The following is a 111059-nucleotide window of genomic DNA, read 5'->3' on the forward strand; positions in this document are numbered from 1 at the left end:
CAACAAAAATGTGCATTGGCACACACTCGTTACCGAAATGTGACGGCCGTCTCGCTGTCATCTGGGCTTGCTGTTCACGAAAAGGGCCAGCTGTATACCGTGTGTTAAAATGGCCTTCGACTGTATGGTGAGTTGCATCAGGCCCGCCTGATGTTCACACCGTTGCTGCCACGAGGAAGAGACCAGCGATGAGCAATCCGGCCCTGATGAGCCCGTACCTGATGATCCGCAACGCGATCATTGCCCAGGAGCTCCCGCCCAAGGCCCAGCTGGTGGAGACCGCCCTGGCCAAGAAGTACAACGTCTCCCGCACCCCCATCCGCGAGGCCCTGCGCCGGCTGGAAACCGAGGGCCTGGTGGAGCGGATCGGCTCACGCATGCAGGTCCGGGAGTACCGGCCCGAGGAGATGCTGGACCTCTACGAGGTGCGCTCCTTCCTGGAGGAGGCCGCGGCGAAGACGGCCGCGCTGCGCCACACGGACATGGACCTCATGCTGATCGAGCGCGCCCACCAGAGCATGGTGGACCTGAAGTTCGAGGAGGCCACCGCGGCGCAGCTGGCCGCCGTGAACCGCGCCTTCCACGAACGCATCTGGGCCGCGAGCCACAGTGCGGCATTGCTGGATTTGCTGGACCGCATCCTGGTGCACTTCATCCGCTACCCCGGCACCACGCTGTCCACGCCGGCCCGTTGGAGCCAGGTGCTGAAGGAACACGAGGAACTCGTCGCCGCCATCCGGGACCGGGACGCCGAACGCGCCGGCAAGATCGCCAGCGCCCACCTGGAAGTGGCCAAGAACATCCGCATCGAGATGTACATCGACGCCCAGGAGATCCCTGCGCCGTAAGACCCACGCACGTCACCCGGTGCCCGCGGGGCACTGGGAGCACAGCCATGAGGAACTAACGAAGGAGATCGACCAGTGTCAGGCATTGTCATCGTCGGCGTCGACGGATCAGAAACAGCCATGAAGGCAGCGCGCACCGCGGCGGACCTGGCCCAGGCCATGGGCGCCACACTCAACGTGGTCACCGCGTACGCCAGCGACAAGACCGAGGTGGTGGAGATCGCGGGCGAGGACTGGACCGTCTCCGACTCGGAGCAGGCCCACAAGGTGGCCCAGCGCGTGGCGGCCCTGCTCGGCGCCTCCGGCGTCAGCACCACCTACACCGCGGCGCGCGGCAAGCCGCACGAGGTGCTTATCAGCGAGGCCGAGCGCCTCGAGGCGAAGGTGATCGTGGTGGGCAACCGGCGCATGCAGGGCCTGGGCCGCGTCCTGGGCAGCGTGGCCAACACGGTGGCCCACAACGCGCCGTGCGACGTCTTCATCGCCAAGACGAACTAGAGCAACGCCAACTAGAACCGACCAAGCGCGCCCCTCACGGGCGCAGCGCATCAAGCAGGGAGTCCGGCCGGACTGGAGAAATCCAGACCGCGGCCGGGCTCCCTGCTGCGTTCCGTGCTTCTAACGCCGCTCCCCCGCAACACTGTGGACCACCTCTTGTCGGATTGCATTCTGTTGTATACATTCGTATTCAAACAATGAGATAGGAGTCTGGACAATGGTGGAGAACGTGGACGTTCTGGTGGTGGGCGGCGGCAACGCCGGTTTTGCGGCGGCACTGGCCGCGGCGGAAAACGGCCGCTCCGTGCTGCTGCTGGAGAAGTCGGAGAAGGACCGCGCCGGCGGCAACAGCTACTACACGGCCGGCGCCACCCGCATTCCGCACAGCGGGCTGGAAGACCTGGCCGACGTCGTCGAACCCGATGAGCGGCACGCCGTCACTGAGGTGCCGCCGTACACGCAGGAGGACTACCTCGCGGACCTGGCGAAGGTCTCCGGCGGCCGGAACGATCCGGAGCTGTCCCGGGTGCTGGTGGAAGAGAGCCACGGCACGCTGCGCTGGCTGCAGCGGCAGGGGCTGAAGTACCGGTTGATGTACGAGCGCCAGGCGTACAGCCAGCCGGACGGGTCGTACCTGTTCTGGGGCGGCCTGCACATCGGCAACGTCGGCGGCGGCAAGGGCCTCATGGCGGACCACGCCGCGGCGGCCGCGCGCGCCGGCGTTGACGTACGCTACGGCCACGCCGTCACCGGGCTGATTGTCGAGGACGGGCGCGTGGCCGGCGTGCGGTTCAACGACGCCGACGGCGGCACCGGGGAGGTGCGGGCAGAGTCGGTGATCCTGGCCGCGGGCGGCTTCGAGGCGAATCCGGAAATGCGGCAGCGCTACCTGGGCGAGGGCTGGCAGAACGCGAAGGTCCGCGGCACCCCGGGGAACACCGGCGAGATGATCCGCGCTGCCCTGGACGCGGGCGCGGCGCAGGGCGGGGACTGGTCCACCTGCCACAGCGTCGCCTGGGATGCGGGGTTCGCGGAGAATGAGAGCAACTATGAGCTGACCAACCAGCTCACCCGCGGCGGCTACCCGCTGGGGATCGTGGTGAACCGTGAGGGCGCGCGGTTCGTGGACGAAGGCGCGGACTTCCGCAACTACACGTACGCCCGCTACGGCAAGGACATCCTGCAGCAGCCCGGCGCCGTGGCGTACCAGCTCTTCGACGCCACCACCCGGCCCATGCTCCGCGCCGAGGAGTACCAGATGCCCGGCGTCTCGGTGATCGAGGCCGATGACCTGGCCACCCTGGCCGAGCGGGCGGGCATCGACCCGGCGGGACTGGAACGCACCGTGGCCGAGTTCAACGCCGGGATCGACACCGGCCGCGCGTTCGATCCGAACGTCAAGGATGGCCGCGCGGCCGCCGTGGTGCCGCCCAAGAGCAACTGGGCGCTGGCGCTCGAGACGGCCCCCTACTACGCCTTCCCCGTCACCTGCGGCGTGACGTTCACGTTCGGCGGACTGAAGACGGACACCTATGGCCGGGTGCTGGATAACGACGGCGCGCCCATCCCGGGCCTGCTGGCCTGCGGCGAGGCCCTCGGCGGGCTCTTCAGCGGCAACTACCCGGGCGGCAGCGGACTGGCGGCCGGCGCGGTGTTCGGCCGGCGGGCCGGCTCCGTCGCCTAATGCCTATCCGACTCCTTGTGCTTCGCTACCCGGCGACGACGGCGTGGAGGGCGGCCGCGGTGCCCGCGGGGTCGGTCAGCATGGCGCAGTGGTCACCGCTTATGGTGACCAGCCGGGTGGCGGCCGGCAGGTTGGACAGGGACATCCGCATCCGCCGCTCGGTGTTCTGCCGGTCCTCCTCGGGCCAGATGTAGGTCACGGGAACGCCGTCCAGGGAGCCGGCGGGCAGGGCCCATGGTTCGAAGAGCGGCCCGGCGGGCTGCGGGGTGAGGCGGGAACGGATCGCCTCGACCTGTTGGTCTCCCGGGTCCAGCGAGGACAGCCAGCGGGTGGCCACCACCTCGGCGGGGACCACGTAGCTGCCGTCCCCGCGCTCCGCGGCCTCCCGCTCGTAGGTCTCGCTGATTGCGGGGTCCAGGGTGTCCGCCCAGGACTGCCCGGGCTTGCGGGCCTGGGCGCTGAAGTAGACCAGGTGCCGCACCTTGTCCGGGCGTTGCAGGGCCGCGGCGGCGATCGGGTACCCGGCCATGCTGTGCCCGGCGAGGACCACCGGCTCCGGGGCGGCGTCCAAGCGCTCGACGACGGCGGCCACGTAACCTGCCACGGTCACAAAGCCGCGCGGGGTGGCGTCATCCCCGTGGCCGGGAAGGTCGAAAGCTTCGGCCTTCGTGCCGAGGGCGGCAAGTTCGGCGATGGCGCCTTCCCAGCACCAGGCGCCGAGCATGCTTCCGTGGACCAGCAGGATCTCGGCGGGCACGGTCGCTCCTTCGGTGGGGCCGGGTGCGGCCGCCGGGGCTCCGGCGCCGCGATTGAATGCAAATGTATACTGCGATCTGGGTGATGGGAACCCGGATGACGGCATGTGGACGTCAGCTCCGGGCCTGGTGAGGAGCGTGCGTGGTGTTGGAGAAGTCGGTCTACAGCCGCCTGCGGGAGGACATACTGAGTTCGGCAATCACGCCGGAGGAGACCCTTACGGAGGTCAAGCTGACGGAGCGGTACGGCGCCTCCCGCACCCCGGTCCGCGAGGCGCTGCAGCGGCTGGAGCAGGACGGCCTGCTGGAGCGCCGCGGCAAGATCCTGGCGGTCCGGACGCACACGGCCGAGGAAATCGTGGACATCTACGAGTCGCGGATCGTGCTCGAGGAAGCCGCCGCGGCCAAGGCTGCCCGGAAGCGAACGGACCTGGATGTCCGGCTGCTCCGGGCCAAGTGCCAGAGCATGCGCGCGCTGGATCCGGCGGACGGGTCGTCACTGGCCGAGGCCAACCGGGAGTTCCACGGCCTGATCTGGACCGCCGCCCACAGCCCTTCACTGATGCGGCTGCTGACCGGCCTGGACCAGCAGGTCCGCCGCTACACCCTGACCACCCTCACCCACCCGGGCCGCTGGGACGCCGTGCTGGCCGACTACGAAGCCCTGGTCGCGGCGATCGAGGCCGGCGAAGCGACCACAGCTGGCGACATCGCCGCCCGCCACATGACCGAAGCCCTGGATATCCGCCTGCAAATGTACGCCGAAGACCCGCAGCGGCTGTAAGAGTTCGTCAGCCTCACCTGGCATGTACGCTGCGCCGATAACGGACCTTTCGTCAGCCTGGGGCAGTAGCGCAGCACCCCGCGGCCTTCGAGAAGAATCGCCTCGAAGGGTGAACACCCTAGGACCGAAAACCATGGCGCCGAAACGCTGTAAGACCCTCAATCTTTACTGGTCTAGACTCGTGGTCAGTTTGCTGTGAGGGTGCATAGCTCCCACAGATGCTATACGAGTTCAGGGGGCGGGACGTTGGTACCGGAAATTATCGCAAATGCTTATCTTGTTCTGGAAGGCGAGAAGCCCCGGCACGGCGGTCATTCCTCCGTGCGGAAAGCCGTCAGCCTAACCTCTGGTGACCCCGTGGCCATCAAGTTCATCGTTGGACGGGGGACGGAAATGACCGAGTCCATCTTCCAACGAGAAGTGAAAGTTCTCAAGACGGCCCGCCATAAGAATATTGTCCCATTGCTGAACTCAGGTATCGATGACACTTCAACTCCCTACCTTGTAATGCCGTGGGTGGAACGCAATCTCCAAGAGTGGATCGAAGACGGAAACTTTGCGGATGCCCGCGAGAGCGTTGGATCCCTCCTGCTACCCTTGGCCTCGGCGGTCGGACACCTCCATCGACACCGCTTAGAGCACAGAGATATCAAACCGTTGAATATTCTTATGACGTCCGACGGAGTGCCGCTTCTCGCGGATATGAGCATCAGCAAACAAACCATGATGACTAATAGCTCCGGACTAACACTGCAAGCCTGGAGGACTGCACCTTTCGCGCCGCCAGAGTTGGTGGACAAGCAGCCTTACGTTCGAGACGTTTATTCACTGGCGGCTACATTTGTTGTGGCCGCCTCCGACAAAAAGATAGAGAACCACGCCGAAGTCGTGGCAGCCTTGGATTCTCTTGATTGTCCGTCCGCAGTTCGTAGCGTGCTCGAACAGTCCCTCGACGTCGACCCGGAGGCCAGACAGGCAGACTGCTCGATTATGGAATCGGAGCTGCAATACGCTTTTGACCACTCGACGAGGTCTTATTCATCCCGTCGGCTTCTATTCCTTGTGCTCACGAAGTCCGCGATTCGCACATTGAGTGAAGTCTTCCCTGACCCGGGACAGTCGACCTCATTTGTCATCGACGATCTGGCGTCGGCAACGGTCGCCCGCCTCGGGGAGGGCCCCGATGGTTCACCTATGGTGGAACTCGCCGGCGACCGGGGTCTGTACCGGTGCAGTCCCAAGCCGAAAGAAGGCATTCTTCTGGTAACCGGTGTCAGCGTCGATGAACTGGAGGCTCTGGAGTGGCTGCGTCGTTCCGGAAGGGTGGTCGCCAGCGACGTTGATTTCTCCGACCGAACCCCCCTCGACAAGGAGCGTGCGATCTCCCAGCTGTCCGGATTCCTCACGGACTTGCGCGACCACAATGAGTCACCGCGAGACGCTTCTTCGCTGGGCGGTCTCGCGACCCATCTCGCTCGTTGGACCAGAACCCTTGACGTGATAGTCGAGTTCGAACGTCGTAAACGGCGGAATATTCGGTTTGACAACGGTGCAAATGACGGGCGTGACCTGACGGTCGCCCTCTGCGAATCTGTGGAGGAAGACCTAGTCGGCTCAGAGTGGATACTCAAGACATCCTCCGATTCGCTGTCAGGGACGCGGGTGGAGGTGATTCGTCATGTCGATCATTCGTCTACTCTGAGAAGTCGTTCGGGGCAACCCCTCCGGGGGTATCGCAGAGGAGTTCTCGAACCAGATCTAGGCCCCACACTCGTCTCGCTAAGACGCCAAATGGATGCCCTGGCGTCCCTCAAGCATGGTTCTGCAACGAACGATTGCCTAGGGGAGATTCTGGATGGTATTGAGCAGGCTCCCCTACCTCCAGTCACCCCTGAAGGAGGATGGTTCCAACACCTGGACGCCGCGAAACAGCGTGCCGTGGGTACCGCCCTTGCCGGCAATCCCGTGATGCTGGTGAAAGGTCCCCCAGGCACGGGCAAAACGCGCTTGATTGCAGAAATTGTGGCGCAAGAGCTGAGAAAATCACCCACAAGCCGGATACTGCTCGTCAGCCAAACCCACGTAGCGGTGGATAATGCGCTTGCGAGGATTGCATCGCTGGGCATAGACCGTGTGGTACGACTGGGCAAACCTAACGACGAGCGCATCTCACCAGAATCTCGCCGCCTACTTCTGGATACGCTGATCGATGAGTGGGTTCAACAAGCGCGTCGCCGATCGGAGAAACATCTGGAGGATTTGTCCGAACAGGTGGGTCTGCCTGCCACAACGGTTCGTGCCGCTTTCATCCTCCAACAGATCGCCGCTATCAGTCAGCTAATTGCCCGCCAGCGAGAGCGGGACGTAACCTCCATCCTTGACGAGATCGCCGAAGATTCTGGTTTGGCCGTACAGAGCGACCAGTCAGTAGACGTTGCCGCCCAAGAGAGCTTGGTGGTGCAGCTTTGGAACGACCTAGACCATCTACTTCCAGGATCTTTGGTTTCATACGAAAGTCACGGCCCGGACCAACTCAGGCAGGTATCCAAAGAGATGATTGCCGGTTTTGCCGAAGGAGCGCACCTGCTCAAACTGGTTGAACTCCAGGCGGATTGGCTTCAGCGGATGCCCATAGATCCCTCTATTGTGGCGACCTTTCTTGCCGATGCCACAGTAATTGGTGGGACCTGCCTCGGGTTCCTGTCTCATGCTGCAGCCAAAGACCTGGAGTTCGATCTGTGCATTGTGGATGAAGCATCAAAAGCCACTGCTACCGAGGCCCTTGTGCCCGTCGTGAGGTCTCAACGTGTAGTTCTTGTCGGTGATCCGAGCCAGCTCCCTCCTATGGAAGAGGAAGCATCAAGGGACCGGGAACTCCTCGAGGAGTTCGGCACTACACCCCAGGAACTATCCGAAACACTTTATGACGTTCTGTCAGAAATTCTTCCTGAATCCCTCGTTATCGAGTTGAACGAGCAATTTCGAATGCAAAAGGCAATCGGCGATCTTGTTTCAGAGTGCTTTTACGACTCCAATTTGACCTCGGCAACTCAGGCACCATCAGTTAACTTGTCTAATCTTTGGTCGCCTCTGCTTTGGGTTTCGACCAGCTCTCGCAAAGATAGGTTGGAACAAGAAGATAAGTCCGCTCAACGTAGCTACGCTAACCGTCGGGAAGCTCTGGAAATCGCAGCACTGTTGAATGTTTTACAACGCTCTCTGGAAAGAGGGTTAGTACAGTTAACCGGAAATCAACAACTGGAAGTGTTGGTTATCGCACCTTACCGCAGCCAGCTAGAAGCAATCCGTCGTGAACTGGTCAAGAGTCAATACAGTTTCAACGTGTCAGTGGAATCTGTTGATGCGGTCCAAGGTAGAGAAGCTGATATCACCTTCTTTTCGGTCACCCGAAGCAACCTGAATGGACGTTTTGGGTTCATCGGAAAGAAGTATTGGAGGCGCATCAACGTTGCAGTCTCACGTTCACGGTTAGGGCTAATCATCGTCGGAGACCTCGACTTTGCTACATCAGCGGAGGGTCCCCTTAAGAAGATTGCGAACTACATGCAGCGCAATCCTGAGTCAGCCGAAGTGAGGGAGATAGGATGATCGGCCGTATGAATGACCTCAACAATCGACTGCGGAACGCCCGCCCCGGACTCTCCCCAGTTGCGCTGATCGAAGTGGCAGTTCCTGTAACGATGCTTCGCTTGGTGGTCAATGCTCAAAGGAAGAAACAGATAGCCCTGCTGCACGAGATCATCCTTCGCTCCGTCGACGCTGGCCTTACAGCGACTGACGAAATCGCGCATCTGACCGGCCTGGAAAATCGCGTCATTTCAGAGACCGTCGCTGAGTTGGCAGTCTCAGGTCATGTCACGACAAGTTCTTCCTCGGCGATCCGGCTCACGCCCATTGGGCGTATGCTCGCGGACGAACTTACTTTAGTCACCCCGAGCGTGGAGACTCTGAACTTGAGCTTCGACCGATTGACTTGGAAGGTAGCTGCTTACAGATCCGGGAGACTAATAAATCGAAGGGATACCGTTGCCAGAGGAGTGACTCGTATCCCCGCGTCACAAACCAGGAGGATCGAGAGGCCCGACGTAACGGTTCGCGACCTCCGGGCATTGCTCAGTCGATCCAACGAGCGAAACGTAGAAGTCGACTACCTCGGCATTGTAGATCTGCGTTCCCGGGCCAGTAAGTACTACGAAGCTGAACTTATACTCTATGCAGACAAGTCCGGGCAGACGTTAGAGGCCGCATTCCTGATCGACGACGATCCTAGCGAGGAGCATGATTTGGCTTTTCTCGCGGGTGGCGGCCTCAAGTCTCTAAAAGTTGAAGTCGAACCGACATATTCGGAATCAGGGGCCATGCCTGCGAACGAAGGCGTCGGCGAACTGACAGCTTTCGAATATGCTGGAATGCTCTATAAATCTCTTCGAGATGCAAAAGAAATTATCATAGTTATTGAGAAATTAAACGACTGCGCCGCCATGAGACAATTGCTGACAATGCTAACAGATCAGCTTGCGCGAGGGTGCAGCGTGCTTATTGGCATTCTGAAAACCGAAGGGGAAGATCTGATCCCTAAAGGACTTCAAGAACTCATCAGGCCTCTTGCATCCGAAGGTGCAGTCAGAGTCCTGGACGTAGACCAATACGCCACCGTAGCGAATGGAATCTACCTCGACGAAATCCGAATGCCATGGATACCCGAAGCAGTCGACCACCAGCATCTTCCCGAAATTCGGCTTTACAGAATTCAGCCAACACGAGACTACAGCTCACGAGATGCTGTCCGTAAGACAGTTCAGAATGCCTTGCGGCTGTCGTGATTCGAACTGCGCACCAGCGGACACGGCAAGATATCTGCTTTCCGCCTTAGCCGTCCACCTGACGCGCTTCCTTCTCACCGGGCTTGCCGCGTGAGGGCCACAAAGGACCTGGACGGCAAGAATGGTCACGTCGCACCGAAGCCAGTAGGGACTTGAGTGCAGGGGATGGCCCATGACGTTTCGCAAAGCCCAGGGGACCCGACAAAACCTTAGATGACTTGCTTGGAACCGGACAATTGCGGTGCCATAGGCTTGTTTCCCCTCCCCCACTCTTGCACCGATAATCGACGTTTTGTCCGTGAGCTGGCCAATCGTTCACCCCGCCGGGTTGAATCTCGGAAGACCTAGGAGGCGGCGGCTGATCCCGCCGATGTGGGCAGCCATCGCCGCCTCAGCCGCCTCAGCGTCTCCGGCCCTGAACGCTTTGATGATGGCCTGGTGCTCCAGTTGAGTGTCGTCCCCGCTGAGGTCGTTCTGAACCATTAGGCGGAAGCGCTGGATGTGGCCTTCGACTGAAGCATAGGCCCTGATCAGGAACTCATTGTCCGTTGCTTCCACGATCAGCCGGTGAAATTCTTCGTCTGCGCGCCAGTAGGAGCGGTAGCCGGCAAAGGTGCTCCCGCCATGGCGCGACTGGTCAAGAACCGCGTGAACGCGCTCCAGATCAGACACCAGGTTTACTCCTGCAGTCGAGCAGGCAAGGCCAGCACAGGCCGGCTCCAGAACCCGTCTGGTGGTGAGGAGTGAAGCGGCATCCTTCGCCGTCGGCTCAGGGGCCACCCTGTAACCACGGAGGGCTTCACGCTTGATCATTCCGGTGCCCTCTAGACGCACCAGCGCCTCTCGCACAGGTGTGGAAGAAACCTTAAAACGCCGGGCCAGGCCATCAATGCTCAGTGGAGCCCCGGTGGGAATCTTGTCGTCCAACAACAGGGAAAGGACGGCCTCGAAGACCTGATCCGCCAACATCGGCCGCGCAGGAATGAGCTCGTCTGTTTCTTCAGTTGGAACGGCGTTCATGCTGAATCCCCTTGGTTTATGGCGGGTCACTAAACATTACACACAGCCGTCGCGAAGGTGACGGAGACCGTTGGCAACAAATCGTGCATGATGTACGGTACATGCTACCGGCTGGAGCAGTGATGAAGAACACATTGCCGGCCTACACGCCGTTTCGATCCGTCATTCCCAACTCTCAAAGGCGCATCCGATGACTCAGTTCCGATCAATCCTCACGACCGCTACCCTTATGGCGACAGCCTGCGGCCTCCTGGTGGGATGCTCCAATCCCGATGGCTCCAACGCCAGTGCCGAGAAGCCTGCGCCTTCAGCTTCGGCTGCTGCCGTGGACCAGGCTGCTGCAGCTGCCCTTCCCCAGGCCGTCCGCGACAAGGGGACCCTCGTCGTTACCATGAGCCAGAGCTCCCCTCCTCTTCACTTCATGGATGGGAACACGACGGTGGGCGTGGATCCGGAACTGGCCGTTGCGCTCGGCCAGACTCTCGGGCTAAAGACCGAGGTTCGGAGCGGACCCTTCGACGGCATCATTCCCGGCATCAGCGCCGGGAAGTTCGACATGGCGGTCTCGCAAATGTCCCCCTCGACCGAGCGGATGAAGGTTCTCGACTTTGTCGACTACTACCAGTCAGGCAGCGGCATAGGCGCGGCCCCCGGCAACCCGCAGAACATCACGGCGGACACCCTGTGCGGAAAGCGTGTTGGCGCGCTCAAGGGTTCCTTCCAGGACCTCAAACGGATTCCCGCCCTCTCTGCCGCGTGTACCGCCGCCGGCAAACCCGCAATCGACACGATGACGTATCCGGACATGCAGGCGCCGAGCCTGGCATTGGCTGCCGGTCGCCTCGATGCCGTCTACGTCGACGGCCCCACCCTTGGATATGCGATCAAGCAGGGCGCCAAGATAGCTCTCGTCGGCGAGAAGGACCTCTCCCCCGTGAGCATCGGCTTTAAGAAGGGGGCCGGCATGGAGAAAGCCATCCAACTCGGTCTTGAAGCGATGTCCAAAAACGGGAAGTACAAGGAGATCCTCAGCAAATGGGGCGTGGAAAACGGTGCCATATCTGACTTCGCCTTCAACAAAGCCCAGTAGGCAGGTGCCACATGACAAGCACACTGGACGTCGAAAGAAAGCACCCCTCAGCAGTGGACGACAAGACCCGAAGCCTCCTTCTTGGACGGCCACACAAACACAATGGAGCAATGTGGCTGACTGCCTCGGTGGTCCTTGTCACCGTATTGCTTGTGGCCTACTCCCTCGTGACGAATCAACGTTACGAGTGGGATGTAGCTTTCTCTTGGTTCACCTCCGAGAGACTGTTCACAGGACTGCTGCGCACACTCGGCCTGACTGCCATCTCCATGGTGGTGGGCATCGTTGTCGGTGTTTGCCTGGCGTTGGCCCGGCTGGCCCCGAATACAATCGTCGCCGGAGTTGCCGCTTTCCTCGTCTGGTTTTTTCGCGGCGTGCCCGTGTTCGTCCAGCTCCTCTTCTGGGGCTTCATTGCCGCTATATATCCACGGATTGAAATCGGCGTTCCGTTCGGACCGGAATTCTTCTCCGTGGACGCCAACTCCCTCATCACGCCTTTCGTAGCTGCCGTCTTAGGACTCGGGCTGAACGAAGGCGCTTACATGTCCGAGATCGTTCGTGCAGGCTTACTCAGCGTCAATCGCGGGCAGACTGAGGCGGCAACCGCGCTCGGGATGCGACGCTCTGCAATTCTCTTCCGGATCATCCTTCCCCAGGCCATGAAGGTTATTGTTCCTCCCACAGGAAACCAGACCATCTCGATGCTCAAGACGACCTCTCTCGTCAGCGTCCTGGCGTTCCCTGAGCTGCTCTACTCCGCCCAACTGGTCTACAGCGCAAACTTCAAGACCATCCCCCTCCTCATTGCCGCAAGCATGTGGTACCTGCTGGTCACCAGTGTCTTGAGCCTCGGCCAGTACTTCATCGAGCGTCACTACAACCGCGGGACCGCAACCGCCGGGCGGGTCAATACACGGGCTGACCGCCGTCGCATCAAGTCCGCTACTGCTACAACAACGAGCTCAGAAGAAGGCCAGCCATGAACGATGTGATGATCGAAGCCAGAGGAGTCACGAAGAATTTTGGGGACCTGCAGGTACTCAAAGGAATCGATCTCGTCATCCCGCAGGGAAGTGTCACCTGCATCATTGGTCCTTCCGGATCGGGCAAGTCGACCTTTCTGAGGTGCATCAATCAACTCGAGTCCCTGGACGGTGGATACATCGTGGTGCAGGGAGAGCCCGTGGGCGTCAAGATCAAGAACGATCGTCTGCATATGAAGAGCCATGCCGAATCGGCCAAAATGCGCGAAAACATCGGCATGGTTTTTCAGAGCTTCAACCTGTTTCCCCACATGACTGTGCTGCAGAATATTTGCGAAGCGCCCGTTCGGGTGAAACGGAAGAACCCCAAAAAGGTCAGGGAACGGGCCTTGGAACTGTTGGAGCGGGTGGGACTCTCCGCCAAGGCTGACTCATACCCTTCCTCCTTGTCGGGTGGCCAGCAACAGCGCGTTGCTATTGCCCGGGCACTTGCCATGGAACCCAGCCTCATGCTCTTCGATGAACCGACTTCCGCCTTGGACCCGGAGTTGGTGGGTGAGGTGCTGGATGTGATGCGGGGCCTCGCCCGGGCGGGCATGACGATGATCGTTGTGACGCATGAAATTGGATTCGCACGAGAGGTTGGCGACCACCTGATCTTCATGGACGGCGGCGGAATCATTGAACAGGGCGATCCCCGAACGGTGCTCCAAGACCCGCAGCATGAGCGCACAAAGCAATTCTTGGCAAAGGTCATCTAGAGCTCATCGCTCCCCCAAAACGAAAAATCCAGAGGTTCGATAAGCATCGCCTCAGCCGTCCACGGATTCGGACAGCCCCAACGGAAAGAAGTACAACTAATGTCGCAACGCGTCTTGAGCGCCGCCGGGATGAAGCAGGCGGCCTACCGCCGGCTTCCCAAAATGATGTTCGACTTTCTCGAGGGAGGGGTCCTCGATGAAGTCACGGCTGCCCGGAACATCGAGGCCATGCAGTCCGTCACGTACCGCCAACGCGCCTTCCCCGACGTAGCCCACATGGACCTCTCTTCTTCCATGCTCGGACAAAAAACGGAGGTTCCCTTCTTCATCGGACCGATGGGCATGCTGGGCATGATCCATCCGGATGCCGATCCCGGTATCGCCCGCGCCATCTCGGATATGGGCGGAATTTTCATCCACAGTGCGTGGTCGGGTGTGGCTCTCCCTGAAGTTGTCGCAGCCGCAGCACCAGGTCGCGTGTGGGCACAGGTCCAATTCTGGAAGGACCGCCGCCACACCGAAAACCACCTCGCCGAGGCACAGAACCTTGGCATCGATGTGCTGGTTCTTCCAGGAGATTGCACCGTCGGTGAAGACCGGGAACGGGAAATGCAGCACGGAATGACCCGTCTGCCCCCGGCCCTCTCCTTCCCCGATATTGTTTCCTGCGCCATGCATCCGGGGTGGGTTGCCGGTGTCCTCTTCGGAGGTCGGAAAGCCACATACGGCAACTACCAGCCGGAGGGCCGCCCACTGAGGATGCCCGAAATGAAGCCGTTCATGAAAGCCAACAAAGACCTCACGGTCTCCTGGAAGGACGTTCAAAAGACACGGCAGCAGTGGCCTGGGAAGCTGGTCATCAAGGGCATCATGTGTGCTGAGGACGCCAGAATCGCCATCGACCTCGGCGCGGATGCCGTGTACGTCTCGAACCTGGGAGGTCGTCAGTTTGACCGAGGCGCGGCCACGATCAGTGTTCTCGACGAAGTGGTGGCGGAAGTCGACGGCCAGGTGGAGGTCTACTGTGACGGAGGTGTCCAACGCGGGTCCGACGTGTTGAATGTGCTCAGCCGAGGTGCGCAGGCCGCAGGTATCGGCCGGGCGGCAGCGTACGCGCTGGCCGCAGGCGGAGGAAAGGCAGCCGGTCAGCTCCTTGAAACCATGCGGGCAGAGCTACAGACCGCTATGGGCTTTTGCGGAGTCAACACCGTCGAAGGCATCAACCCGTCCGTTCGCCGCGAGCCCCTTCCCGAGAAGGCAGCCGCACTGTGAGCGATCTTCGGCGTTATCCCGAGACCGCAAAGCCCGGATCCCTGTCCAGCGATGTAACCGTGGTCGGAGGGCTCGCTTTCGTCACCTCCATCCCCACGGATTCCAACGGCCAACTGGCAGGGGAGACCATAGAGCAGCAGAGCGTAGCCGTCATTGAGAATATGCGAACAGACTTGGAGCGTTGCGGCTCGAACCTGAATCGAATCGCCCACCTGACTATCTACCTGACCGACATCGAGAACCAACGCGCAGGGTTCAACGAGATCTATCGGACGTACTTCGAGGAGACTCTGCCCGTCCGTTGCGCGGTCGGAGTAGCCCGTTTGGCCCGTCCCGGCATGCATGTCGAACTTACGGCCGTGGCGGCTGTCTGAAGCTCCCGCCGGGGCACACTGCCCACCGATCGGGCCGCCAACGGCATCGGTTGCAGCGCAGTTGATAGTTCTCTCGTGAGCTGCAACCGATGCCTTTCCTATGAGCTAAACCTCCGCCACCGGAGCCGCGAACTGGGCCTCGTACAGGCGCGCGTAGGCCCCGCCGGCCTCCAGCAGTGACGCGTGTGTCCCCTGTTCCACGATCTGGCCGGCCTCCATGACCAGGATGAGGTCGGCGTCGCGGATGGTGGAGAGCCGATGGGCGATGACGAACGAGGTCCGGTCGGACCGCAGCGCGCTCATGGCCTTCTGCACCAGCACCTCGGTGCGGGTGTCCACCGAGGATGTGGCCTCGTCCAGGATCAGCACCGACGGCCGGGCCAGGAAAGCCCGGGCGATGGTCAGCAGCTGCTTCTCCCCCGCGGACACATTAGAACCCTCGTCGTCGAGCACGGTGTCGTAGCCCTGCGGCAGGGACCGGACGAACCGGTCCACATACGTCGCCTTCGCCGCCTCCAGGATTTCGGCTTCCGTGGCCGAAGGCCGGCCGTAGGCGATGTTGTCCCGGATGGTCCCGCCGAACAGCCAGGTGTCCTGCAGCACCATGCCCATCCGCGAGCGCAGCTCGTGCCGGGACATCAGCGCCACGTCCACCCCGTCCAGGGTGATCCGGCCGGCGTCGAGCTCATAGAACCTCATCATCAGGTTCACCAGGGTGGTCTTGCCCGCCCCGGTAGGCCCTACGATCGCCACCGTCTGCCCCGGCTCGGCCACCAGCGAAAGTGATGAGATCAGCGGCTTGTCCGGCGAGTACGCGAAGGACACGTCCTCGAACACCAGCCGTCCGCGCGTCGACTCCGGCGTGACCGGCGCGTCCGGGTCGGTCAGCTGTTCCTCGGTGTCCAGCAGCTCGAAGACCCGCTCCGCCGAGGCCACCCCGGACTGCAGCAGGTTCGCCATCGAGCCCAACTGCGCCAGCGGCTGGGTGAACTGCCGCGAGTACTGGATGAAAGCCTGCACGTCGCCCAGCTGCATCGCCCCGGACGCCACCTGCAGGCCGCCCACCACCGCGATCCCCACATAGACCAGGTTCCCAATGAACGTCATGGCCGGCATGATCAGCCCGGAAATGAACTGCGCGCCGAAGCTCGCCTGATACAGCTCCGCGTTCTTCTGCCGGAACGTCTCCTCCACCTCGCGCTGCCGGCCGAACACCTTCACCAGCGCGTGCCCGGTGTACGTCTCCTCGATCTGACCGTTCAGCTCGCCGGTGTTCTTCCACTGCGCCACGAACAGCTTCTGCGAGCGCTTGGCGATCAGCGCCGTCGTCACCAAGGTCAGCGGAATGGTCACCAGCGCGATGATCGCCAGCGTGGGCGAGAGGATCACCATCATCACCAGCACCCCGGCCACGGTCAGCAGCGAGGTCACCGCCTGGCTGATGGACTGCTGCAGGCTCTGGGAGATGTTGTCCACGTCGTTGGTGACCCGGCTGAGCAGCTCGCCGCGCTGCACGGTGTCGAAGTAGCGCAGCGGCAGCCGGTTGATCTTCGCCTCGATCCGCTCGCGCAGCCGGTACACGGTCCGCTGCACCACGCCGTTGAGGATGTATGCCTGCATCCACATGAACGCGGACGCCAGCACGTACAGCGCCAGCGCCCACAGCAGCACCGAGGACAGCGCCGTGAAGTCGATCCCGGTGCCCGGCGTCAGGTTCATGGCGCCGAGCATGTCCGCCTTTTGGTTTTCCCCCGCGGCGCGCAGCTGGGTGATCAGCTGGTCCTTGGTCACCCCGGCGGGCAGTTGCTTGGAGACGACGCCGGCGAAGATCAGGTTGGTCCCCTCGCCCAGGAGCCGCGGGCCGATCACGGAGAACGTCACGCTGACGACGGCGAGGAGCAGTACCAGCGTCAGCCAGAGCCGCTCGGGGCGGAGTTCGCCCAGCAGCCGCTTCGCGGACGGGCCGAAGTTCATCGCCTTTTCCGCCGGGACGTTCATCCCGGCGAACGGGCCGCCGCGGCCGGGACCGCCGGCCGGTCGGGGAATGCGGAGCGGGGCCTCCTTGCCGGTGCCGGGTCCTCCGGAACCGCCGGGAGCAGGAGTGCCGCCGGGGCGCGGGCCACCCGGGCCGTGCCCGCCCGCGTTGCCGCCGCCGGACCCCGCGCCGCCGCCCGCCGTCGGCGTCTGCGATTCGACCTTGCTCATACCGCCTCCTCCGCCGCGAGCTGGGAGTTCACAATCTCGTTGTACGTCTCCGAGGTCTCCAGCAGCCCCTCATGCGTGCCCTGCGCGACGATTCGGCCGTCGTCGAGCACCAGGATCCGGTCCGCGTCCGCGATGCTGGAGACCCGCTGGGCGATGATCACCAGGGTCGCCCCGGCGGTGTGCTGCTTGAGCGCCTGCCGCAGCCGGGCGTCCGTGGCGGTGTCCAGCGAGGAGAACGAGTCGTCAAAGATGTACAGCTCGGGCCGTTTCACCAGGGCCCGGGCAATCGCGATCCGCTGCCGCTGCCCGCCGGAAACGTTGGTGCCGCCCTGCGAGATGGGCGCGTCCAGGCCGCCCTCCATCTCGCGGACGAAGTCCTCGGCCTGGGCGATGGCGAGGGCCTGCCAGAGTTCGTCCTCGGTGGCGTCGGGCTTGCCGTAGAGCAGGTTGCTGCGGACCGTGCCGGAGAACAGGTATGGCTTCTGCGGGACCAGGCCGATGTGCCCCCAGAGCAGGTCCGGGTGCAACTCGCGGACGTCCACGCCGTCGATCCGGACCGAGCCGGAGGTGGCGTCGAAGAGCCGCGGCATCAGGTTCACCAGGGTGGTCTTGCCCGAACCGGTGGAGCCGATAATCGCCGTCGTCTGCCCGGCGCGGGCCGTGAAGCTGACTTCGGAGAGGACCGGTGCCTCGGCGCCCGGGTAGGCGAATCCGACGTCGCGCATTTCCAGCTCGCCGCGGGCGGCACCGGCGAGGCTGACCGGATGCGCGGGCGGGCGGACGCTGGATTCGGTGCCCAGCACCTGCCCGATCCGGTCCGCGGAGACGGCGGCGCGCGGGATCATGACCGCCATGAACGTGGCCATCATGACGGACATCAGGATCTGCATGAGGTAGCTCAGGAACGCGATCATGGTGCCCACCTGCATGGACCCGTCCTCGATCCGGTACGCGCCGAACCAGATCACCGCCACGGAGGAGACGTTGAGGACCAGCATCACCGACGGGAACGCCAGCGCCATCAGCCGGCCGGCGCGCAGTGCGGTGTCCGTGACGTCCGCGTTGGCACGGCCGAAGCGCTCCGTCTCGATGTCCTCCCGGACGAACGCGCGGACCACGCGGATGCCGGTGAGCTGTTCGCGCAGCACCCGGTTCACCGTGTCGATCCGGGTCTGCATCAGCCGGAACAACGGCACCATCCGGCTCACGATCAGGCCCACCGCCAGCAGCAGCACCGGGACGCTGACCGCGATCAGCCAGGACAGCTGCACGTCCTGCCGGATGGCCATGATGACGCCGCCGATGCTAAGCATGGGAGCGGTGACCATCAGGGTGGCGGACATCAGCACCAGTTGCTGAACCTGCTGGACGTCGTTGGTGGAGCGGGTGATCAGGCTGGGCGCGCCGAAGCGGGTAACCTCCTGCTCGGAGAATTCGGCCACCCGGGTGAAGATCGCCCCGCGCACGTCCCGGCCCAGCGCCATCGCGGCCTTCGCGCCGAAATAGACGGCTGCGATGGTGCAGGCGATCTGCAGCAGCGTGATCATCAGCATCTGGCCGCCGGTGCGCAGGATGTAGTCCGTGTCCCCGCGCGCCACGCCCTGGTCGATGATGTCCGCGTTCAGGGTGGGCAGGTACAGCGAGGCGATGGAGGCGGCCAACTGGAAGACGACGACGGCGAGCAGCAGCGCGCGCTGCGGCCGCAGGTACTGTACGAGCAGTTTCCAGAGCATCCGGTCTCCACTTCTGAAAGCGCCACTCTCAGCGTCCCCACGCGCTGCTGGTTCGAACGCCAGTCTACGTCCGGATGCTGGGCGTGAACCGGGTTCCTCTCAGGGCGGACGTACCGCGGAATCTGGCCGGATCAGGGCGCCGCAGTCGCCCCCATGAAAGACGCCGGGCGTTCGGTGCTTGTGCTCCACGTAGGCCGGGAATAGCCTCCCAACCAGCGGTTCACCACCACACGGGAGGGATTCCATGCTGAGGCAGGTCGCGGAGGGCGTTCTGGTGCACGTGAGCGAGTTCCTTCAGAGTAACTGCGTGGTCGTCCAGGGCCGCGGCGGGGTTCTGCTGATCGACCCCGGCATCACGCGCACCGAACTGGCCGGCCTCGCTCACGACGTCCGCGAGCTGGGCCAGCCCGTCGTGGCAGGCTTCGCCACGCACCCGCACTGGGACCACGTCCTGTGGCACGAGGCCTTAGGCGACGCGCCCCGCTACGGCACGGCCCGGTGCGGGGCTTCGCTTCAGGCCTTGCTGTCCACGGGGGACTGGCAGGACCGCGTGGCCGGTGTCCTGCCGCCCGAGTTCGTCGACGAGATTCCGATGGAGCTGTTCGGGCTCATCACCGGTCTGCCCGACAACGCGTCGCATATTCCCTGGGACGGCCCCTCCATCCGCATCATCGAGCATCGGGCCCACGCCCGGGGCCATGCGGCGCTGCTCATCGAGGACCGCCGTGTCCTGGTTGCCGGCGACATGCTCTCCGACGTCCTGACGCCGTTCCTCGACCTCAACGCCGAGGATCCCATCGCCGACTACCTCGCGGCGCTGCAGCTGTTCGACGGCGTGGCCGACGGCGTCGATGCCGTCATCCCCGGGCACGGCTCGGTGGGCGGAACCGGGGAACTGCGGGAGCGGATCAGCCGGGACCGCGCCTTCGTGGAGGGCCTTCGCGCCGGCGGCGCGCAAGGCTCGCCCGGAAGTACCAGCTAGGAGGCGGGGTCGGCGTCGTGCCGTGCCGGGTGCTGTCCGTCGGTGGCGGCGCGGCCTTCGTGGCCGCCGTCGTTCTTCTTCCCGAAGGGCAGCACCTTGAGCAGCGGCGTCAGGACGGTCATGACCACCAGGCCCCAGGCGAGTCCCAGGACGGCCGAGCACAGGGTGTTCACCAGCCAGGCAAGGAACCCGCCCACCACGGCGACGCCGGCGACGGGGTGTTGGAGGGCGTGGACCAGGTCGTAGGGGCCGTGCCAGCCGAGGTCGTGGGCGCCCTGCAGCATGATGTGCCCGCCCACCCAGAGCATGGCGCCCGTTCCGATGACGGTGATGGTGGTCAGGACCTTCGGCATTCCCCGGACCAGGAGCTCCCCGAAGCGCTTCGATCCGGCGGAGTCCTTGGTCGTCAGGTGCAGGCCGATGTCGTCCATCTTGACGATCAGCGCGACGGCGCCGTACACGGCCGCGGTGATCGCGATGGCGACAGCCACCAGGACGACAGCGCGGACCCACAGCGATTCGGCCGCCACCTCGTTCATGGCGATGACCATGATCTCGCAGGACAGGATGAAGTCGGTGGTGATGGCGCCCTTGGTGACCTTGGCTTCGGCCTCCGGGCCCCGGTCCACCGCCGGGGTGTCCTCATCCGCCTCGTGCTGGCCGCGGAGCTTGTGCCAGATCTTCTCGGCGCCCTCGTAGCAGAGGTAGGTACCGCCGGCCATGAGGATGAACGGGATGATCCACGGGATGAAGGCGCTGATGAGCAGCAGGGCCGGCAGGATGATCAGGAGCTTGTTGCGCAGCGAACCCCGGAAAATCTTCCAGATCATCGGCAGTTCGCGGGACGGGTCCGCGCCGGACACGTACTGCGGGGTCACGGCGGCGTCGTCAATTACGACGCCGGCGGCCTTGGCACCGGCTTTGGCCGCGCCCGCCGCGACGTCGTCCACCGAGGCGGCGGCGATCCTGGCCAAGGCGGCGATGTCGTCCAGCAGGGCGACCAGACCGCCGCTCACCGGGCGCTTCCGGGCTGTCGAGAGTCAGAAGGAAGGTCGCGGCAGCCTCTGTCCAGGCACGTTGTCGGCATCTCCGAAGTATATGCGGGCGCCTCCTCAGACGCGGAGCCAGCGGAGGCCGTGCGGCTCCAGGGTCAAGCCGTCCCGGAGGGTGACCCGTCCGCCGCCGATGAGGTCCTCGGCCGTGTCCGGCATCCCGCCGAGCGTCGCGGCGTCGAGGTGCTGGGCGGTGTCGCCGAAGTTGGCGAGCACCAGGATGGTGGATTCCCCGCCGCCGGCAGTCCCCGGGCGCTGGTAGCCCAGCATGTGCGGGTTGTGGGTGTGGAACGGGATCAGGCGGCCGCCCGCGAACTCGGGGGTCCGCCGTCGCACGTCGATCAGGTGGGTCAGCCCGGCGAAGATCTTCCCGGCGTCCGTTGCCGGGTCCGTCCGTTCGGCGTACCGCTCCGCCGGGTACTCCGGACGTCCCACCCAGCGGCTGTCCTCGGCCTTGGCCGGGTCCTGGCGGTAGGCGTAGTCGTTCAGCTGCCCCACCTCGTCGCCCAGGTACAGCAGCGGGATGCCGCCGGTGCTGAGGACGATCGAGTGCGCCAGCAGGATCCGCGCCACAGCGGAACCGTCACCCGCCTCGAGCCCGGCGAGGGACGCCGTCGTGCCCGAGACGCGGCAGTCCCCGGTGCGCGGGTTGTCCTGGAACGGCACGCCGCGGGCAAAACTGTCCGGGAACCGGTTGACGAAGAAGGCGTTGAGGAAGCTGCGGTGGTCGTGGCCGTTTATGCCGAACTCGGCGGCGTCCTCGTCGGAGAAGGTCCAGCCGATGTCGTCGTGGCTGCGGACGTAGTTCACCCAGGCGGTACCGTCCGGGATGTGGTGGCGGCGTTCCAGCGCCTGGGCCAGCAGGTTCACCTCGCGGGTGGCCAGCGTGTTCCAGATCAGGGCCATCTGCAGCGGGTTGTAGCTGAGCTGGCACTCCCCCGGGCTGATGTACTGCACCACCTCGTCCGGGTGCACGATCGCCTCGGACTTGAACAACAGCGACGGCGCCGCGAGCCTGCACACGGCGTTGAACGCCTGCAGCAGCAGGTGCGCCTCCGGCAGGCTCTCGCACGGGGTGCCCAGCTGCTTCCAGATGAACGCCACCGCGTCCATCCGCACGATGTCCACGCCCTGGTTGGCCAGGTAGAGCATTTCCCCGGCCATGGCGCGGAACACCCGCGGGTTGCGGTAGTTCAGGTCCCACTGGAAGGAGTGGAAGGTGGCCCAGATCCAGCGCCCGTCCTCCAGCTGGATGAAGGAGCCGGGGTGGTCATCCGGGAAGATCTCCCGGACGGTCTCCTCGTACGCGTCAGGCATGGTCCGGTCCGGGAAGATCAGGTAGAAGTCCTCGAAGCCGGGTTCCCCCGCCACGGCCTTGCGCGCCCAGTCGTGTTCGTTGGAGGTGTGGTTGAAGATGAAATCCACCACCAGGGCGATGCCGTTCTCCCGGAGTTCGCGGGCGACGGCGGCGAGCTCGGCCATGGTGCCCAGGTCCGGGTTGACGTCGCGGTAGCTGGAGACGGCGTAGCCGCCGTCCGAGTTCTCCTCCGGGGCGCGGAACAGTGGCATCAGGTGCAGGTAGGTCAGGCCCAGCTCCCGGAAGTACGGGATGCGGGCGCGCAGGCCGGAGAGGTCCCCGGCGTAGAGGTCCACGTAGCAGACCCCGCCCAGCATGCCGTTGGACTGGAACCAGTCCGGGTCCGCCGCGCGGGCCGCGTCCAGGGCCTTCAGGTCAGCTGGCCGGTCCTGCCAGGACGCCGCCGCGTCGAGGACCAGCTGCCGCAGTTCGGCGTCGCCGTCCGGGCCGTAGATCCGCCGGAACAGGGACTCCAGCCGGGGGAATTCGGCGTCGAACCGCTCCTGAAACGCTTCCCAGTCCCGGTCCGTGGTGCCGAGCCGGCGGGCGGCGGCCACCTCGGAGGCCAAGGTTGCGCGGATGCTGTCTCCGGGCACGGTTCCGGGGGAAGTGGTGGGCGGCACGGTGCTCCTTCGCTGCGGTGGCGGCCGACGGCGTGTGCGGCCCTGGAGATAAGGCTGTGGCCTGGGCGCGGCGTTGTCCATCCCGGACCGCGGTCCGGGCGTCAGAATCTGTGGCGACGGTCACGATGGCCGGCCGATCGTCAGCCTGATTACTACCTCCACCGCGCGCCGGTTCGACCCAGCCTCCCCGATGGCGTAGACATGAGGACCATGACCTCTACCCAGACACCGTCTCCGCTGGAAACCCCCGCCGCGGCTTCCGCCCACGCAGCACTCTTTTCCGAACCCGAGGTCGTCACCGCCGTCGTCGTTCCCGGCCTGGATCCGTCCAAGGTCGCCGCGCAGTTCTCCGACCCGCTGTAGCCTGCGTCTGGCGGGCTTCCTAGGTTGAAGCCGGCCAGTCGGACCCCACGGCGAGCCACGCACGGTCGATGGCCGCCAGGGTGTCGGCGTCCAGTGGTCCGCCGGCCACAGCCGCGATGTTGTGCCGCAGGTGCTCCAGCTTGGCCGTGCCCGCGATGGCGGTGTGCACGCCGGGCGCGTACACCGTGAACCGCAGGGCGAATTCGGCCCAGTCCAGGGCCCCGGGGTCCAGCTCGAGGGCCCGGAGCCGTTCCCAATAGAGCTCGGCGTAGTTTCCCACCGGCCGCTCGGGGAACCGCCAGGGTGCGTTTGCGATCGGACGCTTGGCGATGACGCCCAGCTCGGGTTGCTTGCCCACGACGTTGCGCAGGTTCCACTGATCGGCGATGTTGACGCTGGTTTCGATCGCGCCGAACCGGCCCGACTCCGCTGCGAAGGCCAGCGCCTCGTTGTCCCCGCTATAGCCGGCGACGCCGATCTTGCCGTCGGCGACGGCCCGGTCCAGCGTGTCCTGCAGGTCGCCGCGCCGCAGCACGTCGAGCGGGCAGGAGTGCAGGTAGAAGATGTCTAGGCGTTCGGACTGCGTCAGGCGCAACGACCGTTCGATGCTTTCCCGCACGCTGCCCGGCGACCAGTCCCGTTGGCCGTTGATCTTCGGGCCGCCCTTGGTGGAGAGGACGAACTCCTCCCGCCGGTGGCCAAGGTGCCGGCCGATGCGCTCCTCGCTCAGCCCGTAACTGGCCGCGGTGTCGATCAGCGTGACACCCAGATCCAGTGCCCCGTTGAGCACGTCAGCGGCGTCGCGCTCGGTGACGTCGGATTCCCCGATCTGGCCGGCACCGAGCCCCACGATGGAGACATCCAATCCGGTATCGCCGAACGGCCTTTTCTCCAGCATTGTCGCTCCCTTGTCTCCGGCCATGCCCACCCTCGCGGGGTGGGCCGGTCATCAGTCTCGTGGGGAAGCGTTGACGCTCCCCGCCCTCAGGCTATCCGCCGTGCACCGCAGACCGGGCACGGCGGACAGCCTGTGGGACGCCCGTCCTAGTTGGTGGTGAGGACCACGCGGAAGCGGGCCTTGCCGGACATCATGTGGTCGAAGCCCTCCGCCGCCTTCTCCAGCGGGTAGGTCTCGATCATCGGGCGGACCCCGGTGAGGGCGGAGAAGCGGAGGGTGTCCTCGGAGTCCTTCGCGGTGCCGGAGGCGTGGCCGTTGACGGAGCTGCTGCCCATCACCAGGCTGGCCGCGGAAACCTCAAGGTTTTCGTGCGGGACGCCCAGGACCACCAGGCGGCCGCGCGGGGCCAGGCCGCCGACGGTGCCGGACATCGCCGCGGCGTCCGTGACGGTGGCGAGGACCACCTTGGCGCCGCCGAGCTTCTTCAGTTCCTCCGCGACGTCGGACGAGGTGCTGTCGATGTAGTGATGCGCGCCAAGCTCCTTGGCGAACGATTCCTTCTCCGAACCGCGGGCGATCGCCACGACCTCGAAGCCCATCTTCGCGGCGAACTGCACACCCAGGTGGCCCAGGCCGCCCAGGCCGAGGACGGCGACGACGTCGCCCGCGCGGGCGCCGCTGTGCCGCAGGCCGTTGAAGGTGGTGACGCCGGCGCACATCAGGGGCGCGGCCTCCTCGAAGCTCAGCCCCTCCGGGATGGCGGCCAGGGCGTCGGCCGGGGCCACGAGGTACTCGGCGTAGCCGCCGTCGGCGCTCAGGCCGGTGGTCTTGCCCACGGAGCAGGTGATGAAGTCGCCGCGGCGGCAGGAGTCGCACTCGAAGCAGGCGCCGCCGAACCAGCCGACGCCCACGCGCTGGCCGGCTTCCCACCGGGTGACGCCCTCGCCCACGGATTCGACCGTGCCGGCGACCTCGTGGCCGGGGACGCGGGGGTAGGAGGACGCGAAGCCGGCTGCGGCCATGGCGTCGGAGTGGCAGATACCGCTGGCGTGGACCTTGACCAGGACGTGGCCGCGGGGAACCTCGGGGACCTCCCGGTCGACTGTTTCGAAGGAGGAGCCGGGGGCTGCAAACTGGATGGCTTTCATGGGGGTGCCTTTCCATAGTTCTCGATGGCGGCCCGGGTGGGGAGAGCCGGGCCGTTCAGTCATGCGGGGGCACACGGCAGCGGTGCCGGCCGGCCGTCATGGCCAACCGGCACCGCGATAACCGCAGGCCCGTCCGTCAGTTTACGACCGGAGGCTGGGCGTGGGCAGGGTGGAATTTTCCTAGTGAGCCAGTGCCGGCTGCGGCGCCTTGACCGGCTCCGCCGGCTGGCCGGCGCCGGGGGTCGCGACGGCGCCCGCCGGGGCTTCGGTGCCGTGCCCGGCGTCGGCCGCCACGCTGCCGCCCGCAGGAGCTTCGGTGCCGTGCCCGGCGGCGGCCGCGTCGGCGTCGGCCTCCGTGGGAACGAACCCGGCCTTGAGCTCGCGGTGCAGGGTCACGGTGTCCAGCGACTTCTGCCACTTGGCGACGGCGATGCAGGAGACGATGTTGCAGACGGTGCTGGTCAGGGCGCGGGCCTCGCTCATGAAGCGGTCGATGCCGACGATCAGGGCCACGCCGGCCACCGGGAGGGTGGGCATGACGGTCAGGGTCGCCACCAGGGCCACGAAGCCGCTGCCGGTCACGCCGGCCGCGCCCTTGGAGGTCAGGAGCATCATGCCGAGCATCACCAGGATCTGGCCCCAGCTGAGCTGGATGTCGCACGCCTGGGCTATGAACATGGAGGCGAGGGTCAGGTAGATGGCCGTGCCCGAGAGGTTGAAGCTGTACCCGGTGGGGACCACCAGGCCCACGACACTCCGGTCGCAGCCGACGCGCTCCAGCTTGGAGAGCAGCCGCGGCAGGACGGGCTCGCTGGAGGAGGTGGCCAGGACGATGAAGAACTCGTCCTTGAAGTAGCGCAGGGTCTGCCAGAGGCTGAAGCCGGTGATCCGGGCGAGCAGGCCCAGGCCGACGACGACGAACACGATGCAGGCGGCGTAGAAGGCCACGATCAGCATGCCCAGGTTGCCGATGGAGTGCGCGCCGTACTTTCCGACGGTGAAGGCCATGGCGCCGAAGGCACCCAGCGGGGCGACCTTCATGATGTACCCGAAGACCACGAAGAGCATCTTGTTGAAGCTGTTCACCACGGTCAGGGCCACCTGGCCGGGGGCGCCGAGCTTGCTGAAGGCGAATCCGCAGAGCATCGCGATGACCAGGACGGGCAGCACCTCACCGTCGGCGAAGGCGCCCACGAAGGTGGTGGGGATGATGTTCAGGAAGAAGTCCACGGGGTTGCTGCTGGGCAGCTGACTGGTGTACTTCGCGGCCACCGAGGAGTCCAGGTGCGCCGGGTTGATGTGCATGCCGGTGCCGGGCTGGATGATCATCACCGCGGCCAGTCCCAGGGCCAGGGCCACCGCGGTCAGCGCGTAGAACAGGCCGAGGGAGCGGAGCAGTGTGGGCCGGACCTGCTTGGTGTCCGTCAGGGAGGTGATGCCGCCGACGATCGTGCAGAAGACGATCGGGGCGATCATGAACTTCACCAGCTTGACGAACCCGTCGCCGATCGGTTTCAGCCCGGCGCCGAGATCCGGCCAGAGGGAGCCCACCAGGACGCCGAGGGCGACGCCGATGAGGACCTGGACGTAGAGATGCCCGAGGATGGATTTGATCTTCATTGAACAACTTCCTTGCTGAATGCGGCCCTCTCATGATGACAGGGCAACAGGTACGGGTGCTAGGCGGAGATGCCAGATGACCTGGCGACGTCAATATCGGCCGTAGCGAGGTGCCGGGCCGCGCGGTGCAGCGCGACTTCGGTGATGGAGCCGTCGTCCCCGGCGACGACTTCCGTGGTGACCACGCCGGCGGGGGTGCCGATGCGCAGCAGGCGGGAGGTGCCCGGGGCGAGTTCCGGGGCCTGGCGGAGCAGCCCGGCCGGAACGGAGCCGGGCAGGGCCGCGGCCAGGGAGACGGCCACCGCGGAGGTGAGGCCGATGGCCGGGTGCGGGGCGAGCATGGAGAGCATGCGGACCCGCAGGTCGTGGGAGTCCGCGGTGACCAGGGTGCCGTCCGCGGCGGTGTAGTCGCCCGGTTCGTCGACGACGCCGACCTTGGGTACGGCGTTCTGCGGCGGGTCCTCCGGCTTCCGCAGGCCCATCCTCAGGCCCGCCGCGGCCCGGGCCGCCACCAGGGTTCCGAGCTGCCCGGCGAGGTTGCCGGTCATGTCGGAGAGGTCCACGCCGGCCTGGTCGGCGGGAATCAGGACCGCGGGGGCGCCGGCGTCCACCAGTGTTGCCGCCACGGAGCGTGGACCGAGGTCGATGCTGTCCGCCGGGGCGTCGGTGGGCAGGACGGCGCCGGTGCTGCGGCCCCAGGGGCCGTGGAAGGACAGGCTGACGGGGACGCCGACGGCGGAGCTGCCGGGAACCCGGGCCAGTCCGGACTTCGGGACGGTGCCGCCCGGGGTGGGGACGGTGCCGCTGAGCACGGCGCCGGTGTTGAGGTTGCGCATCCGGACCCGGGTGAGTCCGTCCGCGGCGGGGACGATGCCCGTCTGCACGGCGAACAGGGCGATAGCCGTGGCGCAGTTGCCGCAGTTGGAGCCGAGCTCCACGGTCCGGTCCCCGATCCCCACCTGGGCGAACAGGTAGTCCAGGTCCGCGTCCTCTCCGGGGGTGGCCCAGATGACGGCGGCCTTGGAGGTGGTGGAGGTGCCGCCGCCGACGCCGTCGAGCTGCCGGGCGTCCGCCGCGCCGAACGCGTCGGCGAGCAGTTCGCGGATTTCTTCCCGGTTGGTTGCGAACGGGGCGACGTCTTTCGCGTCAAACAACCAGCATTTGCTGGTCCCGCCCCGATACCAGTGGCCTCGCAGTCCCACGGTGTTCTCCTTCATGTGGTGCAGATGGTTCATCGCGCATCCCTGCGCTTCCCTCTCTACGATCCGGCAGCGGAGGCTTCAGCACAATCACGATAAATTCCACACCTATTCACTTTTGCTAAAGTCAGGGAATGGCAAAGCTTGATCTTCACCGGCTCCACCTGCTCCGCGAAGTGCACCGTTCCGGGTCCCTGACCTCCGCGGCGGCGGCCCTGTCCTTCACCACTTCCGCCGTCTCGCAGCAGATCGCGAAGCTCGAACACGAGGTGGGAGTGTCCCTGGTGGACCGGCAGCCGCGCGGCGTTGTCCTGACCGAGGCAGGGCTGGCGCTCGTGGGCTACGCGGACAGCATCGACCGCACCATTGAGGCGGCCCGGGCGGAAATGGACGAGTTCGCCGGGCTCCGCCGGGGACAGCTGCGGATGGGCACCTTCCCCACGGTGGGCGCCTCGCTGATGCCGGATGTGGTGCTGGCGTTCCGGGCCCGGTACCCGGACGTGGCAGTGACAGTGATCAGCGCCCGGCGCGAGGGGCTGCTGGAGTCGCTGCGCCGGCGCGACGTCGAGCTGACCCTGCTCTGGGACTACCCCTGGCAGGAGATCGCGGACGAGGACCTCTCCCTGGTCCGGTTGATGAATGACCCCACCATGCTGCTGGTGCAGCGAGACCACCCACTGGCCGGGAAGAAGTCGGTGCGGATCGAGTCGCTGCGGGACCAGGAGTGGATTGTCCGGGATGAGCACCCGGTGGCGGACGTGCTCCGGCGGGTCTGCCGCGAGGCGGGGTTCGAGCCGCGGATCGCCTTCGACGCCAACGACTACCAGGAGACCCAGGGCATGGTGGCGGCGGGAATCGGGATCGCCCTGGCACCGCAGCTTGCGCTCAGCGCCCTGCGGCCAGACGTCGTCGCCGTCCCCCTTGCCGGCGCCCCGAAACGCCGGATCCTCCTGGCCCAGCTGGCCAACCGCCGGCTCAGCCCCGCGGCGCAGCAGGCCGCCGCGGTGTTCCGGTCCACGGCGAAGCGCCGGGCCGCGGGGCGTATAACGGAGTCACCGGCAACCGAGGAGCAGCCATGACCGCACCGCTTTCCGTCATCGTCTTTGACGTCAACGAGACCCTGTCCGACATGTCGCCGATGGGCGGCCGCTTCGAGGAGGTGGGAGCGCCGGTGGAGCTGGCCCCGCTCTGGTTCGCCTCCCTGCTGCGGGACGGCTTCGCGCTGGCCGCGGCCGGTAGCAACCAGGACTTTGCCGCGATCGGCGCGGCCGTCCTCCGGGAGCTGTTCGCCGGTGCTGAGTTGAACCGTCCGCTCGACGACGCCGTGCAGCACGTGATGGACGGCTTCGGCAGCCTGGGCGTCCACCCGGACGTCCCGGACGGGATCCGGTCCCTGGCAGCCGCCGGGTTCCGGCTGGTCACGCTCAGCAACGGTTCGGTCCGGATCGCCGGGAAGCTGCTGGACGACGCCGGGATCCGGGATTCGTTCGAGGCGCTGCTCTCGGTGGAAGATGCGCCCGCCTGGAAGCCTGCGCGGGCGTCCTACGAGTACGCGGCCGATAGCTTAGGCGTGGAGCCGGGAGAAATGCTGCTGGTGGCCGTGCACCCGTGGGACATCCACGGCGCGGCCCGTGCCGGGCTGCGGACCGCCTGGCTGAACCGGTCCGGCCACGGCTACCCGGCGCATTTCGAGGCGCCGGACATCACCGTCGCGGCGTTGACGGAGCTTCCGGCGGCGCTGGGCTCCTCCCGGGGCATACTGTGATCATGAAATTCACCACCACCATCCAGGGCAGCGCCACAAAAACCGGAATCGTCGTGCCGCAGGAGGTGGTCGACGCACTGGGCGCCGGCCGGAAACCGCCCGTGGTGGTGACCATCAACGGGGCCAGCTACCGCAGCAGCATCGCGGTGATGGGCGGGCAGAACATGATCGGCGTCAGCGCCGCCAACCGGGCCCTGACGGGCGTGGCCGGCGGCGACACGGTGGAGGTCGACGTCGAGGTGGACACCCAGCCGCGCGTCGTCGAGGTCCCGGAGGACCTGGCCGCCGCGCTGGAGGCGGACCCGGAGGCGAAGGCGTTCTACGCGACGCTGAACTACAGCAGCCAGCGCCGGTACGTGGAGCCGCTGGCCGACGCAAAGACGGCGGAGACCCGAGCCCGCCGCGTGGCCAAGGTGGTGGCCGACCTCCGGGCCGGGAAGAAGTAGCTTCCCCGTTAGGGGCGGCTCCCGGCGTCGTCCCCGTTTCCTACCGGTCGCTAACCTCCAGGCCATAGCGCCGCTGCCCCAGCACGGCCTTGAAGGCCGCGTCCTCCGAGGCGGCGGAGAAGGGGCCGAAGCGCCCCTCCACGGCCCAGCGGGTGTCTTGGTCGATGAGATCCGCGTTGATCCGGGCCCCGCTCATGACACCATCGGCTGCCGCGGTGACCACCTGCGCCATCGGGTTCGAGACGTTGCCGGCCGCGTACACGCCGCGGACGGCTGTGGCGCCACCCATCGGATCAGCCTCCACAAACCGGCCGGCCCCCGACGGATGCGGCTGTGACGTCAGTCCAAGGGACTCAAGAAGGTGGGAGCGGGCCTCCAGCCGGGACGCGACCGCCACCGCCTGGACGTCGAAGGAGTGCCCCGAGCCGAGGGTGACGCCCCGCAGGACGCCGTCCGCGGCGTCGACCGAGGCCACCGGTCCGTCAACGACCGTGATGGAGCGGGCCGCCAGCTTTTCCCATTCCTCGTCGGTGGGTTCCACCGTGTCGTTGAGGAACAAGGTGATCTCCGTCGACCACTGGCGGAACAGCAAGGCCTGATGCATGGACAGCGGCCCCGTGCCCAGCACCCCGATCCGTTGCCCGCGGATCTCCCAGCCGTGACAGTAGGGACAGTGCACCACGCCCTTGCCCCACTGCTCCCGAATCCCCTCAATCGGGGGCAGCTCATCGGTCAGGCCGGTGGTGACCAGAAGCCGCCGCCCCGAAATCCGGCGCCCGTCGCCGGTCGTCACATCGAAACCATCGGGGGTGCGCCGGGCCGAGACCGCCTCGCCGTCGATCAGCGTTCCCCCGTAAGAAAGCACTTCCCGCCGGCCGGCGGCCAGCAGCTCGCCGGGCCTGATTCCGTCCCGGGAGAGGAACCCGTGCACGCCCGCCGCCGGCGCATTGCGGGGTGCAGCGGAATCAATGACCACCACCGAGCGCAGCGCCCGGGCCAGGGTGGTGGCCGCGCTGAGGCCGGCCGCTCCGCCGCCCACAATCACAACGTCACATCGCGTGTTTTCCATACTGCTGAGCCTCTCGATCTGTCGCTAAACCTCCCGCCGCCGCGGGCGGGGCATAGCAACAGCCTGATACTCCTGCGCTGAAACTGGCAAAGAAGTTTGCCATTCTGGCAAAATGGGCGCATGACAAACGACCTCGATGCAGTCCTCGGAGCAGTGGGCCCGCGGCTCAAGGCACTCCGCGTCGAACGGAACCTCACCCTCACCGAGGTTGCCGCCGCCTCCGGGGTGTCCGCCAGCACCCTGTCACGTCTCGAAGCGGGCCAGCGGCGGCCTAACCTGGAGCTCCTGCTCCCCCTCGCGCGGCTCTACGGGGTGCCCCTCGATGACATGGTTGACGCCCCGTCCACCGGGGATCCGAGAATCCACCTCAAGCCCATTACCCACGCCGGGATGACGGCCGTCCCGCTCACCCGCCGCCCGGGCGGTTTGCAGGCCTTCAAGATGGTCCTGGAAGGCGACGCCCGCGGGGAGGAACCGGATCCGCGCGTTCACGAGGGCTACGAGTGGCTCTACGTCCTCAACGGCAGGCTGCGCCTGGTCCTGGGCGACAAGGACTTCGAACTGCGCCCGGGCGAGGCTGCCGAGTTCGACACCCACACGCCGCACTGGTTTGCCAGCGCCGACGGCCGGCCCGTGGAGTTGATCAGCCTGTTCGGCCAGCAGGGCGAGCGGATGCACGTCCGCGCCCGGCCGAAGACTGCATCACCCGGGCACGGGCGGGACTAGCCCGGCAGGGGGCTCCTGATGGTTTCCGGTGGGGCCTAGCCGTTCAGCACCACGTTGACGGGCGGTTCGCCGGCCAGCATGAGGTCGATCTGGCGCTGCAGCAGCCTGCCCATGCGGGGGCGCATCGCGGCGGAGGCGCCGCCCACGTGCGGAGTGATGATGACGCCGGGAATCTCCCAGAGCGGGTGGTCGGCGGGCAGCGGTTCGGGGTCGGTGACGTCGACGGCGGCGCGGATACGGCCGGCGGAGGTGTGCTTGACCAGCGCGTCGGTGTCAGCCACCGGGCCACGGGCGATGTTGACCAGCAGGGCGCCGTCGGGCATTGCGGAGAGGAATGCGTCGTCGATCAGGTGCCGGGTGGAGTCGCTGAGCGGGACGCCCACGATCACTATGTCGTGTTCCGGCAGCAGGGCGTGGAGTTCGTCGATGCCGTGGATGGGTCCACGGTTATCGGTCCGGGCGCGGCTGGCCACGCGGGTCACCATGGTCTCAAAGGGCAGGAGCCGGTCCTCGATGGCCTTGCCCACGCCGCCGTAGCCCACGATCAGCACGCGCTGGTCCGCCAGGCTGGCGGTGGGCCGGCCCTCCCAGCGGCGTTCGCGCTGGTTCTGCAGGATGCGGGGGAACTCGCGCTGGCTGGCCAGGATCAGCGCCAGGGTCAGTTCCGCGGTGGAGGTCTCGTGCACGCTGGCGGCGTTGGCGAAGACGTGACCGTCCGGCAGGAACTCCGCCACGCCGTCGAACCCGATCGACTGGCTCTGCACCAGCCCCGTCTCCACGCCGTCCAGGCCGCGCAGCACCGCCGGGCCGCCCATGTACGGCGGCACCACAATGTCGAGCCGCGGCATGGGCGGTTCGCCGGAGAGGTCCCACTCCAGGACCGTGACGTCCGGGTCCGGGGTGAGGTAGTCGCGCAGGGTGGCATCCGGCAGGGAGACAGTGATTTTCCTAGGCATGGCAGCCAGCCTAACCGTACGGTCCGACCACGGCCCGCAGCGTCCGCCAGGCGGGAAGCTGGGAGTTGGCCCACACCTGTCCGGCCGGGCCGCGTGGGGCGTGGACTTCGCCGCCACCCGGGCCTACATTCGAGGCATCCCCCCGGCCTGCCGCCCAGGCCAGCACGTGAAAGGCCCGCCCCATGGACTCCCCCGCCCCCCGCAAGCCCGCACCGGAGAGCTCACGGGCCGGCACCGGGGGTGCCGGAATGGCACCATCCGGTGGGCCGCGGGTCAGCCCGCGGGTCCGGGCACGGCGCCGGATTTTGGCGGTGTGGTCCACGACGGCGCTGGTCCTGGCCGGGGCCATCACGGTCGGAACGGTGCGGACCGGCCCGGAACCGAAGACCGACTTCTGGGCCACGCTGAAGAGCCAGCTGCAGCCCCTGCCCGCCCGGGACGTCAAGGTGAACACGCCGCCGCCCGCCGCCGTCGACCTCTCCAGCGAGATCAAACGGATCCTGGCCGAGAATCCCGACTACCGGATCGGCGTCGTCGTGCAGGACACCCGGGGCGGCGAGCCGCAGCGCTTCGGCGACACCGCCGATTACACCGCAGCCAGCACCGCGAAAATCCTGACCGCGGTGGCGTACTACGCACTGGTGGAGCGGGGCGAACGCTCGCTGGAGTCCCGGCTGGGCAGCTACGACGCCGGCTTCCAGATCCAGGCGATGGTCAACACCAGCAGCGACGACTCCTGGTTGCTGCTGATGAAGGACATCGGCTACCCGGAGCTGATCACGTACGCGGCGTCGATCGGCATCAGCTACGACCCGGAACAGAACCTGCTGACCCCCGTCGAGATGGCGTCACTGCTCAAGCAGCTCTACGCCGGGCAGTTGCTCAGCCCCGAGCACACCGAGGAACTGCTGGGCTTCATGCAGCGCACCAACGACGAGGAGCTCATCCCCGCCGCGGTCCCGGAGGGCGTGACGGTGAGCCACAAGTACGGGCTGCTGGAGGGATTCGTGCACGACGCCGCCGTGCTCAGCTCCGGGAACGCCGCCTACGCCGTGGCGATCTACACCTGGGGCGGGTCCGACGCCGACAGTCCGGAGCGGATCGAGGTCTTCCACGAACTGACGACGGCGGTTACCGGGGCGCTGTTCCGGCGGTAGGGGCGGGGCGGCCCCGGCGTCACAATGCTGCGGGCGCCCGGTTCAGGGGCGCTCGCGCCGAGGGATCAGCGGCCGAAGAGCTTGGCGAAGAAGCCGGTCTTGGGCTCGTTCTCGTGGCCCTTGCAGCGGTCCGCGGCCTTGACGCCGCGCATCACCTGGTCAACGTGCTGGCCACAGCCGGCCCAAGTGGTCTTTCCGCATTTCCTGCAGGTCACTGCACGGCACATTCGCTACTCCCTTGTTGTAGGTCTTCGTAGCCTCAGTATACCCCTGGGGGTATTTTCTGCAAGCCGCAGGAACAGTCGGCCGCCACCGGTCGTTGCTCCCCTTTAGCGGGCGCTTCCCTTCAGCGGCGCAGCTGCCCGCAGAGACGTCAGACCGTACAGATCAGAACACGACAGTACCGAGAGGACCGCTCCATGGCTTACATCAAGGTTGGAACCGAGAACACCACCGACGTCGAGCTTTACTACGAGGATCACGGCAGCGGCCAGCCCGTAGTCCTGATCCACGGCTACCCGTTGGACGGCTCATCCTGGGAGAAGCAGACCACTGCGCTGCTCTCCGCAGGCTACCGTGTGATCACCTACGACCGCCGCGGCTTCGGCAAGTCCAGCAAGCCCACCGACGGCTATGACTACGACACGTTCGCTGCCGATCTGGACACCCTGATGAACGGGCTGGACCTGAACGATGCCGTCCTGGTCGGCTTCTCAATGGGCACCGGCGAGGTTGGCCGGTACCTGGGCCGCTACGGCTCCTCCCGGGTGGCGAAGGCCGTTTTCCTCGGCTCGCTGGAGCCCTACCTGCTGCAGGCGGACGACAACCCCGACGGCGTCCCGCAGTCCGTGTTCGACGGCCTGCTCGAAGCGGTCACCGCGGACCGGTATGCGTTTTTCACCGACTTCTTCAAGAACTTCTACAACAGCGACTCCTTCCTGGGCACCCCGCGGCTCAGCGAGGAGGTCATGCGCGCCGGCTGGAACCTGGCCAGCTCGGCCGGACCCACCGCGTCCGTCGCCGCCCAGCCGACCTGGCTGACCGACTTCCGCGCCGACGTCGCCAAAATCGATGTGCCTTCCCTGATTGTGCATGGCACCGCCGACAACATCCTGCCGATCGATGCCACGGGCCGGCGCTTCGCCAAGGCCCTGCCGAGCGCGGAGTACATCGAGATCGAGGGCGCGCCGCACGGCATGCTCTGGACCCACGCCGCCGAGGTCAACGAGGCGCTACTGGGCTTCCTGGCGAAGTAACTTCCGCGCCGATTCCCGCATTCCGCACCGATTCCGGACCGGTGCGCCCCTGACCCGGGGTGCGCCGATCCGGAACCGGCGCGGTTTTCCGTTTCCGGCGCGGTTAGGGACCACAACCGCGGTCAGAACAGGGCGCCGGTTACCGCGCCGGTGATCTGGTGGATGATGTCGGTCCGCTCGGGGACACTGTCCAGGTCGTCGCCCTTGGTGTAGACGACCAGGGCGTAGGCGCGGCCGTCCTTGGCGAGGATGCCGGCGTCGTGCAGTTCGCCGCCGAGCAGGCCGTACTTGTGAAACACGGTGATGCCGGCGGGGACGGCGGCCGGGATGAGGGTCTCATCGTTGGTGTCCTGCATAGTTGACAGCAGCTGGGAGGTGTCCGCGGGGTCAAGCAGCTTGCCGGAGTAGAGGTCGGTCAGGATGCGGGCCGTGTCCGCCGGCGCCAGGGTGTTGCTCTCCGGGGTGTACTGGATTCCCAGGGCGGACGCGTAGTCGGAGAGGTTGCTGTGGCCGATCGCGTCCATGATCAGCGACCAGGAATCGTTGTCGCTCTGCTGGACCATGGCCTGGAGCTGGAAGCCGGCGGAGTAGGCGCCGAGCGTTCCGGTCAGGGTCGCCTCCCCGGTTTCCACCAGATGGTAGTAGGCGGCCGCGGCCAAGACCTTGGCGGTGCTGGCGGCTTCGAACTGCTCTTCCACGCCGTATTGGTGCACCGCGTCGCCGGCCGTGATGTCCTGCAGCGCGACACCGATTTGGTACTCCGGGTTGGCGTCGATGATGGCGTTGATCTTCGCGTCGAGGCCGGCGTCGATCGTGCCAGCAGGGGTGGCAGTGGAAGCGGCTGCTGCGGGAGCGACTGAAGGGGCGGCGACGGCGGAGGCGGGCACCGGAGTTGCCGGGGAGGCGGGGGCAGGGGCGTTCACGGTGGGAGCGGCAGCCGCCACGGGCGACGACGGCGCCACGCGGGAGTTCGCGAGGGCATGGATACCGGTGGTCAGCAGCGCGCCCAGCAAGAGGGTCGAGCCCGCGAGGACAACAGCCCGTCGGCGCCGGAAAGTCCGGGAGGGCGTCGGCCCGGGTCTGTGGGCCGATGTGGTGGTGCGGCCCTGCCGGGACGTGCTGTTTTCCATGGGAACAAGCTAGCCCTCGAAGCTATGCCGGAGCTATGAAACGGCTGGAGCTTGGCCGCCCGTCAAGGCGGCGCTTCCAGCCCAAGCACGGGGCCGGATGCCTGGACCCGCTATGCCCCCGTGGCTAGACCTCGTCGTCCCAGGTGCCCTCGGCCGCGGTGTCTTCGGGCTTGCCTCCCGCGTGCTCGTCTTCCGGGCCGACGTAGGCGGCCGGGACGGTGCCTGCGGCCTGGGTCATCTGCTCCTCGCGGATGTTCCCGGCGGCTTCTGCTTCCGGCTGCGGCTGTTCCTTCGGGGCGGAGTCCGGGTCGCCGGGGCCACGCAGGCCGGAGGGTTCGGTTCCGGGCTGGTTCGGGTCGCTCATGGTGTGCCTTTCGTCCGCGGCTGGCGTTTACCCCACCCTAGCCCCGTGGGCCCCTGGGCGGGCGGTTACCGGGGCATCCCGGCGTCGAACAGTTCCTCCAGCCCGCGCTTGAATTCCGCCCGGCCACCGTGGGCCGGGTGACGGATCTTCGGGGCGTGGACGCCGCTGCGAAGCAGGCTCCGGTGGGCGATGTTGCCGACTGCCACCACGGTGGAGATTCCAAACAGCGCCATCAGTTCCTCCCGGAAGGGGATGCCCGCCGCCGCTTCGGCCGCCGAGGGGGTGCGGTTGGACTGCGGTTGGCCCGGCCGGTGGGTGTGCCAGGGGCAGGCGCTCCAGAGCAGGGGCAGGAAGTCGAGCTCAGCCTGGACCTCCCACATCACGGTGGCGGTCGGCTCGACGGCAACCCCGGCGGCGTCCGGCGGGACTTCGTAGCCCTGGTCCTTGCCGAACAGGCCGAAGTGGTTGGGCGCTCCGGTGAACATCGAACGGTTGGTGAACGGCACGCCGGTGAGCCGCATGCCGCGGAAACCCGGCGCCTCACCCAGCAGCAACACCGGTGGCCGCCGGTCCAACAGCGCCTGCAGGTAGAGCTCCAGGTTCCGGCGCCGGACGGCGTTCGCGGGAACGGTGTCGGCGAAGAAGTTGTTGCAGGCAGGGCCCGTTTCCGCGGCGGCCAGCCGCCGCACGAAACCGTGGATCGCCGCCGTCGTCATCGCCGCCGTCGTCATCGCCGCCGTCGCCATGGGCTGCGTCGTCAGGGGCCGCGTCGTCATGGGAAGTGCCAGCGGGATGAGCCGCTACCAGCGCGGGTGGATCGCCGCCCGGAAGTAGCGGTCGTAGATTTCGTGGACGCCGACGTCGAACGTGGCGTCGATGCCCCGGACGGATGCCGCCTCCGCGTTGGCCCGCGCCTGGTCCACGCTGCGGGCACCCGGGATCACCGTGCTGACGCCGTCCTGCGCCGCCACCCAGGCGAGCGCCGCCTGGGCGGTGCTGACGCCGTCGGGCACCAACTGCTCGAACTCCGCCACCGCCTTCAGCCCCTCCTCGAAATCCACGCCGGAGAACGTCTCGCCGACGTCGAACGCCGAGCCGCTCCGGTTGTAATTGCGGTGATCGTCCGGGGCGAACGTGGTCTCCGGCGTGTACTTGCCCGAGAGCAGCCCGGAGGCGAGCGGCACGCGGGTGATGATGCCTACGCCCGCCGCCTGCGCCGCCGGCAGCAACTCGTCCAGCGGCTTGAGCCGGAACGCGTTCAGGATGATCTGCACCGTGGCCGTGCCCTCGTGCCGGAGCGCCTCCATGGCCTCATCCACCCGCTCCACGCTGACGCCGTAGTGACGGATGGCGCCCTCCGCCACGAGCGTGTCCAGCGCATCGTAAACCTCCGCGTTGCTGTAGACGGCCGTGGGCGGGCAGTGCAGCTGGACCAGATCCAGCTGGTCAACGCCGAGGTTGCGGCGGGAGCGGTCCGTCCACGCGCGGAAATTCTCCAGGGTGTAATTTTCCGGCCGCTGCTCCACCCGGCGGCCCATCTTGGTGGCCACGGTGATGTCCAGGTCCGGGTTCGCGGCGAGGAAGGCGCCGATGGCCTGCTCGCTCCGGCCGTCCCCGTAGACGTCCGCGGTGTCGAAGAACGTCACGCCGGCCTCCGCCGAGGCGCCGAGAATGGCCTGCGCTTCCGCCGCGTCCACGGTGCCCCAGTCCGCGCCGAGCTGCCAGGTCCCCAGCCCGATCACGGAGACATTCCTACCGGTCTTGCCCAAGAGTCGCTGTTCCATGGTCCGACTATAGGCCCGGCCACCGACAGTGGAACATGGCGGGGACCGGCCGCGGGCTTGCTAGCCTGAGCCTGTGAAATACGAGTCGCTGTGGATCGGGATGCTCATCGGTGCGGCCATCGGCTATGCGGTCGGGGTGGCCACCGCGGACAAGCCCTTCACCGGGCTGCTCATCGGCGTCGCCGTCGGGGCCCTGGTGGGCCTCGCCGCGCGCCGCGACCCGCGCAAGCGCCGCTAGGAGCACCGCCATGACGTTCACCGTGAACTGCTCGATTCTCCTCACCGAACTCCCGCTGCTGGAACGCCCGGCCGCGGCGCGGGCCGCCGGCTTCGACGCCGTCGAATTCTGGTGGCCGTTCGCCACGTCCGTGCCCGGCGACGCCGAGGTGACCCGGTTCGAGCGCGCCATCACCGACGCCGGGGTGCAGCTGACCGGACTGAACTTCAACGCCGGGGACATGCCCGGCGGGGACCGGGGCCTAGTCTCGTGGCCGGGCCGGGAGGCGGAATTCCGGGACAACGCCGACGTCGTCGCCGGTATCGGCGCGCGGCTCGGCTGCACGCTCTTCAACGCGTTGTACGGCAACCGGCAGGACGGCCACACACCCGAATCCCAGGACGAGCTGGCGGTCTCGAACCTCGCCGCGGCGGCCGCGGCGGTCGGCCGGATCGGCGGGACCGTGCTGCTCGAACCGGTCAGCAACGCCCCGCACTACCCGCTGCGCCGCGCGGCGGACGCGGTGGACGTGATCGGCCGGGTGCAGCGGGAGACCGGCACCGAAAACGTCCGGCTGCTGGCCGATTTCTACCACCTCGCCGTCAACGGCGACGACGTCGACGCCGTCATCGAGGCGCACGCGGCGGACTTCGGCCACGTCCAGATCGCCGACGCGCCGGGCCGCGGCGCCCCGGGAACCGGCGACCTGCCACTGGAACGGTGGATCGGCCGCAGCCGCGAACTCGGCTACGCCGGCCGGGTGGGACTGGAGTACATGGCCCCCGCCGAATCCGCCTTCGACTGGGCGCGACGGCAAGCGGACCGGCACGCTCGGTGAGGCTGTTCGGCCCCGCGGAATAGGGTCCCGGCGGCCGGCGTTGTGCACCACAGATCAGGCCCACCCGACCAAAGGAGCTCCCATGAGCCAGGCCCCCGTCAAGCTTCAGCCCGGAACCCCGGCCCCCGAATTCACCCTGCCCGACGCCGAGGGAAAGCCCGTCTCGCTGGCCGATTACCGCGGCAAGAACGTCATCGTGTACTTCTACCCGCAGGCGGCGACCCCCGGATGCACCACCGAGGCCTGCGACTTCCGCGACAACCTCGCCTCGCTGCAGGGCTCCGGCTACGAGGTCCTGGGCATCTCCCCCGACGCCCCGGACGCCCTGGCCCACTTCACCGGCGACTTCGCCCTGACCTTCCCGCTGCTCTCGGACGAGGACCACGCCGTGGCGCTGGCCTACGGCGCCTGGGGCGAGAAGCTGGTCCGCGGCGAGATCACCGAGGGAATCGTCCGTTCCACCGTGGTCCTGGACCCGGAGGGCAAGGTCACGCTGGCGCAGTACCAGGTCAAGGCCGACGGCCACGTCGCAGCGCTGAAGGCCGAGCTGGGGGTCTAGCGGGCGGGTGCGGTTCAGTTCGCGGGGTCCGGTGCGCAGCTCGCGGCCGGGTTGGGGTCTACGCGGCTGTTCCGGATATCCGCTGCGGTTCCGGACGGACGCACCCCGGGTCCGGCGGGCGCTCGTCCGGAACCATAGCGAAAACCAGGCGCGGCCTTCCGCCCCCGGCTTTCTCCACATAGCCGCATGCCTCCGTCGCTCCGGTGACGGAGGCGGCGCACTGTGGACGCATGACTCCTTCGTCCCTCATCCTCAGCAGCGATTCGGCCCGGCTCGGCCGGGATGTTCGGACTCTCTGCCGCCGCGCGAGTGCCGGTGAGCTCCGGCGGATCCGGCAGGGTGTCTATGTTCCGGCGTCCGTTTGGCATGCCCTGCCGTTCTGGGACCGGTATCCGCTGCTGATCTTCGCGGCGGCCAGCACGCTGCAGTCCCGGACCGTGTTCTGCCGTCAGTCGGCCGCGGCCCTGTGGGGGCTGCCGCTGCTGGGCCGCTCGGCACTGGTACATGCATGCACGTTCGACGACGGCGGCGGCCGTTCGCGGGCCGGCGTCAGGCGGCATTTCGTCGATCCGGACGGGCTGGAGGTCGAGGAGAGGGCCGGGCTGCTGGTGACTTCACGGCTCCGGACCGTCTTGGACCTGGCGGCATTCGAGAGCTTCGAACAGGCAGTCACGGTCGTCGACCACGTCCTCTCGCCGCGTCCGGAGCTCCCGCCACTGACGAAGGACGAACTCCTGGCGGGCGTTGGCTGTTCCTACTCGGCAGCGGCCGCTCGCAGGATCAGAGCGGCCGTGGACTTCGCGGATGCCGGGGCCGGGTCACCGGGAGAATCGGTCAGCCGCGCGCTGATGCACCGGTTGGGTTTCCAGGCCCCGGTCCTCCAAGCAGAAATCCGGGACGCCCGCGGATTGGCCGGCTAAACCGATTTCGAGTGGGAGCTGGAGCGCCTCTGCGGTGAGTTCGACGGCGCGGTGAAGTATCAACGGGCCGAGTTCCTGCAGGGCCGGACCCCCTCGGAGGTGGTGATCGCGGAGAAGCGGCGTGAGGACCGCATCCGCTCCACCGGCCGCCGGGTCATCCGCTGGACCTGGACAGAACTGGCGAGTCCGGAACGGTTTGCAGCCTTCCTCGACACAGAACGGGTTCCGCGCCGCAGGCTGAGATCGTGCGGCCCATGAGGCCCCGCCAACCTGGGGTCAGATCCGCTGCGGTTTCGGACAGCGGCGCCGATTCCGGACCGGCGCGCCCCGGACCCGGTACGCGCCGGTCCGGAACCGTAGCGGAAACCCGAAAACCCCGCGGCCACGGTCCCGGCACCCACCCAAGCTGCCTCGTGCCAGGCACCCGCCGGCTACGGCCGGGTGCCGGAGACGATGGTCGCGGTCGAGCGCAGGCGGATGGCGCCCTCGTGTTCGTAGCGGCCCAGCATCTGGAAGACGTCGGAGCGGATCAGGGACTGCGCTTCCGGGTCGGCCTGGGCGAGGCCGAGGCATACCGTGGTGGCGATCTCCGTCATGAACTGCCAGTAGCTTTCCGGTGACTCGTGGATCAGGTCGGCGCTGAGAGATCGCTCCGTCACGTCCACCAGCCCTGCATCCCGGAACAGGGCCGGCAGGAAGCCCGGGGCGGAGCAACGGAACACTCCCGGCATCCAGACCGGGGGCGGCATCAGGCCGGCATGCTGGGCGAGGGAGCCCAGGACCAGGGTCGCCCAGGGGTTCTGCGCTGCCCGGCCCCACACCGCCGCGCTGATCCGGGCACCGGGCCGGGCCGTCCGCACCATCCGGGCCAGGGCTGCCCGAAGGTCCGGGAAGTACAGGAACCCAAAGCGGCAGAGGACGGCGTCGAACGAGGCATCCGGAAATGGGAGGTCCACCGCGGCGCAGACCGTGAAACTGACATTTCCCAGCCGCGCAGCCGCGGCCTTCTCCTCCGCTACGTGCAGCATCCCGGCGGAAATATCCGTCAGCGCCACGGTGCCCCGCGGAACAAGGGAGGCGGCGGTCAGGCCGGGTTCACCCGTTCCGGCGGCCACGTCCAGCACCGCAAAGTCCGGGCCCAAACGGGCGTCGTCGAGGACGGCGTCGCCGAATGGACCCTGCCAGCCGAGCACCTCCGCGTCCCACTTCTTCCAACCGGCGGCGAAGGAGTCCCAGATGACCCGCTGCTGATCCCGGAGGTTCTCCGCGGAGACTGACATGGTGCTTTCCTCACAGTCCGGACCGCACCCTCCCCCGCAGACCAGTCTGCTCCCCGGGACCGTCGCACGCTAGGGTCCCTTTTCCCGCTGCCGAAACGGACGGGCGCACCCCGGGTCCGGGCCGCGCCGGTCCGGTATCGGCGCGGGATCCGCACCGGCCGGAGGACAGTAGGCTTAAAGGCATGGCTCCCGAAGACACCCCCGTAGCGCCCGAACGCCGATCCGTCACCGTCCGCCGCGCTCCGAAGTACGTCCCGTTCCTGATCGCGGGCGGCCTGCTGGGCATCGTCGTGGCCGCGGTGATCGCCTACGGGATCCCCACCAGCGACCAGAGCTACGACGCCAACGCCGTCTTCGGGTTCTTCCTGACCTTCTGCATCGCCGGCGGAGCGATTGTCGGCGCCATCGTCGCGCTGATCCTGGACCGGGTCAGCGTGCGCCGGTCCGAGCGCGCCGTCGTCGAATCCGTCCCCGATTCGGTGCCGGACACCGATGACGAAGACCGCGCCTAGGCAGGCAACGAAAGGGCCCCTCATCCCCCGAGGGGTCACATTCGATCCCCTCGGAGCGGCACCCCCACTCAACGTGAGATAATCGACCAGTGGCACGCGGCGACGGAAAACTTTCTCATGACCTTCTCTCTGGCGAAAAAGGCCCGCAGGACGCATGTGGCGTCTTCGGCGTCTGGGCTCCCGGCGAAGAGGTAGCAAAACTCACCTATTACGGGCTGTACGCGTTGCAGCACCGTGGCCAGGAGTCGGCTGGCATTGCGACCAGCGACGGCAAGCGGATCAACGTCTACAAGGACATGGGCCTCGTGTCCCAGGTCTTCGACGAGACCACGCTGAACACCCTGACCGGGCACCTCGCCGTCGGCCACTGCCGGTACTCCACCACCGGCGCGAGCCACTGGGCCAACGCCCAGCCCACCCTCGGTGCGACGGCCACCGGCACGGTGGCCCTGGCCCACAACGGCAACCTCACCAACACGGCCGAGCTCAAGGCCATGATCATGGACCGCAACGGCGGCCAGCTGACCGGTGAGATGAAGCAGGGCAACACCTCGGACACCGCCCTGGTCACCGCCCTGCTGGAGGGCGAGGAGGGCAAGTCCCTCGAAGAGACCGCCCTGGAACTGCTGCCTAAGATCAAGGGCGGCTTCTGCTTCGTCTTCATGGACGAGGGCACCCTCTACGCCGCCCGCGACACCTACGGCATCCGCCCGCTGGTCCTCGGCCGGCTGGAGCGCGGCTGGGTGGTCGCCTCCGAGCAGTCCGCCCTCGCCACGGTGGGTGCGAGCTTCATCCGCGAGATCGAGCCGGGCGAATTCATCGCCATCGACGAACAGGGCGTCCGCTCCCAGCGCTTCGCTGAGGCGACGCCGGCAGGTTGCGTCTTCGAATACGTCTACCTGGCCCGTCCCGACGCCGCGATTGCCGGCCGCTCGGTCTACGAATCCCGTGTGGAGATGGGCCGCCAGTTGGCCCGCGAGAACACCCAGGAAGCGGACATCGTCATCCCGGTGCCGGAATCCGGTACCCCCGCCGCCGTCGGCTACGCCGAGGAATCCGGCATCCCCTTCGCGCACGGCTTCGTCAAGAACGCCTACGTGGGCCGCACGTTCATCCAGCCGTCGCAGACCCTGCGCCAGCTCGGCATCCGGCTCAAGCTCAACGCCCTTGAGTCCGTGATCCGCGGCAAGCGCGTGGTGGTGGTGGACGACTCGATCGTCCGCGGCAACACCCAGCGCGCGATCGTCCGGATGCTCCGCGAGGCCGGCGCCGCCGCCGTGCACGTGAAGATCTCCTCCCCGCCGGTCAAGTGGCCCTGCTTCTACGGCATCGACTTCGCCTCCCGGGCCGAGCTGATCGCCAACGGCGCCACCATCGAGGAAATTTCCCAGGCCATCGGCGCGGACTCGCTGGCCTACATTTCCGAGGACGGCATGATCGGCGCCACCCGGCAGCCGCGCGAACGCCTCTGCACCGCCTGCTTCACCGGCAAGTACCCGATCGAGCTCCCCGGCGCGGAGAAGCTCGGCAAGAACCTGCTCGAGCGCACGGAAGCCAAGAGCCTGCCCGCCATGGCCGCCACCCCCGGGACCCCGGGCGCCACCTCCGGAGCCACGGCCGACGCCGACGCCGCCATCCCGGTCGGCGAGGACCCGGCGGAGAAGGCCGGCGCCACCGGCTGCGACCCGGGCCCGGATGCCGAATTCGAAGGACTGCTCACCGACGCCGACCGCGTCCCCGCCGACCAGCTTGATGCCGACAAGAAAGAGCCAGTATGACTTCCGCCTCCCCGGCCGCTGACACCAACGACGCCGGAACCCCCGGCATCACCTACGCCTCCGCCGGCGTCGACGTCGAAGCGGGCGACCGCGCCGTCGAACTCATGAAGGACGCCGTCAAGGCCACGCACAACTCCTCCGTGATCGGCGGGGTGGGCGGCTTCGCCGGCCTGTTCGATGTCTCCCGGCTGCTGACCTACCAGCGTCCCCTGCTGGCCACCTCCACCGACGGCGTCGGCACCAAGGTCGCCATCGCCCAGGCCATGGACATCCACGACACCATCGGCTTCGACCTGGTGGGCATGGTGGTGGACGACATCGTCGTGGTGGGCGCCGAACCGCTCTACATGACCGACTACATCGCCTGCGGCAAGGTGGTCCCCGAGCGCATCGCGGACATCGTCCGCGGCATCGCCGCCGCCTGCTCGGTGGCCGGCACCGCCCTGGTGGGTGGCGAAACCGCGGAGCACCCGGGCCTGCTGGGCGAGCACGAGTACGACGTCGCCGGTGCCGCGACCGGCGTGGTCGAGGCCGATTCCCTGCTGGGCCCGGACCGCGTCCGCTCCGGCGACGTGGTGATCGGCATGGCCTCCTCCGGCCTGCACTCCAACGGCTACTCCCTGGTCCGCCGCGTCATCAACCACGCCGGCTGGGCGCTGGACCGCGAGGTCTCCGAGTTCGAACGCACCCTGGGCGAGGAACTGCTGGAGCCCACCCGCGTCTACGCCGCGGACTGCCTGGACCTGGCCCGCACCTTCCCGGTCAACGGTCCCAAGGGTGTCCACGGCTTCAGCCACGTCACCGGCGGCGGCCTGGCCGCCAACCTGGCCCGCGTCCTCCCGCAGGGCCTGCTGGCCACCGTGGACCGCGCCACCTGGCAGCTGCCGGCCATCTTCAAGCTGGTCTCCGAGCTGGGCAACGTCCCGCTGGCCGACCTCGAACGGACCCTCAACGTGGGCGTCGGCATGGTCGCGATCGTCTCCCCCGAAGCCGCCGACGCCGCCGTGGCCCACCTGAACGCCCGCGGCCTGCCGTCCTGGGTCATGGGCACCGTCGGGGAGAACTCCGACTCAATCGACAAGTCCGGCCCGGATTACGTCCAGGGCGCCAAGGGCGTCGACGGCGGCGCCGTGCGGATGGTCAACGCGTACGCCGGCTAGTTACTGAACCACCGTCCGGGCGCTTCCCACCATCGTGGGGAGCGCCCGTGGTGTTTAAGCGTGGAGGCCGTGAGGTCCGCGTCCGGAGGGGCCTAGACCTCCAGCAGGCTGATCACGCCGCCCTGCGGGTCCATGATGGTCGCGATGGCGCCGGCGTCCTCGCCCTCTTCGGGTTCGACCAGGACGGTCGCGCCGGCGGCGCGGGCGGCTTCCACGGCCGCGGGGACGCTGTCGACGCCGAAGTACACCTGCCAGCCCGGGTCCAGGTGCTTCTCGGCGGCCGGGACGGTGGCGATCCCGGCCACCTCGACGCCGTCGACCATCAGGGTGGTGTAGGTGCCGCCGTCGTCCTGCGGGTACTCGGTGACCTCGTGGCCGAAGAGCGTCTGGAAGCACCCGACGGCGCGCTGCGGTTCGGGCGTGAGGAGCTCCACCCAGGACAGTGCCCCGGCCTCACCGGCGCGGGCGGCCCCGATGTGCGTGCCGGGCTGCCAGGCTCCGGTGGTGCCTCCGCTGGGAGGGGTGAAGAAGACCATGGTGCCGGTGTCACCCACCGCTTCCGGGCCGAAGTCCACCGCACCTCCGGTGTGCGGCACGTCCGCGGCGAGCCCGGCGGCGTCGTCCACGGCGAAGTACACGTTCCACTGGGCCGGGGTACCGGACTGGCCCTGCGCCGGGTTCTGCGGGGCAATCACGGACACCAGGTCTCCGCCGAGGAACGCCTTGGCATAGCTGCGGCCGTCCGGGGTGGGCAGGTCCTCGAAGCGCCAGCCGAACAGCGCGCCATAGAACTCCTTGGCCGCCGCGACGTCAGGGGTCTGGAGATCCGCCCAGCACACCTCGCCCGGGGCGTAGGCCTTATGAAACGCCATGCTGGCTCCTTTCAAACGGTCCCGGCAACGGGAATCGGTGAGGGCATGCGAAAGCCCGCCGGGCACACCCAGTAGGGATGCGCCCGGCGGGCTGAAAATCACGTCCGGCGCTCAAGGACCGCGCCGGAAAGGGAACGACTAGCCGATGCGACGGGTGTCAACCTCGTCGTCGTCTTCTTCCACATCGTCCGCGTACTTATCCACGTAAGCCGAATAATCCGGTTCAACCGGTTCATCCGCGAAGTGGCTCGAGGGACGACTTCCCGGGCCCGTCAGCTCGCGCTGCAGGGCGGAATAGTCAGTGTTCGGGGAGTAGTACTTGATGTCCCGAGCCTGCTTGGTAGCTTTTGCCTTTTGACGGCCGCGCCCCATGGCGTGACCCCCTTTTGTACTTGGACCGGAGGTGGTCACCTTGGCGATCGGTGAGGCCCCGGAATGATTGGTCAATTTGTCGTACACCTAGATTACATGCTTTCGGCAGGTACCGCTTGCCGGCGGAGGCTAAGGGCACTTCCCCGGCCTTCTCCGCCACGCACGCGCGAGGTTACCGGAACGTAACCTTCGTGGCATATTCGATAGAGTCTCCTGATGGGCCTCCCACCAGCGGGGCCCAGCCGGACCGTCAGGCTGGCCAGATGTACTGAAAAGGTGGGTTCCGAGTGAGCGAAAAGCCGGACAGCGACGCTACGGCCGGGGACGGCGACGCCCGTAACCCCGCGGTTCCGCCGGTGAACGCCGACGGCGGCGGGGCACCCCAGGCGCCCCGCGCCCCCTTCGGCACTGTCATTCCGCCCCGGCCCGCCGCCCCGCCGACGTCCTCATTCGCCAGGGTCCCTGCCGCAGCTTCCCCCTCCGGCGAACCGGACCCGCAGACCGCAACGAACCGCACCCGCCGCACCTCCCCCACGGGACAGGTGGGGCAGCTGCTCTCCGACCGGATGGGCCAGCTCCGCGCCTCGGGCGCCGTCGCCAAGGCCCGCGGCCTCGCGGCCCGGGCCACGGCAGCCGTGCGCCGCCCCGGCCGGACAAAGCTGATCGCCGGCGTCGCCGCCGTCGTCGTCCTGGCACTGCTCATCTGGTGGATCGCCGCGCTGGCGGGCGGCTCCCGGGACTCGGGTGCGCCCGCGCCCGCCGGCAGCTCCGCGTCCCCCACCGCCGAGCGGGGAGCGCTGCCGCTGGAGAACGTCAGCCCGCTGGACTACCGGCTGGGCGACTGCTTCAAGGACTTCGACGCCAACGCCGCCAAATCCACCGTGGTCGCGTGCGACACCGCGCATTCGGCGCAGCTGATCCAGGTCGAGTCCTACGCCGCCTCGGACGCCTACCCCGGCCGGGACGTGCTGAAGCAGAAAGCGCTGGACGCCTGCAAGGCCGCGCAGCTGACCGAGAAGTCCGGCAACTACGCCCTGAGCTACAAACTCGCGTACCCCAGCTCATCGAGCTGGGGTACGGGAGACCGGCGGGTGGACTGCTACGCCGCCTCGGACGCCGGGAACGTCATCATGGAGTCCCTGCTACCGTAGCGGTCCGGCCGGGTTGCTCCCACGACACTAGTCCTTGCGGCGGACCGAGAGCCCGCTGCCGGTGGAGGCGCCGCCGTCGGGCCGGGCCGAGACGTCCGGGCCGCCCATCGTGAGCTCCATCAGGTCCGGGGCGGTGTCCACCACCACAGTGTCGCCGTCGGCGATCTCCCCGGCGAGGATGGCCTTGGCCAGCCGGTCGCCGATCTCGCGCTGCACCAGCCGGCGCAGCGGGCGGGCGCCGTAGGCCGGATCGTAGCCGGTGACGGCCAGCCAGGCGCGGGCCCCCTCGGAGACCTCCAGGGTCAGGCGCCGGCCCTTGAGCCGTTCGCCCAGCTCCTTGACCTGCAGTTCCACGATGTGGGCGAGTTCCTCCACGGTCAGCGGGTCGAACAGCACCACCTCGTCAAGCCGGTTCAGGAACTCCGGCTTGAAGGAGGCGTGCACGGTGGCCATGACGGCGTCCCGCTTGGCGGCGGCGTCCAGGGTCGGATCCACCAGGAACTGGCTGCCAAGGTTGGACGTCAGCACCAGAATCACGTTGCGGAAGTCCACGGTGCGGCCCTGCCCATCGGTGAGACGGCCGTCGTCGAGCACCTGCAGGAGGATGTCGAAGACCTCCGGGTGGGCCTTCTCCACCTCGTCGAGCAGCAGCACGGAATACGGCCGGCGGCGGACGGCCTCGGTCAGCTGGCCGCCTTCCTCGTAGCCGACGTAGCCCGGAGGGGCACCCACCAGCCGGGCCACGGAGTGCTTCTCCGAGTACTCGGACATGTCAATCCGGACCATGGCGCGCTCGTCATCGAAGAGGAAGTCGGCCAGGGATTTGGCCAGCTCGGTCTTGCCGACCCCGGTGGGGCCCAGGAAGAGGAACGAGCCGGTGGGCCGATTGGGGTCGCTGATGCCGGCGCGGGCGCGGCGGACGGCGTCGGACACTGCGGTGACGGCCTTGGCCTGGCCGATCAGCCGCTCGCCCAGGACATGCTCCATCTCCAGCAGCTTCTGGCTCTCGCCCTGCAGCATGCGGCCGGCGGGGATGCCGGTCCAGGCGGAGATGACCTCGGCGATGTCGTCGGCGGTCACCTCATCGGCCACCATCTGCCCGGACTTGTCCGGCACGGCGGCCTCCGCCTCGGCGGCGGCCGTCAGTTCCCGTTCCAGCGCGGGAATCTCACCGTAGAGGATCCGGGAGGCGGCCTCCAGGTCACCCTCGCGCTGGGCCTTGTCCGCGGCGGACCGCAGCTCATCGAGCCGGGCGCGCAGGTCACCCACGCGGTTCAGGCCGGCCTTCTCCGACTCCCACCGCGCGTTCAGGCCGGCGAGCTCTTCCTTCTTGTCCGCCATGTCCGCCCGGAGGGCCTCCAGCCGTTCCACCGACGCCGGGTCGGTCTCACCGGTCAGGGCCAGTTCCTCCATGGTCAGCCGGTCCACCTGGCGCTGCAGCTGGTCGATTTCCTCCGGCGCGGAGTCGATCTCCATCCGGAGCCGGGAGGCGGCCTCGTCCACCAGGTCGATGGCCTTGTCCGGCAACTGGCGGCCGGAGATGTACCGGTTGGAGAGGGTCGCGGCGGCCACCAGGGCGGAGTCGGCGATGGAGACCTTGTGGTGGGCCTCGTAGCGTTCCTTGAGGCCGCGGAGGATGCCGATGGTGTCCTCGACGCTCGGCTCGCCGACAAAGACCTGCTGGAAGCGGCGCTCCAGGGCCGGGTCCTTCTCGATGTTCTCGCGGTATTCGTCCAGCGTGGTGGCACCGATCAGGCGCAGTTCGCCGCGGGCCAGCATGGGCTTGAGCATGTTGCCGGCGTCCATCGAGCTGTCACCGGAGGCGCCGGCGCCCACCACGGTGTGCAGTTCGTCGATGAAGGTGACGATCTGGCCCTCGGAGTTCTTGATCTCCTCCAGGACCGCCTTCAGCCGTTCCTCGAATTCGCCGCGGTACTTGGCCCCGGCCACCATGGAGGCCAGGTCCAGGGCGATCAGGGTCTTGCCGCGCAGGCTTTCGGGCACGTCGCCGGCGACGATGCGCTGGGCGAGGCCCTCGACGACGGCGGTCTTGCCGACGCCGGGCTCGCCGATGATCACGGGGTTGTTCTTGGTGCGGCGGCTGAGGACCTGGATGATGCGGCGGATCTCGGCGTCGCGGCCGATCACCGGGTCCAGCTTGCCGGAGCGGGCGACGGCGGTCAGGTCCGTGCCGAACTTCTCCAGGGCCTGGAAGGTGTTCTCCGGGTCCGCGTTGTCCACCTTGCGGTCGCCGCGGACCCCGGGCAGCGCGGCGAGCAGCGCCTCGTGGGAGGCGCCGGCCTCACGCAGCAGCCGGCCGACGTCGTCGTTGCCGGACGCGAGGCCCAGCAGCAGGTGCTCGGTGGAGACGAAGGTGTCGCCGAGGCGCTCGGCCTCATTCTGGGCGTTCTTGATCGCCTGCATGGCGGTGCGTGACAGCTGGGCCTGCTGCACCGAGCTGCCCGAGGTGGACGGGAGGGCCTTGATGGCGGAGCTCGCCTGGACGCTGACGGCATCCGGATCCGTGCCCGTGGCGCGCAGCAGCGCGACGGCGACGCCCTCGCGCTGGTCCATGAGCGCCTTGAGCAGGTGCGCCGGCTCCAGCTGCGGGTTGCCGGCCGTCGAGGCGTTCATGGCTGCAGCCGAAAGAGCCTCCTGGCTCTTGGTGGTGAATTTGGCGTCCAAAGAGAGCTCCTTCCGGGTGGGACTGATTGCTAAGTTGAGTGTACCCCGCTCAACTTTTTCCAGACCCTCTGTGGCTCCATGTTTGCCCACGGCGAAACCGCTGTCTAGGGGCGCAGGTTCCCCGCACCCCCGCCTACCGCGCGGGGGCGGCCCCGGCCGGGAAACCGCTGCTCGGCCCGGCGGTTTTCCCCGAGGTGTCTGCCCTGCCCGAAGTAGTGCCGGAAGGTATAGAACACCGGCGACCATGCCGCGACATCGACGCGGCCGGAATCGAGCACCAGGTCATGCCGGGCATGGACCCGGCGGACCCGGACTTGGACCGCGTGCAGGCCCTCATCCAGCGGCCAGGCGTTCTCCAGGCCCGCCTCGATGTGGACGGGGGCTTCGGAGATGCGCTGCGGTGCCATTGTCTCGCTTGGCATCGGCGTCCACCCTGCCAGGGACCACTTATCCGGTTCCGACCGGTACATCCCGGCCTTTTCCCGGGGGACCTCCGGCGAGCCCGTGGTCATGGCGATGCGCTCGATGCTGCCGGCCATGGCCTCGTCCGGGAGGTTCAGAACCACCTCGCCCGTCCGGATGAGGTTGGCGAACCCCTGGTGCAGCGAACTCAGGCCGAGGACGAAGTGGTCCCCCAGCGACCACGCCGATGACATGGGCGTGATGTTGGTGCTGCCGTCGGGATTCTCGGTGGTCAGGAGGGCCACCAGCGAGCCGAAGTAATGGGCGCCGGGCGTAATGGTGCTGAACATGGGTCAATCCTCACCGCTGGACAGTTCGCCGCCGGCCAAACCGTGCCCGTGATTAGATCGAAGGATGCCGTCACAGTGGGCCGAGGATCTCGCGTCGATTGCCCAGGCCATGGGAAACGCGTCGCGGGCAACCATGCTCGTGGCCCTGATGGACACCCGCGCCCGGACCGCGGCCGAGATGGCCGCGAGCGCCGGCATCAGCCGGGGCACGGCCACGGCGCACCTCAATCAGTTGGTGGACGCCGGCCTGCTCGAGGAGGTCCGGCAGGGGAGGCACCGCTACGTACGCCTCAAGAACTCCGCCGTCGCCGGGTCGATTGAGGCGCTGATCGCCCTGGCCCCGGCGAGCCGCCCGGCCGCCTCGGGTTACCGGGAGCACAAGAACGACGCCGAACTGCAGCACGGCCGGACCTGCTACGGCCATCTCGCGGGAGCCCTGGGGGTTGCGCTGGCCCTGGACTGGCGGCGCGCGGGGCTGGTCACTCCCACTGGATGGGATCTCACGGACGCCGGACACGCGTGGGCCCGCTCGTTGGGGATCGAACTCCCGGCACGCCCGTCCCGCCCGCTCGTCCGGCCCTGCCTCGACTGGACCGAGCGGCTCGACCACGCCGCCGGAATCCTGCCCGACCTCCTGGTGACGACGGCGCTGGAGCACGGGTGGCTGAGGCGGGGATCCCATCCGCGCTCGATCCGCCTGACGGCCGAGGGTGCGCAGGTCTTCGCCCGGGAGGGGCTGCTAACGACCCTCCCCGGCTTGTAGGCCGGGCGCTGAGGAGTGCCGGGGGCAACTTAACGTTGCTTAACGCTCAAGCGGCAAAATAGCGTAACTGACGTCACATCACGCCAACACCAGTGAAGGAGGCCCGTGATGCAGGACCGCACTCTCACAGCATCCGCGGATCGCCCTCTTTCGCCGGTATCCGCGGCGGCGGTGGCCAGGGCCGCCGGCGTGTCCGCCGCGTCGGTGTCCTACGTCTTGAACGGCAAGGCCGGGGTTTCCCCCGAAACCCGCCGCCACATCATCCACGTGGCCAACGAGCTGGGCTTCAGACCCCGTAAGTCCTCGCAGTCCACGGACCTGCAGCGCAGCCGGGTGGTGGGACTCATCCTTCCGAACATCATCAACCCGATGTTCCCGCGCTGGGCCCAGGGGGTCATCTCCTCCGCGGCCGACTCCGGCTATGAAGTCTTCGTGGCCACCACCCAGGACGACCCCGAGATCCTGGCCCAGGTTACGGCGACCCTCGCCAACCGCGCGGTGGACGGCGTCATCCTCGCCGCCTCACTCCGGGACGATGCCCGCGCCCTCCGAACCCTGAGGGCCGCACGCATCCCCTACGTCTGCCTGTCCCGGCGGGCCGACTTCCTCGACGCCGACTTCGTCGGCATCGACGACGACGCGGCCGCGACCGAGCTGATGCAGCACATGCTGGGCCACGGTTACACGGAAATCGCCACCGTGATCGGACCGCGCGTCTCGACGGCGTCGCTGGCCCGGGAGCAGGCGTTCGTCCGCACGGCGGCCGCCGCCGGCGTCGTCATCAGCGGGGACCGGAAAATCAGCACCCGCGTCAACAACGAAGGCGGCCGCCTGGCCGCCGAACGGCTCTTCGCCGGCGGCAACCCGCCGCGCGCCGTGGTCTGCGGCAGCGACGAACTCGCCATTGGCGTCATGGAGTATGCGATGGCACGCGGCCTGCGCATCCCGGAGGATGTGGCGGTGGCCGGCTGCGACGGGCTGCCGCACAGCCGCTCCGGACTGATCAACCTCACCAGCATCGTCCAGCCGCAGCAGGACATGGCGCAGGAGGCCTTCGCCATGCTGCTGCAGCGCATCGACGCCCCGTCCCGCAGCTACACCTCCCTGGTCTGCCCCCACCGGCTCCACGTCGGCCGCACCTGCGGCTGCCCACCGGCGGGTGTCTGACCTTCCTTCCCGTTCACCCCGCACCACCAGCCAGTATCCGGGCTGCCCTCCGGCTGCCCGGCGTCCCATCAACCTGACCCCAATTCAAGGACGAAGAACCATGTCAGTTGTTTCCGCACCAACGACGATGCGTACACCGCAACAAATCAACGGCGTCATCCTCCGCAGGGTCATGCCGCTGCTCATCGGCGCCTACATCATGGCGTTCCTGGACCGCACCAACATCGGCATGGCCAAGGACCGCCTCGAGATCGATCTCGGGATCTCCGCTACCGCGTACGGCATCGGAGCGGGCCTGTTCTTCCTGACCTACGCCCTCTCCGAGATTCCGTCCAACCTCATCATGCACAAGGTTGGCGCACGCTTCTGGATCATGCGGATCATGATCACCTGGGGCCTGATCTCCGCCGGAATGGCCTTCGTCCAAGGCGAATGGTCGTTCTACATCATGCGGATGCTGCTCGGCATCGCCGAGGCCGGGCTCTTCCCCGGCGTCATGTACTTCCTCACCCAGTGGTTCGTGGTCAAGGACCGCGCCAAGGCCAACGGCATGTTCCTGCTCGGCGTCTCGATCGCCAACATCGTGGGCGCCCCGCTCGGCGGCCTGCTCCTGACCATGGACGGCTTCGCCGGCCTGCACGGCTGGCAGTGGATGTTCCTGGTGGAGGGCCTTCCCGCCTGCGTCCTCGCCTACGTCGTCTGGAAGAAGCTGCCGGACCGGCCCAGCAAATCCACCTTCCTCACCGCCGAAGAAGCCGCCGACCTCGAGGCCCGGATCGCAGCCGAGGAGAAGGCCGGCGCGGAAGCCTCCGGCAACCACCGGCTCCTCGACGCCATGAAGGACAAGCAGATCCTGCTGGTCGTCGGCGTCTACTTCGCCCACCAGATCGCCGTCTACGCCCTGTCCTATTTCCTGCCGTCCATCATCGGCACCTACGGAAAGCTCAACCCGCTGCAGATCGGCCTGCTGACGTCCATTCCGTGGATCTTCTCCGCCGCCGGAGCCCTGCTGCTGCCCCGGTTCGCCACCGACGCCAAGCGTTCCCGGCTCCTGGTCACCGGAACCATGACCGGCATCATCGCCGGCTTTGCCCTCGGCGCCGTGGGCGGTCCGCTGCTGGGCATGATCGGCTTCTGCCTGGCCGCATTCAACTTCTTCGCCCTGCAGCCGATCCTCTTCACCTACCCGGCAACGCGCCTCAGCGGCTCCGCCCTGGCCGGCGGCATCGCCTTCGTCAACACCATCGGCCTGCTCGGCGGGTTCCTCGGCCCCTACGTCATGGGCTTCATGCAGGACGCCACCGGCTCCAAGCTCTCGGGCCTGTGGTTCATCGTGGCCGTGTGCATCGTCGGGGCACTGCTGTCCCTGCTGCTCAAGCGGGGCACCGAAACCCCGGACACCGTCCCCGCCGCCCACTAGCCGGCCTCCCACACTCCGTTCCGCCGGTACCGCCCCCAAGGGCCGGCGGAACGGTCCCACTCCCCACCGCAAGGAAAAAGTCATGGATTTCACCGCCAAACGCGTTTTGGTCACCGCCGGTGCCAACGGCATCGGCCTGGCCATCGCCACCAAGTTCAAGGACCTCGGAGCCAGCGTCTTCGTCACCGACATTGACCCCGACGCCGTCGAGAAAGCGCAGGTCAACGGGCTCTCGGCCGCCGTCAGCGACGTCTCCGACGAAGCGCAGGTCCGCGAACTCATGGACACGGTGGCCGCGGAACTCGGCGGCCTGGACGTGCTGGTCAACAACGCCGGGATCGCCGGGCCCACCGGCCCGCTGGAGACCCTCGACGCCGGCGCCTGGAAGGCCACCTTCGACGTCAACATCCACGGCCAGTTCTACTGCATCAAGCACGCGCTTCCGCTGCTCCGGCAGGGCACCGACGCCTCGATCGTGAACCTCTCCTCCGCCGCCGGCCGGCTCGGCATGGCCGGCCGCAGCGCGTATTCGGCGTCCAAGTGGGCCGTCGTAGGGCTGACCAAGACCCTCGCGATCGAGCTGGGCCCGGACCGGATCCGGGTCAACGCCATCTGCCCGGGCGCCGTCAACGGCCCCCGGATCGACGCCGTCATCGCCGCCAAGGCGCAGATGCTCGACCTGCCCGAGGAACAGGTCTCCGAGCTGTACCACAACCAGTCCTCGCTGGGACGGCTGATCGAGGCCGAGGACATCGCCAACATGGCCGCCTTCGCCGCGAGCAACCTGGCCCGCAACGTCAACGGCCAGGCCCTCGCGGTCGACGGCAACACCGAGAAGCTGTACTGAGTCCCGAAGGAGCGATTCCCATGGCTGCTGCACGCAAAGTCATCATCACCAGCGCCGTCACCGGCGCCATCCACACCCCCTCCATGTCCCCGCACCTGCCGGTCACCCCGGACGAGATCGCCGACGCCGCGATCGGCGCCGCGGCGGCCGGCGCCGCGATCGTGCACATGCACGCCCGCGACCCGAAGGACGGCCGGCCCTCCCAGGACCCGGAGCACTTCGCGCCAATCCTGGACAAGCTCAAGCGCAACACCGACGCCGTCATCAACATCACCACCGGCGGCTCGCCCCACATGAGCGTGGAGGAGCGGATGCAGCCGGCCGCGCTGTTTAAGCCGGAACTCGCCTCGCTGAACATGGGGTCGATGAACTTCGGCCTCTACCCGATGCTGGACCGTTTCACCGAGTTCGGCCACGAGTGGGAACGGGAGGGTCTTGAGAAGAGCCGCGACCTGGTCTTCAAGAACACCTTCCAGGACATCGAGACCATCCTCGGCATCGGCAACGACAACGGCACCCGGTTCGAATTCGAGTGCTACGACATCTCGCACCTGAACAACCTGGCCCACTTCCACGCCCGCGGGCTGGCCCGCGGACCGCTGTTCGTGCAGTCCGTCTTCGGCCTGCTCGGCGGCATCGGGGCTCACCCCGAGGACCTGATGCACATGCGCCGCACTGCGGACCGACTCCTGGGCGAGGACTACCAGTGGTCCATCCTGGGCGCCGGCAAGAACCAGATGCCGCTTGCCACGATCGGCGCGGCCATGGGATCCCACGTCCGCGTCGGCCTGGAGGACTCGCTGTGGATCGGCCCCGGCCAGCTCGCCGCCTCCAACGCCGAGCAGGTCACCCGGATCCGCACGATCCTGGAGGCGCTCAACTTCGAGGTGGCGACCCCGGACGAAGCCCGTGAGATGCTGCAGCTCAAGGGCCGTGACCAGGTCGGATTCTAGGGCCGTGGCCATCCTCGTCGCCCCGGACAGCTTCAAGGGCACCTTCGACGCCGGCGAGGTCGCCGCCCACATCGCCGCCGGAATCCGTTCAGCGGGAGGAACCGCCGTAGAGCTGCCGGTGGCCGACGGCGGCGAGGGAACCTTCGAGGTGCTGGCCCGCGGCCTGGACGCCCGGCCGGTCCGGGTCCGCACCGTGGGTCCCTGGGGCGACGACGTCGAGACGGTCTTTGCGCTGGCCTCCGACGGCACCGCCGTCGTCGAACTCGCGTTCGCCAGCGGATTGAACCTGCCCACCGCCGGCGACCGGGATCCCGTCCGGGCCAGCACGTACGGGACCGGGGTGATGATGGCCGAGGCCGTCCGGCACGGGGCGCGGCGCCTGCTGGTGGCCGCCGGGGGCTCCGCCACCACCGACGGCGGCGCCGGGGCCATCGCGGCGATCGAGGACCGCGGCGGCCTCAACGGCGCCGAGGTGGTGGTCCTCAGCGACGTGACCACCCGTTTCGGCGACGCGGCCCGGGTTTTCGGGCCCCAGAAGGGAGCCGGACCGGCCGACGTGGAGACGTTGACTCTGCGGCTCGAGGCCCTGGCGGACCGGTTCTCCCGGGACCTGGGCCGCGACCCGCGGGCCGTGGACCGCACGGGCGCCGCCGGGGGATTCTCTGGCGGAATGTGGGCGCGGTACGGGGCCCGGCTGGTCTCCGGCGCGGACCATGTCCTTGACCTGCTCGGCTTCGACGCCCTGGCCGCCGCCAGCGAGGCGGTGGTGGTCGGCGAGGGCCGGCTGGACTCCCAGACCGGGCAGGGCAAGATCATCGCCGCCATCCTGGCCCGGAGCGGCGCCACCCCGGTCCACGCCGTCGTCGGCTCCCTCCACGAGGACCTGGGTGCCTACGCGGAGAACTTCGCCGGGATCACGGTCGCCAGCACCGGCAAGGACCTCGTGGCGGCCGGGGCGTCACTGGTCAGGGCCGGTTCGGCGGGCGCCCCGCAGACTGGCGTATCCCCGTCCACCCCCGCATAGCAAACGATCCGGCTGTCGGTTCCCCCAAGGAACCGACGACCGGATCGGATAAGTGCTACACACAGAGTGTGTCACACATATGACAAAGTTGTCACATGCTGCTCTGCGGGTCCGTCTGGCGTGTCGGTACGCTGGGGTCATGAAAGAGACTTCCGCCGCAGAGCACGGCGATCGCAACAGTTCCCCCGGCCGCCTGTTTCTGGACAAGGAGCACCCCGCCGCGTGGCGGGCCCTCAACGGCCTGGGCCTGAAGGCCAAGGAGGCCGCGACCGAGGCCGGCCTGGACCAGGCGCTGATCGAACTGTTGAACGTGCGGATCTCGCAGATCAACGGCTGTGCGTTCTGCCTGGACCTGCACGTCCACGACGCCGTCAAGAACGGTGAAACCGCTCAGCGCCTGGCGGTCCTGCCGGCCTGGCGGGACACGGATCTGTTCAGCGCCAAGGAGCGGGCCGCCCTGACCCTCGCCGAGGCGATCACCGACATTTCGGACCAGGCGGCCCGGGAACACGAGGGCTGGGCGGCCCGGCAGCAGCTGAGCGAGGCGGAGTTCTCCGCGATCAGCTGGCTGGCAATCGCCATGAACGCCTTCAACCGGGTCTCGATCGTCAGCCAGCACCCGGTCCGCGCCCGCTAGGGAATCAGCCGGTCCGCCCGGAACCTGTCGAACAGATCCGTGAACGAGTCGAGGGTGCGGCGGTACCCGGTGAACCCGGCCACCCGGCTCTTACTCATATCCGCCAGCACCTCGATATTGCGGCCGAGGTCGCCGTCGGTGTGCCACCAGGACGAGACCCGGCCCAGGTCCGGCTCCGCAAGGACGTTCCGGGCCGCGAGGTCCGCCCAGGTCTGCTCCATGCCCTGCATCTGGATTTCCAGCGGCCGGGGTGCGCCCTCGAAGCCGACGGGTTCGACGCCGAAGTAGGCGGCCAGCCGCGGCCACATCCAGCGCCAGCGGAAGACGTCGCCGTTGACCACGTTGTACGCCTGGTTCGCCGCGCCGTCGTCGGTCGCCGCCCAGACCATGTGCTCGGCCAGCAGGCCGCTGTCCGTCATGTCCGTCAGGCTGTTCCACTGCGTTTCGGAGCCCGGGAAGATGAACGGCCTGCCGAGTTCCTTGCAGAGCGAGGCCTGCACGGCGAGGGTGAGGCCCATGTTCATCGCGTTGCCCACGGCGTGGCCGATCACGGTGTGGGCCCGGTGCACGGACCAGGTGAAGCCCTGCCGCTCCGCGGCGGTCCAGAGCTCGTCCTCCTGGTTGTAGTAGAAGTTGGCGACAGGCAGCCGGGGCTCCTCCTCGTGGAACGGCGTGTCCGGCATCTCGCCCTCGCCGTAGGCCTCGAACGGGCCGAGGTAGTGCTTCAGGCCGGTCATGAGGGCAACGTGGCGGACGGGACTGTGGGAGACGGCGCCCAGCAGGTTCCCCAGCAGCGCGGTGTTGACTCGGATGTTGTCCTGTTCCGTGTCCTGCCTGGACCAGGCGGTGAAGAACACGTGGGTGGGCCGCTCGCCGCCCATGGCCGCGGCAAGGCTTTCCGGGGAGCCGAGGTCCGCCGCGATGGAGCGGGCACCGGGGAGGACGGCACCGCTGCGGGTCAGGGCCAGGACGTCCCAGCCGGTGCCGGCGAGGAGGTCGACCAGGGCCGATCCGGCGATCCCGCTGGCGCCGACCACCAGCGCGGTCTGTCCTTGGCCTGTTTCAGAGTGCTGCACGGTATTCCTCCTGGTTGCGGGTGGGGCTCCCTCCACCCTAGGCCGGATAGATCGAGACCGCCGCCGCCTTGACCACGAAGTAGGCCCGCACCCCCGGCGCCAGGGACAGGTCCGCCGACGCGGCGGGGGTGATGTCCGCGGCGAGGTCGCCCGCCCTGACCCTGATCTGGTCACCGTGCGGCTCCAGGTCCGTGACGGTGACGGCGAAGGCGTTGCGCGGGCTGCCGTGCGGCTGGTCCGGGAAGACGGAGACGGCCGACGGCGGGAACGCCGCCACGCCTGCCTGGCCCGGGATCGGGGTGTCCTCGTGCCGGCCAGCAAGCTCTGTCACCGGGGAACCCTGGGCACCCGGGCCTCCCGGCCCTCCGCCGGCCGGGTCCGGCAGCAGTCCGGCGGCCGTCACGGTGCCGGGGATGAGGTTGAGCCCGGCCAGTCCGGCGGCGAACCTGCTCCGTGGCCGCGTGAGCACCTCGCGGGTGGGCCCCTGCTCCACGATCCGGCCTGCCTCGAGCACCACGACCGTGTCCGCGAGCATGTAGGCGTCCAGGACGTCGTGGGTGACGATGATGGCGCGGCGGCCGGTCAGGACCCGTTTCAGCAGGCGCCGCAGCAGGGGCGCGGCGTGGACATCCAGGGCGGCCATCGGCTCGTCCAGCAGCAGCAGGCCCGGGTCGGCCGCGAGCGCGCGCGCCACCGCCACCCGCTGGGCCTGGCCGCCGGAGAGTTCGCCGGGCCGGCGGCCGGCCAGGTCCGTGGCCTCGACCTCGGCCAGCCAGCGGGCGGCCGCATCCCTGGCCGCGGCGCGTCCGGCGCCGGCGCTGCGGGGGCCGAAGGCCACGTTGTCCAGGGCGGTCAGGTGTGGGAAAAGAAGGGCTTCCTGGGCAAGCAGCGCGGTTCCGCGGCGGTGCGGCGGGGTCCACACCGTGCGGCCGCCGCCGAGGTGGAACAGCGGCCGGCCGTCGAGCGCGGCTGCGCCCGAGTCCGGGCGGATCAGGCCGGCGATAACGGAAAGCAGGGTGGATTTTCCGGCGCCGTTGGGACCCAGGATGGCGACGGTCTCCGCAGCGCCCAGATTCAGCGAGACGTCCAGGCCCCGGTCCGCGACCACGGCGTCGAGGGTGAACGTCATAGCCTCGCCTCCGCCGGCTCGGCGTTCGCGTTGCGGGACGGAGCGGCGGACGGCGTACCGGGCCCGCGGTAGCTGACCCCGACGACGATGACGGCCACGGCCACCAGGAGCAGCGACAGGGCCACGGCGGCATCCGCATCGGTCTCCCGTTGCAGATAGATCTCCAGCGGAAGGGTCCGGGTGATGCCCTGGAGGCTGCCGGCGAAGGTGAGGGTGGCGCCAAACTCGCCCAGGCTGCGGGCGAAGGAGAGGACCGCCCCGGAGGCCAGTCCCGGCAGCACCAGCGGCAGCGTGACCCGCCGGAGTATGGTTCCGGGCCGGGCGCCAAGCGTCGCGGCCACCGCCTCGTAGCGCTGGCCGCCGGCGCGCAGCGCCCCCTCCAGGCTGACCACCAGGAACGGCAGGGCGACGAACGTCTGCGCCAGGACCACCGCCGTCGTGGAGAAGGCAATCTGGATGCCCGCCACCTCCAGACCGCGGCCCAACAGCCCCTGCCGGCCGAAGGTGTACAGCAGGGCGATGCCGCCCACCACCGGCGGCAGCACCAGGGGCAACAGCACGAAGGACCGGAGCAGCCGCTGCCCGGGGAACTCGCCGCGGGCCAGCACCAGCGCCAGCGGCACTCCCAGCAGGATGCAGAGGACGGTGCTCGCCGCCGCCGTCCGCAGGCTCAGGCCCAGCGCCGTCAGGGAGGCATCCGAGGTCACCAGCGGCAGGAAGTTGGGCCAGTCGACACGGGCCACCACGGCCGCCAGGGGCAGCAGGATGAACGCGGCGGCGACGACGGCGAGCGCCGCCACCCAGCGTGGGATGCCGCTGTAGTCGTGGCGTCTCGCCCCCGGGCGCCTCACGGACGCCCGAACCCGGCGTCGGCCAGCACCTTCTGGCCCTCGGCGCCGGTGACCTCGTCGAGGAAGGCCTGCGCCAGGTTCTTCTCACGGCCGCCCCGCAGGGCCGCGATCGGATAGGTGTTGACGGCGGACGCGGCCTCCGGGAAGGGCACGCCCTTGACCTTGCCCGCCGACCCCAGGACGTCCGTGACGTAGACCAGTCCGGCGTCGGCCTCCCCCGACGCCACCTTGCCGAGGACGTCGGTGACGGCGGATTCCTCGCTCACCGGCGCCAGGCGCACCCCGGTCTTGCCCTCGACGGCCACTGCGGCCGCGCCGCACGGGACCTGCGGTGCGCAGACCACCACGCGGGTGCCCGGCCTGGCCAGGTCCGCGAAGGACGTGATGCCGGCCGGATTGGCCGGCGGCACCGCGATGGTGAGGGTGTTGCTGGCGAAGTTCCGCGGGCTGCCGTCGGCGAGCCCGGCGCCGGTCACCTTGGCCATGTTCGCGGGGTCGGCGGAGGCGAAGACGTCCGCCGGGGCGCCTTGGCTCAGCTGGGTGGCGAGGTCCGAGGACCCGGCGAAGCTCAACGTGACCTTGGTGCCGGGGTGGCTGGCCTCGAAGCTCTGGGCTAGCGCCGTGAAGGGAGCCTTGAGGGAGGCCGCGGCGAAGACGGTGAGGGTCTTCCCCTCCCCCGCGCTGCCTCCGCTGCCGCAGGCGGCGGTCCCGGCGGCCAGGACAGCGGCGGCGAGAAGAGCCGCGGCACGGCGGCTCATGCCTGGGTCTTCCCGTTCGGGCCGCCGCCGTGCGGGCCGCTTCCGTGCGGGCTCTCGATGATCACCGTGGTGGCTTTGACGACGGCGGTGGCGACGGAGCCGAGTTCCAGCCCGAGGTCCCGGACGGCCTCGCTGCTCATCAGCGACACCACCCGGAACGGTCCGCACTGCAGCTCCACCTGCGCCATGACCGTGTCAGCGGTGATGCCGGTGACCAGACCGACGAACCGGTTGCGGGCGGAACTGCCGCCGCGGGACGGATCCTCGGGGAGCTTTGACTGGTCCCGGGCCACGCCGGCGAGCTCCAGCCCGTCCACCACCAGCCGGCCAGAGTCGTCCCGGTGCGGGGTCAGGGTTCCGCTCTCGGTCCAGCGGCGGACGGTATCGTCGCTGACCCCGAGGAACCGGGCCGCTTCGGAGACGCGAAAAGTAGGCATGGCGCCACTATAGTCCGCAGATGCGGATGTGGTGACCCGTTAGGACCGTATCTGAGCCTTTCCTGCAGGCGCCGCGGGCGCCCGCCTGACCATGGTTCCGCCGGACCATCCGGCCTACCATGGGAGGGTGGGGTGGGCCCCGGTCGGCTAGGAGCACAGCCATGGAATGGGTCCGGCCGGAGGACACGGCCTACGACGAAACGCGTAAACTCTTCAACGCCATGATCGACCGGCGCCCGGCCGTCATCGCCCGATGCGCCGGCGCCGCGGACGTGGCCGAGGCCCTCGCGCACGCCCGCGCCAACAGGCTCGACGTCGCTGTCCGGGCCGGCGGGCACTCGGTGGCGGGAATGTCCACGAAAGAGGGCGGACTGGTGGTGGACGTCCGGCCGATGAAGTCCATCACGGTGGACCCGGACAACCGCACCGTCACGGTCGGCGCCGGGGTCACCTGGGGCGAATTCGACCGGGCCACCCAGGAGCACGGGCTGGCCAGCACCGGCGGACGGGCCTCCACCACGGGCGTGGCCGGCTTCACCCTGGGCGGCGGATCGGGATGGCTGGAGCGTTCCTACGGCTTCGCCTGCGACAACCTGCAATCGGTGGACCTGGTCACCGCGGACGGAGACCGCGTCACGGCGAGCGCCGCCGAGAATCCCGAGCTGTTCTGGGCCCTGCACGGGGGCGGTGGCAACTTCGGCGTGGCCACCGGCTTCACCTTCGGGCTGCACGAACTGGGCCCTACCGTGCATGCCGGCATCATGCTGTTCCGTGGCGAGGACGCACCCGACCTGGCCCGCGCCTACCGTGACATCTCCCTGAAGGCACCGGACGCCGTCGGCACCGCACTGGTCTTCCTCACCGCACCGCCGGAACCCTTCGTTCCCGAAGATATGGTGGGCAAGCCCGCCGTCGGCCTGGCCTACCTCTACGCCGGCGACCCGGCTGCCGGGGTCGAGGAGGCCGCCCCGTTCCGTGCGCTGGGGCCCGCCGTCGACCTGGTGGGCGACATGGACTACACCGCCTTCCAGTGCATGATCGATGACCCGCCCGACCTCTACCACTACTGGAGCGCCGAGTACCACGACGCGTTGCCCGACGCCGCGCTGGACGTGATCGTGGATGCGGCGAGCCACCTTCCCGGACCCCACTCCCAGCACCTCTTGGCCCGGTGGGGCGGCGCCGTGGCCGGCCCCGCAGCGGCGCAGACCCCGCTGCAGAACCGCGGCGCCCAGTGGGTCACACACCCGTACGGCATGGAGGCGTCGGCGGCGGCCGCGGAGGAGGCCAAGGCCTGGGTCAAGCAGTTCCGCCGGGACATCGCGCCCTACGCCAACGGCGGAGTCTGGCTGAACTTCGTCGGTGACGAGGGCCGGGACCGGGTCCGTGCCGCCTTTGGCGAGGAGAACTACGGGCGGCTGGCCCGGGTGAAACGCGAGTTCGATCCGGAGAACGTCTTCCGCGGCAACCAGAACATCCTGCCGGCCGCCTCGTAAACTGCCGGAATGGCCATCTACATCGATCCCCCGCTCTGGCCCGCCCACGGCACCGTCTTCTCGCACCTGGTGTCCGACAGCTCCCTTGAGGAGCTGCACGCGTTCGCGGGGGCGGCGGGAGTCCCGGAGCGGGCGTTCGACGGCGACCACTACGACGTCGCCGAGGCCCGCTTCGACGCACTGGTTGCCGCCGGGGCCATCCCGGTGGAGGGCCGGGTCCTGGTGCGCAAGCTGATCGCCAGCGGGCTCCGGATTCCCGCCCGGCGGCGCAACGGCTCACTGAAGCTGCCGCTCCTGACGCGCTGGAACGAGACCCTGCCCGGCCACGAGGCGCTCTTCCTGGACCTCCTGGACCGGTGGGGTGAGGAGCACCGGAGCTACCACGGCCGCACCCACCTGCTCGAAGTGCTGGAGGCGCTGGACCGGCTGGCCGCTCCCGGGCTGCCGTCCCGGACGGTGCGCCTGGCGGCCTGGTTCCATGACGCGGTTTACCACGGGATCGCGGGCGAGGACGAGGAGGAGTCCGCGCGCCTGGCCGAGGAACGGCTGGCCCACACCGGCCTGCCCGACGGCGAGGCGGAGGAGGTGGGTCGGCTGGTACGGATGACGGCGGACCACCGGCCCGAGCCGGGCGACGACGCCGCGGCCCTCCTCAGCGACGCCGACCTCTCCATCCTCGGGAGCGACCCCGCAGAGTACGCCCGCTACCTCGCGGCCGTGCGGAAGGACTTCGCGCACATCGGCGACGCCGACTTCGCCGCCGGCCGCGCCGCCGTCGTCCGGCAACTGCTGACACAGGAGCCGCTCTTCCACACCGGGCGCGGGCGGTCCCTCTGGGAAGACACCGCGCGGCGGAACCTCGCGGGCGAACTGGCTTAGGCTCCGGGCCGCCTCACCGGTCCCCGGACCCGCAGGCTGTGCGGCGGAGGTGTTCGGCGAGACGGTCGAAGGATTCGCGCCAGCCGGAGCCGTGGGTGTCCCGGTGGTCGGCGGTGTCGAAGGGGCCCTGGGTGAAGACCAGGCGGGTGCCGCCATCGATCTCCTCAAGCCGGAAGGCACCCTCGGTCTCGAAGCCGCGGGTGCCGTCCACCTTCTCCCAGGCATGGGTGAAGACGAACAGTGTGGGCGGCTCGAGATCGGTCAGGACACCGCTGAACCAGTGTTCCTGGCCGGTCGCGTCCTCGAGGAGACAGGCCCGGTACGGGGTGCCGATTTCCAGGTCCGCGTCGATGGTTTCGCGCAGTGCCCGGAAGCCCCGCGGCCCCCACCAGAGGGCCGCCTGGTCCGGATCGACCAGCGCCGCCCAGACTGCACGGGCGGGCACCTGGAATTCGCGGGTGATTACCAGCGTGAGCTCGTCCTGTTCCGGCACGGCCTCCGCACCGGTGGATTCTGCGTTCTCCAGCATTGCCCTCTCCCTCCGCGTTCCGGCGACGGTTGAGCCTGTTTCCTAGCGGTAGACGCCGGCGAACGGCCGGTCCGTCGTGACGATCTGCTTGCCCAACGGCATCAGGGACACCGGGATCAGCTTGAGGTTGGCGATGGCCAGCGGGATCCCGACGATGGTCACGGCCATGGCGAACGCGGTCACCACGTGGCCCACGGCGATCCAGATGCCGGCCACCAGCAGCCAGATGACGTTGCCCAGCAGGGACAGGGCACCGCCGCCGCCGGGCCGGTCCACCACGGCGCGGCCGAAGGGCCACAGGGCGTAGGACGCGATCCGGAAGGAGGCCAGGCCCCAGGGGATGGTGACGATCAGCAGGCAGCAGACGACGCCGGCCGCGAAGTAGCCCAGCGCGAGCCACAGTCCCCCGAACAGCAGCCAGATGATGTTGAGCAGAGTCTTCATGGCACCATTCTCCCCCGTCGGCGGTGGATCTGTCCTCGGGGAAGGCCCTGAACCGCCCCTGAATCCGTGGCCCCGGTGAGGACCCCGGCGCCGGGCACTGTCCGGGGACGCGTGCCCCGGTTTACCCTAGGCGTAGGCCGGGCCGTTGCCCGGAAACAGCCTGCGGAAGGGCGGAACGCATGGGTTCGTGGCTGGCACGGAGCCGCCGAAGATCGCCCGTGGCCGCACTCTCCGCCGTGCTGGCGCTCACGCTGCTCACCGGATGCACCGGCGGGAGCCCGCAGCCGCCGTCGTCCGGCACGCCGTCGGGGACGGCATCCGGGACCAAGGCGCCCCGCTCCACCCCGGCGCAGGCGCCCGTCGTGTTCACCGCCCAGGGGGACATCGGCTTCGGCTCCAAGGCCCGCAAGGTGCTCGAAGCGGTCGCGAAGATCAAGCCGGCACTGAATCTGGCGCTGGGCGACTTCAGCTACCAGGCCGGCCTCGAACAGCAGTTCTGCGACATGGTCACCGGCGTCCTGGGCACCGGCTTCCCCTATGAACTCGTCACCGGCAACCACGAGAGCGACGGGCACGACGGCGACATCGCCACCTTCGCCCAGTGCCTGCCGAACCGGCTGCCCGGGCTGGTGGGTGAGTACGGCACGCAGTGGTACGCCGACGTGCCCCAAGAGAACCCACTGGTCCGCATCGTCATGGTCTCCCCCGGGATCAGGTTCCGGGACGGCAAAACCCTGGACTACGGCCGCGACAGCGAGCGCTGGAAGTGGACCGCGGACGCGCTGGACGGGGCGAAGGAACGGAACATCCCCTGGACGGTGGTGGGCATGCACACCCCGTGTTTCAACCTGGGCGCCTACTCCTGCCAGCCCGGCGCGGACTTCAACAACCTGCTGATCGAGAAGAAGGTGGACCTGGTCCTCACCGGCCATCAGCACCTGTACCAGCGCACGCACCAACTGGGCTACAGTCCGGACTGCCCCGCCCTGGTCCCGGATGAATTCTCGAAACAGTGCCTGGGTGGCACCGGCGGCACGCTCAACCAGGGCCGCGGGACGGTGTTTGCCGGCGTCGGGATCGGCGGGGTGGGGCTGCACGACGTCCGCGAGGAAGATCCCGAGGCCGGCTACTTCGCGGAGTGGTCCGGCAAGAACGTCAAGCCCACCTACGGCACGCTGAAGGTGTCCGTGGGAGAGGACGCGCTGACCGCCGCACTGGTCCCGGCCGAGGGCAGCTTCACGGACACCTTCACCATCACGCGGTGACCGCGCCTTGGGTGGCCCCCGGGGCGGCGGTCAGTGCCCCTTGGCGGCGGTGACGAAGGCCGTGACCCGGGCCGGGTCCTTGACCCCACGGGAAACCTCGACGCCGGAGGAGACGTCCACGCCCCACGCACCGGCCGCCGCGGCAGCGTCTGCCACGTTCGCCGGGTCCAGGCCGCCGGCCAGCAGCCAGTGCCGGTCCCCCAGCCCACGGGCGCGGACCGAGGCATAGTCCCAGGCCTCGCCGGAGCCGGGCACGGCGGCGTCGACCAGCAGCAGGTCCTCGCCCCAGTCGGCGAAGGCTTCCGGTGCCGCGGACATCGTGATCGCCCGGATCAGCCTCATCCCGGCGTCGTGGACCACCCGGACGTCCTCCCGGGTCCGGTCGCCGTGCAGCTGGACCCAGTCCAGCCCGGCGTCCCGTGCCGCGGCGACGGCGTCGGCCGCCCGTTCGTGCCGGAAGACGCCCACCGCGGGAACCCCTGACGGCACGCCGGGCAGCAGTTCGCGGACCCGGTCCGGCGCCACCTGACGGGGGCTGGCGGTCAGGACGAAGCCCACCGCGTCCGCCCCGGCGTCGACGGCGGCCCGGACGGCCTCGCTGGTGCTCAGACCGCATACCTTGACGAACATTCCGGCTCCCAACCGCTGTGCTGTGCCCAGTGAGACGACGCTGGACTGAATTCGACGTTGCTTCGACGTTAGCAAGTCCCGGGCCCGGGCATCGGCGCCGCGGCTAGGCTGATCCCATGGACATCATCCGTTACGCCGACCTCAAACCCGCCCCCTGGCGCAACGGCGGTGGCACCACCCGTGAACTGGCCCGCTTCCCGCTCGACGCGGCCGACGGCGGCTGGGACTGGCGGGTAAGCATCGCGGAGGTCGGCAAGGCCGGAGACTTTTCCGCGTTCCCCGGGATGGAGCGGGTCCTCACCGTGGTGAACGGCGACCTGCTGTTCCTCACGGTCGACGGCGCCGAGCACCCGCTGGAAAAGTACCGCCCGTTCCGGTTCTCCGGCGACGCCGACGCGGCCGGTGCCCTGCCCACCGGCGACATTCGGGACCTGAATGTCATCTGCCGGCGGGGCGCCTTCAAGGGCTTCACCTCCATCATCGAACTGTCCAAGAAACGGGCACACCCGGTCTTCGAGGGGCAGTTCGGCATCCTGCTGCAGGGCCAGGCGACGGCGGACGGCGAGGCGCTGGGCCGGTACGACGCCGTCGTCGGCTCTGACACGGCGACGCCCGAGATCCTGGGCCGCGGCTTCCTTGCCGTCGTCTCGATCGACCCTGTCGACTGATTGATCCCAGCCGGAGGCCTAGCCCCCGGCTTTTGCTAGGCTGAAGGCAAGGCCGGATCCCCGGCCTCCGGACGACGGTTCAGTACCCGGCACGCGACAAGACTGGCCAAAGGATTGTTGTCATGTCGTGGATCATCCTCATTGCCGCCGGATCCCTAGAAGCCGTGTGGGCCGCCGCGTTGCACCGCACGTCGCAGGCCACCGGCCGCCGCCGACTCCTGCCGGGCGCACTGTTCCTGGTCTCCGTCCTCGCAAGCACCGGCGGACTCGCGATCGCCATGCAGACCATACCCACCGGGACCGCCTACGCCGTCTGGGTGGGAGTCGGCGTCGTCCTTACCTCCGCTTATGCGATGGCCACCCGTGTTGAACCCGCCAGCGCCGCCCGGATCATGCTGCTCGGCGGGATCGTGGCGTGCGTGGCCGGCCTGAAGCTGGTGGCGTAATGCGCGCCGGCACTCGCGGATCGGGTGTTTCCTGGCTGATCCTGCTCGGCTCCGCCGTCCTCGAGGCGGTGTGGGCCACGGCTCTGGGTCTCTCCGACGGGTTCAGCCGTCCCGTGCCTACCCTGATCTTCGCCGTGGCCGCGGCATTGAGCATGGCCGGACTGGGCATGGCCGTGCGGCGCATCCCGCTTGGCACTGCGTATGCCGTGTGGGTAGGAATCGGCGCCGCCCTGACCGTGGGCTGGGCGATGGCCACCGGCGTCGAAGCCGCCAACCCGCTGAAACTGCTGTTCATAGCGGGGATCGTCGGCTGCGCGGCGGGGCTGAAACTGCTGCCGGGCGGGCCGGAGGACTCCGAACCGCCCGTTTCCGAGCCGTCGTCCCGTACGCTCCCGCCCGGTTAGTCCCACCGGCAACCGCCGATCCGGCCGGACACGCCGTGTCGCGGGCCCGGGTCCGGGAGGTAACCGGGGAGAATCGCACGCAGGCTTGCTGCCGGGCCCGGACGAACGCTGGCAACCCCCGGGAACCCGCCCGGAATACCGGGACCGGGCGGGAGGTTCTTGGCTGGGACAGCGGTTCCGGCAATGACAGGAGACTCCAGATGACAGCCACAGTTCAGCTCGGCGACAGCCTCAGCGTCAGCCCCTTGGGTTTCGGCGGAATGGCCCTGACCCCGGTTTACGGCGAGGTTGACCCGGCCGAGGCGCTGGCCACCCTGCACCATGCCGTCGACGCCGGGGTGACCTTCCTGGACACCGCGGACATTTACGGCGGCGGCAGCAATGAAGAACTCTTCGCCCAATTGCTCAAGGACCGGCGCTCCGAGGTGCAGTTGGCCACGAAGTTCGGCCTGGTGGGGAACCCGGCGGAGGGCTACACGGACATCCGGGGCGACGCCGCCTACGTCCGCGAGGCCGTGGACCGCAGCCTGTCCCGCCTCGGCACCGACAGCATCGACCTGTATTACATGCACCGCCGTGACCTCCGCGTTCCGATTGTGGAAACCGTGGAGGCCATGGCGGAGCTGGTCAAGGCCGGAAAGGTCAAGCACCTGGGCCTGTCCGAGGTGACGGCGGCGGAACTCCGGGAGGCCCACGCCGTGCACCCGATCGCCGCCGTCCAGAGCGAATGGTCCATCTGGAGCCGGGACGTGGAGCGCAACGTGGTGCCCGCGGCCGCCGAACTGGGTGTCGGCTTCGTGCCCTATTCGCCGCTGGGCCGGGGCTTCCTGACCGGCACCGTGGATGCCTCGAAGCTGGGCAGCAACGACTTCCGCCGCAACATCCCCCGCTTCGCCGCGGATGCAGTGGACGCCAACCAGGCCGTGGTGGCCACGGTCCGCGAGGTCGCCGCCGAGCTGCAGACCGCCAACGGTCCCGCCACGCCGGCGCAGGTTGCCCTGGCTTGGCTGCTGGCCCGGGGCGAGGCGCTGGGCCTGCCCGTCGTCCCGATCCCCGGCACCCGCAAGGCCGCCCGGATCGATGAAAACCTCGGCGCACTGTCCCTGGAGCTGAGCCCGGCGCAACTCGACCGGCTCAACACAGCGGCGGACGCCGTCGTCGGCTCCCGCGCAGCGAACCCGGGCTGGGTGTCCGAGGGCCGGGAATAGGCGGTCCTAGACTGATGCCCATGGACTCACTCATTCATTCGCTCCGCGACGTCACTATCCGCAGGATTTCGGTCAGCGAGATGGACAACAACGTGTACCTGATCACCGCGAAGGCTTCCGGCGCGCAGCTCCTGATCGATGCGGCCGATGATGCGGCCGCCATCGAGGCGCTGCTGGCCGACGCCGCCGCGGACACCGAGGCGACGCCGAAGCTGGCGCTGATCGCCACCACGCACCAGCACTGGGACCACGTCCGTGCGCTGCCCGAGGTGGTCAAGGCGACCGGCGCGAAGACCGCCGCCGGAACCGACGACGCCCCCGCGCTGCCGGTGCCGGTGGACGTGCTGCTGGATCACGGCGACGTCGGCAACTTCGACGGGTTCGACGTGACGGCGGTGCACTTGCGCGGCCACACCCCGGGTTCGGTGGCGCTGGTGTACCAGGACCCGGCAGGGCCCGCGCACATCTTCTCCGGCGACTCGCTGTTCCCGGGCGGGGTGGGCAACACGGATAAGGATCCGGAACGCTTCACCCAGCTGCTGGACGATGTCTCCGCGCGGCTGTTCGATGTCTACCCGGACGACACGGTCGTGCACCCGGGTCACGGCAAGCCGACCACCCTGGGCGCGGAACGCCCGCACCTTGAGGAGTGGCGCGCCCGCGGCTGGTAGCTGGCGCTAGGCCCTGAGACTTGCGCTGCGCATAATGCCGGTCGCTGCGGGAATACCCATAGCGACCGGCATTTTGCGCTTCGCCAGCTACTTTGCGTAGCGGAAAACCCTAGCGGCTGCGGCGGTCGTTCGACGCCGGGGCCGACGCGCGGCGGGGACCGCCGCTGCGGGCCGGACGGCCTTCGCCGGAGCGGCCGTTGCCGCCGCCCGCGTAGGAACCGCCGGACGTGCCGCCCGTGTTGGAGGACCAGACCGGAGCCGAACCGCCGCCGGAGCGACCGCCCGACTTGGCGCCTGCCGCGGCACGCTGGCCGGTGGCCGGACGTCCGCTGCGCTGGCCGCCGGCGGAGCCGCCGGTACGCGGGGCGCCGCCCCGGCCCGCGGCCGATCCGCCACGGGGTGCCGCGCCGCGGGAGTCATTCCGGCCCTCGGCTCCACGGCCGTCGGACCCACGGAAGTCAGACCCACGGCCAGCCGACGCACGCCCCCCGGCGGACGGAACATCGTTGTGGTGCGCGTAAGCGGTGGCACGGCCACGGCCCCGGGCATTGCGGCGCTCGGAACGCTCGGCGTCGGACCGGTCCTGGTTCTGCTCGGCGATGCGCTCGGCGGCGCTGCGGGCAGCGGCCTGGCCCTCGTAGGCCACGGCGCGGCGCTCGGCACGCGGCAGGTCGGTGCGCGGAGCCTCGGCGGACACCTTGCCGCGTCCGCCGCGGCCGCCGCGGCCACCGGCGGTGGGGGCTGCCTGGCGGCGGGCCCGCTTGCGCTCGGCGTTGGCACCGGTGGAGGTGCCGCCGCCCTGCTGCGGAGCCTTGGCGGCCAGCAGCGCGGCACGGGTGCGGGGGTCGACCTTCTCGGCGATGTCGCCGACGAGCTCGGCCACGATCGGCGAGCTGGCGGTGACGCGCTCGAAGCTGACGTCCACGCCGGCGGCCTTCATGAGCTTCTTCACGTCGGACTGCTGCTCCGGCAGGGTCAGCGTCACCACGGTGCCGTCGGAACCGGCGCGGGCGGTACGGCCCGAGCGGTGCAGGTAGGCCTTGTGCTCGGTGGGCGGGTCCACGTGGATGACGAGTTCGACGTCGTCGACGTGCACGCCGCGGGCGGCGACGTCGGTGGCGACCAGGACGCGGACGTCGCCGGAGGAGAACTCGGCGAGGTTGCGGTCACGGGCGTTCTGCGACAGGTTGCCGTGCAGATCGACGGCGGGGATGCCGGCGTCGGTCAGGGTCTTGGCCAGCTTGCGGGCGTGGTGCTTGGTGCGCATGAACAGCACGCGGCGGCCGGCGCCGGAGGCGAGCTCCACGATCAGCTGCTTCTTCACGGTCTGGTCGTTGACCACCAGGACGTGGTGCTCCATGGTGGTGACCGCGGCCTGCGGGTCGTCCACGGAGTGGGTCAGCGGGTTGGAGAGGTAGCGCTGGACAATCTTGTCCACGCCGTTGTCCAGGGTGGCGGAGAAGAGCAGGCGCTGGCCCTGGGCGGGGGTCATGTCCATGAGCTTCTTGACCACCGGGAGGAAGCCGAGGTCGGCCATGTGGTCCGCCTCGTCGAGGACGGTGATCTCGACCGACTCGAGGGTCAGGATGCGCTGGCGGATCAGGTCCTCCAGGCGGCCGGGGCAGGCGATGACGATGTCGACGCCGGCGCGGAGGGCCTTTTCCTGGCGGGCCTGGGAGATGCCGCCGTAGATCACGGTGGTGTTCAGGCCGACGGCCTTGGCCAGCGGCTCCACCGTGGCGTTGATCTGGGTGGCCAGCTCGCGGGTGGGGGCCAGGACCAGGGCCATCGGGCGGCCGGGCTTGCGGAAGTGCGCGGCCTCGCGCTCGGCGAGACGGGCCACCAGCGGGATGGCGAAGGCGATGGTCTTGCCGGAGCCGGTGCGGCCGCGGCCCAGGACGTCGCGTCCGGCCAGGGTGTCCGGGAGGGTCTTGACCTGGATGGGGAACGGCTCGGTGATTCCCTGGGCGGTCAGGGTGTCGGCAAGGGCCTTGGGCGTGCCGAGGGCAGCAAAAGTAGTCATAGGTATCAAAGGTCTTTCAGGCGGTATCCGTGCGGATATCGGCCCCCGGCGCCGGTTGGACCAGGGGTTCGCCGAAGAAAAGTCAGGTGGTCGACCGGGCCGTCTGCGGGTAGCCGCTCATTGCCGGGACCAAATGGAACGCGTTCATCGACGCAGGATGTGCCTCTCACATGAAAAAACCCACTCCCGCGGGGACATTCCGAGGAATACGCGGGCGATCCGGCGGTCTGCCGAGGCTTTCCAGCCGGATCAGGAGTGGGCATCACTGCACATCAAGTTCACCCAGTCTATCATCCGGGACCCTCCTCCCGTTTCCGGCCGGTCCCGACCCTCCCGTAGGTCCCATCCCATTTGACTCGCAGCTAAGGCCGTTTTCGCGGCTCAAAACGGCTTCAACTGCCAGTTAGTTGGGTGCGCCGCGGCGGGCGACGCGCGGCGCCACCAGGACGCCCGCGACGCCGATCGCGGCGGTGAGCGCGAAGACCCCGGCGAACGGTGCGGCGGCGCCGGCAGGGCCGGCTCCCGCCGTCGTGAACGCCGCGAAGATGATGCCCGTGGTGGCCAGCGAAAGCGCGCCGCCGAGGGAGTCCGAGATGGACATCGCGGAGCTGTTGAAGCCCTCGCTCTCGCGGGTGGAGAGGGCCAGTGTCATGACGCTGAGCCGCGCGTACATCAGGCCCATGCCCGCGCCGGCGAACACCCAGCCGGCGATCGCGACGGCGGCAGGCCAGCCGAGGACGGTGGTGGCCAGGGCGAGGACGACGGCGGCGAGTACCATCGCCGCCCCGATCCGGATGGCGCGGCGGTGTTCCAGCCGCGGGCCCAGCCGGCCCTGCACCGCGGACGCGGAGGCCCATGCCACGGCACCGGCGGTCAGGGTCAGCCCGGCAAAGGTAGGCGCGAATGCGTACCGCTCCACCAGCAGGTACGGCAGGTACACCTCGGCGCCGAAGAACGCCGCGGAGGCCAGCCCGCGGGTGAGGATGACGCTGGGGAGCCCGCGCCGGGCGGTCAGGGTGCCACGTGGCATCAGCGGGCGGACGGCCAGCAGCGCGACGGCGACGGCGGCTCCGGCCAGCAGGCCGCCGATCCCCGGGAGGGTCGATGAGAGGTTCAAGCCCAGGACCGCGGCGGCGGCGAGCGCGGCCAGGCCCAGCTTGGCCAGCGCCCCGGGGACGCGGGAGGGCTGGCGGTCTGCCTGGTCCGCCGCGGCAGGTTCCGTCGCAGCGGGTTCCGTCTGGCCCGCCGGGTCCGCCGGTGCGGCCGCTTCATCAGGGGCAGGCTCGTTTTTCGGCAGCGCTCGCAACGCCGGGGCGGTCAGCAGCAGCGCCGGCACCACCAGGCCCACCACCCCCAGGAAGACCCACGGCCAGCCCGCCACCTCCGCCACCAGCCCGGCGGTGAACGGGCCCACCAGCGAGGGGACCACCCAGGCCGCGGAGAACGCGGCGAAGATCTTCGGGTGCAGCGGCGGCGGGTAGACCCGGGCCACCACGACATACAGCGCCACGGTGAGGCCGCCGCCACCGAGTCCCTGCACCAGCCGCCCGGCGACCAGGACCGGCATGGAGGGGGCGGTCCCGGCAATCAGCAGTCCCACCACGAACATGCCGACGGCGGAGAGCAGCGGTGCCACCGGCCCCCTGCGGTCGGCCCAGCTGCCGGAGGCCACCATGCCGATCACACCGGTGGCCAGCGGCCCGGCGAAGGCCAGGGCGTAGAGGCCGGCGCCGTCGAGTTCGCGGCTGACCAGCGGCATGATGGTGGTCACCGCCAGCGATTCAAAGGCCGCCAGGAACACCAGCGCGCAGGCGCCGAGGGTCACTAGGACGTACCGGCGCTGGAAGATGCCGCCTGCCCCCGCCCCTGGATCGGGGCGAGTTCGCGGGCTGGCGGCGTTCGACATACCTGAAGCCTACGGCGCGAGCCCCTGGGCGGGGACGACGACGGCGCCGCTGGCCCGGGAGTCGGCGTCGAGCATCCACCCCACCCGCTTGACGGTCCGCAGCATCACCACGCTTTCGACCAGGTCGATGCCCGGTACCTTCTGCTGCAGCGCGAGTTCGACCGTCATCACGTCGGCCAGGGACTGCAGCCACATGATGATCACGAAGTTGGTGGGCCCGGTGGTGGAGGCGCTCAGGCGGACGTTGCGCATGGTCTTCAGCTCCGCCGCCGCGGCCTCGTGCTGGCCGGCGGGGACGTTGACGAACCACTGGCACGTGACCGGGAAGGACGAATAGCGCTGGGCCACCTCGCAGCGGAAGGACAGCATGCCGCTGGCCAGCACCCGGTTCAGCTGCCGCTGGACGGTGGCCGGGTGGCGGCCCAGGCTCCGTGCGATCTCCGCGGCCGTGGCCCGCCCGTCCCGGGCCAGGAACGGCAGCAGGGCCAGGTGGCTTTCCGGCAGTTCCCGCGCGGAAGCGGCTGCGGCCGCCGCTGCCGCGGTCCCGCCGTCGGCGCCGGCAAGGGTCCGTACGGCCGCCTGCTGTGCCCGGTCCAGCACGTTGAGCCGCCAGGCGCCGCCGCTGGAATGCAGCCGGGTACAGAGCGCGGTCTCGTACTTGGTCAGGCCCTCGATCTCCTTCAGCCGGGACATCACCTGGTCGCTCAGATCGTCCAGGGACCGGGTGATGACCGTCAGCATCAGGTTGCGCTTGCTGGCGGCCTCCTCGACGGTCACCACCTCCGGCATCAGGGCCAGTTGCGCGGTGACCTCGTCGCGGCGGTGCATCTCGCAGTCGACGGCGATGAAGGCCAGGCACATCTGGTGCGGGTCACCGATCAGGTGGGCTGTGATCCACGAAACCCCGGAGGCCCGCAGCCGGTCCCAGCGTGCTGCCAGCGTGGTGGCGTGGACGCCCAGGATCTCCGCGGCGTCGCCCCAGCCCAGCCGCGGCGCCATCTGCAGCACGTTAATCAGCGCCAGGTCATCCTCGCTCAGCTCCACGGCCCACTCCCCTCTCCTGCATGAATTCTGCGTTTCACGGCTAGGTGTGCATATTTCCAGCCCTTTAGGCCCATGTGGCGCAGGTCACTCCAGAATAGACCCGAACGCACCACCCCAATCAACCGCCAGGAGAGTTTGTGACCATTACCGACGACGCCCGGGAGCTCCAGCCGGAGCTCGCCCGTTTCCGCCACGCCCTGCACCGCGAGCCGGAGATCGGCCTGGACCTGCCCCGCACCCAGGAGAAGGTCCTGCAGCAGCTCGACGGGCTGGGGTACGAGATCACCCTGGGCACGGACACCAACTCCGTCACCGCGGTTCTCCGCGGCCAGGGTAGCGATGCCGCCAGCCGGCCCGCCGTGCTCCTGCGCGCCGACATGGACGGCCTCCCGGTCCAGGAGAAGACCGGCGTCGACTACACCTCCACCGTGGACGGGGCCATGCACGCCTGCGGCCACGACCTGCATACCTCCATGCTCGCAGGCGCCGCCACCCTGCTCGCGGAACAGCGCCACCGTCTGGCCGGCGACGTCGTCCTCATGTTCCAGCCCGGCGAGGAGGGCTTCGACGGGGCCAGCTACATGATCCGCGAGGGCGTCCTTGACGCCCCGGGCCGGCGCGTGGATGCCGCCTACGGCATGCACGTGTTCTCCGCACTGGAACCGCACGGCACCTTCTGCACCAAGCCCGGTGTGATGCTCAGCTCCTCCGACGGGCTCACCGTCACCGTGCTGGGCGCCGGCGGCCACGGCTCGGCCCCGCATGCGGCCAAGGATCCGGTCACGGTCGCCGCGGAGATGGTCACGGCCCTGCAGGTCATGGTCACCCGCCAGTTCAACATGTTCGACCCGGTGGTCCTCTCCGTGGGCGTACTCCAGGCCGGCACCAAGCGGAACATCATCCCCGAATCCGCCCGGATCGAGGCGACCGTGCGGACCTTCTCCGAGGAGTCCCGGCAGAAGATGATGGACGCCGTCCCCCGCCTCCTGCGCGGCATCGCGACGGCCCACGGGCTCGACGTCGACGTCGACTACCAGCAGGAATACCCGCTCACCATCACCGACGAGGACGAGACCCGCACCGCGGAAAACGTCATCGGGGACCTCTTCGGCGACGGCCGGCTGGCCCGCTGGGCCACGCCGCTGAGCGGCTCCGAGGACTTCTCCCGCGTCCTGGCCGAGGTCCCCGGGACCTTCATCGGCCTCTCCGCCGTCCCGCACGGCGGCGACCACACGACGTCGGCGTTCAACCACTCCCCGTACGCCACGTTCGACGACGCCGTCCTGGCCGACGGCGCCGCGCTCTACGCCGAACTCGCCCTGTCCCGGCTCGCCACCCTCTCGACCGCCACAGCCACGGCGGCCGCAGTCCCCGCCGGCCGCTCCTAACCGGCACCCCCGTCCAGCAGCACCCCCACCCAGAACCACCCGGAGATTCCCATGACAGCAACCGTGTCCCAGCCGACGGCTCCCCGGACATCCACCCGCAAGACCTTGATCGGCACCGGCATTGGCAACGCCGTCGAATGGTACGACTGGGCCATCTACGCCACGTTTACCCCGTTCATCGCCAGCCAACTCTTCAGCAAATCTGACCCCGCCTCGGCGGTGCTCTCCACCCTGGCGATCTTCGCCGTCGGCTTCGTCGCCCGGCCCTTCGGGGGCTTCCTCTTCGGCTGGATCGGCGACCGGATCGGCCGCAAGGCATCCATGACCCTCGCCGTGGGCCTGGCCTCGGTGGGCAGCCTGATGATCGGCATCGCCCCGACCTTCGCGGCGGTGGGCGCCTTTGCGTCCCTGATGCTGCTGGTTGCCCGGCTGGTCCAGGGCCTGGCGCACGGCGGCGAGCTGCCCTCCTCCCAGACCTACCTATCGGAGATGGCCCCGAAGGAACACCGCGGCTTCTGGGCCACCCTGATCTACACCTCCGGCACGGTCGGCATCCTGTTCGGAACCCTGCTGGGCGCGGTCCTGAACATGGCTCTCTCCACCGAGGCGATGAATGCCTGGGGCTGGCGGATCCCGTTCCTGATCGGCGCCGCGATGGGCCTGTACGCACTGATCATGCGGTCCCGGCTGCACGAGACCGACGTCTTCGCCGGTGAGGCGCTGGCCGAGAAGAAGGCCGCGATCTGGCCGCAAATCGTCCGCCACCGGAAGCAGGCGCTGCAGGTCATCGGCCTGACCGTGGGCCTGACGGTCATCTACTACATCTGGGGCGTCGTCGCCCCCAGCTACGCCACCACCGCCCTGAAGATCGACCGCGGCGAGGCGCTCTGGGCCGGCGTCGTGGGCAACATTGTCTTCATCGCCGCGCTGCCGTTCTGGGGCAAGCTCGCGGACCGGATCGGCCGCAAGAAGGTGCTCTGGTCCGGCGCGATCGGCGCAGGCCTGCTGCACTTCCCGATGACCGCCCTGCTGAAGGATTCCGCCTGGCAGCTGGCCGTCAGCATGTCCGTGATGCTGATCTTCATCGCCGCGAGCGCCGCGATCGTCCCGGCCGTCTACGCCGAACTGTTCCCCACCAGCATCCGCACGGTGGGCGTGGGCGTGCCCTACTCGATCTGCGTGGCACTCTTCGGCGGCACCGCCCCGTACCTGCAGCAGTGGCTGGGCACCAGCCTGCAGTCCCCGCAGCTGTTCAACGTCTACGCCGTGGCGCTGCTGGCAGTCTCGGCCCTGTTCGTCTTCACCATCCCGGAGACCAAGGGCAAGGACCTCACCGCCTGACCGGGACCCGGCGCCGCTGCGGGGCTCCACTATTCTGGAGGGGATGAGTGAATCCCCAGAATCCCCGCAGCCGGCGCCTTCCCCGCGCCCGGTGACCCCCGGCAGCCAGGCCTCCTTCGGCACCTACGGCGGCCGCCCGGTGAGCTTCGTGCGCCGCGGCACCCGGTTGCAGGGCCGACGCCAGGCCGCCTGGGATGAGCATTCGGACCGCTGGGCCGTGGACGTGCCCCGGCACGTCGCCAACACCTCCGTCCACCCGGAGTACGTCTTCGACGCCGAGGAAGAGTTCGGCCGCAAGGCTCCTCTGATCGTGGAGATCGGCTCCGGCCTGGGCGACGCGGTCTGCCACGCGGCCGAACAGAACCCGGGCACCGACTTCCTGGCCGTGGAGGTCTACACCCCCGGCCTGGCAAACACCCTGATCAAGATCAACAGCCGCGGCCTGACCAACGTCCGCGTGGTGGAGGCCAACGCTCCCGAGGTCCTGGCCAGCATGCTGCCGGCCGGCTCCGTCACCGAGCTCTGGGTCTTCTTCCCGGACCCGTGGCACAAGTCGCGGCACCACAAGCGCCGCCTGATCCAGCCGGCGTTCGCGGAACTCGCCGCCCGGGCGCTGAAGCCTGGCGGTATCTTCCGGATCGCCACTGACTGGTCCAACTACGCCGTGCACGTCCGGGAGGTCATGGCCGGCGCCACCGACTTCGAAAACCTGCACGAGGGCGAACGCAGCGGCCCGGAGAGCCCGCTGACCCAGGTCTGGGAATCCGGTGTGGAGTCCGTGGTGGGCGGCGCCCCGGTCAAGGAGGGCCGGGCCCCGGTCAGCACCGAGCACACCGGCCCCAACGAGGGCGTCGACGACGTCGGCGGCTGGGCGCCGCGGTTCGACGGCCGGATCCTGACCAGCTTCGAGAACAAGGCCCACGAGGCCGGCCGGCTGATCTTCGACCTCAGCTACCGGCGCCGCTGATCCGGGCCCATCGCCTGCGGCCGCGGGGGCCGTCCGCATGGCAGGATTACGGCAAAGCTCAACAGTGCAAGAACGGACCAGCAGCATGGAATTGAAAGACGCGGCAGAAGTTGCGGAGGATGTCACCAACTCCCGGCCGCTCGAAATCGCGGCCCGCGCCGGGTTCGCCGTCTCCGGGCTGCTGCACTTCCTGATCGGCCTGGTCGCGATCCGGCTCGCGATGGGCGGCCAGGGCCAGGCGGACGTCAGCGGCGCGGTGGCCGAGATGGCCCAGCAGCCCGTCGGACCGTACCTGCTCTGGAGCGCCTTCACCGCGTGCGTGGCGCTGGCGATCTGGCAGACCAGCGACGCGGTGTTCGACTTCGAGCACCTGGAGACGAAGAAGAAGGTCGCCAAGAAGCTCAAGGCCGCCCTGCAGGCCGTCGTCTACACCGGCTTCGCGCTGACCCTCGCGTCGGTGGCCATGGGCGCGCACGCCGACCACCGCCAATCCACCAGCGACCTGACCCTGCACCTGATGGCCACCCCCGGCGGGACCCTGCTGCTGATCCTGATCGGCGTCGCCGTCGCCGTCACCGGCGTCGTCTACGCCATCCGAGGCTTCCGGAAGTCCTTCGTGAAGTACCTGCGCATGCCCGCCAACGAGCACGCCTCCCTGGCCGTGAAAATCACCGGCATCGCCGGCTACGCGGCCAAGGGCGTGGCGCTGCTGCTGACCGGGATGCTGATCGTGATCGCCACTATCAAGGCGGACCCGGACGAATCGACCGGGCTCGACGGCGGCCTCAAGGCCCTGCGCGATCAGCCGCTGGGCATGTACATGCTCGCCGCCGTCGGCGCCGGACTGATCTGCTACGGCATCTTTATGGCCGTCCGCGCCCGCCTGGCACGGATGTAGCCGGCCCCCGCCCCGGCCCGGGCCCGGACCGCGGGCGCCCGCGGTCCGGGGTCACCGCCGGCTGGCTAAGATGGATCAGATGACCAACTGCCGAAAGTAGTGCCTCCATGCCTTCGAATCCGGATGAGAATGCGGCACTGGCGATCCAGACCCCCGCGATCAACGACCGCTCCCTCGCGGCCGGGCTCGCCTACGCCATGGGGAGCCGCGTCTCCGGGATTTCCTTCGACGCCGCCACCGGGCTGATGCTGGGCAAGGTCCGCGGCGGGTCCCCCGTGCCGTATTCGACGACGGCGAAGCTGGTCCGCAAGGGCGGGGGCTGGAGCTGCACCGTGGGGGTCTGCAGCTGCCCGGTCCGCAAGGACTGCAAGCACGTCGCGGCGCTGCTCTTCGCGGCGGAGGACAACCCGGCCACCCGCGTGCAGCTGCTCGCCCCCGCAGAAACCTCCCGGCTCTCCCGCCAGCCGGCCCCCGTGGACCTGCCGGACTGGGAGCAGGCGCTCAGCCCGCTGCTGTCCCGGCAGGCGTCCACCCAGCCCTCCGCCGGCGTGCCCCTGGCGCTGCAGTTCGAGATCGAGGAGCCGGCACCGCACTTCTCCTACACCGGCCGCCGGGACCCGCTGCGCAGCGTTTGCCAGCTCAAGGCCCGGCCCGTCATCATGGGCGCGAAGGGCAAGTGGATCCGCGGCGACGTCTCGTGGAGCACCCTGAGCTACCTGAACTACCGCCGGGAGTGCAACGAGGCCCACGTGGAGTGGATGCTGGAGTTCCTGGCTTCCCACACCTCCGTGGCGAACCGCCAGCACGCCGGGACCGGGCTCTGGCTGGGCCTGAACACCTACGCCGGCCGGAACCTCTGGAGCCTGCTGGAGGAGGCCCGCAAGATCGGCCTGGCCCTGGTCCACGGTAAGGCGGACGAGCCCGTGCACCTGGCGGCCAGCCCCGCCGCCGTCGGCCTCAACCTCACCCGTTTCGGCACCCCCGCCGGCGCCGACAACGGCACCGGCAGCGCCCCCGGAGCCGGCAATGACGGCGGCGGTCTGGCCCTCGCCCCCACCATCACCGTCGAGGGCACCGAGGTGGACCCCGCGGCGGTGGGCACCATCGGCCGCCCCGCGCACGGCATCTTCGTCACCGGGGACGCGGGAACCCTCCCGGGCCTGGCACCCGAGGGCGCCACGATCACGCTCGCGCCGCTCGAGGCCGGGCTGAGCGAGGAACTGCTGGCGTTCGTCACCGCCGGCACCACGCTGCACATCCCGTCCCGGGACGAGACCCGGTTCCTCACCGGTTTCTACCCGAAGCTGAAGCAGACCGCCCGGGTCACCGCCTCGGACGAGTCGGTGGAGCTGCCGGCACTGGCCGTCCCCACGCTGTCCCTGCTGGCGAACTACGGCGCGGACCACCGGGTCCGGCTGCACTGGGAGTGGCACTACACCTCCGGCACCCTGGTCACCGCCCAGCCGCTCTGGCGCCACCCCGGTGACCACGGCTACCGGGACGACACCGCCGAGGCGCGCATCCTCGAAACCGTGGGACAGCCCTGGGAGGTGGTACCCAAGCTCGGCGAATCCGCCACCGGCGGCTGGGGCACGCCCCGGCTCGCTGACTCCGCCGAGCTCAGCGGCCTGGACACGCTGGCGTTCACCGAGGAGGTCCTCCCCCGGCTGCGCGAGCTGCCCGAGGTCACCGTGGATACCGCCGGAGAGATCGCCGACTACCGCGAGGCGGAGGAGGCCCCGGTGGTCTCCATCTCCACCAAGGCCACCGAGCAGCGGGACTGGTTCGACCTGGGCATCCAGATCTCCCTGGAGGGCCAGCCGGTGTCCTTTGCCGCCGTCTTCTCCGCCCTCGCCGCCGGCCAGACGAAGATGCTGCTGCCCAGCGGCGCATACTTCTCCCTGGACCTGCCCGAGCTGCACCAACTGCGCGCCCTGATCGAGGAGGCCCGGGAGCTGCAGGACAACAAGGACGCCCCGCTTCAGATCAGCCGCTTCCAGGCCGGGCTCTGGGACGAGCTGGCGCAGCTGGGGATCGTGGACGAACAGGCTTCCGCCTGGCGGGATGCCGTCGGCGGCCTGCTGGAGGGCGGCGTTAAGGGCCTGCCGCTGCCGGACACCCTGGACGCGGAGCTGCGGCCCTACCAGCTGGAGGGCTTCAACTGGCTGAGCTTCCTCTACCGCCACGGCTTGGGCGGGGTGCTGGCCGACGACATGGGCCTGGGCAAGACCGTCCAGACGCTCGCGCTGATCTGCGCTGCGAAGATCGCGGCGGCGGAGGCGGCCGCTTCTCCCGGGGCGGAGGACAACGACGGCGACGACGGGGCCTCCGGCGACGCGGCGGGTGGCGCCCCGTTCCTGGTGGTGGCACCCACGTCCGTGGTGGGCAACTGGCTGGCCGAAACCGCCCGGTTTGCCCCCGGCCTGACCGTGCGGGCCATCGGCGAGACCTTCGCCAAGAGCGGCTCCGATCCTGCCGATGCGCTGGCCGGCGCCGACGTCGTTATCACCTCCTACGCGCTCTTCCGCATCGACTACGACGCGTACGCCTCCCGCCGCTGGGCCGGCCTGGTGCTGGACGAGGCGCAGTTCGTGAAGAACCACCAGTCCAAGGCCTACCAGTGCGCCCGGAAGCTGCCCGCGGACTTCAAGCTGGCGGTGACCGGCACGCCGCTGGAGAACAACCTGATGGAGTTCTGGGCGCTGACCTCGATCGTGGCGCCCGGGCTGTTCGCCAGCCCCAAGCGCTTCGCGGAGAACTACCAGCGGCCGGTGGAGAAGAACGGGGACCGGGCACGGCTGGACAAGCTGCGCCGCCGGGTCCGCCCGCTGATGCTGCGCCGCACCAAGGAGCAGGTGATCCGGGACCTGCCGCCCAAGCAGGAACAGATCCTGGAGGTGGTGCTGAATCCGCGGCACCAGAAGGTCTACCAGACCCACCTGCAGCGCGAACGGCAGAAGATCCTGGGCCTGATCGAGGACGTGAACAAGAACCGCTTCACGATCTTCCAGTCCCTCACCCTCCTCCGGCAGCTCAGCCTGGACCCGTCCCTGATCGACCCGTCCCTCTCGGGGATCCGGGCCAGCAAGCTGGACGTGCTCTTCGAACAACTCCAGGACCTCGTGGCGGAGGGCCACCGGGCGCTGATCTTCAGCCAGTTCACCGGGTTCCTCGGCAAGGTCCGGGAGCGGCTGATCGAGGAGAACATCGAGTTCTGCTACCTGGACGGCAGCACCCGGAACCGCGCGGACGTGGTCAGCGAGTTCAAGAACGGCGCGGCCCCGGTGTTCCTGATCAGCCTCAAGGCCGGCGGCTTCGGCCTGAACCTGACCGAGGCGGACTACGTGTTCCTGCTGGACCCGTGGTGGAATCCGGCGTCCGAGGCGCAGGCCGTGGACCGGACGCACCGGATCGGCCAGGCCCGCAACGTGATGGTGTACCGGCTGGTGGCCAAGGACACGATCGAGGAAAAGGTCATGGCCTTGAAGGCGAAGAAGTCCCAGCTGTTCGCCGACGTGGTGGAGGGCGATGCGCTGGCCGGCGGGACGCTGACGGCGGAGGACCTGGCCGGGCTCTTCGACGACTAGCCGGGGCGGGCCTCAGGCGGCGGCCGGAGCGGTGACCCGCCCGGTGGCCAACCGCCGCTGGAACCAGCGGCGAAGCTGCTTGCCCTTGCCCTTCCACCAGCTGTCCTCGTCCGGGTCCGTGTGCCAGCGGAAGATCACCGTCACCAGGACGAAGACACCGCCGGCGGTCTGCGCCCACGCCCCGGATGCCGCGTACACGAGCACGGCCAGGCTCAAAGCCAGGATCGACGGCGGGACCAGGGTCAGGAAGACGGTGTTGGCCAGGTAGCGGCGTTGGGAGCGCGGCACCGAGACGGCCCGGACCATGTCGGTGCAGACGCACACGACGACGATCGTCTGGCCGAAGGTGAGCAACAGCAGGCCGGGCAGGGAGTTGCCGAAGAGGGCCAGGGCGTTCAGTCCGGAGTTCATGGCCGGCCCGCGCTCAGTGCGGACGCCGGCGCCGTTGCGGACGCGCGTCGGGAAATGGTGGTGTCCCGCGGATCACGGGTGTGCTGAATCTTCGGTGCTGCCCCCCGGCGTGTGCACGTGACCGGCCTGCCCGAGGGCGTCGACCGGTGGCGGCAGTGCGCCGCCGAGACCATCTAACCGGGAGGGAAAGCGGCCCGTCAGGGGGTCGCGGTACTCGACTTTGTTTTTTCACCACCCGTCTTTGCGGGCGGCTACTCAGTCCCGCCGGGCGGACTACCTAGGCGGATCAGGAGTTGTCGCGAGGGCGCCAGACGACGAGGGCCTGGGAGCGGGGGCGGGGCCGCTGGCCGCGGGCGAGCGTGACCACATCGCCCGCGGCACCGGCGGCGAAGATCCGGGAATCCAGCGGCTGCCGGCGGCGGCCCAGTTCCTCGGTGAGTTCGGCGACCCGGTGTTGCAGGGCCGCGACCTGGTTCTCCAGCTGCAGGATCCGCTTGATGCCCTCGAGCGAGACGCCTTCCTGGGAAAGCCGCTGCACCTCGCGGAGCATGTTCACGTCCCGCTGCGAGTACCGGCGGGACTTCCCGGGGGCGCGGCTGGGCGAGACGATGCCGAGCCGGTCGTACTGGCGCAGCGTCTGCGGGTGCATGTCCGCCAGCTCAGCGGCGACCGAGATGACGAAGATCGGCTGGTCGAACTCGATGTCCATGGCTGGACCCTACAGCCGGGCCTTGGCTGCCAGGCCCGCGCGGACGTCCTCGCCGGCGGTGGCCGCGGCGAACGCCTTGACGGCGTCCTCGGCCTCCTTGGTCAGCTTCTTGGGGACGGCGACGTCGATGGTGACGAGCAGGTCGCCGGTGGCCTTGCTGTGCTTGACGCCGCGGCCCTTGACCCGGAGCGTCCGGCCGGTGGGGGTTCCCGCGGGAACCCGGACCCGGACCTTGTCGCCGTCGAGCGTCGGAACCTCAATGTCCGCGCCCAGGGCCGCCTCGGGGAAGGTGACCGGGACGTGGATGCGCAGATTGTCGCCGTCGCGGGTGTAGAAATCGTGCGGCTTGACCGAGACGGTGACCATCAGGTCGCCGTTGCCGGCGGGGCCGTACTGGCCCTTGCCGCGGACCCGGACCTTCTGGCCGTCCTTGATGCCGGCGGGGATGCGGACGTCGATGACCTCGCCGTCGGGTTCGCGCAGGCCGATGGTGGTGCCGCGGATGGAACCGGCGAAGGAGATGCTGGTGGAGGCGGTCCGGTCCGCGCCCTTCTGCGGGCCGCGCTGGAAGGACTGGCCACCGCCGAAACCGCCGCCGCCGAACAGGTCGGCGAATTCAGGCGGGATGCCGCCGGCGGTGCTGTAGCCGCCGGAGTGGCGGCCGCCACCGCCGGTGAACAGGCCGCCGAAGAGGTCCTCGAAGCCCGCCCCGCCGCCGGGCTGGCCCGTACCGCCGGGTGCGAACCGCGCGCCGCCGCCCATCGCGCGGATGGCGTCGTACTGCTGGCGCTCGTCGGCGTCGGAGAGCACGGAATAGGCCTCGGAGATGTCCTTGAACTTCTTCTCCGACGCGGTATCCCCGGCATTGGTATCCGGGTGGTGCTGCCGGGCGAGCTTCCGGTAGGCCTTCTTAATGTCGGCGTCGGAAGCGTCCTTGGCGACACCAAGGATCTTGTAAAAGTCCTTGTCGACCCAGTCCTGGCTGGCCACTGGCGTTTCCTTTCAAAAAACAAAGCGTAAGGCGAGATTACCGCGGAGCGCCCAAGCGGATGAGGGGGCCCGGGAGTGGCTTCGGGCCTGCCGGAGCGTGGAGGCAAAGTCCGTCAGGACTTTGCCTCCACGCGTAGGGGCGGGGCCCCCTCATCCGCGAAGGCGCGGTGGTGACACTACGCCGGGACGGACACGATCACCTGGGCGGCGCGCAGGACCCGGTCGCCGGACTTGTAGCCCGAGCGGAGGACCTGGCTGACCGTGTCGGTTTCGACGTCGGCGCCGGGCTGCTGGATGAGGGCCTCGTGGATCGTGGGGTCGAACTCCACGCCGGTCTCATCGATGCGCACCAGACCGTAGGTCTTGAGCGCGTTCTCCAGCTTCGCGGCGATCGCGGCGAACGGGCCGTCGGCCAGGTCGCCGTGCTGCCGGGCGGCGTCGACGTCGTCCAGCACCGGGAGCAGGGAGTTCAGGACGCCGATGACGGCCATCTCCCCTGCTACGGCGCGGTCGCGTTCGACGCGCTTGCGGTAGTTGACGTACTCGGCCTGCAGGCGGCGGAGGTCGTTCTTCAGTTCCTCCGCTTCCCCGGCGTCGACGCCCTGCGCCACGGATTCCGCGGCCGGGACGTCCACGCTGTTGAGGATGTCCTCGGCCTGGGACAGGGCGTCCCCGGATCCGGACTCCGCCGCGGCATGTTCCTGGTCCGGGTGCCGGGCCTGGCCGGTCTTCGGATCAACCTTGCGGTTGTCGTGGACCACCGGCTTCTGGCTCTCGTCCGGGCCCTCGCCGCCGTGCTCTGCTTCGTTACCGTGGTGCGGCATGATTACTTCTTCTCGTCTTCGTCAACGATCTCGGCGTCGACGATGTCCTCGTCGGAAGCCTTCTCGCCGGCCGGGGCACCTTCGGCACCGGCGGCACCCTCAGCGGCACCGGCCTGGGCGTAGATGGCCTCGCCGAGCTTGGTCTGGGAAGCCTGCAGCTTCTCAAACGCGGTCTTGACGGCGGCGTCGTCCGTGCCCTCGAGCGCCTTCTTCAGCTCGTCGACGTCGGCCTGGACCTCGGTCTTGACCTCTTCGGGCAGCTTGTCCGCGTTGTCGGCGATCAGCTTGTCCACGGAGTAGGCGAGCTGCTCGGCGGTGTTGCGGGTGTCGGTCGCCTCGCGGCGGGCCTTGTCCTCGGCTGCGTGCTCCTCGGCGTCACGGACCATGCGGTCGATGTCTTCCTTGGAGAGGCTGGAACCGCCGGTGATGGTCATCGACTGTTCCTTGCCGGTGCCCTTGTCCTTGGCCGAGACGTGGACGATGCCGTTGGCGTCGATGTCGAAGGTGACCTCGACCTGCGGCACACCGCGCGGGGCCGGTGCGATGCCGGTCAGTTCGAACGTGCCCAGCGGCTTGTTGTCGCGGGTGAATTCACGCTCGCCCTGGAAGACCTGGATGGCCACGGACGGCTGGTTGTCATCCGCGGTGGTGAAGGTCTCGGACCGCTTGGTGGGGATGGCGGTGTTGCGCTCGATCAGGTGCGTCATGACGCCGCCCTTGGTTTCGATACCGAGGGAGAGCGGGGTGACGTCGATCAGCAGCACGTCCTTGCGTTCGCCCTTGAGGACGCCGGCCTGCAGGGCAGCGCCGACGGCGACGACCTCGTCCGGGTTGACGCCCTTGTTGGGCTCCTTGCCGCCGGCCAGTTCCTTGACCAGCTCGGAGACGGCGGGCATACGGGTGGAGCCGCCGACGAGCACGATGTGGTCGATGTCGGAGAGCTTGATGCCGGCTTCCTTGATGACGTCGTGGAACGGCTTCTTGGTGCGCTCAAGCAGGTCCTTGGTCAGGTCCTGGAACTTGGCGCGGGTCAGCTGCTCGTCCAGGTGGACCGGGCCGTCGGGGGTGACGGAGAGGTACTGGAGGGAGACGTTGGTGCTGGAGGAGGAGGACAGTTCCTTCTTGGCCTGCTCGGCAGCCTCACGGAGACGCTGCAGGGCGATCTTGTCCTTGGACAGGTCGATGCCCTTGACCTTGAGCTGGTTCAGCAGGTAGTCCACGACGCGCTGGTCCCAGTCGTCGCCGCCTAGGCGGTTGTCACCGGCGGTGGCGCGGACCTGGATGGTGGAGAAGTCGTCCTCGTCCTTGCCAACTTCGAGCAGGGAGACGTCGAAGGTGCCGCCGCCGAGGTCGAAGACGAGGATGAGTTCGTCTTCCTTGCCCTTGTCCAGGCCGTAGGCCAGGGCAGCCGCGGTGGGCTCGTTGACGATGCGCAGGACCTTCAGGCCGGCGATCTCGCCGGCTTCCTTGGTGGCCTGGCGCTCGGCGTCGTTGAAGTAGGCCGGGACGGTGATAACCGCGTCGGTGACCTTTTCGCCCAGGTAGGACTCGGCGTCGTTCTTGAGCTTCATGAGGATACGGGCGGAGATTTCCTGCGCCGTGTACTTCTTGTCATCGATGCTCATCGTCCAGTCGGTGCCCATGTGGCGCTTGACCGACGAGATGGTGCGGTCGATGTTGTTGACGGCCTGGCGCTTGGCGATTTCGCCGACCAGGACCTCGCCGGACTTGGAGAACGCAACGACCGACGGCGTGGTGCGGCCACCCTCGGCGTTGGCAATGACGGTGGGCTCGCCACCTTCGAGAACGGAAACAACGGAGTTGGTGGTTCCGAGGTCAATACCTACTGCTCGTGACATGTGTGGCTTCCTTCTTTCCTTGGAAACGTGCTGCCCCCGGCCATCGGGCGGAGGCCCGGCGACCGGGAGTGAACCCGGCATCGAGCCCGTCGATTGTCGAGGCGCGCCCACTTGTTGAGCGCTCTGCACTCAAGTCTACGCAGGCTCATTCCGATGTCAATCCAAAGTTGAGTCGCTTCCGCTCAACTTTGGCTAACGGTGCGGATTTCAACCGCGCCGGCGGCGCTGAGGTCGGCGGTTTTGTCCCGCCAAACCCCGGGATTCCGCGGATTTCGTCGCCACTGCGATTTCGCCAGTGCGCAGGGCGGGTGCCCCGGCGGTCGTTTCGCTCTGCGAGAACGGTCCCGCCGGGCCCGCTTGAAAAGTCCTTCTGCGCGCCTAGCGTCCGGTTTCGTCGTCGCGACGCTCGTTGTCGCGGGCCGCCTCGCCCGCTGCGCGGTGGCCGGTGGCGCCCGCGGCGCCGTAGTCGCCCTCTTCGTATTCGCCCTCGACGCCGGCGACGGCATCGGGGCCCGTGGCGCCGGCGCGGCCGTAGTCACCCTCGGGGTAGTCGCCTTCCTCGGCGCCGACCGCGGAGCCGGTGGCAACGCCGGCCTTGCCGTAGTCACCCTCGGCGTATTCGCCCTCCGGGGCGCCGGCCGGGTTCTCCCCGGTCACGCCGGCGTTGCCGTAGTCGCCCTCGACGTACTGGCCGGCGTCGGCCTCAAGGCCCGTCTCCTCGGCGGCAGGGGCGGCCGCATCATGCCGCGCTTCTTCTGCTGCCGTTCGATCAAACTCACCGTGATTGTCAGACATGGGTGGATCCCTCCTGCAGGCGTGCGCGCCCGCTCGGGCGCAGGGGCAGTCTATCGAGGGACCCCGGGCGGCGACAGGGCCGTTTCCCTGCGCCGGGGATGCCCCTTAACCAGGCAGCCGCCGCCACGGTTGCCTGGCGGGGGAACCAGGAGCGGTGACGGCGGCTGCGGCCGGGGGGTCTTAGCGGACTCCCGCCTCTGCGGATTCCGGCTCGGGCTGCTGGGAGACCTGGGCTCGTGCCGCACGGTCGGTCTCCGCCCGGCCCAGCTTGCTGGGCCACCAGATCCGGTGGCCCAGGTCGTAGGCCAGGGCCGGGACCAGCAGGGACCGGACCAGGACCGTGTCCAGCAGCACGCCGAACGCCACGATGAAGGCCAGCTGCACCAGGAACATGATGGGGATGACACCCAGGGCGGCGAAGGTGGCGGCCAGGACCACGCCGGCGGAGGTGATCACGCCGCCGGTGACGCCCAGGCCGCGCAGGATGCCGGGCCGGGTGCCGTGCTTGATGGATTCCTCGCGGACCCGGCTCATCAGGAAGATGTTGTAGTCCACGCCCAGGGCCACGAGGAACACGAAACCGAAGAGCGGCACGGTGGCATCCGCCCCGGGGAAGCCGAAGACGTGGTTGAACACGACCGCGGAGACACCCATCGCGGCGCCGTAGGAGAGGACCACCGAGGCCACCAGCAGCACCGGCGCCAGGACGGAGCGGAGCAGCAGCATCAGGATGACCAGGATGACGGCCAGGACCACCGGGATGATGGTGACGAGGTCGCGCTGGGCCGTGGTGTTGGTGTCCAGCGCCGTGGCCGTGACCCCGCCGACGAGCGCGCCGCTGTCGATGGTCTTGAGTTCCTTGCGGAGTTCGACGACGACGTTCTCGGCCTCGTTGGAGTCGGCCGCGTCGTTCAGGATGGCGTTGATCAGGACCCGGCCGTCACGGACCGCCGGTTCGGTGGCGGCACCGGGGGCGCCGGGGATCACCGGGGCCCCGCCGTCGGCCACCAGGTAGGCATCGCCGACGCCGTTGGTGTCCTTGGTCTTGGCCAGCACGTCCTGGGCCTTCGCCTGGTCGGTGACGATCACGGCGGGGCTGCCGCTGCCGGCGTCGAAGTGGCGTGCCAGAGCCTTCTGGCCGTCCACCGCGTTGGAGGCGGAGAGGATGACGGCGGTCTGCGGGACGCCGTTGGCCTTGAGCTGGAGCACGCCCGCCGCGGCGATCACCAGCAGCAGGACCGAGGCCACCCAGACGGTGCGCGGGCGTCGGGAAACCAGCGTGCCGGTGGCCCGCCACAGGCCCTTCTGGCCCTCGAGGCCGGTGACGAATTCCGGCTCGCGCTCCTCCTCGGGGAGCACCTTGGGCCGGAATGGCCAGAACGCGGTGCGGCCGAGGAGCGCCATCATGGCCGGCAGCAGGGTAAGGGCGGCAAAGAGTGAGCAGAGGATGCCCGCGGCCGCCACCGGGCCCAGGGCCTTGTTCGAGTTCAGGTCGGAGAAGAGCAGGCACAGGAGGGCGATGATCACCGTGGCGCCGGAGGCCAGGATCGGCTCCCACGCGGCCTTCCACGCGGTGAGGGCGGCGGCGGTGCGGTTGGTGGTGTGCGTCAGGGCCTCGCGGAACCGTGCCACGTAAAGCAGGGCGTAGTCCGTCGCGGCGCCGATGACCAGAATGGACAGGATGCCCTGGCTCTGGCCGTTGAGCTGGATCCAGCCCAGCTTGGCCATGCCGAAGACCAGCAGGATGGCGGCGCAGAGGGCGAACACGGACGTGAACAGCACCGCGATGGGCAGCAGCAGGGACCGGTAGACCACCAGGAGGATCACGAACACCGCCCCGAGCGCCACGAGCAGGAGGATGCCGTCGATGCCGGCGAAGGCGCTGACCAGGTCAGCCGTGAGGCCCGCCGGGCCCGTGACGAAGGTCTGCATGCCCTCGGGGGCGGAGGCCTTGACCTCGTCGCGGACCTCCTTGATCACGTTCTTGACCTCGTCGGAGGAGGCGATGGGGACAACGAACTGCACGGCCTTCGCGTCCTTGGAGGGGATCGGCCCGATCACGCTGCTGCCGGCCTTGAGCTCCTCCAGCTTGCCCTTGAGTGCGGCGGCCTGGCCGAGCTGGGCGGGGGTGAACGCGGCGTCGCTTTCGATCACGACGACGGCGGGGATCTCCTTGGAGTCGCGGAACTTGGCCTGCCAGTCCTGCGCCTCCGTGGCCTCGGCGCCGGCCGGAAGGAAGGAGGCTTGGTCGTTGGAGGAGACTTCGCTTAGCCGGCCGAAGGTGGGGCCGCCGATGCCGGCGATGGCCAGCCAGGTGACCACCAGCAGGACGGGCACCAGCCAGCGGAGCCAGAACGGTACACGGGTTGAGTTTTGCCGCTTGGTTTTCATGGCGTCCTTCTCTGGGGGCGGTACGGAGTAGACTTCAGTAAATCATAGATTATCTCCATGATGGATATAAGTGTCTGGCTAGATATATTGGTGCGGAATTCTCCCCCGGGATCCGTCGAGCCTCCTGGAGTAAACTCCGTGGGGCGCCAGGTGCGCCGGGGGACGAAACGCAGGAGGAGGTGAGCGGCCAGTGTCAGCAGAGATTCCACCGCAGGGCGGCCCCGGGGAGCCGTCGCCGCTTGTCCGGCTGCTCCAGGAGTTCAGCCTGGAGGCCAACCGCTACGTCGACGCCGCCGGCGCCCGCAACGACATGCACCGGACGGACCTCAACGCCCTGTCCGTGATCATGGAGCACACGGCCAAGAACCAGGTGGTCACGCCCGGGGTGTTGCGCCGGGAACTGCACCTCAGCTCCCCCGCCACCACGGCCCTCATCGACCGGCTGGACCGCTCCGGCCACGTGGTGCGGGAACGCGAGGGCACGGACCGTCGGCAGGTCCAGTTGAGGATGACGGCCAAGGCCTTCGACGACGGCGGCGCCATGTTCCTGCCGCTGGCCCGCCACATGGGGGCAGCAATGGAACGCTTCACCCCGGAGGAACTGGAGGTGGCCACCCGGTTCCTGACCGAGATGATCGCCGCCACGGTCCGGGCAGGCGAGGAAGCGGCCGGAAGCGCGTAGCCTGTGGCCATGAGCGCCGAACAGCCAGAGGATGTCTATACACACGGCCATCACGAATCCGTGGTCCGCGCCCACGCGTCGCGCACGGCGGAGAACTCCGCAGCGTTCATACTCCCGCACCTGACCCCGGGCGTTTCGGTGCTCGACGTCGGCTGCGGCCCGGGCAGTATCACGTGCGACTTTGCCGCACTGGTGGCGCCCGGGGAGGTGACCGGGCTGGACCGCTCGGCCGAGGTGATCGCCCACGCCTCCGCCCTGGCAGCCGAACGCGGCACCGCCAACGCCCGCTTCGTGGCCGGCAACCTCTACGACCTGGACTTCGACGACGAAAGCTTCGACGTCGTCCACGCCCACCAGGTCTTGCAGCACCTCACCGACCCGGTGGCCGCGCTGCGGGAAATGCGCCGGGTGGCCAGGGCCGGGGGCATCGTCGCCGCCCGCGACGCCGATTTCCACGGCATGAGCTGGTACCCGGCCGTCCCGGAACTCGACGAATGGATGGAGCTGTATCAGCGGATAGCCCGTCGGAACGGCGCGGAACCGGACGCGGGGCGGCGGCTGGTGTCCTGGGCGCAGTCTGCCGGCTTCACCGACGTCGCGCCCTCCAGCAGCAACTGGCTCTACGCCACCGGCCAGACCCGGCGTTGGCAGGCCCGGGTGTGGGGCGAACGGGTGCTGCATTCCTCCTTCGCGGAGCAGGCCGTGGAGTACGGCTTCGCCACTCCCGCGGACCTGGCCCGGATCTCCGCGGGCTGGCACCGCTGGGGATCCACCGACGACGGCTGGTTCCTGATCCCCAACGGCGAGATCATCGCCCGCGCCTGAGGTCGCCCGACTCCAGGCAGGCTCACCGCCAGGCACCGAGTCCGTGGCCGAACGACGGCTATCGCATGATCGACAAACTACTAGTCGTGGCCAGGTCTCTGGCGATTAACACCAGCCACCCGTCTCATAACCCTAGGGTTTTGAGGCACTTAGGTTATGCGACACAAGAATCCCGATATGGCGACCGGTTCAGGTGTCCGTAAGGGGATCCCTCAATGGGACGTGTGTGCTGGGAATCCCTTTCAGAGCCGATTGAGGGCGGTCACTTAAGCTGTGCGTGTGAGTATCAGCGCAGCCCAGGCGAGCCGTTTCTACCAAGAGGTCATCCTGCATCAGCGAGTCTGGGGAATTCGCGATTCCGGCGGTTTCCCTGCACCCCGCAATGGAGATGGCGAACGTAGCATGCCGTTCTGGTCGCTCCGAAGCAGAGCCGAGAAAGTGATCAGCAGCATTCCGGCGTACAGCGCGTTCGAAGTAGAGGAAATCCCTGTTGCTGTCTGGCGCACGCGGTGGATTGACGGACTCGACCGAGATGGCATTCTCGTGGGTCTCAACTGGTCGGGCGTTCGCGCAACGGGGTATGATATTCAGCCGCTTGAAATCCGTGCCCGGCTCGAGGCCGGTGGAGGCGCCCCACCAGAACAATGAGATCGGCCCGGTAAAGGATCCCTGAATGGACGCCCCCGGACCGTGCTTGCATCAGGCCTAGCCCATTACAGTTTTGTTGATTTCGGCCAGCCGATGCAGCGAGATTCCGGACGCTTGTTCTCTAACTAGAGGGTGGTCGATGGACGGGTCGAGCTCAATGTAGGGAACCATTCCTGGCGCCCTATTGTGCACGTGCGTCGCGATTGAGGTCGTGGGCGTCTCGTAGGGCAACTCATTGCATAGCCAGCCAAACACCGGGGGCATGGAAGCTCGTGCAGGATCATCCCAATGGTCAGCAATCTTTTGGATGCTTTCCTGGCTGAGGGAGACCCAAGCAGACCAGCTGAAGGCCTCACCGGGGGAATCAATGAGAGGGATCTCAATGTGTCCCCTAAGGAAATAATGCCGTTCTCCTCCGACTTCAAGCACGCATACGTCGCCGCTCAATTCGCCGGCTTTCCGTTCAGTTGCGCTGGCCTGCAGCCAAACGTCCGGAGCTTGGGCTCCGAAAACCGTAGCGAGCCCTCGGTGCGGCTCTCCGCACGTCCCGCAGCGCCATTCGTTCCCGCCCCGGCTACCCATTGATTCCGCCCCCCCGAGATTTCGTGAACACTTTTAGCTTCCCGAAGCCTACCTGCGAAGGAGCCCCCTTCCTCGGCTTCGCTGGAGGATCGTCCACGGGGCTCGTGTCCATCTTGGGGGTTCGCGCACCAGTCGGTACGGCCGTCGCTGTCCCATAAGGGGGCCGCCCGCTAACTGTCCCGTAAGACGGTCCCCTACTGCGACAACCCACCTCTGATCTGCGGCGTTACGGGGTCCCTGCTCAGGGTGTCCCGTATACCCCGCCCGCAAAATTGCCCGGTGAAGGTGCCCTATACGCTACACACTCAACCGTCTCCAAACCCATGGGATACGAGACGTCTCGCCGGTGCCGACCAGTCCCGAAACGGCGATGCCCCTAATTCCGCTGATTCTCAGGAAACTTCCCGGCGCCCGCGATTCTCATAACTACGTCACATAACTGTCTGGGCGAATCGGCGTATCCATTGTTAGTTATGAGACACCTTGTAGTCAGGTAAGGCGAGACTGATCGGCTACTGCGCTTTTCGGCGCGGCCGCAGTCAAGTGACCGGCAACAGGCAGACCGTCTGGCATCCGACGCCCGTCGGGATGACCCTTTAGTCGACCACGGCGTCTCGGGGTCACGCGTCGCCACCTCAGTTGGACCGGGCACTGGACGCGCTGGTCGAGGGCGTCACCCTCGTCTCACCACTCAGGACTGGCACGACGCTCCACCCAGAACATGTTTGCCTTCGCCGACGCACTCCGGACCCGCGGTGCCAGCCGCTGGATCCTGAACCTGCGCGGGAGCGACGTCGATACCTCACCCGTACTCAGTGATGCAGGGTTCGCGGGCCAGCCGGCTTCCTCGGTCATGCTGTACTCGTTGCCCGTATCGGCCCTCCTTGCCTCTGCCTCAGTGCAGTGTTCGCCTCATTACTAAAGCCGGATTCCTCACCAGGCGACTTCGCTCCTTACTGTGGTCAGCGGCCGCAAGGAAGTTCCATGAGAGGCTGACATGAATTGCAGCAACTAGCTGGGGGAAACAATGCTTTCAATCGTCGTGTCCGTGGTCGTATTTGTCGTGCCGGTGGCGGTGATCATCTTTGCCTTGTACTGGATCATCCGTATGGGCGTAAAGCACGGGCTGAGGTCCTACTACGCAGAGCGGAACCAGGAAGCGGAGACCTCCATCTAGGGTCCCTCCCTGAACTGCCGCTTAGTGTGTCTGCGCCCGCGCGAGCGCAGGGCGCGCAGGGAACCCCCAGCCCCTGAGCGGCCGCACCTGCACAGGAACGCCACAGTGTTGCCAAAGTCCTGCCCTATCTGCGCGGGCGAGGCTGGGTTCAGCCGCAAAGGTCGGCTGGCCCGGACCCCGGGCTCCAGAAAAGGAGCAACAAATGGCAAAGATCAACAAAACCACGGCGACCATCATGCTGGCAGCGGTGATCGGCGGCGGCGCGGTCGGCGCCGCCGCGGTTCCTGCAATGGCTGCGGACAGCACCGGATCGACGACCTCGAGCACCTCCACCAGTGGCACTTCATCGGCGGGCGGCTACGGGGCTGCCGGATCGAACGGCGGCCAGCGCGGACCGCACCAGGCGAATGGGAAGACCGAGGAGGTCCTCACCGGCGACACCGCAACCAAGGTGGAGGCAGCGGTCAAGGCAGCCCAGCCGGGTGCGACGATCGACCGGATGGAGACCGACGCCGACGGCGCCACCTACGAGGCCCACATCACGAAGGCCGACGGCACCCACTCGACGGTGCTCCTGGACGGCAACTTCACCGTGACCGGCACCGAAGACATGGGGCAGGGTGGACCGGGTGGCCACGGCGGCCCCGGTGACGGCGACGGCGACGGCGACGGCGGCCAGGGCGGCACGGGTCAGAACGACGCCGGCGCTCCCGCCACCAACGGCTGACGCGGCGGGGTCCCCGGCCGCAGGCCCGGGACCCCGTCCGTCCGGCAGCCGGAGGCTACCGGACGCTACCCGGCCGCCCGGAACCCATTCCCTCCACGCGGATGTGCCGCTAGGGTGCAGGCATTGACCCGATGTGAGGAGAGCGGATGCGCAAGGTAACGGCCGGATTGTTCAGCTCGGTGGACGGAGTGGTGGAGGACCCCTTCCTCTGGCAGTTCGACAGCTTCGACGCGGAACTGGGGGCCGGCATGGGCGAGATGATGGGCCGAATCGACGCCGGGTTGCTGGGCCGGGTTGGCTACCAGCAGTGGGCCGAGTACTGGCCCAACGCCCATGCCGATGACGATTTCGCCGCCTTCATCAACCCACTGCCCAAGTACGTGGCGTCGCGAACCCTCAGCGGGGACCTCGCCTGGCAAAACTCGCAGCTGATCCAGGGCCCGCTGGAGGACTTCGTCAAGGAGCTCAAGCAGGGCGACGGCGGCGACATCGGCGTCTTCAGCAGCATCTCCCTGGTCCGTCAGCTGTTCTTCGCCGGGCTTCTGGACAGCCTGATGCTGATCGTCCACCCGGTGGTGGCCGGCAGCGGCCGGAAGCTCTTCAACGACGGCGACCCGCTCAGCCGGCTGGAACTGCAGTCCTCCGAGCAGACCAGCAAGGGCAACATGATCCTCAGTTACGGGCGCCGGGACTGAACAGCGGCCTGGATGCGGGCGCCGGCAACGGCGAACCGTAAGCTTGGCGGGTGCAATTCTCCCTCTGGCTGGCCCTGGTCGGCGCCGGCGTCCTGATCAGCTTCACGCCCGGCGCGGGCGCCATCAACACCATGAGCAACTCGCTCAACTCCGGTTTCCGGCGCGCCATCTGGGGCATCCTGGGCCAGCAGGCGGCCCTGGTGGTGCACATCCTGATCGTGGCCCTCGGCGTCGGCGTGCTGGTGGCCAGCTCGCCGCTGGCGTTCAACATCATCCGCTACGCGGGCGCCGCGTACCTGGTGTATCTGGGCATCCAGCAGTTCCGGCACAAGCCGGACCTGGACCAGGAGAAAGCCGCGGCCCTGCGCAACGAGCCGGCGCTGTCCATGTTCCGCCGCGGGCTCTGGGTGAACCTGCTGAACCCGAAGGCGATCGTCTTCTTCCTGGCGTTCATGCCGCAGTTCATCCGACCCGACCAGCCGCTGGTGCCGCAATACCTGGTGCTGTCCCTGACCGTGATCGTGATCGACATCCTTGTCATGTGGTTCTTCTTCGCCGCTGCCGCCAAGACCTTCCAGCGGTTCACCCACGACGCACACGGTCAACGGATCCTCAACCGCGTCTTCGGCGTCCTGTTCATGGCCGTCGGCGTGCTGCTGGCCCTCATTCACTAAGGGCCTCCCTACACCGCGCCCTGGGTCAGCTTCCGCAGCTCGGCCTTGCGGATCTTGCCGCTGGCAGTCAGGGGCATCTGGTCCACAAACACCACGGACTTCGGGATCTTGTACCTTGCCAGCTTCCCGTCCAGGTGCGCGCGCAGCTCCTCCTCGGTCAGCCGCGCCCCGTCCCGCAGCGACACCACTGCCTGCGGAACCTCGCCCCACTTCTCGTCGGCCACACCGATCACCGCCACGCTGCCGACGGCGTCGAGCTCGGCGATCACCTGTTCCACCTCGGCCGGGTAGATGTTCTCCCCGCCGGAGATGATCATGTCCTTGAGCCGGTCGGAGATGAAGACGAAGCCGTCGTCGTCCGTGTACCCCATGTCGCCGGACTTGAACCAGCCGTCCGGGGTGTACGACTCGGCCGTGGCCTCGGGCCGGTTCCAGTATTCACGGATGACGTTGGGGCCCTTGATCTGGATCTCCCCCACCGTTCCTGGCGCGGCCGGGCCGGCATCGGGCTCCAGCGGGTCCGCCACCCGGACGTCGGTGAAGAAGTGCGGCAGTCCGGAGGAACCGGCCTTTTCCCGGGACCGTGCCGCCGGCAGCGTGGTGGCGCCCGGGGCGGTCTCGGTCATGCCGTAGCCGTTGGAGAAATGCAATCCGCGCCGTTCGTAGGCGTCCAGGACCCGGAGGGGAACGGCCGAGCCGCCGCAGGTGAGCTTGTTCAGCGAGCCCAGCGCCGTGGCTTCCCAGTCCGGGTGCTCGCAGAGCATCTGGAACGTGGTGGGAACCCCGCTGAGGGTGGTGGCCCGGTGCCGCTGGATCAGTTCCAGCGTCCGGCGCGGGTCGAAGCGGGCCTCCAGGACCACGGTGCCGCCCTTGAGCAGCGTGGGCAGCACGCCCATGTCCAGCGAGGCCACGTGGAACATCGGCGAGATCATCAGGGCCACGTCGGTCGAGGAGAAGTCGAAGTCCACCAGCACGTTGATGCAGTTCCAGGTGATGTTGCCGTGAGTGAGCAGCGCCCCCTTGGGGCTGCCGGTGGTGCCGGAGGTGTAGAGGATCATGGCCCCGTCGTCGAGGGTCACGGGCACGTCCGGCGCCTGGGGAGACCCGGCGGCGAGCGCCTGCTCGTAGTCCTCGACGGCGGCGCCCGCGCCCCCTTCGACGCCCCCGCCCGGTTCGGCGCCGGACACCGCTTCGGTGCCGGCCGCGCCGGTCGTGCCGCCGTCGTCGACCACCAGGCGGGTCCGGACGCCGGTGCCGGCGGCGCCGCGCCCGGCGAGCCCGGCCAGGCTGGCCGCGTGGACCAAGACGGCGGCGCCGCAGTCCTGCAGCTGGAACTGGATCTCCGGTGGGGCCAGGCGGGTGTTCAGCGGGACGAACACGGCACCCAGCAGCCCGGCGGCGAAAAGCGTCTCCAGGAAGGCTGGATCGTTCTCGCCCAGGTAGGCCACGCGGTGGCCTTTGACGACGCCGCGGCGGCCCAAGGCGTCGGCCAGCCGCGCGGCCCGCTCGGCCAGCTGCGCGTACGTCACGTTCCGCTCGCCGGCGATCACGGCGGTTTTGGTGCCCGACTTGGGACTGCGCCGTTGCAGCCATGAGCCGATGCCGAAGTTCTCCACGGCAGGTCCTTTCGAGAGGGGGAGCCGGTGGGCGGCTTACTTGTAGAAGCGGGCGAGGAACTCGGCGACGACGGCGGGCCGCTCCTGGCCCTCGATCTCGATGGTGTTGGACACCTTGATCTGGGCGCCGCCCTTGACCTCGGTGACCTCGGCGATGGTGGCCTGCATCCGGATGCGCGAGCCCACTTTCACCGGGGAAGTGAAACGAACCTTGTCCAAACCGTAGTTGACCTTGGTGGTGACGCCCTCGACGTCGAACAGCTCGCCCCAGAACGGGATGATCAGGGACAGGGTCAGGAAGCCGTGCGCGATCGGGGCGCCAAACGGTCCTTCCTTGGCGCGTTCGACGTCGACGTGGATCCACTGATCATCGCCGGTGGCGTCGGCGAACTTGTTGATCTGTTCCTGCGTGATTTCGCGGTAGTCGGTGACGCCGAGGTCGGTTCCGGCGAGGGTGAGCAGCTTGTCGAAGTCGACGACGAGGTTGGGCATGGCGGGCTCCTGGGGTTGCGGGCTGGTTAGTGGGTGAAGGCGCTGTGGCCGGTGAGGGCGCGGCCGATGATGAGGGCGTTAATGTCGTGCGTGCCCTCGTAGGAATAGATCGCTTCGGCGTCGGCGTGGAAGCGGGCGACGTCGGCCTCCAGCGTGATGCCGTTGCCGCCGACCACCTCCCGTGCCAGCGCCACGGTCTGGCGCATCAGCAGGGAGGTCTGCATCTTGGCCAGCGCCGAATCCTGGTCCCGGTAGACGCCGCGGTCCTGCTGTTCGGTCAGCCGGACCACCAGCGAGAGGGCGGAGGTGACGTTGCCGAGCATCCGGGCGAGCTTTTCCTGGACCAGCTGGAACGAGCCCAGCGGCCGGCCGAACTGCTGCCGCTCGGTGACGTAGCGGAGGGCCGCCTCGAAGGCGCCGGCGGCGGTGCCGGTGGCGATCCAGGCGACGTCGGAGCGCATCATCCGCAGCATTGCGGCGACGTCGCGGAACGAGTCGACGTTGTGCAGCCGCATCGCCTCGGGCACTCGGACATCCGTCAACGTGATGTGGGCGTTCTGCATCATCCGCAGCGACGCCTTGCCGTGGATTTTCTCCAGGGTCACGCCTTCGGCCTGCCGGTCCACCAGGAAGCCCTTGACCTGCCCGTCGCCCTCGTCGCGGGCGAAGACGGCCAAGACGTCGGCGGTCAGGGCTCCCCCGATCCAGCGTTTGGCCCCGTTGAGAATCCAGTCCCCGCCGTCGCGCCGGGCGCTGGTGGCCAGGCCGCCGGCGATATCCGAGCCGTGCTCCGGTTCGGTCAGGGAGAAGACGCCCTTGAGCGAGAAATCGAGGACCCTCGGCAGCCATTCGGCCCGCTGCTCCGGGGAAGCGCCCACCGTGACGGCCGTCCGGAAAAGGCCGGCCTGGGCGGTGTAGAAGGTGGCCAGCGAGGCGTCCGTGCGCGCCAGCTCGAAGATCCGGAAGCCGTGGTAGATCCCGCGGGCCGGGGTGTGGCCGGGTCCGGGCGGGCCGGTCAGCTCGGCCGGTTCCATCAGGTCCAGGTCGATCAGCGGGCCGGTCAGCTGGTCCGGGAACTCGCCGCGCTCCCAGTAGTCGGCCAGCAGCGGGTGTGCCTGCTCGTCGAGGAAGGTCCGCAGCCGGCCCAGCACCCGCCGCTCCGCGTCGGTGAGCAGCGCCTCGGCGTCGTAGTAGTCGCAGACGCCGTAGAGGCGTTCCGTGGTTTCCGCGCCCATCTCAACCACCGAGTCCGAGCAGGCGGACGGCGTTGGCCTTGAGGATCTTCGGACGGACCTCGTCCTTGAGCGGCAGCTCGGCGAAGGCGCCGAGCCATTTCTGCGGGGTGATCAGCGGGAAATCGGTGCCGAAGAGGACTTTGTCCTGCAGCACCGAGTTCGACATCCGCACCAGCGACTCCGGGAAGTATTTCGGGGACCAGCCGGAGAGGTCGATGAACACGTTGGCCTTGTGTGTGGCGATCGAGTTCGCCTCGTCCTGCCAGGGCACGGACGGGTGGGCCATGATGATCTGCAGTTCCGGGAAGTCCGCGGCCACGGCGTCGAGCAGCAGCGGGTTGGAGTAGGCGAGCTTGATGCCGTAGCCGCCCGGCAGCCCAGCGCCCATGCCGTTCTGCCCGGTGTGGAAAATCGCCGGGAGCCCCAGCTCCTGCAGCCTCTCCCAGAGCGGATAGAACTGCTCGTTCGAGGGGTCGAAGCCCTGCAGGCTGGGGTGGAACTTGAAGCCGCGGGCGCCGAGCTCCTCCGCCTGGTGGCGGGCGCCGGTGATGGCGTCCGGGCCGGTGCGCGGGTCGACGCTGCCGAACGGAATCAGCACGTCATTGTTGCGTGCGGCGCCGGCGATCAGCTCGGGAATGCTGTTGGGTTCGTGCTTGAGCTGGGTGCGGGCGTCCACGGTGAAGACGACGGCGGCCATGTTCAGTTCGCGGTAGATCTCGGCGATCCGGTCCAGCGACGGCGTCCGGTCTTCGGCCTTGAAGTACTTGGCGGAGGCCTCGGTGAGGGTTTCGGGCAAGGAATTGTGGCCGCAGCTGTCCACCTCGAGGTGGACGTGCATGTCGATCGCGTCGAGCGCGGCAGCGTCGATGGCGGGTTCGTACCGGGTCGAGGCCATCTCAGCGGGCCTGGGCCGGTTCGGGCTGCAGCTCCTCCGGCAGCGGCAGGAACTCCTCGCCCACGCTCTGCAGCTTGTCGCCGAAGAGTGAGTCGAAGTTCTCCACGAGGGCCTGGTAGCCCCAGCCGCCCTCGCGGTATTCGGTGGCGGCGGCTTCCGGGTGGGTCCAGAGCTGGAGCCGGTCGCCGCCGGCGCCGATGGCCTGGCCGGTGATCCCGGCGGCGGCGTCGGAGGCCAGGAACGCGACCAGCCCGGCGACGTCGTCGGCGGTGCCGAAGCCCAGCTCGTGACGGAAGAAGGCCGGCATGGCCTCGCCGCGCTCGTCCGCTTCGACGGCCTTTTGGAAGTACGGGACGGTCTTGGTCATGGCGGTGGCGGCCACGGGGATGACGGCGTTGGCGGTGACTCCGGCCTTCTTCATCTCCAGCGCCCAGGTGCGGACCATGCCCACGATCCCGGCTTTGGCGGCGGCGTAGTTGGTCTGGCCGAAGTTGCCACGCTGGCCGGTGGGCGAACCGATGGTGATGATGCGGCCCGGAATCTGGTTTTCCTTGAAGTAGCCGAACGCCTCCCGGGCGCAGGTGAAGGTGCCCTTGAGGTGGACGTTGATGACGGCGTCGAAGTTCTCGTCCGTCATTTTCAGCAGGCTCTTGTCCCGCAGGATGCCGGCGTTGGTGACCAGGATGTCCAGCCGGCCGAACGTGTCGACCGCCGTCTGGACCAGCCGCCTGGCTACCTCGGAGCTGCCCACGGGGGCGACGACGGCGGTGGCGCGGCCGCCGTCGGCCTCGATGGTGCGGACGGCGTCGGCTGCAACCGCCTCGTCAACGTCGTTGACGACGACGGCGGCGCCCTGCCGGGCCAGTTCCCGGGCGTAGGCCAGGCCCAGCCCCCGACCGCTGCCGGTGACGATCGCTACTTTTCCTGCGAGGCTCATTGCCGCTCCTTTGCTAGCTGCCGCGCGTCCTGCACGGCGGCGTGGGACGTTGTTCTGGATCCATGAAAGTATGGATAATTGAGAAAGTCAATGATTCATTTTGTCGACCATTGGAGCCGGAATGACGATCGAAGCCGCGGACGCACCGGGCACGGACCGGGCGCCGAAGCTCACGGCCGCGCCCATAGCCGGCGATGCCGGATTCCTGCTGGCAAAGCTCCATGCCGCCGGCTCGGTCCTGAACAACCGGGCGCTGGCCGGGTTCGGGTTGAAGGAGCGCTCCTTCTCCGTGCTGGCCCTTGCCGCCTCCGGGCTGGAGCCGACCCAGCGCGAGATGGCGGAGTTCCTCAGCCTGGATCCCAGCCAGATCGTGGCCCTGATCGATGAACTGGAGGGCCGGGGGCTGGTGATGCGCGCCCCCGGGAAACAGGACCGGCGGGCCAAGACCGTCACCACCACCGACGACGGCGATGCCGTCTTCCGGCAGGCAACGGCGGCGGCCCGGCGGGCCGAGGCCGACGCCCTGGCCCGGCTCAGCGCCGAGGAGGCCGGTCAGTTGAAGGCCCTGCTCCGGAAGGCGCTGTGGGGTTAGGGAGCCGGACTATTCGATGAGCGTGCCACCGGCAAGATGCCGGTTGCGCGTCTCGATCAGCTGTTTGAGGTAGCGGGCGAGCAGCGCTTTCTCGACCAGACGCCCGAGGGGGCCGAACGGCGCCGAGAACTCGATGCGGTCCAGCATGAGGGTTCCTGCCCCGTCCGCCCTGAATTCATGAACGTGCCGGAAGCGCCGGAACGGACCCCTCACCTGCTCGTCGACGAAGGAGTCGGGCGCGTACATCTCAGTAATCCGGCTGGTCATGTGCAGCGGAATGCCGAAATGGTGGGCCCGCCAGGTCACTTCCTCGCCGAGGGAAATGAGGCCCGAGGTCACCCCGCCGATGGCTTCTTCCCGGGAGTGCGCCAGGGAATCCATGTGGACGTCGATGTTGCGCGCACGATCAAACATTTCCGCCGGGGGCATGGTGGTCCGCGTCCTGCATTCGAAAGTGACGGCCATCGTCAGAGTATTGCAGGGTTTTGACCCCGCCCTGATCCGCATTCGATATCCCGCTCCCGCTATTTCACCCGGGCCGTCCCTATGTAAGACTGCCCGCATGGACGATCCGCGAAGCCGCATCCTTCCCCTTCTCCGCCAAGGCGAGCAGCTGTTGTGGGCCGGCCAACCTGATCCGAAGGTTCGTTTCACCGGTGTCGATGCATTCCTCATTCCCTTCAGCATTCTGTGGGCAGGATTCGCGGTCTTTTGGGAAGTCACGGCCATCCGCACAGCCTCTCAGCCATTCTTCGTGATCTGGGGTGTGCCGTTCGTCCTGCTGGGCCTTTATTTCATCTTCGGCCGGTTCATCGTGAAAGGGCGCCGGAAGCGGATCACAGCCTATGGACTTACTGACCGCAGGGCGATTGTCTGCGTCGGTGACCGGACCGTCGTGGATTCCCCGCTGGGCAATGTGCCCACCAAGATCGACCGATCACGCGACGGCCGCCATGCGAATGTGGTGTTCGGCCAGCAGGGTTTGATGGGGGGTGTCGGCGTGTATCAGAACACCGGTCTCGACTTCATGGGTCTGGGAATGGGCCAGGCCGTCGCCTTTTACGACGTTGCCGATCCCGGCGATCTGCTGAGGGCGCTGGACCACGTCGGGGTTCGGTGAGCGTGAACGTGGGCGAACCCGCACGAACAGTCTTCCCCTCGCCTCGCAGGCTGCCGCCGGCAGTGAACGGCCCGACGATTCCCGCATGATTCGACCCATTACTACCGGAGGTAGCTCTTGAAGCTCTTGCTGACATCAGGCGGCGTCACGAATCCGAGCATCCGCTCCGCGCTGCTTGACCTCCTGGACAAGCCCATAGAGGAGTGCCACGCCCTGGCCATCCCCACGGCACAGTGGGGGCACCCCGCGTGCGGACCGGCGTCGGCGCAGCGTTTCGTGTCCGCGGGGGCCGGCTCGCCGCACATGTCCGGCCTGGGCTGGGCATCGGTCGGCGTCCTTGAACTCACCGCGCTGCCGAGTATTGGGCAGGAACGATGGGTCCCGTGGGTCCGGGATGCCGACGTGCTCCTGGTCGACGGCGGTGACGCAAGCTACCTGGCCCACTGGATCCGCGAGTCCGGTCTGGGCAAAATCCTGCCGTCGCTCACCGAAACGGTCTGGGTCGGGGTAAGCGCCGGGAGTATGGTCATGGCTCCGCGGATCGGGAAGGACTTCGTCCACTGGCCATCGGCGCCGGACGACCGCACCCTTGGAGTGGTGGACTTCGCGATCTTCCCGCACCTGTTCGCCTTCCCGACCAACACCATGGCCGACGCCGAACGGTGGGCGGAGGAGCTGGGCACCCCGGCCTACGCCATCGACGAGCAGACTGCCATCGCAGTGGTCGACGGCTCCGTCGACGTGATTTCCGAGGGAACCTGGAGGAGGTTCGGCTAACGCTGTGGCCGCTAGTCCCGGACCCCCGCAAGCCAGTCCAGGAGAATTGGCATCGCTCCCGCCGGGTACAGCGGACGGTCAAGTGCCCTGATGCGCCTCCAGCCCACGGGGCTGCCTTCATCCAGTACCCGCAGCTCTGCGTCCAGCGGCAGGCCATCCAGACAGTCCGAGTCAACCGCGAAGACATGGACAATCTCGTGACCGATCATCCCCTCGAAGGTGAAGATATTTTCCAGGACGCCGAGCATGTGCACTGCCGCCAAACTCACCCCAAGTTCCTCGACGAATTCACGGCGAAGGGCTTCTTCGGCGGTTTCGCCAAACTCGATTCCTCCCCCGATTGCTCGGTGGAAAACCTCTCCTGTTGAGGAGTCGGATCCATCCGAAACGAGAACACATCCGTTGCGGACCGGCAGTCCCACAGCCAGGTTTCGGATCGAGTGCATGGTCGCCATCCTAGGAGCCGCTGCATGCTGGAACGCGTTGGCTACACCCGGCGTTCGTTGTCCGGCTGTGCGGCCGGTGTTAGCGTGGGGGCGATTGGGGGAGGTGCTGTGGCGGGTTTGGACTTGCTGGAACGCTTTGTACAGCTGGATGTCGCGGTCCGCGCGACCTTCGCTTCCGGACTGCCTCCTATCGCGGCCGTAGCGCTTTTGGCGCTGGTCATTGCCACGGCCATCCTCATGGCCCACACCTTTGAGGCACTTCTCAACCGCCGCGTTGTCGTCAGTGGCGGCGCCGTCGTCGGTGTTACCGACAGGCCGCTCAGGCGGCCACCCCTCTCAGCCGCGTGGCCGCCGCCCGCCGGCGGCCCGGGTCCGCGCGCTCCTGGCGGTTACGCAAACCGCCCCTGAGCATTCAGTAACCGCAGTCCACAGTCTGACCCTTCGCGGGCAGAGCCAATTCGACCGGCTGCTCCTTACCGGCTCACTGGGCGACATCGTCACCGAGTCATTCGCCACCACCGCCTGGAGTTTATTGCCGTGTCCCCGCACATCCCCGTACGCCCGGTGCCTGCGATGCACCGCCCGCTCAATTCCCGAACCATCCGCCGCCTCGCCTTGCAGTATCGCCTGGGCCGCCGCCTCTACCGCCGCGTGGCACTGCGGACCCTCTCGTTCGGCGGCTGGGTCTGGCTCGCTGCCGGCTCGGCCATTGGATTCGAAGCCTTCGACATCCTCTTCGGCACCTTCGCCGTGGCTCCCGAACTGCTCCCGTTCGCCGTCCTGGGGATCGCTCTGGTCTGGTACTTCCGGGGACGGTTGAGGCGGCTTCTGGCGCGTGCCCGCGCACACCGACGGCTCTGGAGGCTATCCGGAGGTCGGTGGTGGCGACGAAAGCTAGCCTGACCGGACCCGCGCCTACCCGGCCGCCACGAGTTCGACTTCGAAGCCGTCCGAATTCACCAGATACCCGGCGTAGTGGTCGGGGCCGCCGGCGTACGGGTACCTGTCGGCGAAAAGCTGCTGCCAGCCGTGGCCGGCCCCCTCCCTGATGAGGGTGTCCACCTGCTCCCGGGGTCCGGCGTGGAAAGCCAGGTGGTTCAGGCCGGGAGAGGTTCGCTCGTGCAGACGGCCGCTCAGGGCCGGGGACTCTTCGGCCACGATGTAGGTTCCGCCGAGCCGCCAGCTGCTCCCCAGATCCCAGTTCTGGAAGGGGTCGTATCCCCGCCGACCGAGAATCCAGCCCCACTCTTCCCGGGCCCGGCCGATGTGGGGAACCCACAGTTCGATGTGGTGCAGGGACCCGGCGGCAGGAGTCTTCACGGTGCGAGTCTCCCACAGCAGGACGGCGGTGACGTGGCAGACTGCCAGTGTGATCCCGTCCCTCACCCTGCCCGCGACCCTGCACACCCCCGCCCGGGAGCTGACGCTGCGCAGGGCCACCGAGAATGACCTCGCCGCCCTGATGCGGCTCCTCGCCGACGACCCGATCAGTGCGTCAAGAGGCGACCAGGCCGATGCCTCGGATACCGAGGCCTACCGCTCCGCGCTGCTGGAGATCACCGCCGACGCCGGCAACGAGCTGCTCGTCGTGACGGACGACGGCGGTGAGCTGATGGGCACGATGCAGCTCACCAGGATCCCCGGCATGGCCCGGCGCGGTTCCACCCGGCTCCTGGTGGAAGCCGTCCGCGTCCGCAGCGACACCCGTTCGGGAGGAATCGGAACGGCCATGATGCGCTGGGTCACCGACACCGCTGCGCCGGCATTTGGCGCGTCCCTGGTGCAGCTCACCTCGGACGAGGCCCGCAAGGATGCCCACCGGTTTTACGAGCGGCTGGGCTTTGTGGGATCCCACCGCGGTTTCAAATACCCGATCCCGTCTCCGGCCGGCAGCAAATGACATGTGCCTCCGTGGCCGCCCGGGCGTCCCTCGGTGTGATCACTGCGGCGTGCGCAACCCTGTTCGCGCTCACCGGCTGCGACTATGCGCCCGCGCCGGACAGGCCAACGGCAACAGCGCCGACAACGGCGTCGGCGACTGCCCAAGCGTCGACGACGGCCTCCGCCCTGCGCGGCACCACCCAAACCAACAGGTTCCATCTGCCCACCAGCTACACGAGCGCGGAGGGAGATACGTGGGACGGCATCGCGCAGGCCTTCGGGATGCCGACCTCATATCTCCGGTCCTTCAACCCCACCGCGACCCTCGCCGCCGGCACCGTCCTGGATCTCCGGGGCAGGAACCTGCCGCAGCGGGGCGCCAACGGGACTTTTGACGAGCAGGCCGACGGCTCCGGAACCTACACCGTCAAACCGGAGGACTCCTTCCTGGGGCTCACCAGCCGGTTCGGCGTCCCCCAGTACGCCATTCGGGCGGCCAACGCCTCCATCCGCGGCATGGATGGGGTGCTTTCGGTCGAGCCCGGCGAATCCATCACCATTCCCAGCAGCCGCCGCTGACACGGCCGGCGGGCCGGCGTCACTTCTGTCTGCGTGACCGGTCACACAGCGTCCTTTGCTGGTCAACGGGCCCGCGCATCCCTCATGCTTAGTCATGACCTCAACGCGGAGCCAGTACCGGATTATCACGGTGTGCACCGGCAATATTTGCCGGTCGCCCATGGCCGAGCTGATGCTGGCCGAGGCCCTGGCCGCGGCGCAGCTGACCGGCGTGGACGTCGACTCTGCCGGCATCACCGCCTACGAGGTGGGACGCCCCATCGACCCGCGGGCCGCCCGTAAGCTCGCCGCCCACCAGATTCCCTCGACGGGCCACATCGCGCGCGAATGGCGCAACGACTGGTTCCAGTCCCGGGATCTCATCCTTGCCATGGACGTTGACCACTACGGCTGGCTTCGGCAGGCGGCCCCCGACGCCGCTTCCCTGGCCAAAATCCGCATGCTCCGCAGCTTCGATCCCGCCGTCGCCGGCAGGGACCCTCTGGACCAGGGCATCGAAGACCCCTGGTACGGCGGCCACACCGACTTCGACATCACCTGGGACCTGATCCACGCATCCCTGCCCGGCCTCCTCGACCACGTACGGGCCGCGCTGGCCCACTCCGCCGCCGACCTCCGGCCCCTCCCGGACCCGGAAGAAGCCGACACGGAGCAGCGGGTACGCTCTATTTCATGAGCCCCGCACCCGTCATCATCGCCATCGACGGACGCTCCGGGGCAGGCAAAACCACCCTCGCCATTGAACTCGCGGCCCGGCTGCGGGAGCACCGCACGGTCTCGCTCTTCCACCTTGAGGACATCTACCCGGGCTGGAACGGACTTGCCGCCGGGATCGACCGCTACGCCGCCACCGTCTTGGCCCCGCTCCGGCGCGGCGCCACCGCGCACTGGACCAGCTGGGACTGGGAGCGGCACTACGACGGCGAGGCACGCCTCACCCGCCCGGCCGACGTCGTCCTGGTCGAGGGTGTCGGTGCGGCAGCCGCTGAGGCCGCGCCATACCTCGACGCCGTGATCTGGACCGACGCCCCCGACGGCGCCCGCAAGGACCGCGCCTTGGAGCGCGACGGCGACACGTATGCTCCCTACTGGGAGCAGTGGGCAGAGCAGGAAGAGGCCTGGCTGGCCGGCGACGATGTCCCTGCCCGGGCCGACGTCAGGGTCCTCAACCACGCCGACGGCGACGCCCCCGGCCAGGTGCTGCAGGCGCTCCTGCACCTTCCCGCGCTGGCCACGCTGCTGCACCCGGAACGGCAGGCCCGCCACGCGGTGCCCCTGCACGCCGAGCGGATCGACGCAGCACCGGATCCCGCACGCCTCTTCGACGCTCTCTACGGCGGCTCGCAGCGGGCCGTCTGGCTCGATTCCTCCCTCACCAGCGACCCGGCGGGCCGGGGCCGCTTCAGCATCCTGGCCGACGACGGCGGCCGCCACGGCCAGTCGGTCCTGCACCGCTCCGGCCGCACCAGCATCCGCGCTGGCGGCGCCGCGGCCACCATCGAAGGCGGCTTCTTCCGCTGGCTCGACGCCGCGTGGGAGGCCCGGCCCCTCCGCTCCCCCGACGACTACGGGTGCGGCTTCACCCTGGGCTGGCTGGGCTACCTCGGCTACGAACTCAAACGCGAAACCGGCGGCAGTGACGTGGCCGCCGACACCCCGGACGCCGCATTGATTTTCGCCGGCCGGGCCGTGGTCCTCGATCACGCGGAGGGTGCCGTCTGGCTTCTGGCCCTGGAGGACCCCGACGCCGCCGCCTGGCTGGCTGGGGCCCGCGCGGCCGTGAGCACGGCATCAACCGGTGA

Annotated in this window: 111 protein-coding genes and 1 riboswitch (1 of these 112 only partly in view); of the genes, 62 read left to right on the forward strand and 49 right to left on the reverse strand. The window is 68.3% G+C overall.

From position 1 onward, the window contains the following. The first annotated feature begins 188 nt into the window (after positions 1-188). From AB0O44_RS03425 to tcuA, 3 genes are all read left to right on the forward strand, one after another. Positions 189-848, forward strand: a complete 660-nt coding sequence (locus AB0O44_RS03425) for a GntR family transcriptional regulator (protein ID WP_364134201.1) — start codon at positions 189-191, stop codon at positions 846-848. A 75-nt stretch (positions 849-923) separates the two neighbouring features. Next, on the forward strand, positions 924-1346 hold the full coding sequence (locus AB0O44_RS03430) for a universal stress protein (protein ID WP_364134204.1): 423 nt from the start codon (positions 924-926) through the stop codon (positions 1344-1346). A gap of 217 nt (positions 1347-1563) precedes the next feature. Continuing rightward, positions 1564-3030, forward strand: a complete 1467-nt coding sequence (gene tcuA / locus AB0O44_RS03435) for an FAD-dependent tricarballylate dehydrogenase TcuA (RefSeq protein WP_364134207.1) — start codon at positions 1564-1566, stop codon at positions 3028-3030. A 25-nt stretch (positions 3031-3055) separates the two neighbouring features. Here the strand turns inward: tcuA and AB0O44_RS03440 are convergent, their stop codons facing one another. After that, a complete protein-coding gene (locus AB0O44_RS03440) occupies positions 3056-3787 on the reverse strand; it encodes an alpha/beta hydrolase (protein ID WP_364134209.1) in 732 nt (243 codons plus the stop codon). Positions 3788-3927: 140 nt separating this feature from the next. Between AB0O44_RS03440 and AB0O44_RS03445 the strand changes: the two genes are divergently transcribed. From AB0O44_RS03445 to AB0O44_RS03455, 3 genes are all read left to right on the forward strand, one after another. Further along, positions 3928-4569, forward strand: a complete 642-nt coding sequence (locus AB0O44_RS03445) for a GntR family transcriptional regulator (RefSeq protein WP_364134212.1) — start codon at positions 3928-3930, stop codon at positions 4567-4569. Between the two features lie 201 nt (positions 4570-4770). Beyond that, positions 4771-8178, forward strand: a complete 3408-nt coding sequence (locus AB0O44_RS03450; RefSeq protein WP_364134215.1) for an AAA domain-containing protein — start codon at positions 4771-4773, stop codon at positions 8176-8178. A gap of 8 nt (positions 8179-8186) precedes the next feature. After that, positions 8187-9413, forward strand: coding sequence for a hypothetical protein (locus AB0O44_RS03455; RefSeq protein ID WP_364134218.1), 1227 nt, complete (start codon positions 8187-8189; stop codon positions 9411-9413). A gap of 315 nt (positions 9414-9728) precedes the next feature. Here the strand turns inward: AB0O44_RS03455 and AB0O44_RS03460 are convergent, their stop codons facing one another. Beyond that, positions 9729-10433 carry a GntR family transcriptional regulator gene (locus tag AB0O44_RS03460; protein WP_364134221.1) on the reverse strand — a complete coding sequence of 235 codons (705 nt, stop codon included), beginning with the start codon at positions 10431-10433 and terminating at the stop codon, positions 9729-9731. A 190-nt stretch (positions 10434-10623) separates the two neighbouring features. Here AB0O44_RS03460 and AB0O44_RS03465 point away from each other — a divergent pair, with 190 nt between their 5' ends. The 5 genes from AB0O44_RS03465 (at position 10624) to AB0O44_RS03485 (ending at position 14913) form a co-directional block, all read left to right on the forward strand. Then, positions 10624-11523, forward strand: a complete 900-nt coding sequence (locus AB0O44_RS03465) for an ABC transporter substrate-binding protein (RefSeq protein ID WP_364134224.1) — start codon at positions 10624-10626, stop codon at positions 11521-11523. 110 nt (positions 11524-11633) lie between these two features. Next, complete coding sequence (locus tag AB0O44_RS03470) at positions 11634-12506, forward strand: amino acid ABC transporter permease (RefSeq protein WP_364134227.1); 873 nt, start codon at positions 11634-11636, stop codon at positions 12504-12506. After that, a complete protein-coding gene (locus AB0O44_RS03475) occupies positions 12503-13267 on the forward strand; it encodes an amino acid ABC transporter ATP-binding protein (protein WP_364134230.1) in 765 nt (254 codons plus the stop codon). Before AB0O44_RS03470 ends, AB0O44_RS03475 begins: the two co-directional genes overlap by 4 nt. 99 nt (positions 13268-13366) lie before the next feature. Beyond that, positions 13367-14539 (forward strand): alpha-hydroxy acid oxidase, encoded by a 1173-nt coding sequence (locus AB0O44_RS03480; protein WP_364134233.1) that lies wholly within the window; start codon positions 13367-13369, stop codon positions 14537-14539. Continuing rightward, positions 14536-14913 (forward strand): RidA family protein, encoded by a 378-nt coding sequence (locus AB0O44_RS03485; RefSeq protein ID WP_364134236.1) that lies wholly within the window; start codon positions 14536-14538, stop codon positions 14911-14913. Before AB0O44_RS03480 ends, AB0O44_RS03485 begins: the two co-directional genes overlap by 4 nt. A 105-nt stretch (positions 14914-15018) precedes the next feature. Here AB0O44_RS03485 and AB0O44_RS03490 read toward each other — a convergent pair whose 3' ends face one another. Continuing rightward, positions 15019-17118 (reverse strand): ABC transporter ATP-binding protein, encoded by a 2100-nt coding sequence (locus tag AB0O44_RS03490; RefSeq protein ID WP_364134239.1) that lies wholly within the window; start codon positions 17116-17118, stop codon positions 15019-15021. After that, the gene (locus tag AB0O44_RS03495) at positions 17115-18851 is read right to left on the reverse strand and encodes an ABC transporter ATP-binding protein (RefSeq protein ID WP_364134242.1); all 1737 of its coding nucleotides are present in this window, start codon (positions 18849-18851) and stop codon (positions 17115-17117) included. The genes AB0O44_RS03490 and AB0O44_RS03495 overlap by 4 nt, the downstream gene beginning before the upstream one ends. 244 nt (positions 18852-19095) lie before the next feature. Between AB0O44_RS03495 and AB0O44_RS03500 the strand changes: the two genes are divergently transcribed. Beyond that, entirely contained in the window at positions 19096-19833 is a 738-nt protein-coding gene (locus AB0O44_RS03500; RefSeq protein WP_364134245.1) for an MBL fold metallo-hydrolase, read from the forward strand. On the opposite strand, the gene AB0O44_RS03505 is transcribed toward AB0O44_RS03500, so the two are convergent. Together AB0O44_RS03505 and AB0O44_RS03510 are read right to left on the reverse strand one after the other, a co-directional pair. After that, positions 19830-20849: a DUF808 domain-containing protein gene (locus AB0O44_RS03505; RefSeq protein ID WP_364134248.1), complete on the reverse strand. Its 1020-nt coding sequence runs from the start codon at positions 20847-20849 to the stop codon at positions 19830-19832. The two genes, AB0O44_RS03500 and AB0O44_RS03505, sit on opposite strands and share 4 nt — an antisense overlap. Positions 20850-20945: 96 nt before the next feature. Further along, positions 20946-22799 carry an amylosucrase gene (locus tag AB0O44_RS03510; protein ID WP_364134690.1) on the reverse strand — a complete coding sequence of 618 codons (1854 nt, stop codon included), beginning with the start codon at positions 22797-22799 and terminating at the stop codon, positions 20946-20948. Between the two features lie 276 nt (positions 22800-23075). Here AB0O44_RS03510 and AB0O44_RS03515 point away from each other — a divergent pair, with 276 nt between their 5' ends. Next, positions 23076-23228, forward strand: coding sequence for a hypothetical protein (locus tag AB0O44_RS03515; protein WP_290256312.1), 153 nt, complete (start codon positions 23076-23078; stop codon positions 23226-23228). Between the two features lie 19 nt (positions 23229-23247). Here AB0O44_RS03515 and AB0O44_RS03520 read toward each other — a convergent pair whose 3' ends face one another. The 4 genes from AB0O44_RS03520 to AB0O44_RS03535 form a co-directional block, all read right to left on the reverse strand. Further along, positions 23248-24126 carry an aldo/keto reductase gene (locus AB0O44_RS03520; RefSeq protein ID WP_364134251.1) on the reverse strand — a complete coding sequence of 293 codons (879 nt, stop codon included), beginning with the start codon at positions 24124-24126 and terminating at the stop codon, positions 23248-23250. 146 nt (positions 24127-24272) lie between these two features. Further along, positions 24273-25274: an alcohol dehydrogenase gene (locus AB0O44_RS03525; RefSeq protein ID WP_364134254.1), complete on the reverse strand. Its 1002-nt coding sequence runs from the start codon at positions 25272-25274 to the stop codon at positions 24273-24275. 180 nt (positions 25275-25454) lie between these two features. After that, a complete protein-coding gene (gene dctA / locus AB0O44_RS03530) occupies positions 25455-26894 on the reverse strand; it encodes a C4-dicarboxylate transporter DctA (protein WP_364134257.1) in 1440 nt (479 codons plus the stop codon). A gap of 59 nt (positions 26895-26953) precedes the next feature. After that, complete coding sequence (locus tag AB0O44_RS03535; RefSeq protein ID WP_364134260.1) at positions 26954-28048, reverse strand: PrpF domain-containing protein; 1095 nt, start codon at positions 28046-28048, stop codon at positions 26954-26956. A 179-nt stretch (positions 28049-28227) separates the two neighbouring features. Here AB0O44_RS03535 and AB0O44_RS03540 point away from each other — a divergent pair, with 179 nt between their 5' ends. From AB0O44_RS03540 to AB0O44_RS03550, 3 genes are read left to right on the forward strand one after another with little or no spacing between them, the layout of a single operon-like run. Then, entirely contained in the window at positions 28228-29172 is a 945-nt protein-coding gene (locus AB0O44_RS03540; protein WP_364134262.1) for a LysR family transcriptional regulator, read from the forward strand. Continuing rightward, positions 29169-29858: a haloacid dehalogenase type II gene (locus AB0O44_RS03545; protein ID WP_364134264.1), complete on the forward strand. Its 690-nt coding sequence runs from the start codon at positions 29169-29171 to the stop codon at positions 29856-29858. The genes AB0O44_RS03540 and AB0O44_RS03545 overlap by 4 nt, the downstream gene beginning before the upstream one ends. Before the next feature lie 2 nt (positions 29859-29860). After that, positions 29861-30304, forward strand: a complete 444-nt coding sequence (locus AB0O44_RS03550; protein ID WP_364134266.1) for a YdeI/OmpD-associated family protein — start codon at positions 29861-29863, stop codon at positions 30302-30304. 40 nt (positions 30305-30344) lie between these two features. On the opposite strand, the gene AB0O44_RS03555 is transcribed toward AB0O44_RS03550, so the two are convergent. Beyond that, positions 30345-31373, reverse strand: coding sequence for an NAD(P)/FAD-dependent oxidoreductase (locus AB0O44_RS03555; protein WP_364134269.1), 1029 nt, complete (start codon positions 31371-31373; stop codon positions 30345-30347). Between the two features lie 120 nt (positions 31374-31493). Here AB0O44_RS03555 and AB0O44_RS03560 point away from each other — a divergent pair, with 120 nt between their 5' ends. Next, positions 31494-32099 carry an XRE family transcriptional regulator gene (locus tag AB0O44_RS03560; protein WP_364134272.1) on the forward strand — a complete coding sequence of 202 codons (606 nt, stop codon included), beginning with the start codon at positions 31494-31496 and terminating at the stop codon, positions 32097-32099. A gap of 35 nt (positions 32100-32134) precedes the next feature. Here AB0O44_RS03560 and AB0O44_RS03565 read toward each other — a convergent pair whose 3' ends face one another. Then, positions 32135-33055 (reverse strand): 2-hydroxyacid dehydrogenase, encoded by a 921-nt coding sequence (locus AB0O44_RS03565; protein ID WP_364134275.1) that lies wholly within the window; start codon positions 33053-33055, stop codon positions 32135-32137. A 182-nt stretch (positions 33056-33237) separates the two neighbouring features. Between AB0O44_RS03565 and AB0O44_RS03570 the strand changes: the two genes are divergently transcribed. Continuing rightward, positions 33238-34212: a serine hydrolase gene (locus AB0O44_RS03570; RefSeq protein WP_364134278.1), complete on the forward strand. Its 975-nt coding sequence runs from the start codon at positions 33238-33240 to the stop codon at positions 34210-34212. A 65-nt stretch (positions 34213-34277) separates the two neighbouring features. On the opposite strand, the gene AB0O44_RS03575 is transcribed toward AB0O44_RS03570, so the two are convergent. Next, on the reverse strand, positions 34278-34439 hold the full coding sequence (locus AB0O44_RS03575; protein ID WP_364134280.1) for a hypothetical protein: 162 nt from the start codon (positions 34437-34439) through the stop codon (positions 34278-34280). Between the two features lie 192 nt (positions 34440-34631). Here AB0O44_RS03575 and AB0O44_RS03580 point away from each other — a divergent pair, with 192 nt between their 5' ends. After that, positions 34632-35468 carry an alpha/beta hydrolase gene (locus AB0O44_RS03580; protein ID WP_364134282.1) on the forward strand — a complete coding sequence of 279 codons (837 nt, stop codon included), beginning with the start codon at positions 34632-34634 and terminating at the stop codon, positions 35466-35468. 122 nt (positions 35469-35590) lie between these two features. Here AB0O44_RS03580 and AB0O44_RS03585 read toward each other — a convergent pair whose 3' ends face one another. The 4 genes from AB0O44_RS03585 to AB0O44_RS03600 form a co-directional block, all read right to left on the reverse strand. Then, a complete protein-coding gene (locus AB0O44_RS03585; RefSeq protein WP_364134284.1) occupies positions 35591-36598 on the reverse strand; it encodes a serine hydrolase in 1008 nt (335 codons plus the stop codon). A 124-nt stretch (positions 36599-36722) separates the two neighbouring features. After that, positions 36723-36962 (reverse strand): hypothetical protein, encoded by a 240-nt coding sequence (locus AB0O44_RS03590; RefSeq protein WP_364134286.1) that lies wholly within the window; start codon positions 36960-36962, stop codon positions 36723-36725. A 65-nt stretch (positions 36963-37027) separates the two neighbouring features. After that, entirely contained in the window at positions 37028-37678 is a 651-nt protein-coding gene (locus tag AB0O44_RS03595; RefSeq protein ID WP_364134693.1) for a uracil-DNA glycosylase, read from the reverse strand. Positions 37679-37762: 84 nt separating this feature from the next. After that, positions 37763-38746, reverse strand: a complete 984-nt coding sequence (locus tag AB0O44_RS03600; RefSeq protein ID WP_290256327.1) for an aldo/keto reductase — start codon at positions 38744-38746, stop codon at positions 37763-37765. Positions 38747-38819: 73 nt separating this feature from the next. On the opposite strand from AB0O44_RS03600, the gene AB0O44_RS03605 reads away from it, so the two are divergent. The 4 genes from AB0O44_RS03605 to AB0O44_RS03620 all read left to right on the forward strand — a co-directional run bounded on the left by AB0O44_RS03605 (position 38820) and on the right by AB0O44_RS03620 (position 41280). After that, positions 38820-38984 (forward strand): glycine zipper domain-containing protein, encoded by a 165-nt coding sequence (locus AB0O44_RS03605; protein ID WP_290256328.1) that lies wholly within the window; start codon positions 38820-38822, stop codon positions 38982-38984. Positions 38985-38994: 10 nt separating this feature from the next. Next, positions 38995-39801 carry a TIM barrel protein gene (locus AB0O44_RS03610; protein WP_364134289.1) on the forward strand — a complete coding sequence of 269 codons (807 nt, stop codon included), beginning with the start codon at positions 38995-38997 and terminating at the stop codon, positions 39799-39801. Positions 39802-39883: 82 nt separating this feature from the next. Next, a complete protein-coding gene (bcp, locus tag AB0O44_RS03615; RefSeq protein ID WP_364134291.1) occupies positions 39884-40360 on the forward strand; it encodes a thioredoxin-dependent thiol peroxidase in 477 nt (158 codons plus the stop codon). A gap of 230 nt (positions 40361-40590) precedes the next feature. Beyond that, positions 40591-41280, forward strand: coding sequence for a hypothetical protein (locus AB0O44_RS03620; RefSeq protein WP_364134294.1), 690 nt, complete (start codon positions 40591-40593; stop codon positions 41278-41280). Between the two features lie 431 nt (positions 41281-41711). Here AB0O44_RS03620 and AB0O44_RS03625 read toward each other — a convergent pair whose 3' ends face one another. Continuing rightward, a complete protein-coding gene (locus tag AB0O44_RS03625; RefSeq protein WP_364134296.1) occupies positions 41712-42560 on the reverse strand; it encodes a methyltransferase domain-containing protein in 849 nt (282 codons plus the stop codon). 182 nt (positions 42561-42742) lie between these two features. Here AB0O44_RS03625 and AB0O44_RS03630 point away from each other — a divergent pair, with 182 nt between their 5' ends. The 3 genes from AB0O44_RS03630 (at position 42743) to purM (ending at position 46010) form a co-directional block, all read left to right on the forward strand. After that, positions 42743-43072: a hypothetical protein gene (locus AB0O44_RS03630; RefSeq protein ID WP_290256333.1), complete on the forward strand. Its 330-nt coding sequence runs from the start codon at positions 42743-42745 to the stop codon at positions 43070-43072. 89 nt (positions 43073-43161) lie between these two features. After that, complete coding sequence (gene purF / locus AB0O44_RS03635) at positions 43162-44850, forward strand: amidophosphoribosyltransferase (protein WP_290256334.1); 1689 nt, start codon at positions 43162-43164, stop codon at positions 44848-44850. Further along, positions 44847-46010: a phosphoribosylformylglycinamidine cyclo-ligase gene (gene purM / locus AB0O44_RS03640; protein ID WP_364134300.1), complete on the forward strand. Its 1164-nt coding sequence runs from the start codon at positions 44847-44849 to the stop codon at positions 46008-46010. The genes purF and purM overlap by 4 nt, the downstream gene beginning before the upstream one ends. Positions 46011-46102: 92 nt before the next feature. Here purM and AB0O44_RS03645 read toward each other — a convergent pair whose 3' ends face one another. Both AB0O44_RS03645 and AB0O44_RS03650 read right to left on the reverse strand, forming a co-directional pair. Beyond that, positions 46103-46882: a VOC family protein gene (locus AB0O44_RS03645; RefSeq protein ID WP_364134303.1), complete on the reverse strand. Its 780-nt coding sequence runs from the start codon at positions 46880-46882 to the stop codon at positions 46103-46105. Between the two features lie 138 nt (positions 46883-47020). Then, on the reverse strand, positions 47021-47254 hold the full coding sequence (locus tag AB0O44_RS03650; protein ID WP_290256489.1) for a DUF3073 domain-containing protein: 234 nt from the start codon (positions 47252-47254) through the stop codon (positions 47021-47023). Between the two features lie 287 nt (positions 47255-47541). Here AB0O44_RS03650 and AB0O44_RS03655 point away from each other — a divergent pair, with 287 nt between their 5' ends. Continuing rightward, positions 47542-48405: a septum formation family protein gene (locus tag AB0O44_RS03655; RefSeq protein ID WP_364134306.1), complete on the forward strand. Its 864-nt coding sequence runs from the start codon at positions 47542-47544 to the stop codon at positions 48403-48405. Between the two features lie 27 nt (positions 48406-48432). Here the strand turns inward: AB0O44_RS03655 and clpB are convergent, their stop codons facing one another. Continuing rightward, positions 48433-51090 (reverse strand): ATP-dependent chaperone ClpB, encoded by a 2658-nt coding sequence (gene clpB, locus AB0O44_RS03660; RefSeq protein ID WP_364134309.1) that lies wholly within the window; start codon positions 51088-51090, stop codon positions 48433-48435. Between the two features lie 104 nt (positions 51091-51194). Further along, on the reverse strand, positions 51195-51842 hold the full coding sequence (locus tag AB0O44_RS03665; protein ID WP_364134312.1) for a flavin reductase: 648 nt from the start codon (positions 51840-51842) through the stop codon (positions 51195-51197). Between the two features lie 64 nt (positions 51843-51906). Here AB0O44_RS03665 and AB0O44_RS03670 point away from each other — a divergent pair, with 64 nt between their 5' ends. The 7 genes from AB0O44_RS03670 (at position 51907) to AB0O44_RS03700 (ending at position 58653) form a co-directional block, all read left to right on the forward strand. Further along, entirely contained in the window at positions 51907-52605 is a 699-nt protein-coding gene (locus AB0O44_RS03670; RefSeq protein ID WP_290256340.1) for a winged helix-turn-helix domain-containing protein, read from the forward strand. 108 nt (positions 52606-52713) lie between these two features. Next, complete coding sequence (locus AB0O44_RS03675; RefSeq protein WP_364134315.1) at positions 52714-53772, forward strand: LacI family DNA-binding transcriptional regulator; 1059 nt, start codon at positions 52714-52716, stop codon at positions 53770-53772. A gap of 100 nt (positions 53773-53872) precedes the next feature. After that, the gene (locus tag AB0O44_RS03680) at positions 53873-55192 is read left to right on the forward strand and encodes an MFS transporter (protein ID WP_290256342.1); all 1320 of its coding nucleotides are present in this window, start codon (positions 53873-53875) and stop codon (positions 55190-55192) included. Between the two features lie 82 nt (positions 55193-55274). After that, positions 55275-56039, forward strand: a complete 765-nt coding sequence (locus tag AB0O44_RS03685) for an SDR family oxidoreductase (RefSeq protein ID WP_364134318.1) — start codon at positions 55275-55277, stop codon at positions 56037-56039. A gap of 20 nt (positions 56040-56059) precedes the next feature. After that, positions 56060-56992, forward strand: coding sequence for a 3-keto-5-aminohexanoate cleavage protein (locus AB0O44_RS03690; protein ID WP_364134321.1), 933 nt, complete (start codon positions 56060-56062; stop codon positions 56990-56992). Between the two features lie 4 nt (positions 56993-56996). Then, positions 56997-58016: a glycerate kinase gene (locus tag AB0O44_RS03695; RefSeq protein WP_364134323.1), complete on the forward strand. Its 1020-nt coding sequence runs from the start codon at positions 56997-56999 to the stop codon at positions 58014-58016. A 139-nt stretch (positions 58017-58155) separates the two neighbouring features. Beyond that, entirely contained in the window at positions 58156-58653 is a 498-nt protein-coding gene (locus AB0O44_RS03700) for a carboxymuconolactone decarboxylase family protein (RefSeq protein WP_364134325.1), read from the forward strand. Here the strand turns inward: AB0O44_RS03700 and AB0O44_RS03705 are convergent. The 5 genes from AB0O44_RS03705 to AB0O44_RS03725 are packed head-to-tail and all read right to left on the reverse strand — an operon-like array spanning position 58650 to position 62904. Then, entirely contained in the window at positions 58650-59729 is a 1080-nt protein-coding gene (locus AB0O44_RS03705) for an SDR family oxidoreductase (RefSeq protein WP_364134327.1), read from the reverse strand. The genes AB0O44_RS03700 and AB0O44_RS03705 overlap by 4 nt on opposite strands. Positions 59730-59766: 37 nt before the next feature. Then, positions 59767-60858 carry an ABC transporter ATP-binding protein gene (locus AB0O44_RS03710; protein WP_364134330.1) on the reverse strand — a complete coding sequence of 364 codons (1092 nt, stop codon included), beginning with the start codon at positions 60856-60858 and terminating at the stop codon, positions 59767-59769. Beyond that, the gene (locus AB0O44_RS03715) at positions 60855-61709 is read right to left on the reverse strand and encodes an ABC transporter permease (protein WP_364134333.1); all 855 of its coding nucleotides are present in this window, start codon (positions 61707-61709) and stop codon (positions 60855-60857) included. Before AB0O44_RS03715 ends, AB0O44_RS03710 begins: the two co-directional genes overlap by 4 nt. Continuing rightward, positions 61706-62467 carry a molybdate ABC transporter substrate-binding protein gene (gene modA, locus AB0O44_RS03720; RefSeq protein ID WP_364134335.1) on the reverse strand — a complete coding sequence of 254 codons (762 nt, stop codon included), beginning with the start codon at positions 62465-62467 and terminating at the stop codon, positions 61706-61708. Before modA ends, AB0O44_RS03715 begins: the two co-directional genes overlap by 4 nt. After that, positions 62464-62904 carry a TOBE domain-containing protein gene (locus AB0O44_RS03725; RefSeq protein WP_364134338.1) on the reverse strand — a complete coding sequence of 147 codons (441 nt, stop codon included), beginning with the start codon at positions 62902-62904 and terminating at the stop codon, positions 62464-62466. Before AB0O44_RS03725 ends, modA begins: the two co-directional genes overlap by 4 nt. A 161-nt stretch (positions 62905-63065) precedes the next feature. Between AB0O44_RS03725 and AB0O44_RS03730 the strand changes: the two genes are divergently transcribed. Together AB0O44_RS03730 and AB0O44_RS03735 are read left to right on the forward strand one after the other, a co-directional pair. Then, complete coding sequence (locus tag AB0O44_RS03730; protein ID WP_364134341.1) at positions 63066-64400, forward strand: FAD-binding oxidoreductase; 1335 nt, start codon at positions 63066-63068, stop codon at positions 64398-64400. A gap of 9 nt (positions 64401-64409) precedes the next feature. After that, a complete protein-coding gene (locus AB0O44_RS03735; protein WP_364134343.1) occupies positions 64410-65279 on the forward strand; it encodes a DUF4031 domain-containing protein in 870 nt (289 codons plus the stop codon). A gap of 13 nt (positions 65280-65292) precedes the next feature. Here AB0O44_RS03735 and AB0O44_RS03740 read toward each other — a convergent pair whose 3' ends face one another. Together AB0O44_RS03740 and AB0O44_RS03745 are read right to left on the reverse strand one after the other, a co-directional pair. Further along, positions 65293-65808, reverse strand: a complete 516-nt coding sequence (locus AB0O44_RS03740) for an SRPBCC domain-containing protein (RefSeq protein WP_364134346.1) — start codon at positions 65806-65808, stop codon at positions 65293-65295. Between the two features lie 42 nt (positions 65809-65850). Beyond that, positions 65851-66252, reverse strand: a complete 402-nt coding sequence (locus AB0O44_RS03745; protein ID WP_364134349.1) for a YccF domain-containing protein — start codon at positions 66250-66252, stop codon at positions 65851-65853. A gap of 218 nt (positions 66253-66470) precedes the next feature. Here AB0O44_RS03745 and AB0O44_RS03750 point away from each other — a divergent pair, with 218 nt between their 5' ends. Further along, positions 66471-67517: a metallophosphoesterase gene (locus AB0O44_RS03750; RefSeq protein ID WP_364134352.1), complete on the forward strand. Its 1047-nt coding sequence runs from the start codon at positions 66471-66473 to the stop codon at positions 67515-67517. 30 nt (positions 67518-67547) lie between these two features. On the opposite strand, the gene AB0O44_RS03755 is transcribed toward AB0O44_RS03750, so the two are convergent. Next, positions 67548-68147, reverse strand: a complete 600-nt coding sequence (locus tag AB0O44_RS03755; RefSeq protein ID WP_364134355.1) for a phosphoribosylanthranilate isomerase — start codon at positions 68145-68147, stop codon at positions 67548-67550. Positions 68148-68263: 116 nt separating this feature from the next. Between AB0O44_RS03755 and AB0O44_RS03760 the strand changes: the two genes are divergently transcribed. From AB0O44_RS03760 to AB0O44_RS03780, 5 genes are all read left to right on the forward strand, one after another. Next, the gene (locus AB0O44_RS03760; protein ID WP_290256358.1) at positions 68264-68815 is read left to right on the forward strand and encodes a HutD family protein; all 552 of its coding nucleotides are present in this window, start codon (positions 68264-68266) and stop codon (positions 68813-68815) included. A gap of 46 nt (positions 68816-68861) precedes the next feature. Beyond that, a riboswitch (guanidine-III (ykkC-III) riboswitch) is annotated at positions 68862-68926 on the forward strand. Positions 68927-68937: 11 nt separating this feature from the next. Next, positions 68938-69261: an SMR family transporter gene (locus tag AB0O44_RS03765; RefSeq protein WP_364134359.1), complete on the forward strand. Its 324-nt coding sequence runs from the start codon at positions 68938-68940 to the stop codon at positions 69259-69261. Further along, positions 69261-69665 (forward strand): multidrug efflux SMR transporter, encoded by a 405-nt coding sequence (locus AB0O44_RS03770; protein ID WP_364134362.1) that lies wholly within the window; start codon positions 69261-69263, stop codon positions 69663-69665. Before AB0O44_RS03765 ends, AB0O44_RS03770 begins: the two co-directional genes overlap by 1 nt. Positions 69666-69865: 200 nt before the next feature. After that, on the forward strand, positions 69866-70873 hold the full coding sequence (locus AB0O44_RS03775) for an aldo/keto reductase (protein ID WP_364134365.1): 1008 nt from the start codon (positions 69866-69868) through the stop codon (positions 70871-70873). 20 nt (positions 70874-70893) lie between these two features. Then, entirely contained in the window at positions 70894-71544 is a 651-nt protein-coding gene (locus AB0O44_RS03780) for an MBL fold metallo-hydrolase (RefSeq protein WP_364134368.1), read from the forward strand. A 109-nt stretch (positions 71545-71653) separates the two neighbouring features. Here AB0O44_RS03780 and AB0O44_RS03785 read toward each other — a convergent pair whose 3' ends face one another. From AB0O44_RS03785 to AB0O44_RS03795, 3 genes are all read right to left on the reverse strand, one after another. Continuing rightward, positions 71654-73567, reverse strand: coding sequence for a DEAD/DEAH box helicase (locus AB0O44_RS03785; protein ID WP_364134371.1), 1914 nt, complete (start codon positions 73565-73567; stop codon positions 71654-71656). A gap of 403 nt (positions 73568-73970) precedes the next feature. Further along, positions 73971-75473, reverse strand: a complete 1503-nt coding sequence (locus tag AB0O44_RS03790; RefSeq protein WP_364134374.1) for an MFS transporter — start codon at positions 75471-75473, stop codon at positions 73971-73973. 9 nt (positions 75474-75482) lie between these two features. After that, positions 75483-76517: an Lrp/AsnC family transcriptional regulator gene (locus tag AB0O44_RS03795; RefSeq protein WP_364134377.1), complete on the reverse strand. Its 1035-nt coding sequence runs from the start codon at positions 76515-76517 to the stop codon at positions 75483-75485. A gap of 137 nt (positions 76518-76654) precedes the next feature. Here AB0O44_RS03795 and AB0O44_RS03800 point away from each other — a divergent pair, with 137 nt between their 5' ends. The 5 genes from AB0O44_RS03800 (at position 76655) to AB0O44_RS03820 (ending at position 84698) form a co-directional block, all read left to right on the forward strand. After that, on the forward strand, positions 76655-77905 hold the full coding sequence (locus AB0O44_RS03800; protein WP_364134380.1) for a M20 family metallopeptidase: 1251 nt from the start codon (positions 76655-76657) through the stop codon (positions 77903-77905). 51 nt (positions 77906-77956) lie between these two features. Next, positions 77957-79246 (forward strand): MFS transporter, encoded by a 1290-nt coding sequence (locus AB0O44_RS03805; protein WP_364134383.1) that lies wholly within the window; start codon positions 77957-77959, stop codon positions 79244-79246. A gap of 43 nt (positions 79247-79289) precedes the next feature. Continuing rightward, entirely contained in the window at positions 79290-80213 is a 924-nt protein-coding gene (trmB, locus tag AB0O44_RS03810) for a tRNA (guanosine(46)-N7)-methyltransferase TrmB (protein WP_364134386.1), read from the forward strand. A 91-nt stretch (positions 80214-80304) separates the two neighbouring features. Further along, the gene (locus AB0O44_RS03815) at positions 80305-81111 is read left to right on the forward strand and encodes a DUF1206 domain-containing protein (RefSeq protein WP_290256491.1); all 807 of its coding nucleotides are present in this window, start codon (positions 80305-80307) and stop codon (positions 81109-81111) included. 107 nt (positions 81112-81218) lie between these two features. Continuing rightward, a complete protein-coding gene (locus AB0O44_RS03820; RefSeq protein WP_364134389.1) occupies positions 81219-84698 on the forward strand; it encodes an SNF2-related protein in 3480 nt (1159 codons plus the stop codon). 12 nt (positions 84699-84710) lie between these two features. Here the strand turns inward: AB0O44_RS03820 and AB0O44_RS03825 are convergent, their stop codons facing one another. The 7 genes from AB0O44_RS03825 to AB0O44_RS03855 form a co-directional block, all read right to left on the reverse strand. After that, positions 84711-85109: a hypothetical protein gene (locus tag AB0O44_RS03825; RefSeq protein WP_364134392.1), complete on the reverse strand. Its 399-nt coding sequence runs from the start codon at positions 85107-85109 to the stop codon at positions 84711-84713. 286 nt (positions 85110-85395) lie between these two features. Then, complete coding sequence (locus AB0O44_RS03830; RefSeq protein ID WP_364134395.1) at positions 85396-85818, reverse strand: helix-turn-helix transcriptional regulator; 423 nt, start codon at positions 85816-85818, stop codon at positions 85396-85398. A 9-nt stretch (positions 85819-85827) separates the two neighbouring features. After that, complete coding sequence (locus AB0O44_RS03835) at positions 85828-86808, reverse strand: DnaJ C-terminal domain-containing protein (RefSeq protein ID WP_364134398.1); 981 nt, start codon at positions 86806-86808, stop codon at positions 85828-85830. Between the two features lie 176 nt (positions 86809-86984). Next, positions 86985-87632, reverse strand: coding sequence for a nucleotide exchange factor GrpE (locus AB0O44_RS03840; RefSeq protein WP_290256373.1), 648 nt, complete (start codon positions 87630-87632; stop codon positions 86985-86987). A gap of 2 nt (positions 87633-87634) precedes the next feature. After that, positions 87635-89491, reverse strand: coding sequence for a molecular chaperone DnaK (gene dnaK / locus AB0O44_RS03845; RefSeq protein WP_364134401.1), 1857 nt, complete (start codon positions 89489-89491; stop codon positions 87635-87637). Positions 89492-89869: 378 nt separating this feature from the next. Further along, the gene (locus AB0O44_RS03850; protein ID WP_364134404.1) at positions 89870-90286 is read right to left on the reverse strand and encodes a hypothetical protein; all 417 of its coding nucleotides are present in this window, start codon (positions 90284-90286) and stop codon (positions 89870-89872) included. 180 nt (positions 90287-90466) lie between these two features. After that, positions 90467-92677 carry an MMPL family transporter gene (locus AB0O44_RS03855; protein WP_364134407.1) on the reverse strand — a complete coding sequence of 737 codons (2211 nt, stop codon included), beginning with the start codon at positions 92675-92677 and terminating at the stop codon, positions 90467-90469. A 190-nt stretch (positions 92678-92867) separates the two neighbouring features. Between AB0O44_RS03855 and AB0O44_RS03860 the strand changes: the two genes are divergently transcribed. From AB0O44_RS03860 to AB0O44_RS03870, 3 genes are all read left to right on the forward strand, one after another. Further along, a complete protein-coding gene (locus AB0O44_RS03860) occupies positions 92868-93359 on the forward strand; it encodes a MarR family transcriptional regulator (protein ID WP_364134410.1) in 492 nt (163 codons plus the stop codon). A 9-nt stretch (positions 93360-93368) separates the two neighbouring features. Then, positions 93369-94184, forward strand: coding sequence for a methyltransferase domain-containing protein (locus AB0O44_RS03865; RefSeq protein ID WP_364134413.1), 816 nt, complete (start codon positions 93369-93371; stop codon positions 94182-94184). A 279-nt stretch (positions 94185-94463) separates the two neighbouring features. Next, positions 94464-94832: a DUF2750 domain-containing protein gene (locus AB0O44_RS03870; RefSeq protein ID WP_364134416.1), complete on the forward strand. Its 369-nt coding sequence runs from the start codon at positions 94464-94466 to the stop codon at positions 94830-94832. Positions 94833-94889: 57 nt separating this feature from the next. Here the strand turns inward: AB0O44_RS03870 and AB0O44_RS03875 are convergent, their stop codons facing one another. Further along, positions 94890-95414: a DUF2199 domain-containing protein gene (locus AB0O44_RS03875; RefSeq protein WP_364134419.1), complete on the reverse strand. Its 525-nt coding sequence runs from the start codon at positions 95412-95414 to the stop codon at positions 94890-94892. 1027 nt (positions 95415-96441) lie between these two features. On the opposite strand from AB0O44_RS03875, the gene AB0O44_RS03880 reads away from it, so the two are divergent. From AB0O44_RS03880 to AB0O44_RS03895, 4 genes are all read left to right on the forward strand, one after another. Continuing rightward, a complete protein-coding gene (locus AB0O44_RS03880; RefSeq protein WP_364134422.1) occupies positions 96442-96591 on the forward strand; it encodes a hypothetical protein in 150 nt (49 codons plus the stop codon). 202 nt (positions 96592-96793) lie between these two features. After that, complete coding sequence (locus tag AB0O44_RS03885) at positions 96794-97318, forward strand: hypothetical protein (RefSeq protein WP_364134425.1); 525 nt, start codon at positions 96794-96796, stop codon at positions 97316-97318. Between the two features lie 146 nt (positions 97319-97464). After that, a complete protein-coding gene (locus AB0O44_RS03890; protein ID WP_364134428.1) occupies positions 97465-98013 on the forward strand; it encodes a dihydrofolate reductase family protein in 549 nt (182 codons plus the stop codon). Positions 98014-98063: 50 nt separating this feature from the next. Next, the gene (locus AB0O44_RS03895) at positions 98064-98687 is read left to right on the forward strand and encodes a LysE family transporter (protein ID WP_364134431.1); all 624 of its coding nucleotides are present in this window, start codon (positions 98064-98066) and stop codon (positions 98685-98687) included. Between the two features lie 8 nt (positions 98688-98695). On the opposite strand, the gene AB0O44_RS03900 is transcribed toward AB0O44_RS03895, so the two are convergent. From AB0O44_RS03900 to AB0O44_RS03920, 5 genes are read right to left on the reverse strand one after another with little or no spacing between them, the layout of a single operon-like run. Continuing rightward, positions 98696-100303: a long-chain fatty acid--CoA ligase gene (locus AB0O44_RS03900; protein WP_364134434.1), complete on the reverse strand. Its 1608-nt coding sequence runs from the start codon at positions 100301-100303 to the stop codon at positions 98696-98698. Positions 100304-100339: 36 nt separating this feature from the next. Then, complete coding sequence (locus tag AB0O44_RS03905; protein ID WP_364134437.1) at positions 100340-100795, reverse strand: MaoC family dehydratase; 456 nt, start codon at positions 100793-100795, stop codon at positions 100340-100342. A gap of 26 nt (positions 100796-100821) precedes the next feature. Then, positions 100822-102030 (reverse strand): acyl-CoA dehydrogenase family protein, encoded by a 1209-nt coding sequence (locus tag AB0O44_RS03910; protein WP_364134440.1) that lies wholly within the window; start codon positions 102028-102030, stop codon positions 100822-100824. A gap of 1 nt (position 102031) precedes the next feature. Further along, positions 102032-102925: an amidohydrolase family protein gene (locus AB0O44_RS03915; RefSeq protein WP_364134443.1), complete on the reverse strand. Its 894-nt coding sequence runs from the start codon at positions 102923-102925 to the stop codon at positions 102032-102034. Position 102926: 1 nt separating this feature from the next. Then, on the reverse strand, positions 102927-103862 hold the full coding sequence (locus AB0O44_RS03920) for an SDR family NAD(P)-dependent oxidoreductase (protein ID WP_364134446.1): 936 nt from the start codon (positions 103860-103862) through the stop codon (positions 102927-102929). 121 nt (positions 103863-103983) lie between these two features. On the opposite strand from AB0O44_RS03920, the gene AB0O44_RS03925 reads away from it, so the two are divergent. Then, entirely contained in the window at positions 103984-104454 is a 471-nt protein-coding gene (locus tag AB0O44_RS03925; protein WP_364134449.1) for a MarR family winged helix-turn-helix transcriptional regulator, read from the forward strand. Positions 104455-104463: 9 nt separating this feature from the next. On the opposite strand, the gene AB0O44_RS03930 is transcribed toward AB0O44_RS03925, so the two are convergent. Continuing rightward, a complete protein-coding gene (locus tag AB0O44_RS03930; RefSeq protein ID WP_364134452.1) occupies positions 104464-104919 on the reverse strand; it encodes an SRPBCC family protein in 456 nt (151 codons plus the stop codon). 97 nt (positions 104920-105016) lie between these two features. Between AB0O44_RS03930 and AB0O44_RS03935 the strand changes: the two genes are divergently transcribed. Next, a complete protein-coding gene (locus tag AB0O44_RS03935; protein ID WP_364134455.1) occupies positions 105017-105574 on the forward strand; it encodes a hypothetical protein in 558 nt (185 codons plus the stop codon). A gap of 117 nt (positions 105575-105691) precedes the next feature. Further along, entirely contained in the window at positions 105692-106351 is a 660-nt protein-coding gene (locus AB0O44_RS03940) for a Type 1 glutamine amidotransferase-like domain-containing protein (protein WP_364134458.1), read from the forward strand. Between the two features lie 11 nt (positions 106352-106362). On the opposite strand, the gene AB0O44_RS03945 is transcribed toward AB0O44_RS03940, so the two are convergent. Continuing rightward, positions 106363-106797 carry an NUDIX domain-containing protein gene (locus AB0O44_RS03945; protein WP_364134461.1) on the reverse strand — a complete coding sequence of 145 codons (435 nt, stop codon included), beginning with the start codon at positions 106795-106797 and terminating at the stop codon, positions 106363-106365. A 615-nt stretch (positions 106798-107412) separates the two neighbouring features. On the opposite strand from AB0O44_RS03945, the gene AB0O44_RS03950 reads away from it, so the two are divergent. Continuing rightward, positions 107413-107700 carry a hypothetical protein gene (locus AB0O44_RS03950; RefSeq protein WP_364134464.1) on the forward strand — a complete coding sequence of 96 codons (288 nt, stop codon included), beginning with the start codon at positions 107413-107415 and terminating at the stop codon, positions 107698-107700. Positions 107701-107712: 12 nt separating this feature from the next. Here AB0O44_RS03950 and AB0O44_RS03955 read toward each other — a convergent pair whose 3' ends face one another. Then, positions 107713-108117, reverse strand: a complete 405-nt coding sequence (locus AB0O44_RS03955; RefSeq protein WP_364134467.1) for a VOC family protein — start codon at positions 108115-108117, stop codon at positions 107713-107715. A gap of 49 nt (positions 108118-108166) precedes the next feature. Between AB0O44_RS03955 and AB0O44_RS03960 the strand changes: the two genes are divergently transcribed. The 4 genes from AB0O44_RS03960 to pabB form a co-directional block, all read left to right on the forward strand. Continuing rightward, positions 108167-108697, forward strand: coding sequence for a GNAT family N-acetyltransferase (locus tag AB0O44_RS03960; RefSeq protein WP_364134470.1), 531 nt, complete (start codon positions 108167-108169; stop codon positions 108695-108697). Positions 108698-108960: 263 nt separating this feature from the next. Beyond that, positions 108961-109257, forward strand: coding sequence for a LysM peptidoglycan-binding domain-containing protein (locus tag AB0O44_RS03965; RefSeq protein ID WP_364134473.1), 297 nt, complete (start codon positions 108961-108963; stop codon positions 109255-109257). A 94-nt stretch (positions 109258-109351) separates the two neighbouring features. Then, on the forward strand, positions 109352-109933 hold the full coding sequence (locus tag AB0O44_RS03970; RefSeq protein ID WP_364134476.1) for a low molecular weight protein-tyrosine-phosphatase: 582 nt from the start codon (positions 109352-109354) through the stop codon (positions 109931-109933). Beyond that, positions 109930-111059 carry the 5' portion of an aminodeoxychorismate synthase component I gene (gene pabB, locus AB0O44_RS03975; protein ID WP_364134479.1) on the forward strand. Its footprint extends 910 nt past the window's final position, so only the first 1130 of its 2040 coding nucleotides appear in the window; the start codon lies at positions 109930-109932; its stop codon lies off the right edge, out of view. The genes AB0O44_RS03970 and pabB overlap by 4 nt, the downstream gene beginning before the upstream one ends.

This window comes from Arthrobacter sp. NPDC080082 (genome assembly GCF_040686595.1).
Taxonomy (GTDB): domain Bacteria; phylum Actinomycetota; class Actinomycetes; order Actinomycetales; family Micrococcaceae; genus Arthrobacter.

Coding starts and splice junctions, on each gene's coding strand:
- AB0O44_RS03425 (WP_364134201.1), top strand. CDS start 189: ATGAGCAATCCGGCCCTGATGAGCCCGTACCTGATGATCCGCAACGCG.
- tcuA (WP_364134207.1), top strand. CDS start 1,564: ATGGTGGAGAACGTGGACGTTCTGGTGGTGGGCGGCGGCAACGCCGGT.
- AB0O44_RS03455 (WP_364134218.1), top strand. CDS start 8,187: ATGAATGACCTCAACAATCGACTGCGGAACGCCCGCCCCGGACTCTCC.
- AB0O44_RS03460 (WP_364134221.1), bottom strand. CDS start 10,433: ATGAACGCCGTTCCAACTGAAGAAACAGACGAGCTCATTCCTGCGCGG.
- AB0O44_RS03465 (WP_364134224.1), top strand. CDS start 10,624: ATGACTCAGTTCCGATCAATCCTCACGACCGCTACCCTTATGGCGACA.
- AB0O44_RS03470 (WP_364134227.1), top strand. CDS start 11,634: ATGTGGCTGACTGCCTCGGTGGTCCTTGTCACCGTATTGCTTGTGGCC.
- AB0O44_RS03475 (WP_364134230.1), top strand. CDS start 12,503: ATGAACGATGTGATGATCGAAGCCAGAGGAGTCACGAAGAATTTTGGG.
- AB0O44_RS03480 (WP_364134233.1), top strand. CDS start 13,367: ATGTCGCAACGCGTCTTGAGCGCCGCCGGGATGAAGCAGGCGGCCTAC.
- AB0O44_RS03490 (WP_364134239.1), bottom strand. CDS start 17,118: ATGAGCAAGGTCGAATCGCAGACGCCGACGGCGGGCGGCGGCGCGGGG.
- AB0O44_RS03495 (WP_364134242.1), bottom strand. CDS start 18,851: ATGCTCTGGAAACTGCTCGTACAGTACCTGCGGCCGCAGCGCGCGCTG.
- AB0O44_RS03500 (WP_364134245.1), top strand. CDS start 19,096: ATGCTGAGGCAGGTCGCGGAGGGCGTTCTGGTGCACGTGAGCGAGTTC.
- AB0O44_RS03515 (WP_290256312.1), top strand. CDS start 23,076: ATGACCTCTACCCAGACACCGTCTCCGCTGGAAACCCCCGCCGCGGCT.
- AB0O44_RS03520 (WP_364134251.1), bottom strand. CDS start 24,126: ATGCTGGAGAAAAGGCCGTTCGGCGATACCGGATTGGATGTCTCCATC.
- AB0O44_RS03525 (WP_364134254.1), bottom strand. CDS start 25,274: ATGAAAGCCATCCAGTTTGCAGCCCCCGGCTCCTCCTTCGAAACAGTC.
- dctA (WP_364134257.1), bottom strand. CDS start 26,894: ATGAAGATCAAATCCATCCTCGGGCATCTCTACGTCCAGGTCCTCATC.
- AB0O44_RS03540 (WP_364134262.1), top strand. CDS start 28,228: ATGGCAAAGCTTGATCTTCACCGGCTCCACCTGCTCCGCGAAGTGCAC.
- AB0O44_RS03545 (WP_364134264.1), top strand. CDS start 29,169: ATGACCGCACCGCTTTCCGTCATCGTCTTTGACGTCAACGAGACCCTG.
- AB0O44_RS03550 (WP_364134266.1), top strand. CDS start 29,861: ATGAAATTCACCACCACCATCCAGGGCAGCGCCACAAAAACCGGAATC.
- AB0O44_RS03555 (WP_364134269.1), bottom strand. CDS start 31,373: ATGGAAAACACGCGATGTGACGTTGTGATTGTGGGCGGCGGAGCGGCC.
- AB0O44_RS03560 (WP_364134272.1), top strand. CDS start 31,494: ATGACAAACGACCTCGATGCAGTCCTCGGAGCAGTGGGCCCGCGGCTC.
- AB0O44_RS03565 (WP_364134275.1), bottom strand. CDS start 33,055: ATGCCTAGGAAAATCACTGTCTCCCTGCCGGATGCCACCCTGCGCGAC.
- AB0O44_RS03570 (WP_364134278.1), top strand. CDS start 33,238: ATGGACTCCCCCGCCCCCCGCAAGCCCGCACCGGAGAGCTCACGGGCC.
- AB0O44_RS03575 (WP_364134280.1), bottom strand. CDS start 34,439: ATGTGCCGTGCAGTGACCTGCAGGAAATGCGGAAAGACCACTTGGGCC.
- AB0O44_RS03580 (WP_364134282.1), top strand. CDS start 34,632: ATGGCTTACATCAAGGTTGGAACCGAGAACACCACCGACGTCGAGCTT.
- AB0O44_RS03585 (WP_364134284.1), bottom strand. CDS start 36,598: ATGGAAAACAGCACGTCCCGGCAGGGCCGCACCACCACATCGGCCCAC.
- AB0O44_RS03590 (WP_364134286.1), bottom strand. CDS start 36,962: ATGAGCGACCCGAACCAGCCCGGAACCGAACCCTCCGGCCTGCGTGGC.
- AB0O44_RS03595 (WP_364134693.1), bottom strand. CDS start 37,678: ATGACGACGGCGGCGATCCACGGTTTCGTGCGGCGGCTGGCCGCCGCG.
- AB0O44_RS03600 (WP_290256327.1), bottom strand. CDS start 38,746: ATGGAACAGCGACTCTTGGGCAAGACCGGTAGGAATGTCTCCGTGATC.
- AB0O44_RS03610 (WP_364134289.1), top strand. CDS start 38,995: ATGACGTTCACCGTGAACTGCTCGATTCTCCTCACCGAACTCCCGCTG.
- bcp (WP_364134291.1), top strand. CDS start 39,884: ATGAGCCAGGCCCCCGTCAAGCTTCAGCCCGGAACCCCGGCCCCCGAA.
- AB0O44_RS03620 (WP_364134294.1), top strand. CDS start 40,591: ATGACTCCTTCGTCCCTCATCCTCAGCAGCGATTCGGCCCGGCTCGGC.
- AB0O44_RS03625 (WP_364134296.1), bottom strand. CDS start 42,560: ATGTCAGTCTCCGCGGAGAACCTCCGGGATCAGCAGCGGGTCATCTGG.
- AB0O44_RS03630 (WP_290256333.1), top strand. CDS start 42,743: ATGGCTCCCGAAGACACCCCCGTAGCGCCCGAACGCCGATCCGTCACC.
- purM (WP_364134300.1), top strand. CDS start 44,847: ATGACTTCCGCCTCCCCGGCCGCTGACACCAACGACGCCGGAACCCCC.
- AB0O44_RS03645 (WP_364134303.1), bottom strand. CDS start 46,882: ATGGCGTTTCATAAGGCCTACGCCCCGGGCGAGGTGTGCTGGGCGGAT.
- AB0O44_RS03650 (WP_290256489.1), bottom strand. CDS start 47,254: ATGGGGCGCGGCCGTCAAAAGGCAAAAGCTACCAAGCAGGCTCGGGAC.
- AB0O44_RS03665 (WP_364134312.1), bottom strand. CDS start 51,842: ATGTTCAGCACCATTACGCCCGGCGCCCATTACTTCGGCTCGCTGGTG.
- AB0O44_RS03670 (WP_290256340.1), top strand. CDS start 51,907: ATGCCGTCACAGTGGGCCGAGGATCTCGCGTCGATTGCCCAGGCCATG.
- AB0O44_RS03675 (WP_364134315.1), top strand. CDS start 52,714: ATGCAGGACCGCACTCTCACAGCATCCGCGGATCGCCCTCTTTCGCCG.
- AB0O44_RS03680 (WP_290256342.1), top strand. CDS start 53,873: ATGTCAGTTGTTTCCGCACCAACGACGATGCGTACACCGCAACAAATC.
- AB0O44_RS03685 (WP_364134318.1), top strand. CDS start 55,275: ATGGATTTCACCGCCAAACGCGTTTTGGTCACCGCCGGTGCCAACGGC.
- AB0O44_RS03690 (WP_364134321.1), top strand. CDS start 56,060: ATGGCTGCTGCACGCAAAGTCATCATCACCAGCGCCGTCACCGGCGCC.
- AB0O44_RS03700 (WP_364134325.1), top strand. CDS start 58,156: ATGAAAGAGACTTCCGCCGCAGAGCACGGCGATCGCAACAGTTCCCCC.
- AB0O44_RS03710 (WP_364134330.1), bottom strand. CDS start 60,858: ATGACGTTCACCCTCGACGCCGTGGTCGCGGACCGGGGCCTGGACGTC.
- modA (WP_364134335.1), bottom strand. CDS start 62,467: ATGAGCCGCCGTGCCGCGGCTCTTCTCGCCGCCGCTGTCCTGGCCGCC.
- AB0O44_RS03725 (WP_364134338.1), bottom strand. CDS start 62,904: ATGCCTACTTTTCGCGTCTCCGAAGCGGCCCGGTTCCTCGGGGTCAGC.
- AB0O44_RS03730 (WP_364134341.1), top strand. CDS start 63,066: ATGGAATGGGTCCGGCCGGAGGACACGGCCTACGACGAAACGCGTAAA.
- AB0O44_RS03735 (WP_364134343.1), top strand. CDS start 64,410: ATGGCCATCTACATCGATCCCCCGCTCTGGCCCGCCCACGGCACCGTC.
- AB0O44_RS03740 (WP_364134346.1), bottom strand. CDS start 65,808: ATGCTGGAGAACGCAGAATCCACCGGTGCGGAGGCCGTGCCGGAACAG.
- AB0O44_RS03745 (WP_364134349.1), bottom strand. CDS start 66,252: ATGAAGACTCTGCTCAACATCATCTGGCTGCTGTTCGGGGGACTGTGG.
- AB0O44_RS03755 (WP_364134355.1), bottom strand. CDS start 68,147: ATGTTCGTCAAGGTATGCGGTCTGAGCACCAGCGAGGCCGTCCGGGCC.
- AB0O44_RS03760 (WP_290256358.1), top strand. CDS start 68,264: ATGGACATCATCCGTTACGCCGACCTCAAACCCGCCCCCTGGCGCAAC.
- AB0O44_RS03765 (WP_364134359.1), top strand. CDS start 68,938: ATGTCGTGGATCATCCTCATTGCCGCCGGATCCCTAGAAGCCGTGTGG.
- AB0O44_RS03770 (WP_364134362.1), top strand. CDS start 69,261: ATGCGCGCCGGCACTCGCGGATCGGGTGTTTCCTGGCTGATCCTGCTC.
- AB0O44_RS03775 (WP_364134365.1), top strand. CDS start 69,866: ATGACAGCCACAGTTCAGCTCGGCGACAGCCTCAGCGTCAGCCCCTTG.
- AB0O44_RS03780 (WP_364134368.1), top strand. CDS start 70,894: ATGGACTCACTCATTCATTCGCTCCGCGACGTCACTATCCGCAGGATT.
- AB0O44_RS03785 (WP_364134371.1), bottom strand. CDS start 73,567: ATGACTACTTTTGCTGCCCTCGGCACGCCCAAGGCCCTTGCCGACACC.
- AB0O44_RS03790 (WP_364134374.1), bottom strand. CDS start 75,473: ATGTCGAACGCCGCCAGCCCGCGAACTCGCCCCGATCCAGGGGCGGGG.
- AB0O44_RS03805 (WP_364134383.1), top strand. CDS start 77,957: ATGACAGCAACCGTGTCCCAGCCGACGGCTCCCCGGACATCCACCCGC.
- trmB (WP_364134386.1), top strand. CDS start 79,290: ATGAGTGAATCCCCAGAATCCCCGCAGCCGGCGCCTTCCCCGCGCCCG.
- AB0O44_RS03820 (WP_364134389.1), top strand. CDS start 81,219: ATGCCTTCGAATCCGGATGAGAATGCGGCACTGGCGATCCAGACCCCC.
- AB0O44_RS03825 (WP_364134392.1), bottom strand. CDS start 85,109: ATGAACTCCGGACTGAACGCCCTGGCCCTCTTCGGCAACTCCCTGCCC.
- AB0O44_RS03830 (WP_364134395.1), bottom strand. CDS start 85,818: ATGGACATCGAGTTCGACCAGCCGATCTTCGTCATCTCGGTCGCCGCT.
- AB0O44_RS03840 (WP_290256373.1), bottom strand. CDS start 87,632: ATGCCGCACCACGGTAACGAAGCAGAGCACGGCGGCGAGGGCCCGGAC.
- dnaK (WP_364134401.1), bottom strand. CDS start 89,491: ATGTCACGAGCAGTAGGTATTGACCTCGGAACCACCAACTCCGTTGTT.
- AB0O44_RS03850 (WP_364134404.1), bottom strand. CDS start 90,286: ATGTCTGACAATCACGGTGAGTTTGATCGAACGGCAGCAGAAGAAGCG.
- AB0O44_RS03855 (WP_364134407.1), bottom strand. CDS start 92,677: ATGAAAACCAAGCGGCAAAACTCAACCCGTGTACCGTTCTGGCTCCGC.
- AB0O44_RS03865 (WP_364134413.1), top strand. CDS start 93,369: ATGAGCGCCGAACAGCCAGAGGATGTCTATACACACGGCCATCACGAA.
- AB0O44_RS03875 (WP_364134419.1), bottom strand. CDS start 95,414: ATGGGTAGCCGGGGCGGGAACGAATGGCGCTGCGGGACGTGCGGAGAG.
- AB0O44_RS03880 (WP_364134422.1), top strand. CDS start 96,442: ATGCTTTCAATCGTCGTGTCCGTGGTCGTATTTGTCGTGCCGGTGGCG.
- AB0O44_RS03885 (WP_364134425.1), top strand. CDS start 96,794: ATGGCAAAGATCAACAAAACCACGGCGACCATCATGCTGGCAGCGGTG.
- AB0O44_RS03890 (WP_364134428.1), top strand. CDS start 97,465: ATGCGCAAGGTAACGGCCGGATTGTTCAGCTCGGTGGACGGAGTGGTG.
- AB0O44_RS03905 (WP_364134437.1), bottom strand. CDS start 100,795: ATGCCCAACCTCGTCGTCGACTTCGACAAGCTGCTCACCCTCGCCGGA.
- AB0O44_RS03910 (WP_364134440.1), bottom strand. CDS start 102,030: ATGGGCGCGGAAACCACGGAACGCCTCTACGGCGTCTGCGACTACTAC.
- AB0O44_RS03915 (WP_364134443.1), bottom strand. CDS start 102,925: ATGGCCTCGACCCGGTACGAACCCGCCATCGACGCTGCCGCGCTCGAC.
- AB0O44_RS03920 (WP_364134446.1), bottom strand. CDS start 103,862: ATGAGCCTCGCAGGAAAAGTAGCGATCGTCACCGGCAGCGGTCGGGGG.
- AB0O44_RS03925 (WP_364134449.1), top strand. CDS start 103,984: ATGACGATCGAAGCCGCGGACGCACCGGGCACGGACCGGGCGCCGAAG.
- AB0O44_RS03930 (WP_364134452.1), bottom strand. CDS start 104,919: ATGGCCGTCACTTTCGAATGCAGGACGCGGACCACCATGCCCCCGGCG.
- AB0O44_RS03935 (WP_364134455.1), top strand. CDS start 105,017: ATGGACGATCCGCGAAGCCGCATCCTTCCCCTTCTCCGCCAAGGCGAG.
- AB0O44_RS03945 (WP_364134461.1), bottom strand. CDS start 106,797: ATGCACTCGATCCGAAACCTGGCTGTGGGACTGCCGGTCCGCAACGGA.
- AB0O44_RS03965 (WP_364134473.1), top strand. CDS start 108,961: ATGCCGACCTCATATCTCCGGTCCTTCAACCCCACCGCGACCCTCGCC.
- AB0O44_RS03970 (WP_364134476.1), top strand. CDS start 109,352: ATGACCTCAACGCGGAGCCAGTACCGGATTATCACGGTGTGCACCGGC.